At 63.3% G+C, this 82,401-nt stretch carries 90 protein-coding genes and 1 pseudogene; 31 read left to right on the forward strand and 60 right to left on the reverse strand.

Going from position 1 to position 82,401, the window contains the following annotated elements:
• The 3 genes from F0311_RS01720 to F0311_RS01730 all read left to right on the forward strand — a co-directional run.
• Window positions 1-127: L-serine ammonia-lyase, iron-sulfur-dependent, subunit alpha (locus tag F0311_RS01720; protein ID WP_150460242.1), on the forward strand; the 127-nt coding region annotated here is incomplete at its 5' end.
• Window positions 121-654: a GNAT family N-acetyltransferase gene (locus F0311_RS01725; RefSeq protein WP_150460243.1), complete on the forward strand. Its 534-nt coding sequence runs from the start codon at window positions 121-123 to the stop codon at window positions 652-654. The genes F0311_RS01720 and F0311_RS01725, both read left to right, overlap by 7 nt.
• A gap of 9 nt (window positions 655-663) precedes the next feature.
• Window positions 664-1,347: a hypothetical protein gene (locus F0311_RS01730; RefSeq protein ID WP_150460244.1), complete on the forward strand. Its 684-nt coding sequence runs from the start codon at window positions 664-666 to the stop codon at window positions 1,345-1,347.
• Here F0311_RS01730 and F0311_RS01735 read toward each other — a convergent pair.
• Window positions 1,315-1,551, reverse strand: coding sequence for a HigA family addiction module antitoxin (locus tag F0311_RS01735; RefSeq protein ID WP_223881066.1), 237 nt, complete (start codon window positions 1,549-1,551; stop codon window positions 1,315-1,317). The genes F0311_RS01730 and F0311_RS01735 overlap by 33 nt on opposite strands.
• A 392-nt stretch (window positions 1,552-1,943) precedes the next feature.
• On the opposite strand from F0311_RS01735, the gene F0311_RS01745 reads away from it, so the two are divergent.
• The gene (locus F0311_RS01745) at window positions 1,944-2,672 is read left to right on the forward strand and encodes a class I SAM-dependent methyltransferase (protein WP_150460246.1); all 729 of its coding nucleotides are present in this window, start codon (window positions 1,944-1,946) and stop codon (window positions 2,670-2,672) included.
• A 113-nt stretch (window positions 2,673-2,785) separates the two neighbouring features.
• On the opposite strand, the gene F0311_RS01750 is transcribed toward F0311_RS01745, so the two are convergent.
• Complete coding sequence (locus F0311_RS01750) at window positions 2,786-3,208, reverse strand: PIN domain-containing protein (protein WP_150460247.1); 423 nt, start codon at window positions 3,206-3,208, stop codon at window positions 2,786-2,788.
• Window positions 3,208-3,447: an AbrB/MazE/SpoVT family DNA-binding domain-containing protein gene (locus F0311_RS01755; RefSeq protein ID WP_150460248.1), complete on the reverse strand. Its 240-nt coding sequence runs from the start codon at window positions 3,445-3,447 to the stop codon at window positions 3,208-3,210. Before F0311_RS01755 ends, F0311_RS01750 begins: the two co-directional genes overlap by 1 nt.
• 227 nt (window positions 3,448-3,674) lie before the next feature.
• Here F0311_RS01755 and F0311_RS01760 point away from each other — a divergent pair, with 227 nt between their 5' ends.
• The 3 genes from F0311_RS01760 to F0311_RS01765 all read left to right on the forward strand — a co-directional run bounded on the left by F0311_RS01760 (window position 3,675) and on the right by F0311_RS01765 (window position 5,115).
• Window positions 3,675-4,475: a class I SAM-dependent methyltransferase gene (locus tag F0311_RS01760; protein ID WP_150460249.1), complete on the forward strand. Its 801-nt coding sequence runs from the start codon at window positions 3,675-3,677 to the stop codon at window positions 4,473-4,475.
• 80 nt (window positions 4,476-4,555) lie between these two features.
• Window positions 4,556-4,696, forward strand: coding sequence for a hypothetical protein (locus F0311_RS17885; protein ID WP_191089693.1), 141 nt, complete (start codon window positions 4,556-4,558; stop codon window positions 4,694-4,696).
• On the forward strand, window positions 4,696-5,115 hold the full coding sequence (locus F0311_RS01765) for a hypothetical protein (RefSeq protein WP_150460250.1): 420 nt from the start codon (window positions 4,696-4,698) through the stop codon (window positions 5,113-5,115). Before F0311_RS17885 ends, F0311_RS01765 begins: the two co-directional genes overlap by 1 nt.
• A gap of 155 nt (window positions 5,116-5,270) precedes the next feature.
• Here F0311_RS01765 and F0311_RS01770 read toward each other — a convergent pair whose 3' ends face one another.
• Together F0311_RS01770 and F0311_RS01775 are read right to left on the reverse strand one after the other, a co-directional pair.
• Window positions 5,271-5,738 (reverse strand): DUF3995 domain-containing protein, encoded by a 468-nt coding sequence (locus tag F0311_RS01770; RefSeq protein WP_191089680.1) that lies wholly within the window; start codon window positions 5,736-5,738, stop codon window positions 5,271-5,273.
• Window positions 5,739-5,776: 38 nt separating this feature from the next.
• Window positions 5,777-6,142: a hypothetical protein gene (locus F0311_RS01775; protein ID WP_191089681.1), complete on the reverse strand. Its 366-nt coding sequence runs from the start codon at window positions 6,140-6,142 to the stop codon at window positions 5,777-5,779.
• Between the two features lie 234 nt (window positions 6,143-6,376).
• Here F0311_RS01775 and F0311_RS01780 point away from each other — a divergent pair, with 234 nt between their 5' ends.
• Complete coding sequence (locus tag F0311_RS01780) at window positions 6,377-6,898, forward strand: hypothetical protein (RefSeq protein WP_150460253.1); 522 nt, start codon at window positions 6,377-6,379, stop codon at window positions 6,896-6,898.
• 95 nt (window positions 6,899-6,993) lie between these two features.
• Here the strand turns inward: F0311_RS01780 and F0311_RS01785 are convergent, their stop codons facing one another.
• The 3 genes from F0311_RS01785 to F0311_RS01795 all read right to left on the reverse strand — a co-directional run bounded on the left by F0311_RS01785 (window position 6,994) and on the right by F0311_RS01795 (window position 9,097).
• On the reverse strand, window positions 6,994-7,548 hold the full coding sequence (locus tag F0311_RS01785) for a dihydrofolate reductase family protein (RefSeq protein ID WP_150460254.1): 555 nt from the start codon (window positions 7,546-7,548) through the stop codon (window positions 6,994-6,996).
• Between the two features lie 274 nt (window positions 7,549-7,822).
• On the reverse strand, window positions 7,823-8,401 hold the full coding sequence (locus tag F0311_RS01790) for a 2-phosphosulfolactate phosphatase (RefSeq protein WP_317982455.1): 579 nt from the start codon (window positions 8,399-8,401) through the stop codon (window positions 7,823-7,825).
• Between the two features lie 207 nt (window positions 8,402-8,608).
• Entirely contained in the window at window positions 8,609-9,097 is a 489-nt protein-coding gene (locus F0311_RS01795) for an SgcJ/EcaC family oxidoreductase (RefSeq protein ID WP_223881067.1), read from the reverse strand.
• Window positions 9,098-9,214: 117 nt separating this feature from the next.
• Between F0311_RS01795 and F0311_RS01800 the strand changes: the two genes are divergently transcribed.
• Entirely contained in the window at window positions 9,215-10,198 is a 984-nt protein-coding gene (locus tag F0311_RS01800) for an NAD-dependent epimerase/dehydratase family protein (RefSeq protein ID WP_150460255.1), read from the forward strand.
• A 147-nt stretch (window positions 10,199-10,345) separates the two neighbouring features.
• Here the strand turns inward: F0311_RS01800 and F0311_RS18890 are convergent, their stop codons facing one another.
• From F0311_RS18890 to ku, 16 genes are all read right to left on the reverse strand, one after another.
• The gene (locus tag F0311_RS18890; protein WP_150460256.1) at window positions 10,346-10,708 is read right to left on the reverse strand and encodes a nuclear transport factor 2 family protein; all 363 of its coding nucleotides are present in this window, start codon (window positions 10,706-10,708) and stop codon (window positions 10,346-10,348) included.
• A gap of 162 nt (window positions 10,709-10,870) precedes the next feature.
• On the reverse strand, window positions 10,871-11,176 hold the full coding sequence (locus F0311_RS01810; RefSeq protein ID WP_150460257.1) for a hypothetical protein: 306 nt from the start codon (window positions 11,174-11,176) through the stop codon (window positions 10,871-10,873).
• A gap of 218 nt (window positions 11,177-11,394) precedes the next feature.
• Window positions 11,395-11,649 carry a nucleotidyltransferase domain-containing protein gene (locus F0311_RS18895; protein ID WP_150460258.1) on the reverse strand — a complete coding sequence of 85 codons (255 nt, stop codon included), beginning with the start codon at window positions 11,647-11,649 and terminating at the stop codon, window positions 11,395-11,397.
• Between the two features lie 6 nt (window positions 11,650-11,655).
• On the reverse strand, window positions 11,656-12,066 hold the full coding sequence (locus F0311_RS01825) for a type II toxin-antitoxin system VapC family toxin (protein WP_150460259.1): 411 nt from the start codon (window positions 12,064-12,066) through the stop codon (window positions 11,656-11,658).
• The gene (locus F0311_RS01830; RefSeq protein WP_150460260.1) at window positions 12,063-12,344 is read right to left on the reverse strand and encodes a type II toxin-antitoxin system Phd/YefM family antitoxin; all 282 of its coding nucleotides are present in this window, start codon (window positions 12,342-12,344) and stop codon (window positions 12,063-12,065) included. Before F0311_RS01830 ends, F0311_RS01825 begins: the two co-directional genes overlap by 4 nt.
• Before the next feature lie 366 nt (window positions 12,345-12,710).
• Entirely contained in the window at window positions 12,711-13,028 is a 318-nt protein-coding gene (locus F0311_RS01840) for a HigA family addiction module antitoxin (protein WP_150460326.1), read from the reverse strand.
• Window positions 13,003-13,284 carry a type II toxin-antitoxin system RelE/ParE family toxin gene (locus F0311_RS01845; protein WP_150460261.1) on the reverse strand — a complete coding sequence of 94 codons (282 nt, stop codon included), beginning with the start codon at window positions 13,282-13,284 and terminating at the stop codon, window positions 13,003-13,005. The genes F0311_RS01840 and F0311_RS01845 overlap by 26 nt, the downstream gene beginning before the upstream one ends.
• 33 nt (window positions 13,285-13,317) lie before the next feature.
• Complete coding sequence (gene ychF / locus F0311_RS01850) at window positions 13,318-14,397, reverse strand: redox-regulated ATPase YchF (RefSeq protein WP_150460262.1); 1,080 nt, start codon at window positions 14,395-14,397, stop codon at window positions 13,318-13,320.
• Window positions 14,398-14,536: 139 nt separating this feature from the next.
• A complete protein-coding gene (locus F0311_RS01855) occupies window positions 14,537-16,501 on the reverse strand; it encodes a BCCT family transporter (RefSeq protein WP_150460263.1) in 1,965 nt (654 codons plus the stop codon).
• Window positions 16,502-16,641: 140 nt separating this feature from the next.
• Window positions 16,642-17,256: a response regulator transcription factor gene (locus tag F0311_RS01860; protein ID WP_150460264.1), complete on the reverse strand. Its 615-nt coding sequence runs from the start codon at window positions 17,254-17,256 to the stop codon at window positions 16,642-16,644.
• A complete protein-coding gene (locus F0311_RS01865; RefSeq protein WP_150460265.1) occupies window positions 17,253-18,407 on the reverse strand; it encodes a sensor histidine kinase in 1,155 nt (384 codons plus the stop codon). The genes F0311_RS01860 and F0311_RS01865 overlap by 4 nt, the downstream gene beginning before the upstream one ends.
• A gap of 38 nt (window positions 18,408-18,445) precedes the next feature.
• Window positions 18,446-19,216 (reverse strand): ABC transporter permease, encoded by a 771-nt coding sequence (locus F0311_RS01870; protein ID WP_150460266.1) that lies wholly within the window; start codon window positions 19,214-19,216, stop codon window positions 18,446-18,448.
• On the reverse strand, window positions 19,213-20,169 hold the full coding sequence (locus tag F0311_RS01875; protein ID WP_150460267.1) for an ABC transporter ATP-binding protein: 957 nt from the start codon (window positions 20,167-20,169) through the stop codon (window positions 19,213-19,215). The genes F0311_RS01870 and F0311_RS01875 overlap by 4 nt, the downstream gene beginning before the upstream one ends.
• A 185-nt stretch (window positions 20,170-20,354) precedes the next feature.
• Window positions 20,355-21,122 carry a histidine phosphatase family protein gene (locus tag F0311_RS01880; RefSeq protein ID WP_150460268.1) on the reverse strand — a complete coding sequence of 256 codons (768 nt, stop codon included), beginning with the start codon at window positions 21,120-21,122 and terminating at the stop codon, window positions 20,355-20,357.
• Window positions 21,123-21,189: 67 nt separating this feature from the next.
• Complete coding sequence (locus F0311_RS01885; RefSeq protein WP_150460269.1) at window positions 21,190-21,534, reverse strand: hypothetical protein; 345 nt, start codon at window positions 21,532-21,534, stop codon at window positions 21,190-21,192.
• A 125-nt stretch (window positions 21,535-21,659) separates the two neighbouring features.
• Complete coding sequence (gene ku / locus F0311_RS01890) at window positions 21,660-22,487, reverse strand: non-homologous end joining protein Ku (protein WP_150460270.1); 828 nt, start codon at window positions 22,485-22,487, stop codon at window positions 21,660-21,662.
• 105 nt (window positions 22,488-22,592) lie between these two features.
• Between ku and F0311_RS01895 the strand changes: the two genes are divergently transcribed.
• From F0311_RS01895 to F0311_RS01910, 4 genes are read left to right on the forward strand one after another with little or no spacing between them, the layout of a single operon-like run.
• Window positions 22,593-25,130 (forward strand): ATP-dependent DNA ligase, encoded by a 2,538-nt coding sequence (locus tag F0311_RS01895; RefSeq protein WP_150460327.1) that lies wholly within the window; start codon window positions 22,593-22,595, stop codon window positions 25,128-25,130.
• Window positions 25,123-25,983, forward strand: a complete 861-nt coding sequence (locus F0311_RS01900; protein ID WP_317982520.1) for an alpha/beta fold hydrolase — start codon at window positions 25,123-25,125, stop codon at window positions 25,981-25,983. The genes F0311_RS01895 and F0311_RS01900 overlap by 8 nt, the downstream gene beginning before the upstream one ends.
• A 58-nt stretch (window positions 25,984-26,041) precedes the next feature.
• On the forward strand, window positions 26,042-26,515 hold the full coding sequence (locus F0311_RS01905; RefSeq protein WP_150460272.1) for a DUF2975 domain-containing protein: 474 nt from the start codon (window positions 26,042-26,044) through the stop codon (window positions 26,513-26,515).
• Window positions 26,515-26,736, forward strand: coding sequence for a helix-turn-helix domain-containing protein (locus F0311_RS01910; RefSeq protein ID WP_150460273.1), 222 nt, complete (start codon window positions 26,515-26,517; stop codon window positions 26,734-26,736). The genes F0311_RS01905 and F0311_RS01910 overlap by 1 nt, the downstream gene beginning before the upstream one ends.
• A 24-nt stretch (window positions 26,737-26,760) precedes the next feature.
• On the opposite strand, the gene F0311_RS01915 is transcribed toward F0311_RS01910, so the two are convergent.
• Complete coding sequence (locus F0311_RS01915; RefSeq protein ID WP_191089682.1) at window positions 26,761-27,807, reverse strand: PPK2 family polyphosphate kinase; 1,047 nt, start codon at window positions 27,805-27,807, stop codon at window positions 26,761-26,763.
• A 117-nt stretch (window positions 27,808-27,924) separates the two neighbouring features.
• Here F0311_RS01915 and rmuC point away from each other — a divergent pair, with 117 nt between their 5' ends.
• Window positions 27,925-29,124 (forward strand): DNA recombination protein RmuC, encoded by a 1,200-nt coding sequence (gene rmuC, locus F0311_RS01920; protein WP_150460275.1) that lies wholly within the window; start codon window positions 27,925-27,927, stop codon window positions 29,122-29,124.
• Between the two features lies 1 nt (window position 29,125).
• On the opposite strand, the gene F0311_RS01925 is transcribed toward rmuC, so the two are convergent.
• From F0311_RS01925 to F0311_RS01945, 5 genes are all read right to left on the reverse strand, one after another.
• Window positions 29,126-30,820 carry an SLC13 family permease gene (locus F0311_RS01925; RefSeq protein WP_150460276.1) on the reverse strand — a complete coding sequence of 565 codons (1,695 nt, stop codon included), beginning with the start codon at window positions 30,818-30,820 and terminating at the stop codon, window positions 29,126-29,128.
• A 105-nt stretch (window positions 30,821-30,925) separates the two neighbouring features.
• The gene (locus F0311_RS01930; protein ID WP_150460277.1) at window positions 30,926-32,110 is read right to left on the reverse strand and encodes an MFS transporter; all 1,185 of its coding nucleotides are present in this window, start codon (window positions 32,108-32,110) and stop codon (window positions 30,926-30,928) included.
• A complete protein-coding gene (locus F0311_RS01935) occupies window positions 32,100-32,861 on the reverse strand; it encodes a sulfite exporter TauE/SafE family protein (RefSeq protein WP_223881069.1) in 762 nt (253 codons plus the stop codon). The genes F0311_RS01930 and F0311_RS01935 overlap by 11 nt, the downstream gene beginning before the upstream one ends.
• Window positions 32,862-33,018: 157 nt before the next feature.
• A complete protein-coding gene (locus F0311_RS01940; RefSeq protein ID WP_191089683.1) occupies window positions 33,019-34,143 on the reverse strand; it encodes a 4-hydroxy-3-methylbut-2-enyl diphosphate reductase in 1,125 nt (374 codons plus the stop codon).
• Window positions 34,144-34,167: 24 nt separating this feature from the next.
• On the reverse strand, window positions 34,168-35,079 hold the full coding sequence (locus F0311_RS01945; protein ID WP_150460278.1) for a hypothetical protein: 912 nt from the start codon (window positions 35,077-35,079) through the stop codon (window positions 34,168-34,170).
• A gap of 64 nt (window positions 35,080-35,143) precedes the next feature.
• On the opposite strand from F0311_RS01945, the gene xseA reads away from it, so the two are divergent.
• The gene (xseA, locus tag F0311_RS01950) at window positions 35,144-36,439 is read left to right on the forward strand and encodes an exodeoxyribonuclease VII large subunit (protein ID WP_150460279.1); all 1,296 of its coding nucleotides are present in this window, start codon (window positions 35,144-35,146) and stop codon (window positions 36,437-36,439) included.
• Window positions 36,417-36,665, forward strand: coding sequence for an exodeoxyribonuclease VII small subunit (locus F0311_RS01955; RefSeq protein WP_150460280.1), 249 nt, complete (start codon window positions 36,417-36,419; stop codon window positions 36,663-36,665). Before xseA ends, F0311_RS01955 begins: the two co-directional genes overlap by 23 nt.
• Here the strand turns inward: F0311_RS01955 and F0311_RS01960 are convergent.
• The 3 genes from F0311_RS01960 to F0311_RS01970 all read right to left on the reverse strand — a co-directional run bounded on the left by F0311_RS01960 (window position 36,662) and on the right by F0311_RS01970 (window position 40,519).
• A complete protein-coding gene (locus F0311_RS01960; RefSeq protein ID WP_150460281.1) occupies window positions 36,662-37,897 on the reverse strand; it encodes a pyridoxal phosphate-dependent aminotransferase in 1,236 nt (411 codons plus the stop codon). The genes F0311_RS01955 and F0311_RS01960 overlap by 4 nt on opposite strands.
• Before the next feature lie 19 nt (window positions 37,898-37,916).
• The gene (locus F0311_RS01965; RefSeq protein ID WP_150460282.1) at window positions 37,917-39,170 is read right to left on the reverse strand and encodes a pyridoxal phosphate-dependent aminotransferase; all 1,254 of its coding nucleotides are present in this window, start codon (window positions 39,168-39,170) and stop codon (window positions 37,917-37,919) included.
• Window positions 39,171-39,427: 257 nt separating this feature from the next.
• A complete protein-coding gene (locus tag F0311_RS01970) occupies window positions 39,428-40,519 on the reverse strand; it encodes a glycine betaine ABC transporter substrate-binding protein (RefSeq protein WP_150460283.1) in 1,092 nt (363 codons plus the stop codon).
• Between the two features lie 46 nt (window positions 40,520-40,565).
• On the opposite strand from F0311_RS01970, the gene F0311_RS01975 reads away from it, so the two are divergent.
• Window positions 40,566-42,356 (forward strand): tetratricopeptide repeat protein, encoded by a 1,791-nt coding sequence (locus tag F0311_RS01975; protein ID WP_150460284.1) that lies wholly within the window; start codon window positions 40,566-40,568, stop codon window positions 42,354-42,356.
• Here the strand turns inward: F0311_RS01975 and F0311_RS01980 are convergent.
• On the reverse strand, window positions 42,310-43,575 hold the full coding sequence (locus F0311_RS01980) for a protein kinase family protein (RefSeq protein WP_150460285.1): 1,266 nt from the start codon (window positions 43,573-43,575) through the stop codon (window positions 42,310-42,312). The two genes, F0311_RS01975 and F0311_RS01980, sit on opposite strands and share 47 nt — an antisense overlap.
• 24 nt (window positions 43,576-43,599) lie before the next feature.
• Complete coding sequence (locus F0311_RS01985; protein WP_150460286.1) at window positions 43,600-44,652, reverse strand: hypothetical protein; 1,053 nt, start codon at window positions 44,650-44,652, stop codon at window positions 43,600-43,602.
• Window positions 44,653-44,807: 155 nt separating this feature from the next.
• On the opposite strand from F0311_RS01985, the gene F0311_RS01990 reads away from it, so the two are divergent.
• The 6 genes from F0311_RS01990 (at window position 44,808) to F0311_RS02015 (ending at window position 51,794) form a co-directional block, all read left to right on the forward strand.
• Window positions 44,808-46,259, forward strand: a complete 1,452-nt coding sequence (locus tag F0311_RS01990; protein WP_150460287.1) for an NAD(P)H-quinone dehydrogenase — start codon at window positions 44,808-44,810, stop codon at window positions 46,257-46,259.
• Window positions 46,260-46,350: 91 nt separating this feature from the next.
• Window positions 46,351-48,021, forward strand: a complete 1,671-nt coding sequence (locus tag F0311_RS01995) for a DUF885 domain-containing protein (protein ID WP_150460288.1) — start codon at window positions 46,351-46,353, stop codon at window positions 48,019-48,021.
• Window positions 48,022-48,038: 17 nt separating this feature from the next.
• Complete coding sequence (locus F0311_RS02000) at window positions 48,039-48,866, forward strand: purine-nucleoside phosphorylase (RefSeq protein WP_150460290.1); 828 nt, start codon at window positions 48,039-48,041, stop codon at window positions 48,864-48,866.
• Between the two features lie 2 nt (window positions 48,867-48,868).
• The gene (locus F0311_RS02005) at window positions 48,869-50,719 is read left to right on the forward strand and encodes a phospho-sugar mutase (protein ID WP_223881070.1); all 1,851 of its coding nucleotides are present in this window, start codon (window positions 48,869-48,871) and stop codon (window positions 50,717-50,719) included.
• Window positions 50,716-51,408: a deoxyribose-phosphate aldolase gene (deoC, locus tag F0311_RS02010; RefSeq protein ID WP_150460292.1), complete on the forward strand. Its 693-nt coding sequence runs from the start codon at window positions 50,716-50,718 to the stop codon at window positions 51,406-51,408. Before F0311_RS02005 ends, deoC begins: the two co-directional genes overlap by 4 nt.
• Before the next feature lie 47 nt (window positions 51,409-51,455).
• Complete coding sequence (locus F0311_RS02015; RefSeq protein ID WP_150460293.1) at window positions 51,456-51,794, forward strand: hypothetical protein; 339 nt, start codon at window positions 51,456-51,458, stop codon at window positions 51,792-51,794.
• Window positions 51,795-51,808: 14 nt separating this feature from the next.
• Here the strand turns inward: F0311_RS02015 and mfd are convergent, their stop codons facing one another.
• From mfd to F0311_RS18310, 6 genes are all read right to left on the reverse strand, one after another.
• Window positions 51,809-55,408, reverse strand: a complete 3,600-nt coding sequence (mfd, locus tag F0311_RS02020) for a transcription-repair coupling factor (RefSeq protein WP_150460294.1) — start codon at window positions 55,406-55,408, stop codon at window positions 51,809-51,811.
• A 44-nt stretch (window positions 55,409-55,452) separates the two neighbouring features.
• Window positions 55,453-56,046, reverse strand: a complete 594-nt coding sequence (locus F0311_RS02025; RefSeq protein WP_191089684.1) for a DedA family protein — start codon at window positions 56,044-56,046, stop codon at window positions 55,453-55,455.
• Window positions 56,030-57,265: a glycosyltransferase family 4 protein gene (locus F0311_RS02030; protein ID WP_150460296.1), complete on the reverse strand. Its 1,236-nt coding sequence runs from the start codon at window positions 57,263-57,265 to the stop codon at window positions 56,030-56,032. The genes F0311_RS02025 and F0311_RS02030 overlap by 17 nt, the downstream gene beginning before the upstream one ends.
• Window positions 57,266-57,382: 117 nt before the next feature.
• Window positions 57,383-58,168 (reverse strand): DUF4097 family beta strand repeat-containing protein, encoded by a 786-nt coding sequence (locus tag F0311_RS02035; RefSeq protein WP_150460297.1) that lies wholly within the window; start codon window positions 58,166-58,168, stop codon window positions 57,383-57,385.
• On the reverse strand, window positions 58,165-58,842 hold the full coding sequence (locus tag F0311_RS02040) for a response regulator transcription factor (protein WP_150460298.1): 678 nt from the start codon (window positions 58,840-58,842) through the stop codon (window positions 58,165-58,167). Before F0311_RS02040 ends, F0311_RS02035 begins: the two co-directional genes overlap by 4 nt.
• Window positions 58,833-60,149, reverse strand: coding sequence for a sensor histidine kinase (locus F0311_RS18310; RefSeq protein WP_223881071.1), 1,317 nt, complete (start codon window positions 60,147-60,149; stop codon window positions 58,833-58,835). Before F0311_RS18310 ends, F0311_RS02040 begins: the two co-directional genes overlap by 10 nt.
• A gap of 153 nt (window positions 60,150-60,302) precedes the next feature.
• On the opposite strand from F0311_RS18310, the gene F0311_RS02050 reads away from it, so the two are divergent.
• From F0311_RS02050 to F0311_RS02065, 4 genes are all read left to right on the forward strand, one after another.
• A complete protein-coding gene (locus F0311_RS02050) occupies window positions 60,303-60,959 on the forward strand; it encodes a DedA family protein (protein WP_150460299.1) in 657 nt (218 codons plus the stop codon).
• Window positions 60,956-61,669, forward strand: a complete 714-nt coding sequence (locus F0311_RS02055) for a maleylpyruvate isomerase family mycothiol-dependent enzyme (protein WP_191089685.1) — start codon at window positions 60,956-60,958, stop codon at window positions 61,667-61,669. The genes F0311_RS02050 and F0311_RS02055 overlap by 4 nt, the downstream gene beginning before the upstream one ends.
• A gap of 197 nt (window positions 61,670-61,866) precedes the next feature.
• Window positions 61,867-62,160: a DUF1905 domain-containing protein gene (locus tag F0311_RS02060; protein ID WP_150460301.1), complete on the forward strand. Its 294-nt coding sequence runs from the start codon at window positions 61,867-61,869 to the stop codon at window positions 62,158-62,160.
• Entirely contained in the window at window positions 62,157-62,885 is a 729-nt protein-coding gene (locus tag F0311_RS02065; protein ID WP_223881072.1) for an aminoglycoside 3'-phosphotransferase, read from the forward strand. The genes F0311_RS02060 and F0311_RS02065 overlap by 4 nt, the downstream gene beginning before the upstream one ends.
• A 14-nt stretch (window positions 62,886-62,899) precedes the next feature.
• Here the strand turns inward: F0311_RS02065 and F0311_RS02070 are convergent, their stop codons facing one another.
• The 3 genes from F0311_RS02070 to F0311_RS02080 are packed head-to-tail and all read right to left on the reverse strand — an operon-like array spanning window position 62,900 to window position 63,879.
• Window positions 62,900-63,277 (reverse strand): type II toxin-antitoxin system VapC family toxin, encoded by a 378-nt coding sequence (locus F0311_RS02070; RefSeq protein WP_191089686.1) that lies wholly within the window; start codon window positions 63,275-63,277, stop codon window positions 62,900-62,902.
• Window positions 63,278-63,287: 10 nt separating this feature from the next.
• Window positions 63,288-63,539 (reverse strand): antitoxin VapB family protein, encoded by a 252-nt coding sequence (locus F0311_RS02075; RefSeq protein WP_150460303.1) that lies wholly within the window; start codon window positions 63,537-63,539, stop codon window positions 63,288-63,290.
• Window positions 63,540-63,567: 28 nt separating this feature from the next.
• Window positions 63,568-63,879, reverse strand: a complete 312-nt coding sequence (locus tag F0311_RS02080; RefSeq protein ID WP_150460304.1) for a thiamine-binding protein — start codon at window positions 63,877-63,879, stop codon at window positions 63,568-63,570.
• Window positions 63,880-64,029: 150 nt separating this feature from the next.
• Here F0311_RS02080 and F0311_RS02085 point away from each other — a divergent pair, with 150 nt between their 5' ends.
• Window positions 64,030-64,758 (forward strand): PIG-L deacetylase family protein, encoded by a 729-nt coding sequence (locus tag F0311_RS02085; protein WP_150460305.1) that lies wholly within the window; start codon window positions 64,030-64,032, stop codon window positions 64,756-64,758.
• Window positions 64,759-64,821: 63 nt separating this feature from the next.
• The gene (locus F0311_RS02090) at window positions 64,822-65,220 is read left to right on the forward strand and encodes a helix-turn-helix domain-containing protein (protein ID WP_150460306.1); all 399 of its coding nucleotides are present in this window, start codon (window positions 64,822-64,824) and stop codon (window positions 65,218-65,220) included.
• On the opposite strand, the gene F0311_RS02095 is transcribed toward F0311_RS02090, so the two are convergent.
• From F0311_RS02095 to F0311_RS02110, 4 genes are all read right to left on the reverse strand, one after another.
• Window positions 65,199-65,831, reverse strand: a complete 633-nt coding sequence (locus F0311_RS02095; protein WP_150460307.1) for a ClpP family protease — start codon at window positions 65,829-65,831, stop codon at window positions 65,199-65,201. The two genes, F0311_RS02090 and F0311_RS02095, sit on opposite strands and share 22 nt — an antisense overlap.
• Entirely contained in the window at window positions 65,828-66,481 is a 654-nt protein-coding gene (locus F0311_RS02100) for a ClpP family protease (protein ID WP_150460308.1), read from the reverse strand. Before F0311_RS02100 ends, F0311_RS02095 begins: the two co-directional genes overlap by 4 nt.
• 91 nt (window positions 66,482-66,572) lie before the next feature.
• Window positions 66,573-67,742 (reverse strand): serpin family protein, encoded by a 1,170-nt coding sequence (locus F0311_RS02105; RefSeq protein ID WP_191089687.1) that lies wholly within the window; start codon window positions 67,740-67,742, stop codon window positions 66,573-66,575.
• A gap of 299 nt (window positions 67,743-68,041) precedes the next feature.
• Window positions 68,042-69,232, reverse strand: coding sequence for a calcium/sodium antiporter (locus tag F0311_RS02110; protein WP_223881073.1), 1,191 nt, complete (start codon window positions 69,230-69,232; stop codon window positions 68,042-68,044).
• Window positions 69,233-69,377: 145 nt separating this feature from the next.
• Between F0311_RS02110 and F0311_RS02115 the strand changes: the two genes are divergently transcribed.
• Complete coding sequence (locus F0311_RS02115) at window positions 69,378-69,881, forward strand: DUF2505 domain-containing protein (RefSeq protein ID WP_150460311.1); 504 nt, start codon at window positions 69,378-69,380, stop codon at window positions 69,879-69,881.
• A 95-nt stretch (window positions 69,882-69,976) separates the two neighbouring features.
• Here F0311_RS02115 and pth read toward each other — a convergent pair whose 3' ends face one another.
• The 11 genes from pth to F0311_RS18905 form a co-directional block, all read right to left on the reverse strand.
• Window positions 69,977-70,555, reverse strand: coding sequence for an aminoacyl-tRNA hydrolase (gene pth, locus F0311_RS02120; RefSeq protein WP_150460312.1), 579 nt, complete (start codon window positions 70,553-70,555; stop codon window positions 69,977-69,979).
• A 35-nt stretch (window positions 70,556-70,590) separates the two neighbouring features.
• Window positions 70,591-71,232: a 50S ribosomal protein L25/general stress protein Ctc gene (locus tag F0311_RS02125; protein WP_150460313.1), complete on the reverse strand. Its 642-nt coding sequence runs from the start codon at window positions 71,230-71,232 to the stop codon at window positions 70,591-70,593.
• Between the two features lie 153 nt (window positions 71,233-71,385).
• Window positions 71,386-73,398, reverse strand: a complete 2,013-nt coding sequence (locus tag F0311_RS02130) for an acetoacetate--CoA ligase (RefSeq protein WP_150460314.1) — start codon at window positions 73,396-73,398, stop codon at window positions 71,386-71,388.
• Window positions 73,399-73,455: 57 nt separating this feature from the next.
• On the reverse strand, window positions 73,456-74,304 hold the full coding sequence (locus tag F0311_RS02135; RefSeq protein ID WP_150460315.1) for a cupin domain-containing protein: 849 nt from the start codon (window positions 74,302-74,304) through the stop codon (window positions 73,456-73,458).
• Window positions 74,305-74,355: 51 nt separating this feature from the next.
• Window positions 74,356-74,832, reverse strand: coding sequence for a nuclear transport factor 2 family protein (locus F0311_RS18900; protein WP_150460316.1), 477 nt, complete (start codon window positions 74,830-74,832; stop codon window positions 74,356-74,358).
• Window positions 74,833-75,570 carry an HpcH/HpaI aldolase family protein gene (locus F0311_RS02145; protein WP_150460317.1) on the reverse strand — a complete coding sequence of 246 codons (738 nt, stop codon included), beginning with the start codon at window positions 75,568-75,570 and terminating at the stop codon, window positions 74,833-74,835.
• Window positions 75,555-76,358: a fumarylacetoacetate hydrolase family protein gene (locus F0311_RS02150; RefSeq protein WP_191089689.1), complete on the reverse strand. Its 804-nt coding sequence runs from the start codon at window positions 76,356-76,358 to the stop codon at window positions 75,555-75,557. Before F0311_RS02150 ends, F0311_RS02145 begins: the two co-directional genes overlap by 16 nt.
• The gene (locus tag F0311_RS02155) at window positions 76,355-77,530 is read right to left on the reverse strand and encodes an amidohydrolase family protein (protein WP_150460319.1); all 1,176 of its coding nucleotides are present in this window, start codon (window positions 77,528-77,530) and stop codon (window positions 76,355-76,357) included. Before F0311_RS02155 ends, F0311_RS02150 begins: the two co-directional genes overlap by 4 nt.
• Window positions 77,531-79,537 carry a TRAP transporter permease gene (locus tag F0311_RS02160; RefSeq protein WP_150460320.1) on the reverse strand — a complete coding sequence of 669 codons (2,007 nt, stop codon included), beginning with the start codon at window positions 79,535-79,537 and terminating at the stop codon, window positions 77,531-77,533. It lies immediately after the preceding gene.
• Window positions 79,534-80,526 carry a TAXI family TRAP transporter solute-binding subunit gene (locus tag F0311_RS02165; RefSeq protein WP_191089690.1) on the reverse strand — a complete coding sequence of 331 codons (993 nt, stop codon included), beginning with the start codon at window positions 80,524-80,526 and terminating at the stop codon, window positions 79,534-79,536. The genes F0311_RS02160 and F0311_RS02165 overlap by 4 nt, the downstream gene beginning before the upstream one ends.
• A gap of 23 nt (window positions 80,527-80,549) precedes the next feature.
• Window positions 80,550-81,320 carry an IclR family transcriptional regulator gene (locus F0311_RS18905; protein ID WP_396897407.1) on the reverse strand — a complete coding sequence of 257 codons (771 nt, stop codon included), beginning with the start codon at window positions 81,318-81,320 and terminating at the stop codon, window positions 80,550-80,552.
• 89 nt (window positions 81,321-81,409) lie between these two features.
• On the opposite strand from F0311_RS18905, the gene F0311_RS02175 reads away from it, so the two are divergent.
• Window positions 81,410-82,255: a fumarylacetoacetate hydrolase family protein gene (locus F0311_RS02175; RefSeq protein WP_150460323.1), complete on the forward strand. Its 846-nt coding sequence runs from the start codon at window positions 81,410-81,412 to the stop codon at window positions 82,253-82,255.
• A 37-nt stretch (window positions 82,256-82,292) separates the two neighbouring features.
• Here the strand turns inward: F0311_RS02175 and F0311_RS18315 are convergent.
• A pseudogene (locus F0311_RS18315) lies at window positions 82,293-82,401 on the reverse strand (IS5/IS1182 family transposase); the annotation flags it as partial.

Consider the following 82,401-nt stretch of genomic DNA (forward strand, 5'->3'; position numbering starts at 1 on the left):
TGATGGTGAACACCGGGTCAGCCTAGATGAAGTCATCACCACTATGCGCCAGACCGGCAAAGACATGTCCCATAAATACAAAGAAACCGCCCTAGGCGGCCTAGCCGTCAACGTCATCGAATGCTAAGCGGTGCCTACCTGCGCCCGCTGACACCAGCGGATGCCGCAGATGTGCTGGCTGGGTTTCAGGCCGACCCGGAGATGATCAGGCAGGGCGATGTGACCGATCTGGACTCTGCTGGCAAATACATCGAGTTCCTCACCGACTCGGAGCAGGGCAATCACGGGTTCGCCATAGTGGTGGAGTCCAGGTGCGGCGGCGTCGTCGGGATCAATGGTGCCTCACAGCACCGGCTGGGTTGGTTCTTCTACTGGATGCACCCGGAGTTTCGAGGCCAGGGCCTGACTGCTCGGGCGGCGGCCTCTGTGGCGAACTGGGCGTTGACCAATGGCGGGTTTGAGCGTCTGGAGCTGGGCCACCGGGTGAACAATCCTGCCTCCGGCGCAGTGGCACAGGCGGCAGGGTTCATCCATGAGGGGACCGAGCGGGCGAAGTTCTTGGTCAAGGGCGAGCGCGTGGATGTGCGCACCTACGGCAGGTTGAGCACTGACCCGGCGCCGGACACCGAGCCGCTCCCCCTCTCTTCAAGGTAGAATAGATTCATGGCCGCTCCACTGCTCCCTGAGTCCGCTCTGACCGCCAGCCTGCTCTACGCTGTGGGCCACAATTATGAACCTGACGTGGAGGGCTCTCAGCTGCCGGACGAGATGGTCGAGGAGATCACCGGCCTGTTGGAGGACCAGGGCACCCCGGAGCTGGTGCCTGAGGTGCTGGCCGGTATCCGTGCGGGTCAGCAGCGGCTTGAGCAGGAGCCTGCTGCAACTGTCTCCGCGAACGTGTACACCCAGCTTCGCAAGAAGTTCATCGCCGAACACGGTATCGAGTCCAGCAAGGGCAGACGGGTTTGGCCGGTAGGCACTATTACCCTGCTGAAGCGGGCGGGCGGCTCCTGGAACCAAGCCCTGGAGGCTGCAGGACTGGCTACCAGCAGTCAGCAGCGCCCGAAAGGTTTTGGCGTGGCGACCTTCACACCGGAGCAGTTCGACATCGCCATCGAGGACTATAAGAACGACGCTAAAGAGGCTGGGTTCGCCACCAAGTACGACAACTACTTGGACTGGCGGAAGTATCAGCTCAGCAGAGGCCGCACGAACCTGCCCTCTGGTCCCGCAGTCCGTAACCACTACGGCAGCTGGAGTAAGGCGATCGGCGGCAGAGTCAGCGCCGGACTGCGCGAGTTTGTGCCTCCACCCTCAGACAAGTACTTCTACCGCGACGGCGCCTGAACACGGCCGATCGAAAGCCGATCCAGTATCTTCCAGCCGCAAAGCCAGCTCCGGGTTGATCCGGGCACGCCCGTTGACCACCCGGCTCAAAGCGACCCTTGAGACACCGAGACGCTCAGCAGCGTCTTTCACACTGAGCCCTAGTTCTTCAAGCACATCCTCGCGGATGACTTCCCCAGGGTGAGCGGGGTTCAGCATCGCCATCAGGGCTCCTCCTTTCAATGAGAATCCTCAATAATCGACCAGTTCGACGTCGTCACCCACAAACTCGAAAGTAACTCGCCAGTTGCCACTGATCGAAATTGACCAGCGGCCTCGCTGGTCCGCAGTGAGCTGGGCGATCTTCCGATACTCCTGGTCATAAGAAACGAACCGAAGCGGTCCTGCAGGCTCTACAGCAGCGGTCGGACGGCAGTAGAATCTGCTACATGAGGTGTGGAGCCGGTGCACACGATAGGTTCATCCCCACCAAGGCCTGCGCATGACCGGCAAACACCAGGAGGTCTCCTTCAGCGACTCGCGCAAAAATGATCCAGCGAAACTGCGCACGCTGCTGAGACAGCCCGTAACCGCAGCAACGACCAGAGAGGCCTCCCATGAGTGAGACGCATGCCGCCCAGCTCTACGACGCCGTCAACAGCTGGGGGCCAGACGACCAGTTTTTCCTAGACTTCGCCACCAAGCACGGCAACTCCCGAATTCTGGATCTCGGCTGCGGCACTGGGCGCATTACGGTAGCCATCGCTCAGACTGGCTGCTCCATCACAGGAGTTGACCCACATCAGCCCTCCATCGCAGCCGCGCAGGCAAAGCCGGGCGCAGACCGAGTGGAGTGGGTAGTCGGTGATTCCCGAGCTATCCCCTCTGATTCCCAGTTCGACGCCGCCATCATGTCTTCCAACGTGGTTCAGGCGATTCTCGACGACGCCGAGCTTGCCCGGACTTTTCAGGACATCTCAGCCCGTCTTCGGCCAGGCGGTCGTCTGGCGTTTGATTCCCGCGATCCACGGGCACGCGGATGGGAACGTTGGACAAAAGAACGCAGCCACAAGATCATCGAGCTTCCTGAGGGAAAAAGCCAGCACTGGTACCAGACCACAGCCGTTGATGAGGTCAACGGTATGGTCGATTTCTGCGCTCACGAGGTGGATGCTGAGGGCCGGGAACAGGTGGGGTGCGACCGCATCCGATTTCGCCATGAGGAGCATTTGCGGTCCATGCTTATCAACGCTGGCTTCCTCATTGATGAAATCTTCGGCGGGTTCCAGGGAGAACCTGTCGGCGAAGGCATCGGCTCCCTCGTTGTCACAGCGCGCCGCGGCTGACTTCCCAGTCAGGAGACCTGCGCTCTCTCGTCTCCAACAACATATTCCAGAGCGAGACCTCCATCGACCCTGCGGGCTCGCACCACATCAGCAGAACAGCGGAGCGACTGATCTCAGACCTCAGACACTAGTTCGGTTCGGACTCCGAGGACGTCGTAGGTGGCTTTTGCCCGTGCATCGCGGGTGGCCAAGACAGCGTTGTTCTCCTGTGCGGCCAGAGCCACCAGACCGTCATAGACAGCTCCGCCAAGAACACCGGTATCAGCAAACTTTCGGTGCACTGACACCGCTAGCTCCGGCGACAAGGTGAGCATGCCTGCAAAGTTGTCGTCCAGCAGCGCCTGGGCATCCTTTGCGGCGACCCGCGCGTCCCCGGGCAACCGGGTGAGCACAGCATATGTCTCGGCAAGAGCATGGCCACCCAGATGCAGCACCTTGTCCTGAGCCCAGGACCGGACGGCGCGATGAGCCTCATGGGAGGCAACAAGCAGCGGTACCGCAACACTGGTATCCACTGCCAGCAACGGCGAGGGCATCAGCGACGTCCGGCGTCCAGCAGAGCGTACAGCACATCGTCGTTGACCTGCGTCTCCCCTCGGGAGACGAGACGTCCATCAGCATCGCGTTCTATCCGTGCCGTACGCCCTCCAGGGGTGAGCTGCACTCCGGCACCGTAGCGAGAAACGTCTACCTTACTGCCCGGTGCCAGCCCAAGCGCCTCACGCAGCGCCTTGGGCAACAGCAGGCGTCCTCCTGAGTCAATGGTCGCTTCCATGGGATTAGGTTACCATTTCGGTCCCATTCTTGATTGGAATCCTCTACGTATCGTGCATGCGTGGTGGAACACCGTCGCCCAGTCAAGACTGCCACCTTTGATCTCGTCAAGAGTATGGTTGCCATATGGCAACCGCAGTCACGCACATGCGTCAGGGTAAGAGTCTTCTGGGTTCTCTGGAATACCGAGCCCGAGCCTCCGGCAGCCGCTGCGTCGCATAGGCCACCATGAGACCAGCCGACCAGAGGTCCATTGATGAGCGGATTCAGACCTATTACGGAGAGACCTTCGATGAGGGTGCTCGGCTAACCTCACGGTCAGCCCAGGGGCCACTAGAGTTCCGACGAACCCAGGAGCTGATCCGCGAGCACACTTCATGTGGCCGTCTGGTCGACATCGGCGGAGGCACTGGGGTACACGCGAAAGCACTCCAAGATGACGGATACGACGTACATCTGATCGAACCGGTACAACGGCACGTAGACGCAGCGCGAGAGGCCGGTCTCGAAGCAACTTTGGGCGATGCGCGAGACCTCCCAGTCACCAGCGGGACGTTTGATGTCGCACTTCTCCTGGGCCCTCTTTATCACTTGGCCTCTGCCACTGACCGCCGCCTGTCACTCACAGAGGCCCACCGTGCACTAAAGCCCGGCGGCATGCTGTTTGCTGCCGCACTGTCACGCAATATTGCTTTCGCAAGCTTGTCGCTGGCACAGGAAATTCCTGCCCAGATGCCGGATGACTGGGCCGCGCTGCTTATCACAGGCACACCGAGCCCGCGCCTCAGGTTTCCGGCTGGGCACTACCACACTGCGGAAGAACTTTACGAGGAGATATCTCAGGCCGGATTCGAGGTTCACGACGTTCACGGAGTCGAAGGACCAGCGGGCCCACTGCTGGAGATGGCCAACGATACTGACGATGAACTGCTGGAGGCTGCTCTAACGATTGCCCGCGCCGCATCCACGGTTCCGGGCATTCGCGACCAAAGTTCGCATCTGATCGCCCTTGCCCGCCGTCCTCTTTGAACGCAACCGCTGAGAACCAATCCGGCTTGAAGAGTCGAGGTCCGGTTCCCACCGCAAAACTCTCATTACAGGAGCACAAGATGATCCAGACAACACCCTTGCGAGGATTGGCCCTCACCGCCTCTGTGATCGACCCTTTCGGCAACATCTTGGGCCTGATTCAAAGTCCGCACCATATGGAAACATTCGCCAACCTGCTCCCTTCGGAAGGTAGTGAGTGATGCGGCTGGTCTCGGAGAAGATGGGGATACAGGCCGGGACTCGTGCCCACATCATCGGAGCCACACCTGAAGCGATAAACGCACTGGCCCTGCCTCCGCTGGCTCTGACGGAAAAACTCCAGGGCCACTACTCCTACTTGCATCTGTTCGTCACGAGGACCGAACAGATGGAGGCGCATTTCCCTATTCTTAGAGATCATCTGTCGAGGGGCGGAATGCTGTGGATCTCATGGCCCAAGGGCAAGCAACTGGGAACCGATCTCACTCTGCCCGAGGTGATCCGCATCGGCTATAACCATGGACTCGTTGAGAGCAAGACACTAGCGGTCAACGCCACCTGGTCAGCCATCAAATTCACCCACCCTCGACCAGGACAGCAATACAACAACAGCTACGGCACACTTCCCTCGGTCACATGACCCCCTAAGCTCCGCCTCGCCCATTCCGAGGACCACCACGGACGATTCCCAGACGCGTCACCAGAAGGCGCCACACACCCCGCTAGCGACCCCAGCACCTCTGTCATGCCCGAGCCCTTCGCGATCGGGGCACTGTTGCTTCAGGTAAGTCGGTTTCACCGCCTGAGGTGGAGTCGCGAGAACGCCAGAGCCGCAGTCAGAGCAAGACCCCATAGTGCGAAGTGCGGACCCCAGATCAAGGCATGGCCGATCATGGCATCACGGTCTGTGACCTCTGAGTCGATCCATCCGGCAAGCACACTTATCCCGGCTGCTGAGTTGGCTCCGCCATAGAGAATCAGGGCCGGTCCGCCGATCCAGCTGAGGAGTCGCCAGTAGCGTCGGCCAGGAATTCTTCCTGTCTGGGCCAGGAGGGGAGTCCAGGCAGCTGTCAGCTTGAGCGCACCGATCATAAACAGTCCGGCAAAGGTGCCGAACGACCCATTTTGTGTTGCCTCGACCGCCCATTGGCCCACGGTTTCCAACAGCCACTTTCCCCCAAAGGCCCAGTAGATGCTCGAGGCTGCGTGAAGGGTCCCGAGAATCGCGGCAGCCCAAAAGGCGATGGCAGCTCCCCGCGGCATAGGATGACGCGCACTACCGGGAGCTTCGAGCCTGGCTTTCATCTCTTCCCCTTGTCGACACAAGAATCTCTAGATGACGGTAGAAGACCGGCAACGAGTGCGTCGATGGCCTCATCGGTTGTGGACTCGGGCATCAACGGGGTGGTGAGGCGGTCGAGGATCAGCCCGTCGATTGCGTAGTGGAACAGGGCGATCTCTTCCGGACCGCCAGGCAGTCCGGCCGCGGCGTTGAAGGCAACATCAGCGGTGAATGCCCTATGCCGCCAGTCGGCAATCAGCATAGCTATTTCGGGGCGTCTGCTGCTCTCCAGGCGGAGTTCTATCAGGGCCAGGGCTACCTCTCGGTTCTGCGTCAGGCCCCGGACGATGTCTCGCAGACATTCAAGTCGCAGGTCCGCGCCCATTCATCTGAATCAGGCACAGAGAGCTCCGCTCAACCGACTTCTACTCCCCCTATCATCGTGCTCATGTGGAGAGGGCCACCTCCTCAGAAGCTTGGGCGACGGACTCTGCTAAGGTCACCTAAAAGCCCCTCCCGCGATTGCCGCAGACCGCGTAGGCTTGCCCGTATGGAACGGTGGGAAGCCTTCACAATAAACGGCGTTAGGGTCGGCGGTCTCTGGCGCGAATACCTCGACATGACCCTGACAACCCGCATCGCGTTCCCGTTGGAAGGCGACAAAGAGGTCTTTCGGACCGAATCGGTCATCCGGTTCCAGGACGACGGTGAATCCTGGCAGCACTACGCCTACCGTCAGGAACCTGGAGCAGCCGAGGCCAGCAGTGTGCGCACCGAAGATGGGTTCGGGGAGAACACGTTACCCAGCTACGGCGAGTATCTGCTCCTGATGGACGTGATCGGCTCCGGTGCTGCCTCCGAACAGTATTGGCGGATCCAAGACAGCGACCCCTCCGCTAAGCCCTCGCAGGCTGAAGTCCGAGCGGCCGGCATTGAGAACGTGGAGCTCCCCGACGGGCCGCAGGATTGCCGTCGCTACGACATCCTCGAAGCCGGGGCTCGCGTCGGGTCCCACTGGGCAACCGCCGCCGGCCTGGTCCGCAGCGATTGGAACGGCCCCGTCTCGTTCCACCAGTCCAAAGAAGTCGTGCTGGGGGGCCTCGACCCGACGATCTCCGAGTTCCTCGTCAGCGGCTTCTGACTTCCGCGAGGTGGTCACGGAGCCCGCCCACGACGACGTCGTGGCCAAACAGTGAGTAGCCCGCTTCTCGGGACATCCACTCTCGCCGTCCTTCGTCAGGAGGTCGCAATGGACCGGACGCGGTAGCGCATATGCGCCTCAGCAGCGAAGGCAGCGGTGTCGACCCGTTCGAGATGGATGCGCCTGTCCAAGCCTGTGAACAGCGAGACGCCGTCGCCGAGCAGGATGGGAACGACGTGCAGCTGAATCTCGTCGACCACCCCCAGCGCCAGGCATTGCCTCGCGATGCTGCCGCCCAAGAGACTCACCGATCTATCTCCGGCCGCCTGCTTGGCCAACTCGACCGTCCGACTAATGTCGTCGACGACGAAGGTGTAGGTGACCCCGTCCTTCTCGATTGGTTTGTGAGCGCTGCGAGTCATGAGGTAGACCGGCACCCGCAGGTTGCCTCCATACGGAGCCTCTCCGTCCTCGATCGTCTGTGCCTTGTTCGCGCCCCCGACCACTGCGCCGATCTCGTCCATGACCTTTCCGACGAGCTCCTCGTCCTCGGGGGCGACGGAGAAACCGGACATCCAGCCAGTCCCACCGGCCCTGTCGGCCATGAATCCATCGAGCGACACCGTCGCGTGGATGATCACCTGTGCCATTGTCCGACCCTTTCGTTTGAGGTGAGTCAAGTGACAGGGCGGCCGCGACGCCTCCGTGTGATTTCAACTGTGCGATCGACTACTTCAAGACCCAGATGTCAGATCAAAACTCGACTGCACGTTGAAGCGGAAACGCCACCGAGCTTGAATGCTGAGGTTCAAGCTCTCGGACTAATCCTGCATATGCAGCACAGCGCAGCCACTCTGCACAGCACGTCCGCCGCCCATCAGTTGTCCAAGTCTGCGTAGGCAGCAAGTCCGGCTTAGCGGTCCGCTAGGGATCGAACCGTCTCGATGAGTTGACGAACCCATCACCAACAAGCACCGGGACCACGTCGGTGGAATCCAACACAGAGGCCACCTCAACATCAGCCCCAAATCCTTTACTGAGGAGCTCCCGACCTCCAGCACTGTCTCGTACGCGCTCACGCAGCGACTCCCGGGAGCCTTGGAACATGTCGAGGGCAGCGCCTGCTTCCGGGCTCATGGCGAATCTTCCTCGGTCAGCGATGGCGGAGAGAATGGCCCCGGCGCCGAGGTGGTCTTCGAGCGCGGGGCGCAATGAGTCGTCGTCGGCCCATCGCTCACCTGCCGCGATGACCGACACGGAATCGCCTCGCCTAAGCTGGGGAATGAGCCACTCAGCAACAGCGCCCGCATTACGCAGACAACCTGCTGCGACTCTCGAACCTGAGCTCTTCAAGGCGAAGGAAATCGTCGATCCATTAGGAGATGGCAGCACTAAGCGCGGTACTGGGGTGCACGTCGAAAGAGCGGCTGGTGACAAAGACGGCGCGGCAACCGCTCCTCTTTGACACGCTTCAAGACGCCCCACCGCAAAGGACTGCATCATGCTCGCAGGCGAACTGATGCGCTCGAGTTCCTCTCCATGGATACGGGTAGACCTTTATTCCCCGCTCTGCACTGATACATACCGATGTGGAGAAACTCAGCACATCGACGACCACCGCCGCCTCCGCCGCAACAGCTTGTGCGCCAGCAAGTCCCCATTCGAAGCGGATGGGGTACTCGCTCTGGCCGAACACCTCTGTCCCACTACTCATGACAGCTGAGAAGGGTCTATACGCTGGTAGCTGGCCGGGGCCAGGCCATCACCGCCGGCGATATGGGTCTCTGCTCCAGGCACCCGGTCTGTGTTGTGGGCAGAGACCGCCAACCATCCGGCGTCGTCCTTCTGCAGCACGAAGCTGAAGACGCCCCTCCGCTCCCCCGGTTCACCGCTCCCTTGTGAGCTCTGCCCGACCAACGTCCATTCGATATGCACCACGGCGGCTGACTCGCCCAGCCGGCGCAGCTTGGTCCGCTGAACCCTCATCTCCGAGTTGGCGAAGATCTTCCGGAAACCGTAGTCGTGGGCCTGGCGGATGCGACCCCGGTCCTCCCACCACAGTCCGACAACGTTGACGAAGTCCGCATCCTCGGCGAACAGTGCCGCCAAGGCTGCAGCATCGGCGCGGTTCCAAGCTTGGATGAACCGATCCGCGATCTCTTCCGGCTCCTTCATAGGGCGCAGGGCATCTGAGGTCACTTCATCAGTCTGGCACAGCCCATCGACCAACACTCCAGCAAGCAATAAGTCACCGCTGAAACTACGCCGCCAGAGAAAAGCCGACAACCTTGACATGCGGCCGGGTTGACTGGCCCCATGAAGATACTGGTTCTCGGTGGAACGGCATGGCTCTCACGCCTGATCGCAGAAACTGCTAGGGACGCTGGCCACGAGATCACATGTGCTGCACGAGGCCTCAGCGGCGACTCTGCTCAGGGAGTGCCGTTCATCCAGTGGGACCGAAGCCAGAAGGTTCCCCCTGAGATCACGTCTGCCTACTGGGACGTCGTCGTGGATGTCTCCGGGAACCCCGGTCAGGTACAACGTGCTGTCGAAGCAATAGGAGAAGCGCACTGGATTTTCATCTCGACGATCAGTGTCTACGCCGACCACTCCCGGCCGCAGGGGCGACCAACGACGACGCCACTGCTACAAGCTGATGACAGGGAGGGTCCGCCCGAAAGCGGCGAGATGTATGGCGCGATGAAGATCGCCTGTGAGGAGATCCTCGAACAGAACGCTACGCACAGCACGGTGCTCCGCCCAGGGCTGATCGTCGGCCCCGGAGACCCCACTGGGCGATTTACCTACTGGCCCTTGCGTATTCACGAGGCCGCCCAGGGTGACCAGTCTTTCATCGCGCCTTCTCCGGAAACCACACCTCTCCAGTGGATCGACGTGCGTGACCTCGCCGAATGGACAGTGCAGCTCGCCGAGTCCAGCACACCAGGTATTTTCGACGCCGTCGGGCCGCCAATCGCCCGAGAAGCGTTCATCTCGCAGCTGGCAATGCTGCATTCACCAGCCCCCTCTCCGCTGTGGGTATCGGCCGAAAAGCTGGTCGGACTCGACGTCCGTCCGTGGATGGGCCCGCGATCCATCCCGCTGTGGGCCCCCTGGCAAGGGTGGGAACACCTGATGAACAGGGATCATCGGCCTGCTGCACAGACCGGGCTGCGCACTCGCTCGCTGAAAGAGACAGCTCTGCAGACTCGTTCATGGGCTGAGAACATCACAGATGCTGCAACAGGACTACGCCGAGCGGAGGAACTCGATCTACTCAAGGCGCTAGCGATCTGATCATTCGCAGTAACCTGCATGGTCTCAACGCTCGTCTCACTGATGGGGATCGTCTCCACCCACAAGTGGAGGCCGCTAGCTGCACATTGAACCTGAGCAAGACAAGGTTCGTCATACGAGATTCAGCGTCTTTTTTGCGCATCAGCGTCAGCGCACAGGAGTTCCTTGGTGGAAGACCATAACTGGCCCACCTGGTGCCGTTCGCCAGAGCGACGAGCGACGACTCCGGCGCTCACCGAGTTCCAAATAGTAAGTGAGCAGAACAAACCCTGGGGCTAGCTCGACAGCTTGCTGCTCATCAAGGACTGGGACGATTTCGTTCGGTGGCTCTGAGGTGACCGCGTTCAAAATCTCATCACGGGACCAGTGTTTGCCTGACTGACCGATCTCGTGAAACTCGAAAGCTAACAGCGCTCCCACCGCCTGACGGTCGCAACGCACCTTCGGATCCAGCAGGCGGCGTTCACCTTCCCAAGCTGCCTCAACCGAAAGTTGCCACTCCGAACCCATGCTGCTTAACGCTGCTTCCTCGCGCGGTCTGCCAGCTCTGTCAAGGACATACCCCTAGTGTGCGCCGCACTACTGACCCCACCGAGGAATCCACGCCCACACCTTTCAGAGCTCGCCCACTGGGCCGTCGTGGCGGGGCATGCGGCGTCTGAGGTCACGCCCTCAGTCTGGCACAGGATCGGTGAACGAGACTGGCTTGCCTGCAGTCTTGGCGTAGGCAATCTCTCTACCGGTGGACTCGCCGATGTACCCGCCCGGGTTGACCACGAGAACGCGGTCGGCAAGATCGATCTTGCGCAGATGGAGGGCGCCCAGCACTCTCTTCTGCTGCTCTGCAATCCCCTCGTCTGCTTCACCAGGGGCAAGCACGATGGCACCGACGAGGCTCAGATCGCGGTTGGCCGCAAGCATCTGGTCCGCGAACCGAATGGAGCCGCAGATACAGACAATCTCAGGTCGGTCAGGCATAGTGCGCTCCTTCGCTCGGCCGGGAAACCCTCACAATCTTCCGGGCTACTCGTCTCTCCGACCCCGGATGGTTCATTGTGCTCCCTCCAGCGCCCGCGTGGGCAGGTCGATCCAGTAGCGACGTTTGGCAGGTCCTTCAGGCGAGGTGACGATATCCTCCAGGACTCCGCCGCAGCGTTCGATCGTGGTGATCGAGCCTAGGTTGTCATGGTCACAGGTCAGCAGTACTCGCTGGACGCCCAGTTCACCGCACACCTCAAGCGCAGCCCATAGACGAAAGCCTCCACGAGCTGACCCTCGTACGTGGTGGTTTCCACGAATGACGTTGACGACCATTCATCGGGAAGCACAATCAGGATGTCGAGGTCCGACGACGCGGTTGCTCCTCCGGAAGCCGCGCTACCTCCAAGAAACGCCGCGCGCCCCTGTGGAAAGTTGACCCCCACGAACGATCGCGCGCTGCGTAGAGTCACTTTTCCTCAAGAAGCTCTCTCCGCGCCGGGAGCGATCACGTCGAGTCCAGCAGTCCTCGCCGCCTCACCAAGCCGGTGATCGTAGGTAAGGACGGCTTCAACATCAAGGCGCATCGCCGCCTCCAGATGCAGGGCGTCGAGGGTACGCAGATACGGCATCGGCAAGAACCCGGCGGACCGATACGTGGCCCTGTCAAGCGCCGCGAGCGACACGCCGTCGAGAATCGCGCTGACTTTCGACTGATCACGCCCCTCCCTCACGGCCATACGACGCAGCTCAGTCTCAAGCAAATCACTTGAGACAAACCTGCCATGCGCCTGATCAAGCCAGTCCACAAGCGCCTGAGTCTCGGCCTGGGCCACCAGGAGCGCTCCGAGCGCTGAAGTGTCGGCATAGACGAGCGGAACGTCCTTCACACTCGATCCTCTCGCAACTCATCGAGAATCTGGCCCATCGGACGATCACCCTCGGACTGCTGAGGCTTCAGCGCCGCCCAGCCACCGATACGCTTGGCCGGCCGGGCGATGGGCAACGTGGGGGCTGGAGCATCGAGAGGGACGATGCGACCGACGGCGATTCCGCGGTTGGTCAGCACAAAGGAATGCCCCTCGCCGACCGCGCGAAGCACGCGTCCAGACTCGTTGCGCAACTCGCGCTGCGAAAGGTTCTCAACCTGCGGCTCACCCATACTCATGCCGCAATCGTAGCACCCGCGCTACACGTTGAACTTGAACTCCACCGAATTCCAGCACGGAAAACCATCTAGAGCCAGGCGCGACCCCATCCGAGCGGGCTCCCGGTTCAGTTTCAATGTGGGTGGAGCGGCTACAGAGGCGCTCTCATCGCGAGCCGCTGGGCTTGCGCAAACCCCTCCCGCTCATACATTCGCCGTCCCGCTCCTGTGGCCATCAGCTCGGCGCGCTCCACACCCCGTCGCACGAGCCCACTCCATGACGGCCGCGAAAGGTCTGCCGCCAAATCCTGAGCCGCGATACTGACAGAACGTGCACACGTTGCTGATCACCACATCGCGCCCCGCCTTCGCCCGCGGTCGTGTCACTCATACAGCAGACAAGGGCTTGATGGCGTCGACCGAGCCGAATTTCCTGCGCTCGGTACGCAGTTCATAGTTCGACTGAAGGTTCATCCAGAACTCCTCCGATGTCCCAAAGTACCGTGCAAGACGGATCGCGGTATCAGCCGTGATACTCCGCTTGCCGTGCACGATCTCGTTGATCCGACGCGGCGGCACGCCGATCGACACGGCCAGCTTGTTCTGTGTGATCCCGAACCCTTCGATGAAGTCCTCCATCAGGATCTCCCCCGGGTGGATCGGCTCGATCAGGTCACTCTCAGTGGTAGTCGACGAGTTCGACATCTTCCGCACCTCCATCTCTCCAGACGAAGCAGATACGCCATTGGGCATTCACGCGAATACTGTGCTGCCCACGACGGTCACCGACCAGCCGCTCCAGACGGTTCCCCGGTGGGATTCGGAGATCCTCAACATCCTTCGCTGCATGGATCAGCTCAAGCTTCCGCAGGGTTGCCCGCTGCACCGTCCGGTCGATGCGCTTGGCGTACTGCTCATGCCAGATACGCTCGGTGTCCTTGCTGCCGAACGATCTGATCACGCGACCAGTGTATAACGCACAGCGTCAATAACGCTAGACGTTAAACCTGAACTCGACCACGTCGCCGTCGCGCATGATGTAGTCCTTGCCCTCCAGGCGGACCTTTCCGGCGGCCTTGGCCTTGTTCATGGAGCCGGCGGCCACCAGGTCCTCGAAGCTGACGACCTCGGCCTTGATGAAGCCGCGCTGGAAGTCGGTGTGGATTACTCCGGCTGCCTCGGGCGCCGTGGCCCCCTGCGGGATGGTCCACGCACGAGCCTCCTTGGGCCCGGCAGTCAGATAGGTCTGCAGGCCCAGGGTCTGGAAGCCCACCCGGGCCAGCTGGTCAAGTCCGGACTCCTCCAGGCCGTTGAGTTCGAGCATCTCACGGGCTTCCTCCTCGGAGAGCTCTACCAGCTCGGACTCCATCTTCGCGTCCAGGAACACCGCCTGGGCCGGGGCGACGAGTGCTGCCAACTCAGCCTGTCGCTCCGAGGAGGCCAGCACGGCGTCGTCAGCGTTGAATACATAGATCTGCGGCTTAGCGGTGAGCAGGTTCAGCCCGGCCAGCTGCTCCATATCAAGGGACGACGCCGCGGTGAAGACCGTATCGCCCTCCTCCAGTACCTTCTGGGCGGCCACATAGGCATCCAAAGTAGCCTTATCCGCCTTCTTGCCGGTGACCTGCTTCTCCAGCTTGGGGATGGCGTTCTCCAAGGTCTGCATATCAGCCAGGATCAGCTCAGTGTTGATGGTCTCGCGGTCTGAGGCCGGGTCCACCTTCCCATCCACGTGGACTACATTCTCGTCCTCGAAGACCCGGACCACCTGGGCGATGGCATGAGCCTCTCGGATATTGGCGAGGAACTGGTTGCCCAGCCCCTCGCCCTCGGAGGCGCCCTTGACGATGCCGGCGATGTCCACAAAGGAGACCGTGGCCGGGATGATCTTGGCCGAGCCGAAAATCTCAGCCAGCTTGCCCAACCGCTCGTCGGGGAGGTTCACCACCCCGACATTGGGTTCAATAGTGGCGAACGGGTAGTTCGCCGCCAGGATCGTCTGTCGGGTCAGTGCGTTGAAGAGGGTCGACTTGCCCACATTGGGCAGCCCCACGATGCCAATAGTCAGTGCCACGGGAGTACAGCCTACCGTGGCACTGACTCCTTTAGGCGTGAAGGGCCGCGCAAGCGGGCCGAGAGGCGAGCGCGACATGCCCGCGCCGCCGGGACCAGCACTGTGCCACGGGAGTACAGCCTGCCGTGGCACTGACTGCCTACCGCACCGGACCGCTGTCGGCACCCGGCTCCGCGCCGGCGACCTGGCTGAACTCTCCGGTAGCAGGGTCCCAGCCGTCCTCCCATTCACCGGTGTCGAAATCAAAGCCCACCGGATCTCCGTTCTCATCGGTGCGCTGATACCACTCGGTGTACTCAGGGTGGGCTGAGTCAGTGTCTCCGCCTGCGCCCTGACCAGGCTCAGTCTCGACCACTTTGAAGGCGAAATCATCGCCGAAACGGTCCACACCCTCGACTACGGCGTTGCTCACCGCAACGTTGGCGTACTTGTGCCGCAGAGTGTAGGGATCGGTGCGCAGTTCCTTGAACCATGCCAGGATGATCAGCAGCATCACCAAGGTGAAGGGCGCTGCGGCGATGATCACCAGCATCTGCATGCCGTCCAGCGCTCCGGCATCGCCCAGCAGCAGCATGACACCGGCAATGCCGGTGATCACCAGACCCCAGAACACCACTACCTGCCAGCGCGGGTTCTGTCCGCCGCGGGAGGAGAGCATTCCCATCACCGTGGAGGCGGAGTCCAATGCGGTGACCACGAAAACTCCAAGCACCAGGATGGTCACCAACGGCATCCAGTCGGCCACCAGAGGAATATTCGCCACGATGGTGAAGAACACCTCAGCAGCCGGCATATCTGGGTCGAAGCCCTCATAGCCTTCCCGGTACATGTACATGGAGGTGCCGCCGAGCACCCCGAAGGTGACAAACAGCAGCACCGAGGGCACCAGGATCACGCCGAGCAGGAACTCGCGGATGCTGCGCCCGCGGGAAATACGGGCAATGAAGATGCCTACGAAGGGCGACCAGGAGATCCACCAGGCCCAGTAGTAGACGGTCCACCAGGACTGGAACTCCTGGGTGTCCTCGCCCCAGGAGGCGGAGCGTCCCATCAGCTCGAAGAGCGAGCCGATGTACTCGATGACAGCGGAGGGCACCATATTGGTCAGGAACAGGGTGGGGCCCAGGATGAAGATGATGCCCACCAGGCCAATGGTCAGCACAATGTTGATATTCGACAGGTACCGGATACCTCGGGAGATGCCGGAGACCGCGGAGACGATGAACCCGATGGTCAGCACGGCCATGATGATGATCAGTGCGGTATTTGTCAGTTCCGAGGCTCCGGAGACGATAGTCACGCCCTGCCCCACCTGCTGGGTGGCGATGCCCACGGTGGCGGCAGTGCCGAACAGGGTGGCGATGATCGCGAAGATGTCCACCATTTGCCCGGCCAGTCCCTCAGTGTGGCGTCTGCCGAAGAGTGTGCGGAAGATCGAGGACATCAGCAGCACCCGGCCGCGCCGGTAGGCGGCGTAGGCCACCGCTCCGCCCACCAGGGCGTACATAGCCCAGGCGTGGAAGCCCCAGTGGAAGAAGGTCTGCGCCATGGCATGGTGCATGGCCTCAGTGGTCTCAGCCTCATGGGTGTGCGGCGGAGGGTAGGCGTAGTAGCTCAACGGCTCGGAGGGACCGAAGAACAGCACTCCGATGCCCAAGCCGGCGGCGAAGAGCATGGAGATCCAGGCGAAGGTAGAGAACTCAGGTCGCTCCCCGTCTTTGCCCAGCGGAATCCTGCCGTATTTGGAAAAAGCGATGGCCAGCAGTGCAAACAGGATCACCGCGGCGCTGACGTTGAACAACCAGGAGAGGTTGTAGGTCACCCAGGTGAAGGCGATATCTGCACTGCTCGCCAGGGTGTCCGGACTGGCCACACCCCAGGCGATGAAGGCCACGGTAAGCAGCCCAGCCACAACGAGCACCACTTTGTCGACGCTGTATCGACGCCGCTGCTCGTCCACACCGATACCAGGCACCAGTGCGGGGTGAATGTCATGGGGGTATTTGGGGCGGCGGTAGTCCAATGTGCCGAACGCCTCACCGGCCTGTCTGCTGACCCGTCGCGCCTCGTCGGCGATCTTACTCTTGGGCTGATCCTCAGCCATGGGAGTACTCCTCTTGTTCTGTTATGGATCCTCGTCAGGTGAGCTACCCGCTGCGGGCACGAGCACATACGGTAGCCGCGGTGTGTGACACGGATGTAAACATGACCTGGCGGCGTGCAAGCACGCGGCTCAGGTGCCTTCTAGAGCCAACCGTTATCACTGGCCTGTCGGGCGGCGTCGTGCCGGTTCTCAGCCCCAGTCTTCCCAATGGCTGCCGAGAGATGGTTGCGGACCGTGCCCGCTGAGAGGTGCAGCTGAGCTGCTATCGCCTTGATGGATCCGCCATCAGCCGCAGCCCGGAGCATCTGCCGCTCACGCTCGGTGAGCGGGTTGAGCCCGGAGGCCAAGGAGTCCGCAGCCAGGGCTGGATCCACCACACGCTGACCTGCAGCAACCCTGCGAACCATAGCGGCCAACTGCTCTGCAGGAGTGTCTTTGACCACGAACCCAGCTGCGCCGGCATCCATAGCCCGGCGCAGATACCCAGGACGACCGAAGGTGGTCACGATCAGGCACCGGGTGCCCAGCCCAACCCCTGCAGCCTGCCGTACTGCTTCGATTCCGTCGATGCCTGGCATCTCGATATCCACCAGGGCCACATCGGGGGTGTGCTGGCGCAGAGCGGCCAGGACCTCATCGCCTCGGCCCACCTCCGCCACCACTTCAATATCCGGCTCCAGGCTCAACAGGGCGGAGAGCCCACCACGTACCAGGTCCTGGTCATCAGCCAGCAGCAGACGGATGAGGTCACTCATGACAGCCTCACCTCAATCTGAGTGCCGGGCCGCTCAGGACTTGTGCCCGCCAACTCGGGATATGCACGGCCGACGACGACGCCGGCACCTACCGTCTTTGCCCGCTCACGCAGTCCGCGCAGCCCGTTGCCCTCACGGGTCTGGCCGACACCCACACCGTCATCGGCTACCCGCATCCGGTCTGTAGTGATGTTGATCTGGCAGCGGGTTGCATCAGAGTGCCGCACCACATTGGTCACTGCCTCGCGCAGCGCCCAGGCCAGAACTGGCGGCCCACTCATGTCCAGCTGGGAACTGACCTCCGGGGTGATCCCAGCAGACTCCAGGGTTGAGCGAGCGACCTCAATCTCATCGGGCAGCTCCGGGGTCTTCAGTCTGCTCACGGTGGCCCGGACCTCTTCCAGGGACTGGCGGGAAAGTCGTTCGATCTCCTCCAGCTCGTACCGGGCACGGTCCGGATCCGACTCAATGAGCCGCCGGGCCAACTGAGCCTTGACGGTCAGCACCGTCAGCGAGTGGCCGAGCACATCATGAACATCCCGGGCGATGTGGTCACGCTCTTCGGCCTGGCGCAGCTCCTCAGCCCGCCGACGGTCGTTCTCTTCATGGTACTCGGTGATCCGGATAGCAATGATGAACAGCATGGCCATCCCCGGGCCGCCGAGGATCCAGAAGCTGCTTCCTCCGGCAAGAATGAAGGCAGTGACGCTGGGCAGAGCCCAGATCAGCACACCGATGGGGATACCGACGGCGGGGCGACGCGTGTAGATCACCAGTGTTGCGATGAACGGGGTGAAAGCTGTGACCCATGGGCCGGCGGCGGGGATACTCAAAGCACCGAGAACTGCCAAGAGGGTAACTCCGGTGATCAGTTCCCCGTTTGTCGGGATACGGTGCTCCAGCGTGGAGTCGAAACCCCGCCAGCTCAGCCACAGATAGGCCGCGCCGAAGAGCAGAACGCCGGCAAAGCCCAAGAGTTGCCAGCCCAGCGCCGCACCTTCGGTGAGAATCCCGATCACCGGCACGGCAAGGAAGACGATCCACATCCCCGCGTACAGGAAGCCTGCGTTGAACCTTATGCCCGAGCGCTGCACACGCTCGCAGGCCAGGTCCCCCGTATCGGCCCTCCCGGCGGTTCCCATGGTGCTCATCCTCTCACCATCCTCTGACCAAACCTCCTGCGAGTCTCCTAACGCCGTGCTGTGCTGCGGCGGCGCAGCAGGTAGCAGCCGACGGCGAAGACCGCGGACCACACCGCCACATTCAGCAGGATCATCCACAGCGGGTCGGTACCGATAATTCCGTCACCGGAGGTGGGGATCTCACCCTCGTTAAGCGGATAGCGGGCCAGAGCAGTGACCCCGTACATGGGGGTGAACCGCCCGATATCCAGCAGAATCCCGTCCAGCGGGAAGAAGTTATTGCCCATGAAACCCAGGATCACCAGCACCCCGGAGGCCGCACCCACAGCGGCATCAGAGCGGAAGGCCAACCCGGCCAGCAATCCGTAGAGGGCGAACGGCAGGCTGGCAACAACGGTCAGCGCGGCAGTGGCGAACCATCTGCTGGTATCCATCTCGGTCACGGTGAACAGACCCACCAGATTGATCACCAGCACCGGCAGGATGGCCATCCCTAGGGCGATGACCGACTTGGCCAGGATGAACACCGAATGCGGCATAGCGGTCAGCGCCAACTGCCTGCCCCAACCCTGCTGCAGCTCCACGGCGGCGGAACCGGCCAGCGAGGTGGTGGCGGTGGCCGCGCCGTAGACCGCAATGCCCACCAGAGTGTGCGCGCTGACATTGCCGTGGCCGGAGGGCAGCGGGAACTCGTTCCAGTCGGTGCTGACCCCGAAGATCAGAAACAGCACCGCGGGCAGCACAATGATGAAGAAACTGTTGGCGAAGTTCCGCAGATTCCGCCAGAAGTCCATAAGAATGTATGTGCTCAGGCTCATCGGGTGGGCTCCTTGTCAGTCTGGGCAGCGGTGAGCTGCATGAATGCTTCCTCCAGGCTTGCCGGGCGCACGGTGATCCCGTGGGCCTCGGTCTGGGTGAGCAGGTGCCGGGCCAGCTCATCGGCATGGTCGGTGCGGAAGGTGATGGTGGATCCGCGCACCTCGTGATGGAGCACATGCGGCAGCCGTTGGATGTCAGAGGGCGACGCCGCCCAGGTCACCGTCACATGGGCCGCCCCGGCCTGCTGCCGCACCTCGTCGGTGGGGCCGTCGGCGATCACTGTGCCGCTGTGCATCAGCACAGTGCGGCGGGCGAACTGCTCGGCCTCCTCCAGGTAGTGGGTGGCAAAGAGGATAGTGGTCCCGGTGGCTGCGGTGTCACGCATCCGGTCCCAGAACTCGTGCCGGGCGGCCACATCCATGCCAGCGGTGGGCTCATCCAGAATGATCAGTTCAGGCTGGGGCAGTAGGGCCAAGGCGAACCGCAGGCGCTGCTGCTGGCCTCCGGAGCACTTTCCCACTGTGCGGCTGGCGATGCTGTGGAGACCGGCGGTGGCCATCACCTCATCCACCGGGAGATGGTTCTTGTGCAGGGCGGCGATGATCTGCACGGTCTCTTTGACGGTGAGGTCCAGCAGCAGGCCACCGGTCTGGAGGAGCGCGCCGACTTTTCCGGCCTGGGCGGCTTTCTTGGGCGTGGTGCCGAGCACCTCAATGCTGCCGGACTCGGGGTGGTTGAGCCCCAGGATCATATCGATCAGGGTGGTCTTGCCGGCACCGTTGGGACCGAGGATCGCGGTGACCTCACCCTTTGCGAAGCTCAGGTTCACGCTGTCCACGGCACGAACCCGGCCGCCGTCTCCGGACGGGAAGGTGCGGATGACCTCACGGACGGTGACGGCCGGTGCTGCGTCGTCGTACTCTGCTCTGGATTCCGTTCTCTGTGTGTTCATACCTCCAGCATCCTGGCAGGAGGCATGCGGTGCCTAGAGCAGGTGTCACGAGTTCTCTATGACAAATGTCAGTTCCTCAGTACAGATGATGTGCCAGAATCCCTGGAATATCTCCGTCTCGGCGCCTCATACCGCGGATTTCAACACACCATATGCAGGGCCATGAGGTCAGGCCGGCCGGGGGATCAGCCGATGGCCGCAGTCTCTGAGGCGGCGGGGTTGAGCAGCTCCGGGGAGAGGTTGAGCAGGCGCAACCGAGCGCTGTGCTGAATCTGCTCATCAGTCAGCGCGGCAATCCGGCGAGACTCCTCGTGCTCATCAGTGTCTGCGTCCAGTCCGGCCCGTGGCAGGGTGGAGGAGACCGGCCCGGCCACCAGCGGGATCTCCACGATAGTGGTGGAGCAGTTGGTCAGCGGAACCCACCAGCGCCGGTCCACCAGGCCCAGGGACTCCAGCAGCAGGCGCAGGGAGGTGCCGTGGGAGACCACCACCGTGGTGCGCACCTCGAAGCCCAGATCGGCCGAGGGCGTAGCCGCGATCTGCGCAGTAGCGCGGACGATCTCGAAGAAAGCCCGCCGCATCCGCTGCGTGACCTCCGCATTGGTCTCCGCCCCTGCCGGGAGGAACCTCCCTGCACGCATGGCGGTGAACTTCTCCGGGAACCTGTCCACCAGTTGGGCACCGTACTCGCCCTCCCATTCGCCGAAGCCGATCTCGCACAGCTCATCCCAGACGGTGGGTTCAAACCCCAGCCCGAACTGCTCACAGGTCTGCTGGGTACGCACCAGGGTGGAGACATGAGCCTGCTGAGGATATTGGGCACGAATCAGACGGCCGGAAATCCGAGCCTGCTGCACCCCGGCCTCTGAGAGCGGAATATCGGTACGGCCCTGCATGCGACCCTGAGCATTCCACGGTGTCTCCCCGTGCCGGACCAGCAGTACTCGGATCATTCCACTCCCCCTTCGGCTCTGCTCAACATTCGTCAACCACCCTATGCCAAGACAGAGCGCGAGCAGCTCAGGAGTCGTCCACTGCGGCGCCGGCCAGCTGTTCGAAGACTTCCTCAATCACCTCAGCAAACTGGACAGCGCGTTCCTCCCCTGAGGGAGAATCCTGACCGCGTGCGGACTCCCCTGCCTCCGTCTGCTCCTGAGCCCAGCTGTGGGCATCCAGCCCTGGGGCGTCGTCGTCCTCCTCTACGCTCTGCTCCTCGACACTGTTCTCCACCATGTTCTGCTCCACCTCAGCAGGATGCTTGGTCTCCACCTGCGGCTCGTCACTGCCGCATGCGGCCAACAACCCCAGCAGCCAGGCGCCGCTGAAGATTGCCAGGGATCTCCTGTGCGTATCCCAGGTGGTCATATGCATTCTCCGTCCGTTCAGTCTGCCAGTCTGCGTATCCAAGTTTCGTAGAAAAGCTAAGCCAGCACTCTGCATAGCCTCGGGACTGCTGCTGAAAGCTCTCTGGGAGAATAGGTCCTGAACGTTCAGGCAGACTTCTTCTGGCTGCCTGCGGAGGCAGATTTCCCGGAGCTCTTACGCCGCTGGTCCACGGACTCCTTCAGCGCCTGCATGAGATCCACCACATTTCCGCCGTCTTGATCGTCCTCCGCCGCACCGAAGGTGGCCTCGGTGTCGATCTCCTCGCCGTGCTCCAGCTTCTCCTCGATGAGGGTCTGCAGCTGATCCTGATACTCATCGGCAAACCGCCCAGGATCAAAGTCCTCGCTGTAGGACTCCACCAGGCTGGCCGCCATCTCCTGTTCCTTCTGGGAGACCCGCGAACTGGGGATCTGAAACTCGGGTTCGCGCAGCTCATCAGCCCAGCGCAGGCCCTGAAGCACAATCACCTCATCGCGGACCCGCAGCACGCCCAGCCGGGTCTTGGAGCGCAGAGTGAAGGTCACCACAGCCACCCGTTCGGCCTCCTCAAGGGTGCGGCGCAGCAGCACATAAGACTTGGCGGATCTACCGGCTGGCTCCAGGTAGTAGGACTTGTCCAGCACCATGGAGTCGATCTGGGCTGAAGGCACGAACTGCTCCACCGAGATCTCCTTGGACTCATCTGCCGGCAGGTCCTGAAGCTCGTCCTTGGTGATGATCACTGAGGTTTCGCCGTCATCATAGGCACGGTCGATGTTCTTGTAGTCGATGACCTTCTCGCAGACCTGGCAGCGGCGCTGGTAGCGGATGCGCCCGCCGTCGGCGTCGTGAACCTGGTGCAGGCTGACATCGTGGCTTGTGGTGGCTGAGTAGAGCTTTACCGGCACTGAGACCAGCCCAAAGCTGACCTCCCCGGACCATATGGCGCGCATTATTCCCTCCTGTGGAGCCTGCTGTCAGGGCAGTTTCAGGTGAGCATCTCATGCTGATCTGCAGGTTCAGCGAGAAGATGGTGAACATGGCCTTGGAGGTTCATGATGGCGCGCAGCCAGCAGACGGTGACCGTGGCGAACCGACAGCTGAGGCTGACCAATCTGGACAAGGTGCTCTACCCGGAGTCGGGGACCACCAAGGCTGAGGTGATCGAATACCTCCAAACTGTGGCACCGGCCATGCTGCCCCATCTGCGGGGCCGGCCGGTGACCCGCAAGCGCTGGCCTGATGGTCCGGGCACTGAAGATGCTCCCCAGGAGGCCTTCTTCCGGAAGAATCTTGAGGACTCCGCCCCGGACTGGGTGCCCCGGCTGGGCCTGCAGCATGCCGACCATGTGAACATCTATCCGCTGGCTCAGGATGCCGCGGTGCTGGCCTGGTTCGGGCAGGTGGCGGCACTGGAACTGCATGTGCCGCAGTGGAGATTTGATCACCACGTGGCCCTCTTCCTGCCTGCCGAGCATAAGGGTGCGGCACCAGTCGCCAGCCGAGAGAATCCTGATCGGCTGGTGCTGGACTTGGATCCGGGGCCGGGCACAGAGCTGTCCGACTGCGCCCAGGTGGCTCACTGGTGCCGGGAGGTGCTCGACGAGATGGGCCTGCCGAGTATCCCGGTGACCTCCGGGTCCAAGGGCATACACCTCTATGCAGCCCTGGACGGCAGCTACACCTCAGAACAGGTCTCCAAAGTGGCTAAGGAGCTGGCCCGTGCCCTGGAGGAGGATCACTCTGATCAGGTGGTCAGCCGGATGAGGAAGTCCGCCCGGCAGGGCAAGGTGTTCATCGACTGGTCGCAGAACAGTGCGAGCAAGACTACGGTGGCCCCGTACTCCCTGCGTGGGCGCTCCCAGCCGTGGGTGGCCGCACCGCGCGGTTGGGAGGAGCTGGCGGATCCGAACCTGGGACAGCTTGACTTCCGCGAAGTGATGGACCGACTGGCAGATGGTCTTGACCCGCTGAGAGGTTTCGGTAACGCCCGAGTGAGCCGAGCGAAGACCCCAGCTCGCTCGGAGTCCTCCGAGGCGACTGATGAGCGTGAGCCCGCCAGCGCGAACGACGCCGCCCCCACCTCGGCTTCCGACGCCTTGAGCAGGTACCGGTCGATGCGTGATGCTGCGAAGACCCCTGAGCCGGTGCCGGAGGCCTCCCCCAGCACCCGGGACGGGGTGCCGATCTTTGTGATTCAGGAGCACCATGCCTCCCGGCTGCACTATGACACCCGTCTGGAGCGCAACGGTGTGCTGGTCTCCTGGGCGGTGCCGAAGGGGCCGCCGCTGCGGCAGGGTGCTCAGCGGCTCGCGGTGCAGACCGAGGACCATCCCCTGGAGTACGCGGAGTTCGAGGGCACCATCCCTCAAGGCGAATATGGCGCCGGGGAGGTGAGCATCTGGGACAGCGGCACCGTGGAGATCGAAAGGTGGGAGAAGGGCAAGATCGTCTGCCTGCTGGAGGGACAGCCCGGAGGCGGACTCGGCGGAAAGCCCCGCCGATATGCCCTGGTCCAGACTGACCAGGACAGCAGGGACTGGCTGATCCGACTGACCAGGAACCAGCCGAAGAAGACCGATGCCGGGCCGCCTGAGTCCCCTATGCGGAAGGTTGCCGCGGACTCAGACCAGGCTCGCTCGGATGAAGGAAGCTCGGTCCCGCTGCCAGACCCACTCCCCGCCCCTATGCTCGCCGTCTTGGGCGAGCCCAGGGACATTCGCGGGGAAGGCTGGGTGTTCGAGGCCAAATGGGACGGGTACCGGATGATCGCTGCGGTGGATTCGGCGGGCGTGGAGCTGCGCAGCCGCAGCGGCAAGGCCTACACCAAGGTGTTTCCGGAGCTGGTCGAACTCGCTGAGCTAGTGCCACGGGGCACTGTGCTCGACGGCGAGGTGGTGGCGCTGAACTCTCAGCACCGGCCCGACTTCGGCCGGCTCCAGCAGCGCGGACGGCTGACCAAGAAGCGGGAGATCGAACGTGCCGCTGAACACAGCGCGGTGCAGTACATGGTCTTCGATGTGCTGCACACCGCTGAACTCGGCGATCTCACTCAGCTGCCCTACAGCGAGCGCCGTGAGGTTCTGTCCAGCCTGGTCAGCTCTGGGAAGCAGGTGCAGGTTCCGGAGAACCTCGGCGGAGACCTGGGCCAGGCGATGGAGGTCAGTGCGGAGCTGAAGCTTGAGGGAATTCTGGCCAAGCGCGCAGACAGCCGGTACCAAGCTGGCCGTCGTTCCGAGGACTGGGTCAAGATCAAGCACGAGGACCATGCCGATGTGGTGGTACTCGGGTACCGGCGGGGCAAGGGCAGCCGGGCCAGAACCTTCGGCTCGTTGCTGCTCGGTGTGCCGGGTGAGAACGGCGCTCTGCGCTATGCCGGCCGGGTGGGCACCGGCTTCAGCGACACAGATCTCACCGAACTGCGCCGTCAGCTGGATAAACTGGTGCGCAAGACCCCGCCGGCCGACAGCGTCCCCCGCGAGGACTCCTCCGACGCCACTTGGGTGACTCCCAGGCTCCAGGCCGAGGTCCGGCATTCCGGCATCACCCGTGATGGCCGTCTCCGTCATCCCATCTGGCGTCGGCTCCTTGAGTGAGGCCCTATCATGGGCAGAGCTGAACAGCCGGAATCTCACAGAGCAGCAGAAGGGGCAGGACGTGGCGGAATCGTTCTCCATCCATACCCAGACCGTAGGAGAGGGGGGCGAGGTCGTCGTTTTTCTTCCTGGTCTCTTCGGGCAGGGCAAGAACTTCTCCCAGATCGCCAAGTGGCTGGCGCCGAAATTCCAGTCGGTTCTGGCGGATCTGCCCAATCACGGGGCCTCAGGCTGGACGGAATCGTTTGACTACACCCAGCAGGCGGATCTTGTGGCTGATGCGCTGCGGGCCGGTGCCGCCGTCGAGGGTCCGGTGAACCTGGTAGGGCATTCTATGGGCGGCAAGGTGGCGATGGCGCTGGCATTGCGGCACCCTGAGCTGGTGCGCCGCCTGGCAGTGGTGGACATCTCCCCTGCATCCCGAGAGTCCATGGACGAGTTCGAGCACCTGTTGGACAGCCTGCTTCAGCTGCCCCTGGAGGAAATTGCCTCCCGCAGCGAGGCCGATGAGCGGCTGCGTGGGCCGATCCCAGAGAATATGGTCCGCGGATTCCTGCTCCAGTCCCTGACTCGCAGCGGGGATGAGTTCCGCTGGCGGCCCAACCTGAAGCTGCTGCGCGAGTCGCTCCCGGTGATCGGCGGGTTCCCGGATTTCAGCGGTAAACAGTTTGAAGGGCCGGTGCTGTGGGTCGCCGGGGCGGATTCTGACTATGTGAGTGAGGCTCACGCTCCTGCCATGCGTCAGCTCTTCCCCCGGGTCACCCTGACTACGGTGAAGAACGCCGGACACTGGGTGCATGCCGAGCAGCCCCAGGTCTTCACCGAGGCTCTCCAACACTTCCTGACCCGTTAGCCCTCAAGGATTCTAGAAATATATTGACTATCGATAGTTTTCTAGCGAAAATCGATATATGACAATTCAGCCGTGGGTCGTATGGGGCCTGAGACTTCTGCTCATTCTGCTGTTCGTGGGCCTGGCCGGTGTCATCGCACTGGTGCCGGATGAAGCCCGCTGGCAGGCCCAGGCCTTCCCCGAGCAGGCGCACTGGGAAATGCCTTTCACCATCATCGCCATCTTCTGGATCCTCTGCCTGCAGGCAGTGCTGCTCTGCACCTGGATGCTGCTGAACCTGGTCAACTCCGACCGGATATTCACCCGGGCGGCCCTGCCCTGGGTGAACACGATCCTGGTGTCGATCGCGGTGGTGTGGGTGAGCGTGGGCGGCGTCGGACTCTTCCTGGAGCTGGACCAGCCGACCATTCTGAGCCTCTACGCCGTGGCCGGGCTACTGGTGGTCACCGTGGTGGGTCTGCTGATGATCGTAATGCGCGCCCTGCTGATCCAGGCCACCACGCTGCGGGCCGAAATGGAAGCAGTGATCTGATGGCCATCCAAGTCACCCTGGACGTCATGCTGGCCCGGCGCGGCATGAGCGTGGGCGAGTTTGCCGAAGCTGTGGACCTCTCCCCCGCCAATGTCGCGGTGCTGAAGAACGGGCGGGCCAAAGCGGTGCGTTTCTCCACCCTGGAGGCGATCTGCCGAGTCCTGGAATGCCAGCCCGGGGACATCCTCGCCTATAGGCCCGAGAACGCCCATCATCTCTGAGCCCGCCACCCGCCTCAATCGCCGTTACGAGGCGAGCAGGCGGCGTCGTTCTTCTGCAATGTCGTAGTCCGCGGCGGGCCAGCGCAGATTCAGATCGGCCAGGGCCGCGATGAGGATCTCCTGCACCGCGAGTCGGGAGTACCATTTGCGGTTGGCACCGATCACATGCCAGGGGGCGTGATCAGCATCGGTGGCCTCCAGCAGCCCGGCGTAGACGATCTGGAATGTACCGAACTCATCCCGGGCATCGGCGTCTGAAGGATCGTACTTCCAGTGCTTATGCTCCCGGTCCAGCCGGGAGACCAGCCGGTCCAGCTGCTCCTGGGGCGAGATGTGCAGCATGACTTTGACGATCACGAACCCGCGCCGCACCAGCTCGCGTTCAAAAAACTGCAGGGCCTCCACCCGCTCGGCCAGCTGATCCTCGTCATGAGTCCCGGTGACCGCCGGGACCAGCACATCCTCGTAGTGGGAACGGTCGAAGACCCCCACATGGCCGGGGGTGGGCAGCCGTTGGATCACTCGCTGCAAATAGTGCTGGCGCAGCTGCCGCGCAGTGGGCTTGCCGAAGGCCGCCACATCCACGCCCAACGGGTCCATCGCGCCGACCACGGACTTGACCATGCCGCCCTTGCCCGAGGCATCCATGCCCTGCAGCACCAGCAGCACCCGAGGTCCCGGCTCCAACTCGACCAGAAGCTCCTCGACCTGAGAATCGAAGAGCTTCTTGCGCCGAGCGTCCTCCTCGTGGTCCCGCTCCGGCGCCCGGTCGGCGATCGCGGTGAGCACTGCGTTGCGCTCAGCTGATGGGGCAGCTGCCACATGCGCCCAGAGCAGCTCCTGCAGGTCGGCCAGCAGCTCAGCGCGCCGGCTCAGGGCTTTCCGCCCTGCCTTCTTCCTCCCGTCGAATCCGGTACGCCGCCGGGTGGGCACCTCAGAGAGGTTCAGCGGGGATTCATACTGGTTCACCCGCCACAGGCTTCGCGGGTCGCCGTCGAAGGGGTTGCCCTCAACACTGGGCCCGGGCACTCCGGTGAGCTTCACGTCCAGGGACTGCAGCGGCGTCGTCATCCTCATCTACTCCTCTTGCTCCAGTAAGGGCAGAAACGTTTCCCCTATCCAACCAGATTTCCGGTGCTCCCCGTGGCGGCCGGGGTCATCTCCGGGGGGAGTGGCACAGTGGTGGGTATGGATTGGACACAAATTCTGCTGGGGCTGGCTCTCGGAGTGCTGATCGGCGCAGCCGGCGCCTGGGGCTGGAAGAAAAAGTACGACGACGCCGGGTCGGCTCGGGTGCGCGAGGAGTTGGCAGAGAGCCGGGCTGAAAGCGCTAGGTTGGGTGCTGAGCTGGGTTCCGCGCAGCAACAGCTGGCAGCTGCCCAGGGCCGGCTGGAGGAGATTCAGCGGCAGCGGGCTGATGAGACTCACGCTGCCGCTGAACGTGAGTCCGTGCTGGAGATGCTGCACCCGGTGCGGCAGGGGGTCACCGAGCTGCAGCGGCGGATTCTTCAGCTGGAGCATGAGCGCTCTGCCCAACACTCCAAGCTCAGCCAACAGCTGGCCGCTGCCGCACAGACCGATGCCCGCATCATCGAGTCCACCCAGACCTTACTGGGCTCACTGCACTCCACCTCTGCCCGCGGACACTGGGGCGAGGTGCAGCTGCGCCGGGTAGTGGAGGCTGCCGGAATGCGACCCCATGTGGACTTCACCGAGCAGACCTCCGTCACAAGGCCTGAGGGTGAGCGGCTGCGCCCGGATATGGTGGTGAATCTTCCCGGCCACCGGCAGCTGGTGTTGGACGCCAAGGCTCCACTGCACCCCAATGAGCCGGTGCTGCAAGCCAAAGCGCTGCGGGCCCGGGTGGAGGAACTGGCCAAGAAGCAGTACTGGCAGGCCGTGGAGCTCTCCCCCGAGGTGGTGTTCTGCTTTGTGCCTGCTGAGTCCCTGCTCTCAGCCGCCACCGAGGCTGATCCGCAGCTGTTGGACTGGGCTCTGACCAAGGGCGTCACACTGGTCTCTCCCGCCTCGCTGCTGGCTGCCCTGAAGGCGGTGGAGACCGCTTGGCGGCAGGAGCGGCTTGCTGCGAACATCAAGGAGGTGGTGGACCATTCCCGGGAGCTCTACCGGCGGCTGACTGCGATGAGCGGGCACCTCTCGGAGACCGGCCAGCGGCTGAGCCAGGCAGTGGCCGCCTACAACAAGCTGATCGGCAGCCTGGAACGCCGGGTGCTGCCGCAGGCGGAGGCGTTGGGTCGGCTGGAGGTGGGCCCCTCCGCTGAGGGCGGCCTGGAGAATCTCGGCGAGACGCTGCGCACCGAGCAGGTCAACGCTGAGATCAGCCCCCTCGGTCCGCGGTTGTCCCTCAGTGATGCCCCTGCAGAGTGAGTCAGAGGCTGATGCCAAAGACCCAGAGCAGCAAAGTCATGCTGATGATGGTGACCACCACCACGCCTGCGATGTTCAGCAGCGCCCCGCCCTTGACCATCTGCCCGATGGTCACATAGCCGGAGCCGTAGGCGATCGCGTTCGGCGGAGTGGCCACCGGCAGCATGAACGCGCAGGTCGCGGCCAGTGCCACCGGCGCGGCCAGCACCAGCGGGTCCACCCCGGTGCCCATCGCCACCCCTGCCGCCACCGGCACAAAGATCGTGGCCGTAGCGGTGTTGGAGGTCATCTCGGTCAGGATCAGCACACCGACCACCGCGACTGCCACCAGCACCCAAACCGGGATGCCGTCCAGTGCCTCCATCTGCACGCCGAGCCAGGCGGAGAGCCCGGAGGCGCTGAACTGTCCGGAGAGCGCCAGGCCCCCGCCGAAGAGCAGCAGGATGCCCCAGGGCAGCTTGACCGCGGACTCCCAGTCCAGCAGGCGTACGCCCTTCTTGGCGTCTCCGCCGGCCGGCAGCAGGAACAGCAGTGCGGCGATGGACATTGCGATCCCGGCGTCGTCGATGAATGGTGAGGCATCCTCGTCCAGAACGCCGATCTCGGCCAGCAGGTCGGTGCCGAGTGGAATGAAGACCCAAGAACATGCGGCCAGCGCAAAGATCAGCAGCACGCGCAGTTCGCCCTGGCTCATCCGGCCTAGCTTGGCCAGTTCCTCCTTAATCAGCTCAGCACCACCGGGGATGTTGTCAATCTCGGGGCGGAAGACCACTTTGGTGATCAGGAACCACGTGATGATCATCATCACGACCGAAACCGGCACACCCACCAGCATCCACTGGCCGAAGTTGATGTTGACCCCATGCTCGGTGCCCATATATCCCACGAGGAAAGTGTTGGGCGGAGTACCGATGATCGTGCCCAGCGAGCCGATGGAAGCTGCGTAGGCGATGCCCAGCATCAGTGCGGTGCCGAAATTGGACTTGATGGCCTCCTGCTTACTCTCATCCTGCTCGGCTTGGCTCTCAGGTCCGGCCGCGGAGGGGTCCTCGCCAGCCAGGATCTTACGCACCAGCATCAGCACAGAGAGGCCGATCGGCAGCATCATCACCGCAGTGGCAGTGTTGGACACCCACATGGAGAGAAAACCGGTGGCGATCATGAAACCGCCGATCAGAGCAGCGGGCTTGGAACCCATCATTCGCAGGGTCAGCAGCGCTATACGGCGGTGCAGGTTCCAGCGCTGCATCGCCAGAGCCAGCATGAACCCGCCCATGAAGATGAAGATGATGTTGTTTCCGTAGGAGGCCCCAATCGCGTCCACGGTGACTCCCCCGGCCGGCTCGTCGCCGGATCCGTGGTCGTCCTCCGGGACCAGCACCGGGAAGATGATCAGCGGCAGCAGCGCTGTGGCCGGAATCGGGATCGCCTCGGTCATCCACCACACGGCCATCAGCACTGCGGTGGCCGCAGTCAGCCTCAGCCAGACCTCCAAGTCTCCAGGCATGATCACGTAGACCAACAGGGCTGCCGCCAGTCCGCCGAAGAGTCCGATGAGGCGGCGCATCAGGGTCGGCTTCTCGAAGCCTTCTGCCTGGTGACCGGCAGAGAGATCGGATCGTTCCCGCTTGGACTGCTCCTTGGGGTCGTACTGCTGTAGGTGTGCCCCTTCCACCTTGGACCGGGGAGGCGTCATGGTATGTACTCCTATAGGTTGTGGCATGATTCACAGAAATGCTACGCTCTGAACCCTGAGAGTTTCCTGGAGGGTTCTAGTGTTACTGCAGTTCAGCCGCCGGATTCAGTTACGCGGCAGTACCATCACCACCAGCAGGGTGGCCGCCACCGCCAATGCTGCAACCATACCCACTGTGCCCGGCCAGCCCGCCCAGTACAGGAACGTTCCCCCCAGGTAGCCGAAGACCGAAGAGCCGCCGTAGTAGCCCAGGTTGTACAGCGAGGCCGACTGCGAGCGCCCGGCCACAGCGGAGGCCCCTGCCCAGCCGGAGGCGATGGCATGGGCCGCAAAGAACCCGGCAGTCAGCACCACCACACCGGTGACGATCACCCACAGATTCGGCACCAACGTCAGCACCACGCCGCTGATCATCACCAGATTGCCCCCGATCAGCACCGTCTTGCGGCCATACCGGGTGGCCAGCGCCCCAGCCCGCGGGGAGGAGAAGGTCCCGGCCAGATAGGCCAGGAAGATCAGACTGGTCAGCCACAGGGGCAGTCCGAAGGGCGGTTCAGCCAGGTAGAAGGCCAGGTAGTTGTACATGGCAACGAACCCGCCCATAGTCAGGAAGCCCTGCAGGTAAATGACCCACAGGGCGGCTGAGCGCAGGTTGCCCAGCAGCTGACCCACGGCTTCGCCGAACCGACTCCGGCCAGGGGTGAAGTGCTGTGCCCGCGGGGCCAGCTTCAGGAAGGCCAGCACGCAGAGCACCGCGATGCCGGTCACCACCAGCATCCCGGTCTTCCAGCCCAGTTGCTCGCCGATGGGTGCTGCGATGATTCGCCCGGACAGCCCACCGATGGTGGTGCCGGCGATGTAGGTGCCCGCAGCGACTGCGGCCACCTTGGCGCTGACCTCCTCATTCAAATAGGCCACCGCCAGGGCGGGTACACCACCGAGCATGAATCCTTCGAAAAGGCGCATCGTCAGAGCCAGCCAGAAGGTGGGCATCGCCACGGTGAGCACCGCGAAGACACAGGCAAGGCTGATCGCGGCCAGCATCGCCTGCTTGCGTCCGGCAGCATCCCCGATGTATGACCACGGGATCACGCCCAAGGCCAGGCCGAGGGTGGCAGCGGAGATCATCAGCGCAGACTCATCGGGTGTAACCCCCAAATCCACCGCGATCAGCGGCAGCAGCCCCTGCGGGGAGTAGAGCTGGGCGAAGGTGGCGACTCCGATGAAGAACAAGGCCGCCAGCAGCCGCCGATAGGGCGGGGAGCCAGGTTGAAGACGCTCAGATGACATCGATGATGCCTCGCACTATCGCACCAGCCCCGCCGAGTCCGGCCAGAGTCATCGCCAGGGTCCGGGCCGCAGGGACCGAGACCACTTTGGCCAGCGGAGCTGCGATGAGGATGCCCAGGAGCACGGTGAGCACGATTCCGGCGAACAGCCAGCCGAAGGGCACACCCACTCCCCCGTCGGTACTCACCGAGCCCAGCGCCAGCTTGGACACCACCGAGGCTGCTCCCATCGTCATGAAGATCGGCTGCAGGGTGGCGGCGAAGGAGCGCTGCTCCCAACGGGAGAGCCTGGAGTAGATGACCATCACCGGGGCGGCCACCCCGGAGGTGGTGTTGAAGAATCCGCCGATCAGCCCGGCCAGCACCGCCGGCAGCCGGGAAGTCCATTCGGGCAGGCGGCGCAGCGTGACGGTGACCAGCAGAGCGGCCACCACGATCGAGCCCAGGATGATCGAGAGCCAACCAGCCGAGAGTATCCCCACCAGCCAGGCGCCCGGCCAGGCGCCGATCACTGCGGCCGGGATGATCAGCCAGAACTTCCGCCAGTTGATCGCGCTCCAGACGCTGAGCATGATCAGGCACCCTGAAACCACCGTGGTCATGTTGGTGACCAGCACTCCGAAGGCCGGGCCGAGCAGCAGGGACAGCACGGGGGCCACCACCAGGCCGACACCAGTGCCGGAGAGCCGCTGCAGGATAGTGCCGATGAGCACCGCTGCTGCGATGATGCTCAGAGTGCCGGCAATGTCCACCCGATCATCGTAAACCTCTGGCCCTCAGCCGGTGCCCTTCCCGCACGGGTTGGCGTCCGTCAACGGTTTGTCAGGCACTTGTTGGAAGATCTGCCTCTCATGAGACCATGACAATCCGATAAGTGCCTGATTTTGCGTGGATGGGAGGGGCGGAGGCTCAGCGGGTGGAGCAGGCGGAGCGCTTGCGACCGCCTCGGCCGACGTCACTGTGGCCGGCCTCCTGCAGCGCCTTGCGGATTTCTTTGGGCAGCGAGAAGACGATGTCCTCCTCCGCGGTGACGATCTCCTCCGGATCTCCGTAGCCGTACTCGGCCAGCAGCCGCAGCACATCCTGGACCAGCACCTCGGGCACTGAGGCGCCGGAGGTCACACCCACAGTCTGGGCCTCGGCGAACCAGGACTCGTCCACCTGGTTGGCGAAGTCCACCCGCTCGGCGCGCTTGGCGCCGTACTCCTTGGCCACCTCTTTGAGCCGCACGGAATTGGAGGAGTTGGCTGAACCGACCACGATCACCAGATCCGACTCCGGGGCGATCTTCTTGATCGCCGCCTGACGGTTGGAGGTCGCATAGCAGATGTCATCCGAAGGAGGATCCTGGAGGTTCGGGAACCGTTCCCGGAGCTTCTGAACCGTCTCCATCGTCTCGTCCACCGAAAGTGTGGTCTGCGAGAGCCAGATGAGCCGGTCCGGATCAGGAACGTCGATCTGGTCGACCTCCCACGGACCGTTGACAATCGTGGTGCTCTCCGGGGCGTGCCCATAGGTTCCTTCAACCTCCTCGTGCCCGTCGTGACCGATCAGCAGGATGTGGAAGTCATCCTTGGTGGTGAAGCGCACTGCCTCCCGGTGCACCTTGGTCACCAAGGGGCAGGTGGCATCGATAGTCTGCAGCTTCCGCTCGGCCGCTTCAGTCTTCACCGCCGGGGATACCCCGTGGGCGGAGAAGACGATCAGCTCGCCTTCAGGAACCTCCTCGGTGTCCTCAACAAAAATCACGCCCTTCTCGGTCAGAGTGTCCACCACATGCCGGTTATGCACGATCTCCTTACGCACATAGACCGGTGGTCCGTACTGCTCCAGGGCCTTCTCCACAGCCACCACCGCGCGGTCCACCCCCGCGCAGTAACCACGGGGGGCAGCCAGCAGCACACGCTTCTCACCGGTGAAGCTCTGCGCTGCGGCAATCTCCTCCGGACTGCGCCGCTTACGGGGCACCTGCGGGGTGGGCATCGAGATGTGCTTGCGGCGCGTCGTCGGGGCTTCCGGCGTCGTGATCGTCATAGCACCGAGTGTACCGGCGTGAGCTTAACGGCGGCGGGACGGGGTGAGCAGCGCTCCGGCCATCCCGATGAGCACCACGCCGCCGGCGATTCCGCTGAACACCCACCAGGGCGGCTGGGCCCAGCTGGTGAACCGGGTCTGCACGTGGTCCAGAATCACCGCGCCGGCCTCGGGCACTCCGGGCGGGTGCTGCAGATCAGGTGAGGCGATGCCGGTGACGATCCATAGGCCCAGCCCTGCGGCCAGCACCGCCGCCCCGGCCAGCGCGTACCAGCGGGTCCGACCGGTGCCGATGAGCAGGCCTGCCACCGCCAGCACGGCAGCCCCGATGCCGTAGAACAGCCACCAGCGGCTGAACGCGGCGATGCTGGCCCAGGTATAGGGGTCCGCCTCTGAGTCAGCAGCTGCTTGGATATCGATCTCGATCTCCGGAGCGATGAAGTCGAAAGTCTCCAGGTTGATCCCCGGCACCCATCCGGCGATATCAGCCAGTCCTTCGCGCAGCGGTGCGGTCATTGCCTCAGCGATGGGGGTCAGCTCCAGCTCGATATCGAGTTCGCTGGTGTCCCCGCTGCTGCCTGCGGCGAAGATCTCCTCCAGCTGTGCGGTGTACCCCGACCGGGTCTGCTGCAGCACATCGTCCCAGGCGGCCAGGGTGCGCTCATTGTTGAAGGCTTGGGCGAGGATCGGGTTGAGCATCTGGTCGATCCCGCCGGGCACGGCCCACTGCAGCTCCTCGGGCAGCCGGTTGGCGAGGTCCTCAATGAGCATCTCGGTGACCGCCTGAGAGAATTCCGGCTGCTGGGGCAGAGTACCGGCGATCTCGCGGACCGGCTCCTCGCTGCGCAGCAGCTGGTTGAGCTGGTAGCCGGCCAGGCCGCCGAAGGACAGCAGACCGGCTAGCAGCAGGCAGAGCACGCTGAGCAGGTTGCGCATCTGGGATGACTCCTTGCGGCCGAGGATGGCCGTGTCGGGGGAAGGGACTACTCTAGTTAGGAGTATGAACTACCAGGAGCCGAGTGCCAAAGACCGACCCGTGCTGGCTGCCCTGCCTGCCAGTTCTCAGGACACCAGTGAGGAGACTCCCTGGCCGCTGAGCCACTTCTCCGGGAAGCTGCGCGCTCATATCGACCGGGTCACCCCCACCTGGGTGGAGGGTCAGCTGGTGGAGTTCAACCTGCGCAACGGCACAGCGTGGATGACCCTGCGAGACCTTGAACAGGAGATCAGCTTCCAGGCAGTGGCCTGGCGCAATGTGGCCGGCGGACTGGCTGCCAAGGGTCTGGAGCCGGGCACCCGGGTGGTGGCCCTGGTGAAGCCTTCGCTGTGGGAGAAGTCCGGGCGGCTCTCCCTGGTGACTCACCAGATGGAACCGGTGGGGCTGGGTGACCTGCTGGCACGGATTGAACGGATGAAGCAGCAACTAGCCGCCGAGGGTCTGTTCGACGCCGCCCGGAAGAAGCCGCTGCCGCTGCTGCCCACCAGAATCGGGATCATCACCGGCCGGGACTCCGATGCCAAGAAAGACATTCTGCGCAATGTCACAGCCCGCTGGGCGGCCGCACAGTTCGAGATCAAGGAGGTAGCCACTCAGGGGCCGATGGCGCCGATTGAGGTGGCCGCAGCCCTGGAGCAGCTGGACGAAGAACCTGAAGTCGATGTGATCGTCATTGCCCGCGGCGGCGGCGCCCTGGAAGAGGTGGTGCTGCCGTTCTCCGACGAGCGGCTGGTGCGTGCGGTGGCCGCGGCGAACACTCCGGTGGTCTCAGCGATCGGGCATGAGGCCGATCGCCCGCTATTGGATGAAGTGGCTGATGTGCGAGCCTCTACCCCCACCGGCTCAGCGAAGCTGCTGGTGCCTGATGAGGCCGATGAACGGGCCAATATTGACCAGGCACGCAGCCGGCTGGCCCAGGGGGTGGAGCGGATGCTGGCCCGGGAGGCTGAATGGTTGGAGTCCGTGCGCTCCCGGCCGGTGCTGGCCCAGCCCGAGGCAATGATCCAGGTGCGCGCCGAGGATCTGGCGGGGCTGCGGCGTCGTGCCCTGGTCTCCGCCCAAACCGCGGTGGACCGGGCTCTCGACTGGGTGGACGCCACTCGCGCCCGGGTGACCGGGCTCTCCCCGCAATCCACCCTGGACCGCGGGTATGCAGTGGTTCAGCACCAGCGTTCCATCGTGCGCGACGCCGCACAGCTCGCCCCGGGAGCGGCGGTGCAGGTGATGGTGGCCCAAGGAGAGTTTTCTGCCGAAGTGACTGATGTGAAGGAGAACGATGAACGAGCCCACAGTGAATGATTTCTCAGAGGCCCGGACTGACGATATCGAGCAGCTCAGCTATGAGCAGGCCCGTGATGAGTTGGTGGCGGTAGTGACAAAACTGGAGGCCGGCGGCGCCCCATTGGAGGAGTCGCTGGCACTGTGGCAGCGCGGTGAGGCATTGGCCGATCGCTGCGAGCGCTGGTTGGACGGTGCGAGCGCCAAGCTGGATGAGGTCCGCAGCAGCTTGGAGGGACAGGATTAGGCTACGGCGTGCCGATACTCTGCGAGGAAATCGGCGATCTCACCGATAGCGGTCTCTAAGTCTGCCACGCTGGGCAGGGAGACCAGGCGCAGGTGCTGGGTATCGTCCCAGTTGAAGGCCCGCCCGTGGGAGAGCAGGATCTGCTTCTGCCGCAGCAGCTCAATCACGAACGCCTCATCGTCGGCAATCGGATAGATCTCCGGATCCAAGCGTGGGAACAGGTAGAGAGCGCCATCGGCCTTCTCCACAGTGACCCCCTCGATCTCAGAAAGCAGCCGGTGGGCAGTCCGTGACTGCTCATAGAGCCTTCCGCCGGGCAGGATCAGCTCCTCGATGGACTGATACCCGCCCAGGGCGGCCTGGATAGCGTGCTGAGCTGGAACATTGGCACACATGCGCATGTTCATCAGCAGATTCAGGCCCTCCAAGTAGTTCTTGGCCCGGTGCTTGGGACCGGAGACATAGATCCATCCGGAGCGGAACCCAGCTACCCGCCATGTCTTCGAGAGCCCGGAGAAGGTCACGGTGAGCACATCATCAGCCACTGTGGCCGCATTGACCATCTCAACCCCGTCGAAGACGATGTTCTCGTAGATCTCATCTGCCAGCAGCATCAGATTATGCCGACGGCAGATCGCAGCCATCTGCTCGATGATCTGCCTGGGGTAGACCGCCCCGGTGGGGTTATTCGGGTTGATCAGCACCAGCGCCTTAGTCCGTTCGGTGACCTTCGCCTCGATCTCTTCAGTATCCGGCCACCAGCGGTTAGTCTCGTCACACACATAGTGCACCGGGGCTCCCCCAGCCAGCTTGGTGGCCCCAGTCCACAGCGGATAGTCCGGAGCAGGGATCAGGATCTCATCCCCGGGGGCGATCAGCGCGGTGAGCACCATCGAGATCAGCTCAGAGACCCCATTGCCCAACCAGACATCCTCAGGTGCTGCATCCCTGAGCCCCCTGGCTTGGTAGTACTGGGCCACTGCCAACCGGGCCGAGTAGATCCCTTTGGAATCTGAGTAGCCCTGGGCAGTGGGCAGGGTCTTGATCATATGCTGGAGAATCTGTTCCGGAGCCTCGAAGCCGAACGGTGCCGGATTGCCGATATTCAGCCGAGTGATCCGATGCCCTGCTCGCTCCAGCCGCGCCGCCTCCTGGGCAATTGGTCCCCGCACGTCATAACGGACATCAGCGAGTTTGGGCGACTGGAGAAATTCCTCGACGAATTGCTGCATCCCTACATGATGCACTATCTCAGCGGGTTGTCAGTGCAGGTTTGGCAAACGCATCGCGGTATTCCTGGAGGAAGGCGGCGATGCCGTTGACGGCCTCTTCGAGCTCCTCCACCGCAGGCAGGGTGACCAGACGGAAGTGCTGGTCGTCGATCCAGTTGAAGGCCCGGCCGTGAGAAACCAGGATCTTCTGCTGGCGAAGCAGTTCGATGACGAAGGCCTCATCGTTCTCAATGGGGTAGATGGCTGGGTCCAGGCGGGGGAAGAGGTACATCGCACCGTCCATCTGGGCCACCTCCACCCCTTCAATCTCGGAGAGCAGCTTATAGGCGGCGTTGCGCTGCTCGTAGAGCCGGCCGCCGGGGTTGATGAACTCTTCGATGGACTGGTAGCCGCCCAGGGCGGTCTGCACGGCGTGCTGCCCGGGCACATTGGGGCACATGCGCAGATTGGACATCAGCTGCAGGCCCTCCAGGTAGTTTTTGGCTCGGTGCTTGGGCCCGGAGATGTACATCCAGCCGGAGCGGTATCCGGCCACTCGCCAAGTTTTGGAGAGTCCGGAGTAGGTGATGGTGAACACATCGTCGGAGAGAGTGCAGGCATTGATCATCTCTGCCTCGTCATAAATGATCTTCTCGTAGATCTCATCTGCCAGCAGCATGAGGTTGTGCCGCCGGCAGATCTCCACGATGGCTTCGAGGATCTCCCGGGGGTAGACCGCCCCGGTGGGGTTGTTGGGGTTGATGATCACCAGGGCTTTGGTGCGTTCGGTGACCCGGGACTCGATCTCCTCCGGATCCGGCCACCATTTATTGGACTCATCACAGATGTAGTGGACGGGAATGCCCTGGTAGAGAGCGGTCAGTCCGGTCCACAGGGGATAGTCGGGAGCGGGGATGAGGATCTCGTCGCCGGGGTTGATCAGGGCCTGCAGGGTGATGGTGATCAGTTCGGAGACCCCGTTGCCCAGGTAGACATCCTCGACCTGGGCCTCCTTCATACCTTTGGTCTGGTAGTACTGGGCCACTGCGGTGCGCGCGGAGTAGATGCCGGCGGAGTCGGAGTAGCCCTGGGCGGTGGGCAGGTGCTTGATCATATCCATCATGATCGCGTCGGGGGCCTCGAATCCGAAGGGCGCCATATTGCCGATGTTCAGCTTGGTGATCCGGTGCCCGGCCCGCTCCAGCCGGGCAGCCTCCTCAGCGATCGGTCCGCGCACGTCGTAGCGGACATTGCGCAGTTTATGCGCCTGGGTGAAGTCCTCGAATTCCTCCATGATGAGATTCTGCCTCACATTGTCAACAATCCGCGAATTTCGCAAGGTCTCTTCTAGGCGGTTTCCTGCGGAGTGCTGGGCAAGGGGCGGACGCCTGACATCTGGGTCCCGTGCAAACGCCTCGTGTTTGTGCGGGCCATGTCAGGCATTGAGGGAAGCAGACCGGGAGTCTAGGGCCTTGGCGTCTGGGACCCGCACAGCTGCGGAGCATCTGAGTGCGCCACCTCAGGGAGCACCGGAACGAGCGCCGGGCGCCCTCAGCCCCAGTCTTCGGGTTCTGCGAGCAGCCCCTCTTCGACGAGCCAGTAGATGGCTGCATCTTCCGGGCCCAGCCCCTCCTCACCGTAGATGAGCCGGCGCAGAGTCAGGAGGGCTTCATCGTCGAGCGCCGCAGAGATTTCAGTCACCACATCGGGCACCTGCTCGGCGATCCGGGAGGCTGCCACCGGGGCGTACTGATCCTGGGGGAAGGCCCGCCGTGCATCGGCAATCGGGATCAGGGCATGCTCCTGGGTGCCGGGGTGGCTGGTGGTCAGCAGGGCGGCGTCGATCTCTGCGGTGATCAGCAGTTCGAGCAGCTCATCCTCAGCCCCAGTGCGGATCTCTTCGGGCAGGCAGCCGTAGGTGCTCTCCAGCAGCGGACCTGCCTCCGGCAGCTCGGCGATGACTCCGATGGTCAGCTCCCGACAGGATTCGGCCAGAGCCTCCAGGTCTGAGTCCTCGGTGCCGTCCACCTCATAGCTGGTGGCGGTAATGGAGGTGATGAGCAGGCTGCTGCTCAGCACGGCTGTGCTGGGTGCCAGCAGCTCGGCCTCATCCAGCTGGGCTTCGACCAGGTCGATGAGCTCAGCGGGTTCGGCTGCAGGGCCCAGATCGCTGTCGGCGGCTGGTGTGGTGAGCTCCGCATAACCCTCGGGGTCAAACTCCTCAGCCAACGGCATGGTGCGGGCCAGTACCAGTTCGTACCTGTCGTCGATGGTCTCATCGGTGCCCTCGTCCGGATCTCCAGTGGGCTGATCGGTCGGCTTCTGCTCCAGCTCTGGGGCAGGCTCTGCCAGTGAGCGGGCAAGCTCGGCTGCAGTGGCGTCGTCATACTCCACCACCACTGTGGGCACCTCATGGGAGTTCAGCGCCATGGCATAGATCTGGGCGATGGTCTGGTCGAGCTCGTCATCGCTGACTGCCACCCGCCAAGCGCGCTCTAAATCCTCACCGGTGGGCTCAGGTGCCGGCGGCGGAGGCTCAGAGCAGCCGATCAGCAGCAGACCGGCAGCCAGAGCTGCAGCGATTCCGCATCGGCTGGGGCGAAGATGCGCAGGCGGATGCATCGGCCTGCGCTGAAACGTCATGGTGGATATTCTACGTCCGGAGCGGACCGGGTTTATCCTGGGGAAGATGAGAGGCGAATCTGTTGACCTGCCCGTCGAGATTCCCGGCTCGGCCCCGCTGAGCACACGCCTGCAGGCCCTGCTGCAGCACCCGGCCGGCACCCAGGAGGAGGCGCAGACTGCCCGCGGCTGGGTGGACCTCGCCTATGAGGCCGCCTATGGGGAGCGCTATGCGGCCGCCACAGAGGCTGCTGAGCGCGGTCTGCGAGCCCCCGGATCCCAGGATCCGGAGAATCGGCTGATGCTGCTACGGATCCTCTCCGGGGTTCATGAGATGCGCGGGGAATCCAATCTTTCAGCCCCCTTCATGCAGGATCGGATCGAGCTGCTGCGCGCCCTGGGCCGCACCCGGCAGGCTGATGTGGAGGCTCAGCTGGGACCTATGCTGCTGCGCGAACCCGACCGCGTGGAGGCGGAGATTCTTCGCCGAATGGCCGAGGAGCTCGATGACGGCAGCGGCCCCAGCGTGGAGCGGGCCGATGTGCTCAGCTCACTGGCTGTACGCAGCCTGCATGATGAGGGGCCTGAGGCCGCCTTGCCGCTGGTGAGCGAGGCCTGCGAGATCCTGCAGACCCTGAACCGGGCTCAAGCCCTTGCCGGGGCACGGATGTTCTTAGCCCATGCTCAGCTGCTCTGTGAGGACGCCGAGGCCGCTCTGCAGACTGCGGAGAAGGTGCTGGCCGCCCCGGCGAACCGGGCGGTGCGCGGGGCCATGGCAATGCTGCGCGCCACCGTGCACTACCAGGCGGAGCGCCCGGCTGAGGCTGCCGCGAATGCGATTACCGCCGTGGAGCTCTACGCGGCCTGCGGGGTGCGCAAGGGTGCAGCTTCGGCCGCCGCTCTGCTGGCCGGGATCACCTCCGGCACCGACCAGGATGAGACTGCCGTGCTGGCCTGGCGGGTGGCCGTCCAGCAGGCAGAGCTCGGAGAGTTCGCCGAGTCGCGGATGCTCAGCCTGGCCCTGGGCCAGCAGCTGCTGGAGATGGATCATCATGCGGAGGCGGAGAAGGTGCTCGATGCGCTCAGCCTCCGGCTGGCCGGCGGGGACAGTGACCATTCCACCCGGGGCCGAGCTCTGATGGGCCTGGGGCATGCGGTGACTCAGCAAAAACGTCCGCTGGAGGCAATGGCGCACTGGGATGAGGCTGCCAGCCAGTTCATTGCCGCCCAAGAGGTGGATGAGGCCGCTCGGGCCCATCTGGCCGCCGGCGCCCTGGCCGCCTCATTGGACCGGGTGGAGACCGCACGCACCCACTATGAGCAGGGTCTGAAGCTGGCCGACCAGGGGGAGGACACCGATCCGCTGATGCTGCTGCAGGCGCTACACTCGCTGGGCCATCTGCTGTGCCGGCATGAGGATGAGGCGGGACTGCAGTACCTGGACCGAGCTATGGAGATTGTGGCCGAGCACGGCACCGACTGGCAGCGTGCTGATATCACCGATACCCGAGCCCGGTCACTGACTGCCCTGGGCCACGGTACCCAGGCGGTGGCCGCTGCCCTGGAGGCCGCTGATGGTTTTTCGGAGGCCGGTGATGAGGAGGCTGCCGCTGATGCGGAGATCTTCGCCGCCACGGTGCTGCTGCAGATGAACCAGCCCCAGGAAGCTGAGGCGATGTTCCGGATGGCCGCTGATGAGCGGGAGATCTCCGATGCCCTGCTGGTGACCTCCTTGGAGGGACGAGTCGAGGCGCTGCGGGATGTGGCCCAGTACGACGCCGCCGAGGAAGTCGGTGCCGAACTCGAGCTGCTCAGAGCACGGCTGGCCAACGAGGAAGATCTCCAGCCACCGGAGTGAGCCCCAGCAGCACCTCGGCGCAGCGCAGCCGGTGGTCTGCCTGGGCCTGCCAGCCTGGACGCCGAGCGTCTCGTGCACCGGAGACCAGTGAGAGCGCCACTGAGGCGGTGCGGATGCGCAGGCTCTCCGGATCCACCCCGGCGGCGAAGACCCGGGCGAACCGGTCGAAGGCTGCCGGCGCGTGCAGATAGCGGGAGTCCACCGCGGGAAGCACGGCCAGGTGCCCCAGAAAGCAGGCCAGATCGTCTACCCGGTGTCCGGGGCCCAGTGAGTCCACATCCAGCAGGCAAGAGATCCTGGGCCCGTTCATCAGCAGGTTGGCCTCGTAGAAGTCCCCGTGGGTGGGGACCACGGGCCCGCGGTCGGTAGCCGGCAGTCCAGCCAGCACCTCCTGCTCCAGACGGCGGATCCGCCGCTCCGCCTCAGGCAGCGCGGAGACTGCTGCGGAGGCGTAGGCAGGCAGCCGGTCGGTCCAGGCATCCCGGACTGGCAGGGCCATCACTTCGGCGGGCATCGCATCAAGCAGCTCCACAAAGTCCTGCGGCCGCACGGTGGCCGCACCATCCGCCAGGAAATGCTCGGCCAGCGAGACGCCTGCGCCCTGCTGGAGGGCCACTACATCGCTGACCGGTTCAGAAACAGCGACTGGGGCGGGCAGCCCAGCCTCCAGCAGCATCTGATGACGGGCATAGAGATCCACAGCACGCCCGGCGCGCAGCACCTTGAGGTAGAGCCTCCGCCCGTCGGAGAAGTCAGCGGCGATCACGGCCCGGCGCAGTGGGCGATAGCTGATGGTCTCCAGGCTGGTCAGCTGGGCGCCGCCGCCCCAGGTCTCAGCCACTCGTGCCGGGTCGGTGGCCAGCGGCAGGCCCGGCAGCGCGGGGTCCTGGGGGTGAACCCAGATGGTCAGCTGTCCATGGTCAGTACTGGCCCGGCGGACTTCGGCGGCGCGGATGTCGAGGCGTTCGGTCGAGACACCGGCGTAGAGCTCCTCCCGGCCCAGAACCCGGTAGATGCCGGTGACCCCGGCTCCGGGCCGGTGCTGCAGAGCCTCCATGGTGACCTGCGGGGTGCCCAGATCCTCCGGCAGCACTGCCGCAGTGAGGACCGGATGCACCAGTTCGGACTGCAGGAAGTCCAGCTGGGCGATCTCCTGCTGGGTGCGCCCCGGGTCCGGGGCAGCCCGCGGCGCTGCGGGCGGCCCGTTCGACGAGGACATGAAGAGAGACTGCCGGAGTGCGGCTCAGGCCCGGCGGCGGGCCAGGACGGAGTCCAGGTTCAGCTGCTGCTGGACGGCGGTCTGCTTGGCGGGCTCTGCGGGACTCACTGCCGCTGCGGCTGGTTGCTTAAGCTTCACACTGCTGGCCGGGGTCGGGGCCGGCTGCTCAATCTCCTCCGGCTCAGGACGCTCAGCCTTCTCGGCGACCATGTACTTGGCAGCCGGAACCTCACGGAGCTCCCAGGAGTCTTCCGGGGCAGCGGGGGCTGCAGCAGCCTGGTCGAAGAACACCGGATCGGCCTGAGGCTTCTTCTCTCCGAAGAGTCGTTCGGCACTGTCGGGAAGCCCGTCTGCATCACGGCTGATCAGAGAATCGGGCCCGCCGTGTCCGGCCTCATCCGAGCTGAGCGCATCGAAGGGCTGTGCGGAGTCAGCGCGCACGATGCCTAGTCCAGCAGCCGCTGCGGCGGCGCTGCGCTGCCGCTGGGCTATCGGGGCAGAGACCTCGGGGCCCGCATTCATCGCCTCCAGCATGGCACGCTCCACCCGGGCACGGCGCTTAGCGCGGCGGCGTAGAGCAGCAGTGATCTGAAGGCTCACCAGGCAGACCAGGAGCGCTGCGGCGCACAGGGCGGGAACCAGCCAGGTCACAGTGGCAGTGAAAGTGGCAAGCAGGGCGGTGCCTAGCCCGCCCAGCAGGGCCAGGGCACCGACCAGGGCGAAGATGGTACGGCCCCAGTAAATCCGGAACCCACCGGTGCTGGTCCCGGCGGCGTCGTTGTTTTCCTTGGTGTTCCTGGCGGTCATCTGTGCCCCTCTGGTCTCGGTGCGCTCCGCAGTGGCATGAGCTGCGCGCTTGGCTCGGCTGCGCAGCACACGTCTGCGCGCGGTGCGGGCCTGACGCGAGGTCAGCCCCGGATTGTGCTGTACCGGCTGCCGGGGCAGCCGTTGGGCCCGGAGTATCAGCGCCGCCAGGAAGAGCCCGACGACCAGAGGAATGAGCACTGACGAGTGGATGGGCAGGCTGGGGATCATCTCGATGATTCCAGCTGTTGTCAGCCGGAGGCCCAGCGTCATAAGTGGTCTCCACCTGCCCTGAGTACGGTCAGTTCAGCTCTGGTGCGGCGGGTGTGCCGCTGATTTCACCAGGGTATCGGATGCCGGGGGGAAACCTTTGACATAAACACGAACCTCTATGACAGCGCGAGGCTCAGTGGGCAACAATGGCGGGTATGACTCCAGTGAACCCAGCGAAGCGTTTTGCCCCTGATCGTGTGGTTATCATCGGCGGCGGTCCAGGCGGCTACGAGGCGGCCATGGTGGCCGCGGACACCGGTGCCGAGGTGACTGTCGTTGAGGACAAAGGCATGGGCGGTTCTGCAGTGCTCACCGATGTGGTCCCTTCCAAGACCCTGATCGCCACTGCTGATGCGATGCGTCGGGTCAACGCCTCCACCGCCTTCGGAGTGCGGTTCGGCGAGTCCGACGGGGATGACTTCTATGAGACCGAGGCCTGGGCGGACTTCTCTAAGGTCAACGAGCGGCTGCTGAAGCTTGCTGCGACTCAGTCGAAGGATATTCACGCCTCATTGGAGTCCGCTGGGGTGCGCATCCTCGCCGGTCGCGGCAAGCTGGTGCCCCCGCATCATGTGCAGGTGACCGCTCCCACTGGGGAGACCCAATTGGTAGAAGCCGATGCGGTGATTCTGGCCACCGGCGCCCACCCCCGTGAGCTGCCCAGTGCGGCGCCTGACGGCGAGCGCATCCTCAACTGGACCCAGGCCTATAACCTCACTGAGGTCCCCGAGCACATGATCGTGGTGGGTTCCGGTGTCACCGGGGCGGAGTTCGCCTCCGCCTACCGTCGACTCGGTGCGGAGGTCACCCTGGTCTCATCCCGCGACCAGGTGCTGCCCGGAGAAGATGCCGACGCCGCCACCGTGCTGGAGAACGCCTTCAACCGGGTCGGCGTCAAGGTCGCCGCCCGGGCCCGTGCCGAGTCGGCGCAGCGCACCGAGAACGGGGTGCAGGTCATTCTCAACGACGGGCGCGTGCTGGAAGGCTCGCACTGCCTGATGGCGGTGGGCGGTATCCCCAACACTGCGGATCTGGGCCTGGATGAGTGCGGGGTGGGGACCACCGACTCCGGACATATTCTGGTGGACACCGTCTCCCGAACCACCGTCACCAATATCTACGCCGCCGGAGACTGCACCGGCCTGTTCCCGCTGGCCAGTGTAGCCGCCATGCAGGGCAGGATCGCAGTGGCTCATATGCAGGGCGGGGCCGTCAAGCCGCTGCAACTACACCGAGTGGCTTCAAACGTGTTCACCTCTCCGGAGATCGCCACTGTGGGGGTCACCCAGGCGCAAGTGGACTCCGGGAAGTACCAGGCCGATGTGGTCAAGCTGGACCTGACCACTAATCCACGGGCCAAGATGATGAACATCCGCGACGGCTTTGTCAAGATCTTCTCCCGCCGCGGTTCCGGTACGGTGATCGGGGCAGTGGTCGTGGCCCCGCGCGCCTCGGAACTGATCTACCCGCTGGCCATCGCGGTGACCCATAAACTGCATGTGGATGATGTGGCCTCCACCTTCACCGTCTACCCCTCGCTGACCGGTTCCCTCGCTGAGGCCGCCCGGCGCCTGCACCTGCATGTGATGGACCCCGCCGACGGATGACGCGTGAGGCGATGCGGGTAGAGCGGATTGGGCGGCTTGAAGACACGCTCGGCAGCTCGAGAGCTGCTCCTATCAGGCTAGGCTTAGGAACATGACTGAGCCGCGCCAGCCCACTGCCGTCGATGAGTTTGTCGAAGACTACTTCGCCAAGCACCTGGAGCTGAACCCGGAGGAGGCCACCTATCTGGGCATCCCCGGGCATGAGACCGACTACGGGGACTACTCGCCGGCCGGCAAGGCGGAACGGGCAGCGCACGAGGCCGCAACACTCCGTGATCTTCAGAGCCTGACTCCCAGCGACCACACCGATGCGGTCACCCTGCATGCTATGCGGGAGCGGCTGGGCCTCTCCGTGGCGCTGCATGAGACCGGGCGCGAGGACATCAACAATATCGCCACCCCGGCCCACGGTGCCCGCCAGATCCTGGATCTGATGCCGCAGTCCACCGATGAGGACTTCGCCCATATTGCACAGCGTCTGCAGAACCTCCCGGCCGCGCTGGAGGGCTGGTGGAAATCGCTGGTCGCCGCTCGGAGGGGCGGAGAGGTCTCCGCGGTCCGTCAGGTGCAGGCCGCAGCGGGGCAGTTCGCCTCCTATGCTGCTCAGGACGGAGCCCTGGCTCAGCTGGTCACCGCTGCTGAGGCTGCCCAGGTCACCGGCGGCGTCGTCGATGATGTGCGCAAGGGTGTCCAGGCTGCCGCTGAGGCCTACCTGCAGCTGTCCCGGCGGCTCACCGAAGGGCTGCTGCCGGCCGCCCCGGCACAGGATGCGGTGGGCACTGACTACTACCGGCTGGCCTCGCAGTCCTTCACCGGGACCCGGCTGGACCTGGAGGAGACCTACCAGTGGGGCCTGGCCGAACTCGCCCGGCTGGTGGCTGCCCAGGAGCAGGTGGCCGAGCAGATCCGCTCCGGCGCCTCGGTGGCCGAGGCCAAGGAGATCCTCAACACTGATCCGGCGCGGAAGCTGCACGGCACCAAGGCGCTGCAGGAGTGGATGCAGCAGCTAAGCGACCAGGCGGTCGCCGATCTGAAGGATGTGCACTTCGACATCCCCTCCCCTATGGACCAGCTGGAGTGCAGGATCGCCCCGACCACCGACGGCGGGGTCTACTACACCGGCCCCTCGGATGACTTCGCCCGGCCCGGCCGGATGTGGTGGTCTGTACCGCCGGAGGACACCGAGTTCACCACCTGGGCAGAGACCACCACGGTGTATCACGAGGGCGTGCCGGGCCACCATCTGCAGGTCGCCACTGCGGTGATGGTCAAGGACCGGCTGAACTCCTGGCGGCGCAACGGATGCTTCACCTCCGGCTACGCCGAGGGCTGGGCGCTCTATGCCGAGGACCTGATGGCCGAACTGGGCTACCTGCAGGATCCCGGGGACATGATGGGCATGCTGGACATGCAGCGGATGCGGGCGGCCCGGGTGGTCTTCGACATCGGTCTGCACTGCGGGTTCCGGGCCCCTGCTGAATGGGGCTCTCAGACCTGGAACCCAGTCAGCGGACGGGCGTTCCTGCGTGAGCATCTGCCGATCTCCGAGGCCCAACTGGACTTTGAGCTGACCCGGTACCTGGGCTGGCCGGGGCAGGCACCCAGCTATAAGGTGGGCCAGCGGGTCTTCCAGCAGATTCGCGCCGAGCGTGAGGCCACCCTGGGTGCTGACTTTGACCTGAAGGCCTTCCACACCGAGCTGCTGCAGCTGGGCAGTCTGGGGCTGGACACGCTGCGCTGGGCGCTCGGCGGGCAGTCCTGAGCAGATAGGTTAGGGCTATGAGCACTAAGGATCCCACCAGCGAGGTCAGTCAGCAGGCGCAGCGTGCCGCTGCGGCCCTACTGCAGGAAGCAGGCATCGAGTCAATCGACCTGGCCTGCACCCTGGGCTCCGGCTGGGGGGAGGCCGCCGAGCAGCTCGGTGAGCTGGTGGCAGAGATCAGCGCTGAGGACATCCCCGGCTTCCGCAACTCCGGGGTGCCTGGGCACAGCGGCTCGCTGAAGGTCATCCGGGCTGCCTCTGGGAAGCATGTGCTGGTGATCGGGGCCCGTACCCACTACTACGAGGACCGCGGTGTGGACGCGGTGGCACACGGGGTGCGCACCGCCGCAGCTGCCGGGGCGGGCGTCGTCGTACTCACCAACGGCTGTGGCGGACTGAATCCGGCCTGGACCCCGGGTGCCCCGGTGCTGATCCGCGACCATCTGAACCTCACCGGCGTCTCCCCGCTGCAGGGCGCCCATTTTGTAGACCTCACCGATCTGTACTCCCCGCGCATCCGCGGAATCGCGCGGCGGGTGGACCCTTCGCTGCAGGAGGGTGTCTACGCCCAGCTGCCCGGCCCGCATTATGAGACCCCTGCCGAGATCAGCTACCTGCGCACCATCGGGGCGGACCTGGTGGGCATGTCCACCGCCCTGGAGGCCATCGCTGCCCGGGCGGCAGGGATGGAGGTCTTCGGCATCTCCCTGGTGACCAACCTGGCCGCCGGGATCTCAGATGAGCCGCTGAGCCACCAGGAAGTCCTTGAGGCCGGCACAGCCGCAGCACCCAGAATCGCTGCACTGCTGGCCCAGATCATCACCGCAACTCTGGAGGAGAGCTGACCGTGGCCGAACTGCTGAGCACTGCCAAGCGCTGGATTGACCTGGACCCGGACCCCAGCACCCGCACTGAGCTCACTGAGCTGCTCGGCGACGCTGAGGGCGGCGACCAGGTGGCCTATGACACCTTGGAGCGGCTCTTCGCCGGCCGGCTGGCCTTCGGCACCGCCGGACTGCGCGCGGAGCTGGGCCCCGGACCGCTGCGGATGAATCGGCTGGTGGTTCGCCAGACTGCCGCCGGACTGCTGAAGTACGCCACCGCAAAGCTGGATGAGGCACATGGCAAGATCGACAACCCCCATGATGTGGAGGGGGCTAAGGCCCACAGGATCGTGATCGGCTATGACGCCCGCTACCAGTCCGATGAGTTTGCCTTCGAGACCGCGGAGATCTTCCGTGACGCCGGCTGGGAGGTGCACCTGTTCGACAGGCCCGGCCCCACTCCCCTGCTGGCCCGGCAGGTGCTGGTCACCGACGCCGAGGTCGGTGTGATGGTCACTGCCAGCCACAACCCGCCCCAGGACAACGGCTACAAGGTCTACCTGGGTGGGGAGCTCTCCCGCTACCTGGAGCCGGATGGACTGGGCGTAGGCGCGCAGATCGTCTCCCCGGTGGATCAGCAGATTGCCGCGACCATCGCCGAGGTGGTGTCCGCTGACTTCGCTGCAGAGTCCCCCACCCCGGAAGCGCTGCCCTCTCCGGAGGTTCCCACTCCTGCCGGGGTGCAGTGGATAAGTCAGCAAGCCCGGGACTCTTATCAGCGTGAGGCTCTGGAGCTGCTGGACCCGGAGAACTATCCGCACCGGGGCATCACTGTCGTCTACACCGCGATGCACGGGGTGGGCGGGGCTGCGGTCACCGATCTGCTCTACGCCGGCGGGTTCGCTGATGTGTTCCCGGTGGCCGAGCAGTTCGAGCCCGACCCAGCCTTCCCCACCGCCGACTTCCCCAATCCGGAGGAGGCCGGAGCACTTGACCTGGCCCTGAAGGCCGCCGCTGAGCACAATGCTGACTTGGTACTGGCCAATGACCCCGACGCCGACCGGCTCTCGGCTGCGGTCTATGACGACGACGCCGGGTCCTGGCGGCAGCTGAGCGGGGATGAGATCGGCGCGCTGCTGGGCCGGCACATCCTGGAGCGCGGCCCGCTGCGCGATGGCTGGCAAACTTCCCCTAGCGATACCTCTCCCACCATCGGCAACTCCGTGGTCTCCTCCCGGCTGCTGGGCAAGCTGGCCGCCGGCCGGGGCATCATTCACGAGGAGACACTGACCGGCTTCAAATGGCTGGCCCGGGTGCCGAACATCATCTTCGGCTATGAGGAGGCCATCGGCTTCGATGTGGACCCGGTGCATGTGCGGGACAAGGACGGCGTCTCGGCCGCACTGATCTTCAGCGAGCTGATTGCCGATCTCAAGGCCAAGGGCAAGACCGCGATCAGCGCCTTGGACGAGATCGCCGCCGAGGCGGGGGTCCATGTCACTGGCCAGGTGACTATCCGGGTGGATGATCTCTCCCAGCTGGGCGAGGTCACTGCCGCACTGCGCCAGAGCCCGCCTGCTGAGATTGCCGGTGATCCGGTGGTCGAGGCTCTGGATCTGAAGCAGGATCCGCTGCCGGGCAAGGAGTTCACCGAGGCGAAGTCCACTGATGCGCTGATCTATCTCACTGCTGGCGGACACCGGGTGATCGTGCGTCCCTCCGGCACCGAGCCCAAGGTCAAGTGTTACTTGGAGGCTGTGGCCCAGCCCGCGTCCGAGGCGCCCAGCGCCGTGGCAGCCGCCGGTCAGGAAGCTGAAACAGTACTGGCGGCCCTGCGCAGCTCGATGGAACAGATCTTAGGAGCCCATGGATGACCACGCCGACACCTCAAGAGCTGGCCGGGCTGATCGACCACACTGTGCTCACACCGGATGCACAGGAGGCCACGGTCCGCCGGGTGATCGCTGAGGCGGCTGCGCATCAGTTCGCCGCTGTGTGCATCAACCCCAAGTGGGTGGAGCTGACCGCTGGCGCCCTGGCCGGCACCGGGGTGAAGACCTGCACGGTGGTGGGCTTCCCGCTGGGTGCCACCACCACCGCCCAGAAGGTGGCTGAGACCCAGGAGGCGGTGGCCAACGGGGCAGAAGAGATCGACATGGTGGTGGACATCGCCGATGCCAACGCCGGCTTAGCCGATGCTGTGCAGGCGCAGATCGCTGCCATTGCCGCTGCCGCTCACGGCGGCGGTGCCATTCTGAAGGTGATTCTGGAGACCGCCCTGCTGACCGAGGAGGCCAAGGTGCTGGTCTGCCGCGCCGCCGAGGCCGCCGGGGCTGATTTTGTCAAGACCTCCACCGGGTTCGCCGGGGGTGGTGCCACCGTGGAGGATATTGCTCTGATGCACCGCGAGGTCGGCGGCCGGCTGGGGATCAAAGCCTCCGGCGGGGTGAGAACCTACGACGACGCCGTCAAGGTAGTCTCTGCCGGGGCCACACGCATCGGAGCCAGCTCCTCTCTTGGTATTGTGGGAGCAGGAAAAGCAAGCACCGATGAGGGCTACTGACCGCCTGGTCCTCCGGTACCCACCACTCAACACAGCAGAGGGATCACATGATTGACGCGCAGGGCAATGTGAAGGCCTATTCCGGGCAGGGACGGTTTGTGGGCAACCTGGTTGCCTTCCTCTTTGTATTCGGCCTGCTGCTGGGCTCCATGGTGATCCTGAACTTTTGGGACCTGGACAATGTATGGTGGCCGGGCCTGGTCTTCCTCGTCCTCTACTCTGGGGCATTCCTGATCGCCAAGGAGGTCATCGGCCGCTCCGACACCCTGGAGCAGCAGGACCTGCACGGCGAGCATGGGGAGCCCCTGGACGCCATGGCCTCCAGAGAAGCTGAATCTCAGGCGCCGGCCGGTGAGCGGAAGGCTCCCGCCCAGTCCCGCTACTGAGCTGAAAGTCTGGGTCAGCTCTTAAATAACGCGTCGTAGACCTGTTGGAGCCAGTCGAGCAGGGCCCCGTCGGTGAGATCCTCACCCCCGATGGGCTTGGTGCTCGGCTTGGCCAGCAGTACCTGCTTGAGCGAGGCCTTGTGCTGACCGGAGAACATCCGCTGCATGCGCAGTTGTCGTGACTCAGCCAGTTCTGCCACCGGGCTGAACCGTATGAACTTGCCCTGCGCCCCCACATCGGTGATGCCGACCGCACGCATCCGGTTGCGGAAGCGGGAGACCTCCACCAGATTCTGGGCTGCCTGGGGCAGCTCCCCGTACCGGTCAGTCCATTCCGCGAGCACGTCGTCGACCTTTTCATCGGTGTCTGCGGCGGCCAGCTTACGGTAGCCTTCCAGGCGCAGCGGTTCGCTGGGCACATATTCCTCGGGCAGGTGGGCGTTGATCGGCAGCTCGATCTTGACCTCTTCGGGGTGGGTGTCCTGCTCACCGCGGTAGTCGGCCACAGCCTCACCCACCATGCGCAGGTAGAGGTCGAAGCCCACTCCTTCGATATGCCCGGACTGCTCACCGCCGAGCAGATTGCCTGCTCCGCGCAGTTGTAGGTCCTTCTTGGCCAGCTGGAACCCGGCGCCCAGCTCATTGTGCGCGGCCACTGCCTTCAGCCGCTCCAGGGCGTCCTCGCCCAGCGGGATCTCCGCGGGGTAGAGGAAGTAGGCGTAGGCACGTTCTCTGGAGCGCCCCACCCGTCCGCGCAGCTGATGCAGCTGGGACAGGCCGAAGGCACTGGCCTTGTCGACGATCAGGGTGTTGGCGTTGGAGATGTCCAGTCCGGTCTCGATGATGGTGGTGGAGACCAGCACGTCGAACCGGCGCTCCCAGAAGTCCTGGACGATCTGCTCCAGCTGGGATTCGCCCATCTGGCCGTGGGCCACCTCCACCCGGGCCTCGGGCACCAGTTCCCGCACCCGGGCGGCGACCCGGTCGATATCTGCCACCCGGTTGTGCACGTAGAAGACCTGGCCCTCACGCATCAGCTCACGCCGGATGGCCGCGGAGATCTGTTTATCGGTGTAGGGGCCCACATAGGTGAGCACGGGATGGCGCTCCTCGGGCGGAGTGTTCAGCTCGGAAGTCTCCCGGATCCCGGCCATGGACATCTCCAGGGTGCGCGGGATGGGGGTTGCAGTCATGGCCAGCACATCCACATTGGTGCGCAGCTTCTTCAGCTGCTCCTTGTGCTCCACGCCGAAACGCTGCTCCTCGTCGATGATCACCAGGCCCAGGTCCTTGAACTGGACCTCTTTGCCCAGCAGCCGGTGTGTGCCGATCACGATATCCACGGTTCCCTCCTTCAGCCCGATCATCACCTCCTTGGCCTCCTTGCCGGTCTGGAAGCGAGAGAACGCCCGGACCCGCACTGGGAAGCCGGCGTAGCGTTCGGTGAAGGTCTCGTGGTGCTGGGAGACCAATAGGGTGGTGGGCACCAGAACAGCCACCTGCTTGCCGTCCTGCACGGCTTTGAAGGCCGCCCGGATGGCAATCTCGGTTTTGCCGAAACCCACGTCCCCGGAGATCAGCCGGTCCATGGGGACCTCAGCCTCCATATCCCGTTTGACCTCCTCCATGGTAGAAAGCTGGTCGGGGGTCTCCACATAGGGGAAGGCGTCTTCCAACTCGGACTGCCAGGGGGTATCGGGATTGAAGGCGTAGCCCCGGGAGGCCATCCGGGCCGCGTAGAGCCTGATCAGCTCCGCTGCGATCTCTTTGACCGCCCGGCGGGCTTTGCGTTTGGTGGCCGCCCAGTCGGAACCGCCCATCTTGGAGAGAGTGGGCACGTCCCCGCCCACATACTGGGAGACCTGGTCGAGCTGGTCGGTGGGAACCATCAGCCGGTCCTTGGGGGCGCCCCGTTTGAAGGAGGCGTATTCCAGCACCATGTATTCGCGCATGCCGGCGGTGCCGGCCCGGATGGCCGCCGGAGAGCCCACCGGCCGCTGGATCAGTTCGAGGAACTGACCGATGCCGTGTTGAGCATGGACCACATAGTCGCCCTTGGTGAGCGAAAGCGGGTCCACCGGATTCTTCTTCCGGCGGGTGGCCCGCTTCTTCCCGGCCCGGGAGTCCTGCCGGATGGACCGGCCGAGCATCTCGGACTCGGTGAGCAGGGCCAGCTGCAGGGAGTCCAGGGCGAAACCTTCGGCCAGGTTGGCAGTGGTGACGGTGATCTGCCCGGGGGCCGGGGCCGCCTCAAGCGTCTCTGCCAGTTGGTGCGGCACTGAGTACTCGGCCAACAGTTCGGCGACTCGGGCGGCGGAGCCGGAGCCGCCGGTGGTCACCACTACCGCCCACTGGTCCTTGGCGCGGGAAGCAAGGAACTCCATGACCTGTTCCACCGACCCTCGGTAACCGATCGGTTCCCGGGAGTCGATGGAGACCAGGTCAGCATCCTGCTCCAACTCCTCGTCCCGCCCCAGCGAGGTGATCGACCACCAGCCGGCGTCGTGCCTCAGTGAGGCCTCTCGGGTCTCAGCGAGTGAGGCAAAAGCCCCGGTGGCAAGGCTGTCACGCTCCTGTGCCGAGACATCGATCGGTGCTGACGCCCCATCAGAGCTGGCCTGCCAAGCTGCCGCCAGGAACTCCTCATTGGTGGCAGCCAGGTCGTGGGCACGGGTGCGGACCTTCTCCGGTTCCACCACTACGGTCAGTGACCCTTGCGGCAGCTGGGAGACAAAGGGCACCATGCGCTCAGCCAGCACGGGAGTCAGCGATTCCATGCCCTCGACTGCCTGATACTGGCTGATCTTCTCCAGCATGTCCACCGCATGCGGCATGCTGGGCATCAGGGACTTGGCTTTGGTGGCGATCTCATCGGTGATCAGCAGCTCACGGCAGGGCACGGCGTGGACGGTGGTGGGGACATCGTTCTCGATGGAGAGCTGATCAGCCACTGAGAAGTGGCGCAGCTGTTCGATCTCATCGCCGAAGAACTCCACCCGGACAGGATGGGTCTCATTCGGCGGGAAAACATCCAGGATGCCGCCGCGCACGGCGAACTCACCCCGCCGGGTCACCATGTCCACCCGGGAGTAGGCGGCTGCGGCCAGTCGGGCCACCACGTCATCAAACTCATAGAACTCCCCGGAAGAAAGGGTGACCGGCTGCAAGTCGCCGAGCCCAGCCACGATCGGCTGGATGACGGCGCGGATCGGGGCCACCACAACATCGAGTCGCCCGGCCTGTTCCGGGTGGGCCAACTGGCGCAGGATGCCCAGCCGACGGCCCACCGTGTCTGAGCGCGGGGAGAGCCGCTCATGCGGCAGAGTCTCCCAGGAGGGGAAATGGGCCACCCGGGATTCAGGCGCAAAGCAGCTCAGCGCGGACTCGAGCTCCTCGGCCTCCCGGTCGGTGGCGGTGACCGCCAGCACCACGGCGTCCTCATGCTGTGCTCTCAAACCCTCCGTAATCTCAGCGATCAGTGCTGGCCGCAGCCCGGAAGTAGCTGCGATCTGCATCTCGTCAGTGCGTTCTGCCGCAGGATAGCCAGCCGCGGAGACTACGCGAGAATACGACGACGCAGCAGACAGCGCAGTGCGCAGACCCTTCAGAGACACAGAAACACCTCAACACGCAGGATTAGGGAAGAAACAGGCCTCCCCTACATTACCGTGCTGACCTCGCCGCGTAAGCAGCTGCGGCTGCGCAGATGACGGGCAATGATCCATACACAGAGCGCAGAGGTCAGAATCGTCGCCACGGCTTCCAACGGCAGTAGGTGCACCAGCGCCTCTCCGCCGAGCACCCAGAGGCTCGCCCAGGCCAACGAACCGGCAACGGCCAAGAGCATAAACCGCACACCGCCCACTCCTGCCGCGCGGGCGGCGAGCGCAGCCGGAGTCCGGGCGCCAGGGATGAAGCGCAGGCCGGCCACCGCCGCATCGCGCCCCAGCGGCTGATGCTGCAGAGCCCGCGACCAGAAGTCGATCCGTTGCGCGGCTCGTGGCTTCTGCTGCAGAGCCCGCAGGAGAGGGCGGCCGGCCTGGTGCGTCAGCACATCACCTATTGTCATTCCTGCGGCGATGATCAGCACCGTCGGAAGCGGCGATAGCGCCGAGGCGCTGATCATCACCCCCGCTGCCACTGCCGTGGGCTCAGCCGGTCCCAACGGGATCGCCATCAGCACCAGCAGGAGCAGAAGCAGGCACCAGGACGGCAGAGCAGAACTGGTCAGCAGCTCAGACAGCCAGTCCATGCAGTCCTTTCCTCCGGTACTGCAGGGAGTCTGCATGTACGGTAGGACCGCCTTGCGCTCCGGTGATGGCGTCCCGGTAGTGCTCGATGAGCAGATCATTCATCGCCTCCCAGGAGCGGGTGGTTAGAGCCTCACGCGCAGCAGTGCCCATTGTCCGGCGCAGCGCAGTGTCATGGGCCAGGCGGCGCACAACGGCACACAGCTCCTCAAGACTGCCGGGGGTGTAGTGCAGGCCGTTGGTCCCGTGCTCGATCCGGTCCTTGAGCCCGCCGGCGCTCGGTCCCACGGCCGGCACCCCGGAGGCCAGCGCCTCCTGAACTGCTTGGCAGAAGGTTTCCCCAGCCCCGGTGTGCACAAAGACATCGAGACTCGCGACGATCTCCGCCAGCTGCTCCCCGTGCAGCTCCCCCAGGAAGAGCGCCTCGGGCAGCAGAGCCTCCAGGTGGTCACGTCGAGGCCCATCGCCTACCAGAACCAGCCTGATTCCAGGAGTTCCGCTGATCGTCTGGAGATGGTCCAGGTCTTTCTCTTTGGCCAGCCTGCCCACATAGCCGACCAGGACTTCACCGGCGGTATCGGCTGCGCCGGATTGTGCCAGCAGCCGCGTCCGCAGGGAGTCTGATCGCTTCTGCGGGGCAAATCGTGCCGTATCGATTCCCCGTGGCCAGAACCTCAGCCGCGGAATGCCTAACTCCTCCAGCTGCTCGATGCTGGCGGTGGAGGGGGCCAGGGTCAGGTCGGACTGGATATGGATGCGCCGCAGCCGGTGCCTGATCAGCGCTTCGGTGGCCCGCATTCGGTATCGGCGTGCGAAGCCGACCACATCGGTCTGGTAGATGCTGAGCACTGGAATCTGCATGCTGTTTGCCGCACGGACTGCCGCATAGCCCAGCACGAACGGCGAGGCCACATGGACCACGTCTGGGCGGAACTGGTCCATAAGCCCGCGCAGCCGACGGCGGGTGGCCATGCCGACGGTGAATCCGTCGTAGCCGGGCAGGTCCAGACCGCCGACCCGATGAATCTCTGCTCCTGCGTACTGCTCAGGTCCTGTCGGAGCGATGGCTGCGGCCGTGTGACCGCGCTGCTGCAGATGTTCCAAGACCCGGCAGACGGAGTTGGTCACTCCATTGATCTGCGGCAGGAAGGATTCGGTGACGACCAGCACACGCAGCGGAGCATCTGCCGCGGGCGGCTCTGAGTAAGGAGTTCCTCGCATACTTCTACGCTATGGACGCCCGGAATCACACGGAATCCAGCTGACTGCCGGTCTGTGAGAAGCTGCCTGCAGTTCTTCGGTGGAGGAAACTGCACTCTTCAGAGCTGCATCTGCGGCTCAGTCGGAGTAAGTGACAGTGATATGCCCGCTGGTGGTCCGCAGATCGATGGTGGACTCGGCCTCCGGGTCTGTCGCGACATCAATGGTGATCCCGCCGCTGGCGGTGTCGGTCAGAACCCGGTAAGCCTCCCCACGCGGCACTGAGACCTCGATATTTCCTGATGTGGCTTCGGCCTCGACCCGGGACGGTCTCTCGGTGAACTCCAGCGAGATGCTGCCTGCTGTTGAGCGGGTGTCAGCTATATCGGAGGAGAGCCCCTCACCTGTAACCCTGCCGGAGGAAGTCTCCAGGCTCAGCGGACCACGGAGATCCTTCAGCGTGATGGATCCAGAGGTCAGGGCTACCTCAGCTCCGGCGGAGGCCGGCATATGTCCGGAGTAGTCGATCCCACAGCCCGGTGCGAACCAGATGGGAATCCCCATGTGCTGGCATCCGAGATCCACCACCCAGGTGGATCCCTCCCATTCATCCCCGACTACTGGCCGCTCGCTGGCGTACCAGCTGAGATTCAGATCCGCGGTGGCCGCACCGGTCTCAGCGCCGGTCAATTCAACACTGGCCACGGTGCCCTCGATGGCTACCGTCTCTGGGACCTCACCGCTGGTGATGGTCGAGCGCTCCGTCTGTTCGCTCATCCCGCTGCCGGTGATCACTGACCAGGCCAGATAGGCACCGGCGGCCAGAACTGCGGCGGTGAGGAAGCCTCCGATGGTCAACCAGGCCCGCCGCACTGCAGCCGGTGCAGCCTGTTCTGCCGCAGAGTGCTGCTGCGTGGTCGTCATCTCTGTCTGCCTCCGCCCTCAGGTGCGCTGTTGGCCGCCAAGTACTGCAGCACTGCCAGCACCCGTCGGTTGGCGCTGCTGGTGGGCGGGATGCCCAGCTTGGTGAAGATGGCGTTGATGTGCTTGGTCACTGCTGATTCGCTGAGATAGAGCTCCGCGCAGATCCCGGCATTGGAGCGCCCTTCGGCCATCAGGGCCAGCACCTGGGTCTCCCGGTCGGTCAGCGCATCCACCGGATCGCCTTTCCGCTGCCGGGTCAGCAGCTGGGAGACCACCTCCGGGTCCAGCACCGATCCGCCCTCGGCGACTCTGCGCACCACCGCGAGGAACTCGTCCACATCGGCCACCCGGTCCTTGAGCAGATAGGCCACCCCGGAAGTCTCCCCGGTGAGCAGCTCTACCGCATAGCGCTCCTCCACGTACTGGGAGAGCACGATGACTGCAAGTTCGGGATCTCGCCGGCGGAGCTCCAGGGCGGCGCGGATCCCCTCGTCGGTGAAGCTCGGCGGCATCCGCACATCTACGATCACCAGATCGGGGCTGTGCTTCTGCACTGCCGGGATCAGTTCGGTGGCATTGCCGACGGTGGCGGCGACCTCGATCTGGGCGAAGTCCAGCAGCCGGGCCAGCCCTTCGCGCAGCAGGACGGAATCTTCGGCGATGACTACGCGCATGGCAGCTCCACTCTGATCTGGGTTCCTTGGCCGGGTTCGCTGACCATCCGCAGCGTCCCGTCCACCGATTCGACGCGCTGACGCAGCCCGGTGAGCCCGGTGCCGCTTTGCTCATCGGCACCGCCCGCGCCGTCGTCGTCTATGGCGATCTCCAGGCTGTCACGGGTTCGCTGCACCGTCACAGAGGCATGCTCGGCCTCGGCATGGGCGATGACGTTGTTCATCGCTTCGGAGACCACGAAGTAGGCGACCGCCTCGACCTCAAGGATGGGACGTTCGGGGACATCCACCCGGACCGCCACCGGGAACGGTGCGCGGGAGGCGATGCCGGAGACCGCAGCGTCCAGCCCCCGGTCCTCCAGCACTGCCGGGTGCAGGCCTCGGACCAGGTGCCGGATCTCCTGCAGGGCGGTCTGCACCTCGGTCTGTGCGTCCTTCAGCGCAGCCGCGGTCTCCTGAGCCTCCAGTGTCTCCCCGGCGGCCGCGGCCTGAGCATGGCGGCTGCGCTCGATGCCCAGATGGACGGCCAGTGCGGTGAGCCGCTGCTGGGCGCCGTCGTGCAGGTTCCGTTCAATACGACGACGCTCGGCATCGGCGGCTGCCACCACACCTGATCTGGCTTCGGTGACCTGCTGGACCCGCTGGGCCAGCACCGCTTTCTCAGTGACCCCATTGACCCAGCGGACCAGCGCCAGGTCCGCTACGGCCACTCCACGCAGAATCCAGGGAGAGACCAGCAGCAGGCCGGCCCCGCCCAGGGCCAGCAGCACATCGGTGACCAGCAGGATGTCGGTCATCGGCAGGTCACCGGTGAGGTTGAGCCCGAAGACCACCAGACCCGGCCCGCCGACCAGGCAGATCAGCACGACGGCGACCATCACCGGACCCCAGAGCAGCCCGATGAGGTGATAGGCCAGCATCCTCAAGCCGTAGGGGGTGAAGCCCAGTGTGAGCAGCCGCCGCCAGCCGCGCGGACTGCGCGGTATGGGGATATGCACTCCCAGCAGTGCGGCTGCCCGGGAGCGGTGCAGCCGGCCGAAGAAGAAGCAGAGGGTGATCGTGGCCAGCCCGATCAGACAGGTCAGCAGGATCAGACTGACCCGGGCGGGCGCGATGTCCTCCGGTGCCAGATCCGTGTAGGGGGAGCTGATCATGACTGCGGCGATGATCGTGCTGGCCATGGCGAAGCCACCGGCGGCCGGGGCGCTCAGCAGCAGGCCGCCAGTGGTCAGATAGATGGCGTTGGCGCCTGTCCGCCGCAGTGCACTGCGAGGCACCGCCGCTGCGCCGGCATCCTGTTCGGTCACGTGGTCGAGCTTATCCACCAGGACCACAGCCACGCATGGAAGCTGACTCTCAGATCAGGGTGCAGAAAACTGCACCGAATCCCGGGAGAAGCTTCCGGCTGATGTGCAGGCAGCTGGATTCTGCCCACACAGTGCAGTCCATAGCGTGAAGGTATGCATGAAATTCTGAGCAGCATCGAGTCTGCCGTGGTTGCCCTGGGCCCTTCGCCCTGGCTGCTGCTGGCAGTTCTTGTCCTGTCCTGCATCGACGGGTTCTTCCCGCCGGTGCCCAGTGAGTCAATCGTCATTGCCGCCGCCGTGCTGGCAGTGGCGGGAGATATGTCGGCAGGCTACCTGGTGCTGCTGGTGCTAGCTGCTGCTGTCGGCGCGTTCTTAGGCGATCTCATCGCCTACTCCATCGGCTCACGGGTGCCGGTGGACCGGCTGCGGATGCTTCGCGGCCCCAGGGGCCAGGCTGTCTTGACGCACACTCAAAGAGCGTTGGCCGAACGCGGTAGCACCTTCATCCTGACGGGTCGCTTCATCCCGGTGGGGCGTGTGGCGGTGAATATGACAGCCGGGGCCCTCGCCTTCCGACTCACCCGCTTCCTGCCCTTGGCAGGACTGGCCTCGCTGCTCTGGGCTGTCTATTGCGCGGCCATGGGGATAGGGGCAGGCCATCTGCTCAGCGAGAGCCCTCTGCTGGCAATGGCGCTGGGGGTTCTCTCCGGTGTGCTGGCAGGCCTGCTCCTCGATCGGCTGATCCGCTGGTTCCAGCAGCCTAGCCAGCCGGCGGCAGTCGCACACACTCCGGTATGCTCCAGAATGTGATATCTCCCACCGGAAGGCCGTGGCTGGATGAGCTTACCGCCGCCACTGAGCAGTTCAGAGCCGTCATTGCCTCCGCTGAGAACGACGACGCCGCGCTCGCCTCCCCTGTGGCGGCCTGCCCCAGGTGGGGTATACGGGATCTTGCCGTCCATCTGGGCCGCACCCATCTGTGGGCCACACAGATTCTGGACGGGGCCGATCCCCGTGACCGTCCCCAGGATGAGCCGTCTCCGGATGAGTCCCTAGCTGCCTGGTACGGCGCCGTTGCGGAGAAGATGCGCAAGGCCCTGGCTGAGGCGGGGCCTGACAAGCCGTGCTGGACGCTGGTGAAGGAGCAGCGCACCGCGGTGTTCTGGCAGCGTCGCCAGGTGCATGAGACGGTGGTCCATCTCTGGGATGCGCAGCATGCCCTGGGCCGAAGCGCTGAGATGGATCCTGTCCTAGCCTTCGATGGTGTGGCCGAAGTCGCTGAGGTGATGTACCCGCGGATGCTCAGAGCTGAGCGGGTCAGCCCGCTGCCGAAGCAGCTGGTCCTTACCGCCACTGACCTCGACACAGTCCCCGTGAAGATCGGTGATGCGGAGCGGTCCCTGATGGTCCGTGCCTCTGCCGCGGAGCTTCTGCTGCTGGTCTGGCACCGCCTCCCCTGGCATCGGGACTACGGCGATGCGGAGGCGGCTGAACTGATCGGCCAGTCCCTGGTCCCATGACCCTGAGATTCTGAGAGCTCCTCAACGAGACCACTCATCAACAGGGATGGGGTCGCTATGGAGGTGGTTTCAGATCCGGTCAGGAACAGGGTGGGCAGGTAAGCCCCTTCAGCAGCAGTTGCAGTTTCCCAGCTTCAGCCTGCCGCTGATCATTGATAAGGCATCGCCTCTGCTCGGCGCAGACTTACAGTAGAGGCATGGAATGGCAATTCGAAGCTGAGGTCATCGAGTGGCGCGGACCTGCTCCGTTCCTGTTTGCGCCGCTGCCCGAGCAGCTCTCCGCCGATCTGAAAGAGGCTGCGAAGCATCTGATGTACTGGGGGCAGATCCCAGTGATCGCGACAATCGGCAGTACGGAATTCGACACTGCGATGTGGCCCAAGGACAGACAGTTCCTGCTGCCGCTCAAAACGGCTGTCCGCCGCGCTGAGGGAATCAACCTCGGCGACTCAGTCACCGCCGTGGTTCGCCTGGCCCAGGATCTGCCGTGAGCCTGGCCGGTGCACCGCACAGACCGGTCATGCTGCCCCCGCAGGTCCGCGAACTGGCGGCCGGGGACACCGTGGAACCGGTCTGGCGCAATGAGCTCGGCGGGGTCACGTTCAGACTGACCGGCCGCGGCAGGACCCGGTATCTGAAGTGGCAGGACTATTCGGGGCTGGACCCCGTCCGCCGCCGCCATGTGAACCTCGGGGCCGAGGCGGAGCGCCTGGTATGGGCCAGGCGATTCGCGCCAGTGCCCGAGGTCCTGAAGTTCGAGGAGAACGACGCCGCCGCCTGGCTGCTCACCGCCGGAATCCAGGCGCTGCCCGCTCTGCACCGGCAATGGCTCTCCGAGCCGGAGACCGCCGTAGGCGCCATCGCCTCAGGGCTGCGGCGTCTCCACGATTCCCTTCCGGTAGAGGACTGTCCGTTCCGGGGCGGTTGGGCAGAAGCGGAGGGGGTCGAACTCCCGAGCCCGGAGAAGCTGGTGGTCTGCCACGGCGATCCCTGCGTGCCGAATACGCTGATCAGCGCAGAGGGGCAGTTCGCCGCCCATGTGGACCTCGGCCAGCTCGGGGTGGCAGACCGGTGGGCTGACCTGGCGATCGCGACCTACAGCATCAGCTGGGAGGTCAACTTCGGGCGCAGCTACGATGAGCTGTTCTTCGCCGCCTACGGGGCGGAACCGGATGAGGAGCGCATCGCCTTCTACCGCACACTCTGGGACTCATAGAGTGGACAGGCTCCTCAGAAGGTCAGCACGTCAAGGTCCGGGATGCCCTGAAAGTGCTTGGTGTTCTTGGTCAGAATCGGGGAACTGTGTCGGAGCGCAGCTGCAGCGATCCACATATCTGGCTTAGACCGTCCCCGATCCTCTCCGGAGGCCCGCAGGCCTGAAACAATGCGGGCGTACCGCTCAGCAGTCTCCTGATCGACCTCCAAGAAGTGGTATCTGGTGATGAAAGAGCGGGACTCAGCCAGTCGCGTCGCAGAAACGGATGCACCGCCCTCCAGGAACTCTCCGACGACCAGGGCGGAGAGGGCGAACTTTTCATCGGGATGCCGTTCGAGAACGTCTCTGGCGGCAGATTCAGGCTTTCGACGCTCACGCCATAGGTGGATCAAGAATGACGTGTCAACGCAGATCAAGCGGCTCCCCCAAGGCTTCGCTCCGGTTCTCCTCGACGACCTCCAACATGATCTCCGCATCCTCTTCAGACAACGGAGGAACAGATTCCAGGTGTCGGAGCAGGTCGGCACCTGTGCCGCGCTCACCGCTCTGCTGAATCATTCGGCGGATAGCCTTGGAGAACGACTCACCTGGCCGCTTCTGGGCGGCCAACTCCTCGTAGACCTGAGCGTCAACGGCGATCGTCTTAGTAGCCATACATGTATTTTTACATATAATACGCCGGCTAAACCAGCCCGCCGAGCTCCTCCTCAACCCGCCGGACCTTCTCGGTGAGTTGGCCGGTGTAACCGGGCCGGATGTCGGCTTTGATGACCAATGAGGTCCGCGGCGCGGTGTCGGCGACGACGTCGGTGGCTCGTCGGATCACGCTGAAGACCTCGTCCCACTCTCCCTCAACAATGGTGAACATGGAGTTCAGCTCATACGGCAGACCCGAGTCTTTGACGACTTTTACCGCTTGGGCCACCGCTTCGGTGACAGAACCGTCGTCGTCCTCGTTGGAAGTGGTCGGGGCAACGGAGAATGCCACCAACATGATGCGCTCCTTTCCCAGGGTCCTTGCTGTCCTGCCCAGGCTACGTGGGACGGCTCCAGAGGTGAACCCCTGGCCGTCCGCTCTGATCTGCGGAGGACTCCTGGCCCAGGCCACGATGACAGCAGCCTCTCCCTGGCCTAGGCTGGCCCAATGAGCACCCTGGCGCCCTTCGACGACAGCGGGATCAGCCGCGTGCTGTGCATAGTGGCCCACCCCGACGATATGGAGTACGGCGCTTCCGCGGTCGTCGCCGGCTGGACTGCCAAGGGAATCACAGTCTCCTACCTGCTGCTGACCGCAGGGGAGGCCGGGATGCGCAGCCGGCGACCGGAGGAGGTCGGCCCGCTGCGCATCCAGGAGCAGCGGGCGGCCTGTGCGGAGGTCGGAGTCGAGGACCTCACAGTGCTCGACCTCCCCGACGGCATGCTGCAGCCTGACTTGGAAACACGGAAGCTGATCGCCCGGCAGATCCGGAGTTTCCGGCCCGAGGCCGTCCTCACCCAGCCCTGGGAGCTGCAGGTGGAATGGGGGCTGAACCATGCCGACCACCGGGCGGCCGGGCTGGCCACAGTCGATGCTGTCCGCGACGCCGATAACCCCTGGGTCTTTCCCGAGCTGCTGGAGGATGAGGGACTTGAGCCCTGGGGCGCGGACTGGCTGCTGGTGGCCAATGCCGAGCCCAGCCACCTCATCGATGTCTCCGGAGAGCCCCTGGAGCAGGCCATCCGCTCCCTTCAGGCGCATCAGGCCTATCTGGCCGAGCTCGGTGACCACGCCGAGCCGCGTCAGATATTGGAAGGAATGACCCGGGAAGTTGCCAAGCTCAGTGGGAACCCAGCTGTCACCCACGCTCTGGGTGTCCGCGCTTACCCGATGTGATCCCCCTCTGCTGTGGGCAGAAGGCCTGTCCCAGACACGGGGCGGCTGGGTAACGTAACTCCCATGGATGAGCTCGCCCAGCGTCGAAACAGTCAGCAGCGCCGACAGCACCGGACGGACGGTCACACTGCTCAACCGCTGTGGCGTGAGGTGCTCGGAGCCCGACTGCGCCGGCTGCGCAAGCTGCGCGGGCTCACCCTGACCGAGCTGGCCGCCAGGTCCGGGGTCTCCGCCCAGTACCTCTCCGAGATCGAGCGGGGTCGTAAGGAACCCTCATCGGAGATGATCGCCGCAATCACCGGGGCTTTGGGGCTGACCCTGGTGGAACTCACCTCGCATGTGGCCGATGAGCTGCAGCGGATCTCCTTCAGCACCCGACTCTCCGCACAGCCCTCCTCAGACTCCGCTTCTCTGCCGCCGCTGAACTCTTCCCGCGCCCCTCAGCTGTCCCTGGTGGCCTGAGGTCTTCCGCCCAGGAGCTCGGATCTGCTGTGCAGCACCTCGTCAACCAGTCCGTACGCCACCGCCGCCTCCGCGGTGAACACCCGGTCCCGGGCGGTGTCCCGACGCAGAGTCTCTGCAGGCTGCCCCGTGTGGTGGGCCAAGACCTGCTCGATCTCACCGCGCACCCGGACCAGCTCATCAGCATGCAGAATCAGATCCGGAATCGAGGCTCGGCCGGTGTTGATCGCCGGCTGATGCAGCACAATCCGGGTATGCGGCAGCACCGCCCGACTGCCGGCAGCTCCCCCGGCCAGCAGCACGGCTCCCGCGGCGAAGGCCTGCCCCACGCAGGTGGTGGCCACCGGTGCCTTGATGTACTGCATCGTGTCGTAGATGGCCATCATCGCCGAAGGATCCCCGCCCTCGCAGTTGATGTAGAGGTTCAGCGGAGTGTCCACCGATTCGGCTTCCAGGTGCAGCAGCTGGGCGATCACCGCATTGGCCACCCCGGAGTCGATCGCGGTGCCCAGGTAGATGATCCGCTCGGCCAGCAGCTGCGAATAGACGTCCATCACTCGCTCACCGCGCGCATCCCGGCTGACGACATGAGGAATGGTGTAGCTGCTCATGGTCTGCCTCCCGCCGGGGACGACGCCGCCTGCCCCACTGCCGCCGTCAGGCCCACCGGGTGCCGGCCGGCCAGGGGCGCCACCTCCGCAAAGTCGGTGACGATGTGGTCGATGAACCCGTACTCCTTGGCCTGGGCGGCGGTGTACCAGCGGTCGCGCAGTGAGTCCTCGAAGACCCGCTCCACCGGCTGACCGGTGTCGGAGGCGATGATGCTCAGCACGGTGTCTCGCATATCCCGCAGCTCCTCAGCAGCCAGCTCCACATCGGCAGCAGTCCCGCCGATGCCCGAGGATCCCTGGTGCAGCAGGATCTTGGCATGGGGCAGAGCGAACCTTCGCCCCGGTGTTCCTCCGGAGAGCAGGAACTGCCCCGCACTGGCGGCCATGCCCAGCGCCAGGGTGGAGACCTGGTTGGGGATGGTCCGCATAATGTCGCGGATAGCCAGCATCGCCGGCACTGATCCGCCCGGTGAGTTGATCCACAGCCAGATGCCCTGCCCGGGCTGGTCTGCGGCGATGGTCAGCAGCTTGGCCATCAGCCAGGCACCGTTGTCGTCCTCCAGGGCGGAGTCCAGCACCAGCACGCGGCGGTGGGCCAGTTCTTGAAGCATCTGGCCGGTGACGTACCGGCCGGTGTTCTCTTCGCTCATATGCCCAGCCTGCCCCGTCCAGTCCAGCTGGGCCGGGTTTCTCTGCTGCGGGCAGTTCTGCTCTCAGCAGGACGGCCGACTGTGTCGGAAGCTACTGCTGGGTGGGATCGTAGATGGCGGCCATGAACAGCGGCCAGCTGGTCTCGGTGTGCACGATCCGCAGAGCGTAGGGCCGATCCACGGTCATCTCCACCGGCTCGGACTCCTCCACCGGCAGGGAGGTCGTCCCGGCGATTTCGGTCACCGCCGCGGCCACGGTACCCTTCTCATCCACGGTGAGCACCGCCTGGTGGGCCACCTGGCCGATGAACACTGCTGGGTCGATCGCCGAGAGGTCATTGCCGGCCATCACATCCCCATAGCCCAGGTCGGTCAGCATGGAGACCAGATCCTCGCTGGTGGCGATGTCCAGCTTCGGCATCGTCAGCCGCACCAGCTCGGTCTCCCCTGCGGCGAAGGCTTCATCCACCACCGCCCAGGCGTCTGCACTGAACTCCTCGGCTGCCCTCCCAGAAGCGGGCAGCACCACGTCCATGGCGAAACCCTCGGCATAGGGCAGCCGGATGACCTGGGCGCCGTCGTACTCGGTGTAATCGGCGGTGAGGGTCTGGCGCATCATCTCGGTCTGGACCACGGACCCTCCAGCAGTGGTGAAGTCCTGTTCGCGAGTGCTCATCGGGTCGAACTGGGACTCCCACTGGGCGGCCATCAGGATGGCGTTCTGCAGTACGAACACCAGTTCGGGGTCCGGAGCGTTCACCGCGGACTCCTCGATCAGACCCCCGGTGTGCTCATAGACCCAGTCATCCAGCAGCTCCTTGGACACTTCCGCGGAGAAGTCGGTGGTGACCACTCCGGCGTCGTAGTGCTGTGCCAGCGCGTCCAGAAACGCAGTGTCCGGGTCAGCGGAACCGTCCAGCACCAGCTGATTGGCCAGATGCAGCACCGGGGTCTCCGGCAGCTCATCCTCCTGCACCACCGCAGGGTCGCCGTCGTACTCACCCACAGCGGCCTGCAGAGCGCTGAACGCCGCGCTACGTTCCGCCCCGGAGGCGCCCAGCAGCTCATCCAGCTGCTGCTGGGCCGGACCACCAGCGCCTTCGGCCAGCATGGCCAGCGCCACGGTCAGTGCGGCCGGGGAGATCACCAGGTTCTCACCCTGGGAGAGCTCGCTGAGCGTCTGAGTGCCGAAAGCTGTGGAGGCGGCCACCACCTCATCCACCGCCTGCGCCTCGTTCAGCGAGGCCGGCTGGTACTCCACCTCCGAGTCCAACTCATCAGCTTCACCGCCGCCGCCTCCGCAGCCGGTGAGCAAGATGAGACTGAGTGCAACGCCCGATTGAGCCGAGCCAAGGCGCGAGCCTGCCCGCAGTCTTCCAAGACCCGACTGCGCCGAATGGCATGCGGCACTCGCGACACAACATCCGAGGCGACTGAGAGTCGCCCGGAATCCGAGCAGGCGGTTGAAGAGCACGGGCGAAGCGATGCCTCCTGCACCAGTACGGGGCCGTCGGTTCCTTTCCATATCGGCATAGTAGGCGATGAGGCTCTCACCAATACTCAGGAGGCCGTGGGCTCTGGGGCAGTTTCCGGCTGCTGAGTGGGTGAGGCGTCGTCCTCGACTGTGCTCTTCTCGCCCCGCCGGCGGCCGAGCTCGTAGCCGGCCATGGCAGCCAACCATAGCGCAGTGATCGGCAGCACGAACCAGAGCATCGCTGCGCTGAAGGGGCGCAGCACCTGGTGGTCCGCGGAGGCGAGGATCAGGTAGACCACATAGGCCACGTACATCGCGGTCATCACGAAGCCTTCCCAGCGGGCGATGGCCTGTCCGGTGAAGGCCAGGGGCAGCAGCACCAGTGCAACAGCGATCATCACCGGTAAGTCGAAGTTGATCGCGGCGGCCTCCACGGCCACCCCGTTGGGGGCCACCATACTGGTCAAGCCGAGTACGGCACCGATGTTGAAGATGTTAGAGCCCACCAGATTGCCCACCGCCATATCACGCTCCCCGCGCACCGCGGCGATGACGGAGGTGGCCAGCTCCGGCAAGGAGGTGCCGATGGCCACGATGGTCAGCCCGATGATCAGCTCACTGACGCCCAGCGCAGAGGCGATGGAGGTCGCGGAGCTGACCAGGAACTGGGCCCCGAGCACCAGCATCGCCACGCCAAGCCCCACCAGCAAGATGTCCACGGTGGTGGAGCGCAGGGCGGTGGCCCGCAGCTTGGCGGTGAGCCGGCCCGCACCCTCGTTGAGCACCTCTTCCACGCCCAGCTGGGGGTCGATGCCGCGGACTTTCTGACGCCGGGCGAACCAGATGGTGCCCACCAGGTAGACCAGCAGCAGTGCAAACAGCAGAATGCCGTCCAGCACGGAGAATCCGCCGTCTAGGGCCAGGACCAGGGCCAGCACAGAGAAGCCGATCATGATGGGGATATCTGCCTTGATCAGCTGAACCTTCACCAGCAGGGCGCCGAAGATAGCGGTCAGTCCCATCACAAACAGGATGTTGGCGATATTGGAGCCCACCACATTGCCTACAGCCAGACCGGGTGAGCCGGTGAGGGCTGCGCCCACGCTGACGGCCAGCTCGGGGGCGGAGGTGGCGAAGGCCACCACGGTCAGCCCGATGATCAGGGAGGATAGGCCCACGGTCTTGCCCAGCGAGGCTGCTCCGCGGACCAGCGCTTCACCACCGAGCACGAGGAGGACAAAACCGCCGATCAGCAGAAAAAGGCTCGAAATCGTCACTGTAGACATGATACCCCCAGGTCAGCGCAATGCAGAAGGGCTGCTGATCCACGGTGTGCGCCCTCGGTGAGCAACCGCTGGGCGGTAGGATGAGCACCGGACCTGATGAGCTCAGGAGACCCGCCCCAACCTAGGAGGAGCAACCGTGGCCATCGAAGCTGAGAAAGTGATCCCGCACTCTGTGGAGAAGATCGTAGAGGCCTACGCCAGTGAAGCTTTCCATGAGCATCTGGCCGGCAAGGTCGGCTCTACGCTAAAGAGCTTCGAGGTGCAGAAGGCTGCCGAGGGCGGGTTCGTGATCAGCTCGGTGCAGCAGATGCCGGCCGATAAGCTGCCGGCTCTGGCCCAGAAGGTGTTCAAGGGCAATGTCACCGTGAGCATCACCGATACCTGGAGTGCGCCCGACGCCGCCGGTTCACGGCGCTCTGATACGGAAGTGGCTATCTCCGGGGCACCGGTGAAGTCGGTGGCCGCACAGAACCTGCATGCCCGCGGGGAGGCGGAGACACTCTCCACGGTGCGCGGGGATGTGGAGGTGAAGGTCCCGCTGATCGGCAAGAAGCTCAAGGCCCAGGCGGAGCCCTATATTGCCAAGTTCGTAGAGCTCCAGGCCAAAGAAGTTTCAAAGTTCATCAAGAACCAGGGCTAACCCGCCCAGTCGGTTTATCAGGCACTTGTTGGATTGTCTGCATCTCATGAACCGCAGATATTCCAATAACCGCCTGATTTTGGTAACGGAGCATCTCAGTGGAAGCGGTTCTGGGCCGTGACCAGGTCTTCGAGGAGGACTGATTCCACGGCGTCGGCCGCTCTGCTGATCAGCTCGGGCAGTTCCTTCTGCTCGGCGGCGGAGAACTTCTGCAGCACGTAGTCTGCGCTGGACATCCGCCCGAGCGGCCGACCGATGCCGACCCGCACCCGGATGTAGTTGCGGTCCCCGCCCAGGTACTGGGTGATGGATTTCAGCCCGTTGTGCCCGCCCTCGGAGCCGCCGCGCTTGAGCTTGAGCCGGCCGAAGTCAATGTCCAGTTCGTCGTGGACCACCACCAGTTGCTCCGGAGGCACGGAGAAGTAGTCCATGACTTTGCGGAAGGGCTCTCCGGAGTTGTTCATATACCCCTCGGAGATGGCGAAGACTGCTTTGGGCCCGCCCTGGCCCAGCCGAGCACCCACGGCTTTGGCGCCGACCTTGGTGCGCTGGTAGGCCGCACCCATGCGCTCCAGCAGCTCATCGAGCACCATCTGGCCGATATTGTGCCGGGTGTGCTGATAGCGAGCCCCGGGATTGCCGAGACCCGCTATCAGCCATGCGTTTTCTGCCATAGGCACTAGCCTACCGAGCAGTGCTCAATCCGAGATCACTCGCCCTCTGAGTCACCCGCAGACTCACCGGAGGTCTCGGACTCGCCCTCAGCGGCCTCGCCCTCTTCGGCACCTTCAGCGGCCTCATCCTCGAGTTCCTGCTCCTGCGGTTCGTAGACGGAGACGATCGGGGACTCCAGGTCGGTCAGCGCCAGCTCGGCACCCTCGGGCAGGATGAGGGCATCGGGCAGGGCGTTCTCCTCACGGCCGGAGACGTCGATGCTGATGGACTCCGGCAGGTTGAGCGCATCGGCCTCCACGGACACAGTGGGCTGCTCCAGGAAGTGCTCATAGCCGTCTGCCGGCTCGCCGATGACCTCCACGGGCACGTCCACCACGATCTTCTCGCCCTTGCGCACGGCCAACAGGTCCAGGTGCACGATCCAAGGCTTGATCGGGTCGCGCTGGATGTCCTTGGGCACCACCATCTGCTCATCGCCCTCGATGTCCAGGGTGATCAGAGCGTTGGGGTTGCGCACAGCCAGTGCGGTCTCGTGGCCGGGCAGCAGTACGTGGCGAGGGTCCTCACCGTGGCCGTAGATGACGGCGGGGATCTTGTCCTCGCGGCGGGCGCGGCGGGCTGAACCCTTGCCGAACTCGGTGCGGGTCTCAGCGGCGATCTGAATCTTGTCAGCCATTGGGTTCCTTCTTCAGTAGGTGGTTTTCGCCAAGCTGATCAGAAGGAGAGAAGAACGACGACGCCGGATCCGGCCGTCAGAAACAGCTCCCTGTCGATCACGGGGCTGACATCAGATCAGATGTAAGCCCCCTCGCCTGGGCACAGCTAGCCACTATACCGCACTATCCTGGCAGTGGGAGAAGTCTTGGGCGTAGTAGAGGAACCATTCGAGGGTGCCGGGGTCGGCGGCGGCTTCACGGTCGACGGTGGCGGGATCCTTGCCCTGGAAGACCTTCTTGATCGGCACCTCCATCAGTTTGCCGGTGCGAGTGCGCGGCAGGTCGGGGGCCTGGACGATGGCGTCCGGGACGTAGCGGGGTGAAAGCTCAGTGCGGATGCGTTGGATGATGGCCGCTTGGAGCTGTTCGTCCAGGGTGCGGTTGGGCTGTGGCACCACGAACAGCGGCATGTAGTAGCCCCCGTCTGCGAGTTCCACGCCCAGCACCATCGAAGCCTGGACTCCCGGGGTCTCGTCGACTACCTGACAGATATCGGCTGAGCCCATCCGGATGCCGCCACGGTTGATGGTGGAGTCCGAGCGGCCATGGATGATCAGTGACCCACCCGGAAGCTGGGTGGCCCAGTCCCCGTGGCACCAGACGCCTTCAAAGACGTCGAAGTAGGCCTCCTTGAACCTGACCAGCTCCGGGTCATTCCACAGGTACAGCGGCATCGAGGGCAGCGGCTTGGTGATCACCAGCTCCCCCACCTCTCCGGCGACCGGCTCCCCCGCCTCATTGAAGGTATCCGCGGCGACTCCCAAATAGGGGCCCATTAGCTCACCCCGGTAGACCGTGTCGAAGGGGTTGGACCCCACAAAGGCGGAGGCCACATCAGTACCCCCGGACTCCGAGCCCAGACGGAAATCAGGATGGACCTCCCGGTACATCCATTCCCAACCGGCATCGGGCAGTGGAGAGCCCGAGCAGAAGACAAACCGCAGAGCAGAGAGGTCGTGGCGCTGGCCCGGGGAGAGCCCGGACTTCTGGATCATGGTCAGCACCGCAGCACCGGTCCCGAAGTAGCTGACCCCCTCCTGGGCGCAGATCGCCAGCTGCTTGTCCGGGGCACCGTAGGCCGGGGCACCGTCGTAGGTGATCACCGTGGCTCCGCAGAACATGGCATCGACCATGATGTTCCACATCACCCAGGTGGTGGCCGCAGTGAAATAGACCCGGTCCCCCGGTCGGACATCGTACTGCAGCCCGTTGGCGCGCAGTGACTCCAGCACCACTCCTCCGTGAGAATGCACAATGCCTTTGGGTTTGCCCGTAGTGCCTGAGGAGTAGAGCACCCAGAGCGGGTGACTGAACTCCACCGGTTCGAAGTCCGGCTGCTGGGGCTGGGCCACAATCTGGTCGAAGCCGCTGCTGGGCACCGGCAGGTTCCCGGGCACTGTGGTGCCCGGGGCGGCGTCGTTGGCCACCAGGATGTGGTGCTGCACAGTGGGCAGCGCCTGAAGCAGCTCTGGGAGGGCAGTCAACTGGTGGTAGTGCTTGCCGTTGAACTGGTAGCCGTCCACGGTGATCAGCACGGTGGGTTCGATCTGTTCGAAGCGGTCGCGGATGCCTTTGATCCCGAAGTCAGTGTTAACCACGGACCAGATCGCGCCCACTGCCGCAGCGGCCAGCAGGGCGACCACTGCCTGTGGGATGTTCGGCAGCACCGCGCAGACCCGGTCTCCAGGCTGCACCCCCAGCCTGCGCAGGTGGGCGGCGAGCGCGCCAACCTGCCCGACCAGCTGTCCCCAGGTCAGCGCTTCGCGGCGGTCGTCCTCGTGGAGCCCAACCAGGGCTTCGGCCTCGGGGCGTTCGGCGGCCCAGCGCAGTAGGTTCTCTGCGTAGTTGACTTGCGCGCCGGGGTACCAGCGCACCCCGGGCATGGTCTCTCCCTGGCGGACCGGCGCGTCATTGCGCTGCCCCAGCACGTTGAAGTATTCCCACACCGAGTCCCAGAACCGGTCGATGTCATCTACGGACCAGCGCCAGATCTCCTGGTAGGTCTCGGTCCGGGGGCCGTGCCGCTCGGCCACCCAGTCCTGGAACCGTCGTAGCTCGGAGACTGCGACCCGTTCCGGGCTGGGCTCCCACAGTTTCACTCGCTGAGTCACCTCGTCACCGTCCATCCGCTCCAGTCTGACCTACGACATAGCCTCGTCGCCCGCGTACCTAACGATCTGGCGCTAGATATCGTCGAGATTCAGCACCCATCCTTGCTCTATGAAATCATCTCTAGGGGGCCCAAAGATATCGACGAAGTGGCTTCTCCCATCACCCCATCGGAGGGTATGAATGATTCCCGGATGAATGACCGTCAATGATGGAGAGTTGCACTTTCTGTGTTCGTCCTCTACCCATTGCATCATATCTGCTCCCCAAGGGACTCGGAGATCGTGGATAAAGCGACCTTCAATTGTCACCGTGCATTGAGCGAAGTTGTGTGAATGCGGCGAGAGTACTGTTGTGTCGCGTTCGCTGTAGGTCATGGGAAGTACATTCATCATCACGGCTCCACTGCTAAATATTCTCCCGAACCGCGAAGGGTCCTCCTCAACGTCAGACAAAGAGTAGACCGCTACAGAATGACTCTCGGTCTCATCGTATCGGCTGAGCTGAAGCGGATTCTCTAGGACGTTGGAGTCACGTGGCAGTGCCCAAACTAATGCCGACGCGCTCTCAGCCCGGATAGTTAGTGCGCCTTCTCGGACCAGCAGAACTGAGGGCTCCTGAACTACCGCGCGGAGATTCTCTGATTGGTGTTCATTCTCGATGGCCACTTCCCCTGAAGAGACGTATAGCAGGTACGGCTCATCACTGTCCCCTGCCCGAATTTTTTGACCGGCATTCAATCGGCTGTAGGCCGCGCGGAATCCATCACCTGAAGTTGTCCACGTCCGAGCTCCGCCCTCATGCTCTATCGCAGGCGGCTGATTATCCACCTCGACAGTTGCCGCAGCACCTAGTGCGCCGACATCTGAAGGTGTTGGCGCGACTTTTTCAAGAACACTTCTCGGATCATCTTTGGGATACATTTAGACTTCCTCTTCTCTAGTAATAGGTGCTAGTAATCAACAAATGCTGCCTTATCGACCAGCTGGCGTTGACAACGGTGCGCCACTAAGAAAGATGTACTCCAATTCCCGCCTCTTAAAATGCAATCTGCCGGAAACGTCAGTTATCTGATCCCGCACTGTAGCAGCCACGGCAGGTCCCACCGCACGTAACGGCGGGGGGCCATCCCCCGCGAAAACTAGCATCGTCGAGGTGCTGTGTATCGACCCATCTGCACGAAAAGCGCGGACGTCGGTTGTCACGTGTAAAGAGGTCCTTGGTTGCTCCGTGGAAGCTCGCATTTTGAAGCCCCTCTGGATCGCTTCACGCCCGGCTACGATCTGCCCGTTCAAGTCGTAGACGCCATCTGGAGCGAACAGGCGATCTATACCTCGCCCTTGCTCTTTGTCTAGGAGCCAATTGAACTCAGCCGAAAGCTGACGAACGCTGTCTAGCAGCTCTGGATTGAAAATCTCGGTAGACGTCCTGCTCACATCATTCCCTTTCATTCAGGCTCGGTTGCGTAGCTCATGCAACGCCTCGTTGAGGGCTCTGGCGAAGATCGAATAGTCGGCTCCCACGGTTATGTACTCAGCCCCCTTCTCAAGCCACTCCTGCCCGCTCTGCGTGTTGGTCGCAATCCCCCAAGAGATCCCCAAAGACTCTGCGGTGGAAATGATGTCTTCAGTTCGCTCAGAAGTGACGATTCCGCTAGCCCTACAAGACACTTCCAGGTCTTCCGCACCGATGAAGACTCCATCGAGACCAGACCCCATAATTTTCTCGAGTGGATCTTCTGTCTCAGCACTCTCGAGCTGACCGATCAAGAGGGGAGGCTCGGACCGCAAGTAGTCCTCAAGGTGGATACTTCCAAACCGCGCGGTTCTATGAGAGCGCGAGGAACCTCTCCGCCCATGCGGCGGAAACCGAACTTCCTTTATGAGTTCATCAACCTGGTCTACACGGGTTATCGAACTGAGTTGCAGTCCGTCAACGCCCGCTTCTAAGAACCTGCCAACATCAACCAAGTTCTCCGAAGCGACCCGCACCAGCGTGGGGAGGCCGCGATCGCTCGCCACCCCAGCGAGCGTACACACCTCCGAGACACTCAGCGCGCTGTGCTCGGTATCAACAATTACGTAGTCAACACCCGCTGTCGCCGCCGCTCTGATTAAGTCCGGATCCAATGACTTCACGAAGATCCCCGCAGCCCGGAATCCTAGGCTCAGCCTCACTCGTCCAACCATGAAGCAGCTTCCTCGACTCGAGTCTCCAAAGGCATAACACCGTCAACATGAAGACGCATCGTTGTTCCTAGAGCTATGGGCGGCTCACTCTTAGTCCTGCTTGGAGCCCCTGTTGCAATGACATCCCCAGGTCTCAGAGGACAGCTGTAACTGAGTTTCGCGACCAACTCGCTGATGCTGTACAACATGTCACTAGTGACACCTTCCTGCCAAACCTTCCCGTCAATTTCCAGTGAGATGTTGAGTGGTCCAGGATCGGCGTCCACAATCCTTAGACTGGCACCGAGTGCTCCGAAGCCAGGGTAACTCTTGGCGACAGCCGCACCGCGCCCATTCTGCAGAAACTCTCGAGCCGTCATGTCGTTGCAACCCGTGTATCCGGCAATATGCGACCAAGCATCCCGGTCTTTAACTCTGTAGGTTGGAGCTCCGATAACGACAGCGATTTCTGCATCGAAGTCAAAGCCCCAACCCTCGTTAATCCTCACTGCGCTTCCTGGTCCAGACAGACTGGACGATGAGCGGAGAAAGAACGAAGGCTCCTCGGAGCCAGATTTTCCTCTGCCTGGATAGTTGGAACCTACCAACCAGAAGTCCCGTGGTGTTATCGGTGCATAGACTTCGAGAGCGGACAGCGGAATACGCTTTCTGATGTCGACCTTTTCGAGCCCGTCTCGCCAATCCGGCTCTTGCAGCAATTCCAGCCAGCTCTCTGCCTGCAAATCCAGAATGGCAGCTTCACCAGACAAGACCTGCCCGATGCCCTGGCTTGTTGTGACGAAGTTCACTCTAGCCCCTTGTCCAGGCCCCGCCACGCAATGGTCTCTTGAATCTTCCCACCTGTAACCAAGTACTTGGGCTCCCAACGGTCAACTGGGAGTGCATCACCAGCCGAGTCTGGGAGAGTAACTCTACTCTTACCGACTTCAAAGATGGTCAGGAAAGCAGGAAGCCCAGGGACTATTGCCCCGTAGCCTTCTCCGCCGATACCCAACACTTCCGCTGGCCTTGCAGTCGTTGCCTCGAGGGCATCAATCGAGGACATCCCTAAGGCGATCATCTTGCTCATAACTGTTGCCAGATCAAAAGCTGGAGTCTGCCAGTTGTTCATCGACAGATCAGAACCGATGAGATCGGGCGCAAAACCATTCTGAATCGCCGTCCGAGCTATGGCATAGGACATTTGAGTCGTACCATGTCCAACATCAAAGAGCACTCCTCTTTCGCGTGCTTCGAGCACTTTGGGGTCGATCTCGCCATCGACGAGTATGCCGTTCCCTTTACCGGTAAAGCAATGGGTCACAATGTCACCCGGACGAAGTACTTCGACAATCTCAGCAAGAGTCTGCTCGGTATGTCCAACATGGGCCATAAGTGGAATGGACAGTTCCTCTCCAATATCTACAGCCTGCCTGAGCGTATCGAGCATGTCACCGGGTGGCACAATGTCATGAGATAGTCGGATCTTCAGCCCCTTGATAACACTTTTGTTGGCAGTGTAGACCTCGGCGATATCCTCGGGATGTAGCGCTTCGGGCCGAACCAGTTCCCCGTACCTCTGGTCTATCAGCCCGAGAACGGACACGTTCAGGAATGAGAGGATTCTGAACGGGGCTGGTTCTGTGATGAACTTTCGAAACCCTTTAAAGTTTGATGCCCCGGCTGACCCAGCATCGGCCGCTGCGGCGACACCCCTCAAGTAGTGTGCTTCGACAGGGTTCAAACCAACTTTACAAACCCCTTCATAGATGTGCGTGTGAACGTCAACCAGCCCTGGAGTCACAGTAAGACCCGTTGCATCTAACACCTTGTCGCCAGAAGAGTAGCCCATGCTCTCTCCAATAAACTCGACGCATCCATTCTCGACCCGGACGTCAAGGGAAGTTCCATTTATCCCGGAGACTGGGTCGATCACAAGACCATTCGTGATGACCAGTGGGCGATCATTAGAGACGCTCATTTATAAATCCTTCTTCTCATTGATTGATTTTTCATTTCTCGCAATCCTCGCCTTTCTTACCTGCCACGTAACGAGTACAACTGCGACTAACAGCCCAGCAACCCTCAGTTCAAGCATGGGCAGCACTAGCGAAATGGCAGCCAAAGCTGCCAGAAGTCGCTCTGTGACTGACGCCTGCGTCAATCCGAAGCCAGCAATAGCCACACCACCTAATACGACTGCAAGTAGTGCAACCGCGACATCGATCAGGGCTTGTCCTGGTCCTTCAAGAAGAAGCAGCCCTGGGGAACCGACGAAAATGAAGGGAAGGACGAACCCTAGAGCTCCGTAGCGGACTGCCGAGAGCATCGACCGCAGCAGTGGTGCTTTGGCGATACCCGCAGCGATCGTTGGTGCAAGTGCCGTGGGTGGGGTGAGGTCCCCAAAGACGCCGAAGTAGAAGATGAACAGATGAGCTGCTATCGGGTGCACGCCAGACTCAATCAATGCTGGGGCAACTAGAACAGCGAGGACCAAGTACGTTGGCAGTGTAGGGAGTCCCGTGCCTAGAAGGATGGAAGCGACCATCGTAAGAATCAGCAGGAAAATTAGATTTCCCCCTGACAGGCCAATAAGGAGCGACGATAGCTTGACCCCCAATCCCGTCAGTCCAACCACTGCAATGAGAATCTGGATCCCACCTACAGCGATGGCAACGATGACAGCGGTGCGAGCAGTCTGGACGCAGCCATCCAAGAGGTCGGTGACGGAAAGATCCGACCTGGTAAGCAGTCGCCGACCAAACTCGAGGACGATGAGTGCACCAGTTGCCATCAAGGCGGATCGCCCGACAGACATCTCGAAAGCAGCTATCAGAAGGACAAAACCTACTAGTGGAACAATGAAATGCCCTCCGGAACGCAACGTCGGGAGCAATTTCGGGATCTCCGACTCTGGTATCGGCTCTGCACTGGTCCTGGATGCCTCTAAGTGGATCGTGATGAATATCGTCACAAAATAGAGGATGCCCGGAATCAATGCGTAGAAGACGATCTCAGCGTAAGAGATCTGCAGTAGCTCGGCCATCGCGAAAGCTGCAGCCCCCATAACAGGAGGAAGGATTTGTCCACCGATTGAAGCAGAAGACTCAATCCCAGCTGCCCGAGTTGCGCTAAACCCCGTCCTCTTCATGAGGGGGATAGTCAGACTTCCAGTGGCAGCTACGCCACTACCGCCTGTTCCAGTGACAGTAGAGAAGAGTGCAGAAGCCACAGTCGCAATCTTTCCTCCCGCACCTTTTGTCCGTCCCAGTGAGGCAATCGCCAAGTGTGTGAAGAAGCGACCCCCTCCCAACGCCAGCAACATTGACCCAAACATCAGCACTGGGAAGATCATCGTCGCTGAAGTGCCAGTGGTGGAGCCGAGCAAGCCTTCGAGTTGCAGATACAGGATTGAGAGCACTCGTTCCGGTGAGAAGCCCCCATGCCCAGCCGGGCCAGGTACAAACTGGCCGTAGAATGCGTAGGCCAGTGCCAGGCCTACGGTAACAGCAAGAGGAAGCCCAGTAACTCTCCACAGAGCGACCAGGACGAGCACCAGTATGGTCACCGCGAGAACAAGATCCAGCTGTTCAGGGTTTGCCAGCCGACGAAAGTCTGGATATTCAAAGTTAATGTATAAGTGAGCTAGACAGCCGACAGCCAGCAGTATCAGTGCTGCATCGATCACGACAGCAAGCCGCTTGGTTCGGGACGAGACGATCCTGCCAGCAAGAAGAAAAGCGACGACAAACCCGAATCCGAGATGGATCGAACGTGCATGCACCGGCGACGGCGGCACTGTGGCTGCTATCCAAACTTGCCACCCTACCCACGATACGGACACTGCAAGAAGAGCAATGAGCCTGAATCGGTCAATTCCTGACAGGTCTCGAATCTGCCCCAGCACCTGAGGAACTGCCCGCTCTTCCGACGCATCAACTAGGGGCTTTTCCCTTTTGGCAGCAATCAGGTTGTTGGTTCCGCTCATTCAACTGGCACCCCTAGCTCCTCAAGGGCGCTCACGGTTCCCGGGTGAAGTTGAAATCCGGGGAACTCTGCTGTGTTCTCTGCTGTTGAGTACTCCGCCGAAGGCAGCGCTGACTGCAGTTGGTCCTGGTGCTCAGCCAATGTGAGCGCCAGTCGCTCTGCGACCTCATCGGGCATATCAGCTGGAACTACTGCATAGAACCATTGATCCAGCGTGGCTACCGCGTCTTCCTGCCCAGGGTAAGTCTCGGCTGGGATCTCGGACTCAACCAGATCAAAGAATTCTTGGGTAACGCAGTCCCGAGTAAAGTCGTCCAGCTCGAGGAGTTCTGCCCCTCGATTCGACTCAAAGGCCTGAAGGAACGCAGCTGTGGGCCTCCCACCAAATCCTGTCCAAGCATCTATGGACCGATCCGTGAATGCTGCGGCCCCCTCGTCCTTCCCAATGTTCTGGACGTCGACGCTGTCCCCGACTCCAGCGCATTCCAGTACTGTAAGTGCCACTTCGGACTCAAGCGATCCAGTAATCCCGGTGACGATCGTTCTACCTTCAAGATCCTCTAGCGACTCGATTCCCGAATCCTGAGCAACGATTACGTGGAAAGGTGTGGAGATGCCAGCCCAGAGCGTCCTGATATTCGTTTCTTCGATGCTCTCTGGACCAGCCTCGTCCTCCGAGATCTGGATGAGGTCACTAACGGACGTCGTTCCGAAAGTTATAGACCCTGACTCCATATCAAGTGCATTCTGCTGCGTGCCACCCGCTTGCACACTAGTTTCCATCCCGAGTTCAGTATTGAATACGTGCGAAGCTGCGACTACCCAGTTGTAGAGTTCTCCACCTTGAGACGCCCCAACCAGGACCATCCTGTTGAACTCGTCGGGGACCGTGGCCTCTGAGTCATCGGGATCGTCTGAGTCTGATCCGCAGGCTGTGATCAGAAGTGCAGCGAGGGCACCGAATGTGGTGATTCTTTTTGAGTTGAACATGACTTGTTCCTCCAGTTGGTGATTCATCCTTGTTTGTCTGATGACTCTTGGTCTGGCAATCCGCTGCTTACCGCGTCTGCGCCTGCCACAAGCGCCTTGGCGATGTCAGAATCTAAGGAATCTGGAATCGTAGAAGTTGTTCCAATCAGACCGAGTACTGCTTCGAGGCGACTGCCTAGGTACACAGGTGCTGCTACCGTGCGGGTGCCCAGAGACGGATTCGTGTGGACATATACCGTGCCTGGGTTGTCTGGAACGGAGTCCAGTGCATGGGTATTGCCATCGTTCGTACGGATGGTGAACCCATGTTCAAGGTAGATCTGTGACTGCGCTGCATTAGGCCCCAACCGGTAGCCAGTGCGTACCCGGACTGTGACTGCGCGCTCAGAGTTGTCGTTCACCCGGACGACGACGGGTGACCCGCCGTCCCAAATTGATAGAACTGCGGTCTCCCCAGTAATCCTGACGAGCCGCTCCATAACAGGCTCGGCAGTGCTTATCAGGGGTAAGCCAGCCAGGGCCGCGCTGGCAAAGTTCAGAATCAATGTACCCAGCGAATAGTCCCCGCGGCTCTCATCGTGCCTCAATAGTCCGGCACTTCGGAGTGCGGAGACGTACCGATACCCCGTTGCTTTGCTCAATCCCATTCGGGAGCTGATCTCTGTCATAGTCATTCGCGGCTCAGCCGTGGTGAACATGCGGAGGATTGCTGCCGCACGCTCAATTGATTGAATCCCATTCTTGCTATCCGGGTCTGAGTTCCGCATACTTAGACTGTATATGGTGATGTACATCACGTCAACGGGGTCGGTGGGCGTCTAGTTCTCGCGATCATGAGAAACCTTCCGGCAAGAAACGCGCAGCACGAAGCGAAAGAAGCAGAATGGACTCGAAACCACAATTTGTCGGAATTAAGTACCAGGGCACCGTCTGCGTCGCCATCAGAGACGAGCCGCGTCATGTACTCGGAATCCTGACTACTGTAGAAGAATTCTGGACGAACCCTAGGCACTGGTTTAGCCAGGCACCCCAAATTGTGCTTCCGCTCGACGAAGCGGAAATCGTTCCGCCTGTCCTTCCGTCGGCCCGAATCTTCTGCGTGGGACTGAACTATCACGACCATGTGACGGAAGGAAGCTATCGAGCTGAGACGGCCAACCGGTATCCCACAATATTCGGCCGATGGCCGTCAACCCTGACCGTCTCCGGAACCGATGTGAAAGTCCCAAGGTACGAAGCTGGACTCGACTGGGAAGGAGAGGTAGCGGTCTGGATTGGCGATCCTTTGGATAACTCCATTGTCGAGGAAGCGCGAACTTCGGTCGTTGCCTACTCTGTATTCAATGATCTCACTGCTCGAGTAGCACAGAAGCTAACTAGTCAGTGGACGCTGGGCAAGAACGCCGACTCTTCGGGTCCGTTGGGACCCATGGTGCCCACGGACTCTACCGACGATCTCAACAAGGGGTTCCAGATCACGACCACGGTAAATGATGCCGTAGTGCAAGATGGAAACACGTCAGACATGATTCATACCGCTCCGGAGACACTCGCATGGATTTCACGTTCTCTCACCCTCAGGCCTGGCGATATCCTAGCCACTGGCACGCCATCCGGCGTGGGCTACGCAAGGTCTCCGCAATGGCTCCTAGAGGCCGGTGACCAAGTAAAAGTGGCGGTTGAGGGACTTGGGTCTGTAACGAACCGAATAGCTGGACCCGCGCGCTAGAAGCTCCGACGTTGCACTAAGAGCGTGCGCCGGTAGGTCATGGTTGGCGGGCTGGGCGGGTGTCCCATCGGTGGGTTGTCCAGGCGGTTCGGGTAAGGCATCGGATGATGATAGCGGCATTGGCCAAGGCGATCAGCGCGTTGATC

It is taken from the genome of Nesterenkonia ebinurensis, from assembly GCF_008711175.1.
Lineage (GTDB): Bacteria > Actinomycetota > Actinomycetes > Actinomycetales > Micrococcaceae > Nesterenkonia > Nesterenkonia ebinurensis.

Coding starts and splice junctions, on each gene's coding strand:
- F0311_RS01725 (WP_150460243.1), top strand. CDS start 121: ATGCTAAGCGGTGCCTACCTGCGCCCGCTGACACCAGCGGATGCCGCA.
- F0311_RS01730 (WP_150460244.1), top strand. CDS start 664: ATGGCCGCTCCACTGCTCCCTGAGTCCGCTCTGACCGCCAGCCTGCTC.
- F0311_RS01735 (WP_223881066.1), bottom strand. CDS start 1,551: ATGGCGATGCTGAACCCCGCTCACCCTGGGGAAGTCATCCGCGAGGAT.
- F0311_RS01745 (WP_150460246.1), top strand. CDS start 1,944: ATGAGTGAGACGCATGCCGCCCAGCTCTACGACGCCGTCAACAGCTGG.
- F0311_RS01750 (WP_150460247.1), bottom strand. CDS start 3,208: ATGCCCTCGCCGTTGCTGGCAGTGGATACCAGTGTTGCGGTACCGCTG.
- F0311_RS01755 (WP_150460248.1), bottom strand. CDS start 3,447: ATGGAAGCGACCATTGACTCAGGAGGACGCCTGCTGTTGCCCAAGGCG.
- F0311_RS01760 (WP_150460249.1), top strand. CDS start 3,675: ATGAGACCAGCCGACCAGAGGTCCATTGATGAGCGGATTCAGACCTAT.
- F0311_RS17885 (WP_191089693.1), top strand. CDS start 4,556: ATGATCCAGACAACACCCTTGCGAGGATTGGCCCTCACCGCCTCTGTG.
- F0311_RS01765 (WP_150460250.1), top strand. CDS start 4,696: ATGCGGCTGGTCTCGGAGAAGATGGGGATACAGGCCGGGACTCGTGCC.
- F0311_RS01770 (WP_191089680.1), bottom strand. CDS start 5,738: ATGCCGCGGGGAGCTGCCATCGCCTTTTGGGCTGCCGCGATTCTCGGG.
- F0311_RS01775 (WP_191089681.1), bottom strand. CDS start 6,142: ATGGGCGCGGACCTGCGACTTGAATGTCTGCGAGACATCGTCCGGGGC.
- F0311_RS01780 (WP_150460253.1), top strand. CDS start 6,377: ATGACCCTGACAACCCGCATCGCGTTCCCGTTGGAAGGCGACAAAGAG.
- F0311_RS01785 (WP_150460254.1), bottom strand. CDS start 7,548: ATGGCACAGGTGATCATCCACGCGACGGTGTCGCTCGATGGATTCATG.
- F0311_RS01790 (WP_317982455.1), bottom strand. CDS start 8,401: ATGATGCAGTCCTTTGCGGTGGGGCGTCTTGAAGCGTGTCAAAGAGGA.
- F0311_RS01800 (WP_150460255.1), top strand. CDS start 9,215: ATGAAGATACTGGTTCTCGGTGGAACGGCATGGCTCTCACGCCTGATC.
- F0311_RS18890 (WP_150460256.1), bottom strand. CDS start 10,708: ATGGGTTCGGAGTGGCAACTTTCGGTTGAGGCAGCTTGGGAAGGTGAA.
- F0311_RS01810 (WP_150460257.1), bottom strand. CDS start 11,176: ATGCCTGACCGACCTGAGATTGTCTGTATCTGCGGCTCCATTCGGTTC.
- F0311_RS01830 (WP_150460260.1), bottom strand. CDS start 12,344: ATGAGTATGGGTGAGCCGCAGGTTGAGAACCTTTCGCAGCGCGAGTTG.
- F0311_RS01840 (WP_150460326.1), bottom strand. CDS start 13,028: ATGTCGAACTCGTCGACTACCACTGAGAGTGACCTGATCGAGCCGATC.
- F0311_RS01855 (WP_150460263.1), bottom strand. CDS start 16,501: ATGGCTGAGGATCAGCCCAAGAGTAAGATCGCCGACGAGGCGCGACGG.
- F0311_RS01860 (WP_150460264.1), bottom strand. CDS start 17,256: ATGAGTGACCTCATCCGTCTGCTGCTGGCTGATGACCAGGACCTGGTA.
- F0311_RS01865 (WP_150460265.1), bottom strand. CDS start 18,407: ATGAGCACCATGGGAACCGCCGGGAGGGCCGATACGGGGGACCTGGCC.
- F0311_RS01870 (WP_150460266.1), bottom strand. CDS start 19,216: ATGAGCCTGAGCACATACATTCTTATGGACTTCTGGCGGAATCTGCGG.
- F0311_RS01875 (WP_150460267.1), bottom strand. CDS start 20,169: ATGAACACACAGAGAACGGAATCCAGAGCAGAGTACGACGACGCAGCA.
- F0311_RS01880 (WP_150460268.1), bottom strand. CDS start 21,122: ATGATCCGAGTACTGCTGGTCCGGCACGGGGAGACACCGTGGAATGCT.
- F0311_RS01885 (WP_150460269.1), bottom strand. CDS start 21,534: ATGACCACCTGGGATACGCACAGGAGATCCCTGGCAATCTTCAGCGGC.
- ku (WP_150460270.1), bottom strand. CDS start 22,487: ATGCGCGCCATATGGTCCGGGGAGGTCAGCTTTGGGCTGGTCTCAGTG.
- F0311_RS01895 (WP_150460327.1), top strand. CDS start 22,593: ATGGCGCGCAGCCAGCAGACGGTGACCGTGGCGAACCGACAGCTGAGG.
- F0311_RS01905 (WP_150460272.1), top strand. CDS start 26,042: ATGACAATTCAGCCGTGGGTCGTATGGGGCCTGAGACTTCTGCTCATT.
- F0311_RS01910 (WP_150460273.1), top strand. CDS start 26,515: ATGGCCATCCAAGTCACCCTGGACGTCATGCTGGCCCGGCGCGGCATG.
- F0311_RS01915 (WP_191089682.1), bottom strand. CDS start 27,807: ATGACGACGCCGCTGCAGTCCCTGGACGTGAAGCTCACCGGAGTGCCC.
- rmuC (WP_150460275.1), top strand. CDS start 27,925: ATGGATTGGACACAAATTCTGCTGGGGCTGGCTCTCGGAGTGCTGATC.
- F0311_RS01925 (WP_150460276.1), bottom strand. CDS start 30,820: ATGACGCCTCCCCGGTCCAAGGTGGAAGGGGCACACCTACAGCAGTAC.
- F0311_RS01930 (WP_150460277.1), bottom strand. CDS start 32,110: ATGTCATCTGAGCGTCTTCAACCTGGCTCCCCGCCCTATCGGCGGCTG.
- F0311_RS01940 (WP_191089683.1), bottom strand. CDS start 34,143: ATGACGATCACGACGCCGGAAGCCCCGACGACGCGCCGCAAGCACATC.
- F0311_RS01945 (WP_150460278.1), bottom strand. CDS start 35,079: ATGCGCAACCTGCTCAGCGTGCTCTGCCTGCTGCTAGCCGGTCTGCTG.
- xseA (WP_150460279.1), top strand. CDS start 35,144: ATGAACTACCAGGAGCCGAGTGCCAAAGACCGACCCGTGCTGGCTGCC.
- F0311_RS01955 (WP_150460280.1), top strand. CDS start 36,417: ATGAACGAGCCCACAGTGAATGATTTCTCAGAGGCCCGGACTGACGAT.
- F0311_RS01960 (WP_150460281.1), bottom strand. CDS start 37,897: ATGCAGCAATTCGTCGAGGAATTTCTCCAGTCGCCCAAACTCGCTGAT.
- F0311_RS01965 (WP_150460282.1), bottom strand. CDS start 39,170: ATGGAGGAATTCGAGGACTTCACCCAGGCGCATAAACTGCGCAATGTC.
- F0311_RS01970 (WP_150460283.1), bottom strand. CDS start 40,519: ATGACGTTTCAGCGCAGGCCGATGCATCCGCCTGCGCATCTTCGCCCC.
- F0311_RS01975 (WP_150460284.1), top strand. CDS start 40,566: ATGAGAGGCGAATCTGTTGACCTGCCCGTCGAGATTCCCGGCTCGGCC.
- F0311_RS01980 (WP_150460285.1), bottom strand. CDS start 43,575: ATGTCCTCGTCGAACGGGCCGCCCGCAGCGCCGCGGGCTGCCCCGGAC.
- F0311_RS01985 (WP_150460286.1), bottom strand. CDS start 44,652: ATGACGCTGGGCCTCCGGCTGACAACAGCTGGAATCATCGAGATGATC.
- F0311_RS01990 (WP_150460287.1), top strand. CDS start 44,808: ATGACTCCAGTGAACCCAGCGAAGCGTTTTGCCCCTGATCGTGTGGTT.
- F0311_RS01995 (WP_150460288.1), top strand. CDS start 46,351: ATGACTGAGCCGCGCCAGCCCACTGCCGTCGATGAGTTTGTCGAAGAC.
- F0311_RS02000 (WP_150460290.1), top strand. CDS start 48,039: ATGAGCACTAAGGATCCCACCAGCGAGGTCAGTCAGCAGGCGCAGCGT.
- deoC (WP_150460292.1), top strand. CDS start 50,716: ATGACCACGCCGACACCTCAAGAGCTGGCCGGGCTGATCGACCACACT.
- F0311_RS02015 (WP_150460293.1), top strand. CDS start 51,456: ATGATTGACGCGCAGGGCAATGTGAAGGCCTATTCCGGGCAGGGACGG.
- F0311_RS02025 (WP_191089684.1), bottom strand. CDS start 56,046: ATGGACTGGCTGTCTGAGCTGCTGACCAGTTCTGCTCTGCCGTCCTGG.
- F0311_RS02030 (WP_150460296.1), bottom strand. CDS start 57,265: ATGCGAGGAACTCCTTACTCAGAGCCGCCCGCGGCAGATGCTCCGCTG.
- F0311_RS02035 (WP_150460297.1), bottom strand. CDS start 58,168: ATGACGACCACGCAGCAGCACTCTGCGGCAGAACAGGCTGCACCGGCT.
- F0311_RS02040 (WP_150460298.1), bottom strand. CDS start 58,842: ATGCGCGTAGTCATCGCCGAAGATTCCGTCCTGCTGCGCGAAGGGCTG.
- F0311_RS02050 (WP_150460299.1), top strand. CDS start 60,303: ATGCATGAAATTCTGAGCAGCATCGAGTCTGCCGTGGTTGCCCTGGGC.
- F0311_RS02060 (WP_150460301.1), top strand. CDS start 61,867: ATGGAATGGCAATTCGAAGCTGAGGTCATCGAGTGGCGCGGACCTGCT.
- F0311_RS02075 (WP_150460303.1), bottom strand. CDS start 63,539: ATGGCTACTAAGACGATCGCCGTTGACGCTCAGGTCTACGAGGAGTTG.
- F0311_RS02080 (WP_150460304.1), bottom strand. CDS start 63,879: ATGTTGGTGGCATTCTCCGTTGCCCCGACCACTTCCAACGAGGACGAC.
- F0311_RS02085 (WP_150460305.1), top strand. CDS start 64,030: ATGAGCACCCTGGCGCCCTTCGACGACAGCGGGATCAGCCGCGTGCTG.
- F0311_RS02090 (WP_150460306.1), top strand. CDS start 64,822: ATGGATGAGCTCGCCCAGCGTCGAAACAGTCAGCAGCGCCGACAGCAC.
- F0311_RS02095 (WP_150460307.1), bottom strand. CDS start 65,831: ATGAGCAGCTACACCATTCCTCATGTCGTCAGCCGGGATGCGCGCGGT.
- F0311_RS02100 (WP_150460308.1), bottom strand. CDS start 66,481: ATGAGCGAAGAGAACACCGGCCGGTACGTCACCGGCCAGATGCTTCAA.
- pth (WP_150460312.1), bottom strand. CDS start 70,555: ATGGCAGAAAACGCATGGCTGATAGCGGGTCTCGGCAATCCCGGGGCT.
- F0311_RS02125 (WP_150460313.1), bottom strand. CDS start 71,232: ATGGCTGACAAGATTCAGATCGCCGCTGAGACCCGCACCGAGTTCGGC.
- F0311_RS02130 (WP_150460314.1), bottom strand. CDS start 73,398: ATGGACGGTGACGAGGTGACTCAGCGAGTGAAACTGTGGGAGCCCAGC.
- F0311_RS02135 (WP_150460315.1), bottom strand. CDS start 74,304: ATGTATCCCAAAGATGATCCGAGAAGTGTTCTTGAAAAAGTCGCGCCA.
- F0311_RS18900 (WP_150460316.1), bottom strand. CDS start 74,832: ATGAAAGGGAATGATGTGAGCAGGACGTCTACCGAGATTTTCAATCCA.
- F0311_RS02145 (WP_150460317.1), bottom strand. CDS start 75,570: ATGGTTGGACGAGTGAGGCTGAGCCTAGGATTCCGGGCTGCGGGGATC.
- F0311_RS02155 (WP_150460319.1), bottom strand. CDS start 77,530: ATGAGCGTCTCTAATGATCGCCCACTGGTCATCACGAATGGTCTTGTG.
- F0311_RS02160 (WP_150460320.1), bottom strand. CDS start 79,537: ATGAGCGGAACCAACAACCTGATTGCTGCCAAAAGGGAAAAGCCCCTA.
- F0311_RS02165 (WP_191089690.1), bottom strand. CDS start 80,526: ATGTTCAACTCAAAAAGAATCACCACATTCGGTGCCCTCGCTGCACTT.
- F0311_RS18905 (WP_396897407.1), bottom strand. CDS start 81,320: ATGTACATCACCATATACAGTCTAAGTATGCGGAACTCAGACCCGGAT.
- F0311_RS02175 (WP_150460323.1), top strand. CDS start 81,410: ATGGACTCGAAACCACAATTTGTCGGAATTAAGTACCAGGGCACCGTC.